107 protein-coding genes, 4 pseudogenes and 1 riboswitch (1 of these 112 running past the window's edge) are annotated in these 112,348 nt (G+C 66.4%); of the genes and pseudogenes, 46 read left to right on the top strand and 65 right to left on the bottom strand.

Features of this window, described 5'->3' with window-relative positions; translation table 11 throughout:
* Positions 1 to 9 precede the first annotated feature (9 nt).
* Positions 10 to 1,110: a DJ-1/PfpI family protein gene (locus tag CFB34_RS02085; RefSeq protein ID WP_089443422.1), complete on the bottom strand. Its 1,101-nt coding sequence runs from the start codon at positions 1,108 to 1,110 to the stop codon at positions 10 to 12.
* A gap of 88 nt (positions 1,111 to 1,198) precedes the next feature.
* On the opposite strand from CFB34_RS02085, the gene CFB34_RS02090 reads away from it, so the two are divergent.
* Positions 1,199 to 2,209 carry a helix-turn-helix domain-containing protein gene (locus CFB34_RS02090; protein ID WP_089443423.1) on the top strand — a complete coding sequence of 337 codons (1,011 nt, stop codon included), beginning with the start codon at positions 1,199 to 1,201 and terminating at the stop codon, positions 2,207 to 2,209.
* Between the two features lie 392 nt (positions 2,210 to 2,601).
* Here the strand turns inward: CFB34_RS02090 and CFB34_RS02095 are convergent, their stop codons facing one another.
* From CFB34_RS02095 to CFB34_RS02125, 7 genes are all read right to left on the bottom strand, one after another.
* Positions 2,602 to 3,033 carry a 2-oxoglutarate dehydrogenase gene (locus CFB34_RS02095; RefSeq protein WP_069250688.1) on the bottom strand — a complete coding sequence of 144 codons (432 nt, stop codon included), beginning with the start codon at positions 3,031 to 3,033 and terminating at the stop codon, positions 2,602 to 2,604.
* A gap of 53 nt (positions 3,034 to 3,086) precedes the next feature.
* Positions 3,087 to 4,931, bottom strand: a complete 1,845-nt coding sequence (locus tag CFB34_RS02100; protein WP_089443424.1) for a peptidase S10 — start codon at positions 4,929 to 4,931, stop codon at positions 3,087 to 3,089.
* A 712-nt stretch (positions 4,932 to 5,643) separates the two neighbouring features.
* The gene (locus CFB34_RS02105) at positions 5,644 to 7,458 is read right to left on the bottom strand and encodes an ExeM/NucH family extracellular endonuclease (protein WP_089443425.1); all 1,815 of its coding nucleotides are present in this window, start codon (positions 7,456 to 7,458) and stop codon (positions 5,644 to 5,646) included.
* A 255-nt stretch (positions 7,459 to 7,713) separates the two neighbouring features.
* Positions 7,714 to 8,922, bottom strand: a complete 1,209-nt coding sequence (locus tag CFB34_RS02110; protein ID WP_089443426.1) for an MFS transporter — start codon at positions 8,920 to 8,922, stop codon at positions 7,714 to 7,716.
* Positions 8,923 to 9,018: 96 nt separating this feature from the next.
* On the bottom strand, positions 9,019 to 9,204 hold the full coding sequence (locus tag CFB34_RS02115; protein ID WP_089443427.1) for a DUF1289 domain-containing protein: 186 nt from the start codon (positions 9,202 to 9,204) through the stop codon (positions 9,019 to 9,021).
* Positions 9,205 to 9,206: 2 nt separating this feature from the next.
* Positions 9,207 to 10,484 carry a CDF family Co(II)/Ni(II) efflux transporter DmeF gene (gene dmeF, locus CFB34_RS02120; protein ID WP_089443428.1) on the bottom strand — a complete coding sequence of 426 codons (1,278 nt, stop codon included), beginning with the start codon at positions 10,482 to 10,484 and terminating at the stop codon, positions 9,207 to 9,209.
* 12 nt (positions 10,485 to 10,496) lie between these two features.
* Entirely contained in the window at positions 10,497 to 10,772 is a 276-nt protein-coding gene (locus tag CFB34_RS02125) for a metal/formaldehyde-sensitive transcriptional repressor (protein ID WP_089443429.1), read from the bottom strand.
* Positions 10,773 to 10,891: 119 nt separating this feature from the next.
* Positions 10,892 to 11,059: riboswitch (yybP-ykoY riboswitch) on the top strand.
* A gap of 81 nt (positions 11,060 to 11,140) precedes the next feature.
* Here CFB34_RS02125 and CFB34_RS02130 point away from each other — a divergent pair.
* Positions 11,141 to 12,151: a sodium:calcium antiporter gene (locus CFB34_RS02130; RefSeq protein ID WP_089443430.1), complete on the top strand. Its 1,011-nt coding sequence runs from the start codon at positions 11,141 to 11,143 to the stop codon at positions 12,149 to 12,151.
* 81 nt (positions 12,152 to 12,232) lie between these two features.
* Here CFB34_RS02130 and arsH read toward each other — a convergent pair whose 3' ends face one another.
* The 5 genes from arsH to CFB34_RS02155 are packed head-to-tail and all read right to left on the bottom strand — an operon-like array spanning position 12,233 to position 15,483.
* Positions 12,233 to 12,955: an arsenical resistance protein ArsH gene (gene arsH / locus CFB34_RS02135; RefSeq protein WP_089443431.1), complete on the bottom strand. Its 723-nt coding sequence runs from the start codon at positions 12,953 to 12,955 to the stop codon at positions 12,233 to 12,235.
* On the bottom strand, positions 12,948 to 13,370 hold the full coding sequence (arsC, locus tag CFB34_RS02140) for an arsenate reductase (glutaredoxin) (protein ID WP_089443432.1): 423 nt from the start codon (positions 13,368 to 13,370) through the stop codon (positions 12,948 to 12,950). Before arsC ends, arsH begins: the two co-directional genes overlap by 8 nt.
* Before the next feature lie 20 nt (positions 13,371 to 13,390).
* The gene (gene arsB / locus CFB34_RS02145) at positions 13,391 to 14,461 is read right to left on the bottom strand and encodes an ACR3 family arsenite efflux transporter (protein ID WP_089443433.1); all 1,071 of its coding nucleotides are present in this window, start codon (positions 14,459 to 14,461) and stop codon (positions 13,391 to 13,393) included.
* Positions 14,458 to 14,790, bottom strand: coding sequence for a metalloregulator ArsR/SmtB family transcription factor (locus CFB34_RS02150; protein ID WP_089443434.1), 333 nt, complete (start codon positions 14,788 to 14,790; stop codon positions 14,458 to 14,460). Before CFB34_RS02150 ends, arsB begins: the two co-directional genes overlap by 4 nt.
* Positions 14,791 to 14,850: 60 nt before the next feature.
* Positions 14,851 to 15,483, bottom strand: a complete 633-nt coding sequence (locus tag CFB34_RS02155; protein WP_089443435.1) for a glutathione binding-like protein — start codon at positions 15,481 to 15,483, stop codon at positions 14,851 to 14,853.
* Positions 15,484 to 15,618: 135 nt separating this feature from the next.
* On the opposite strand from CFB34_RS02155, the gene CFB34_RS02160 reads away from it, so the two are divergent.
* The 3 genes from CFB34_RS02160 to CFB34_RS02170 are packed head-to-tail and all read left to right on the top strand — an operon-like array spanning position 15,619 to position 17,322.
* Complete coding sequence (locus CFB34_RS02160) at positions 15,619 to 16,011, top strand: helix-turn-helix domain-containing protein (RefSeq protein ID WP_089443436.1); 393 nt, start codon at positions 15,619 to 15,621, stop codon at positions 16,009 to 16,011.
* A gap of 31 nt (positions 16,012 to 16,042) precedes the next feature.
* Positions 16,043 to 16,411, top strand: coding sequence for a hypothetical protein (locus CFB34_RS02165; protein ID WP_089443437.1), 369 nt, complete (start codon positions 16,043 to 16,045; stop codon positions 16,409 to 16,411).
* Between the two features lie 47 nt (positions 16,412 to 16,458).
* Positions 16,459 to 17,322, top strand: coding sequence for a hypothetical protein (locus CFB34_RS02170; RefSeq protein ID WP_089443438.1), 864 nt, complete (start codon positions 16,459 to 16,461; stop codon positions 17,320 to 17,322).
* 332 nt (positions 17,323 to 17,654) lie between these two features.
* Here CFB34_RS02170 and CFB34_RS02175 read toward each other — a convergent pair whose 3' ends face one another.
* Positions 17,655 to 18,857, bottom strand: coding sequence for an RNA-guided endonuclease TnpB family protein (locus CFB34_RS02175; protein ID WP_089443440.1), 1,203 nt, complete (start codon positions 18,855 to 18,857; stop codon positions 17,655 to 17,657).
* A gap of 70 nt (positions 18,858 to 18,927) precedes the next feature.
* Here CFB34_RS02175 and CFB34_RS02180 point away from each other — a divergent pair.
* A pseudogene (locus CFB34_RS02180) lies at positions 18,928 to 19,071 on the top strand (transposase); the annotation flags it as partial.
* A gap of 169 nt (positions 19,072 to 19,240) precedes the next feature.
* Here CFB34_RS02180 and CFB34_RS02185 read toward each other — a convergent pair.
* The 4 genes from CFB34_RS02185 to CFB34_RS02200 all read right to left on the bottom strand — a co-directional run bounded on the left by CFB34_RS02185 (position 19,241) and on the right by CFB34_RS02200 (position 25,186).
* A complete protein-coding gene (locus tag CFB34_RS02185; RefSeq protein WP_089443442.1) occupies positions 19,241 to 20,317 on the bottom strand; it encodes a C45 family peptidase in 1,077 nt (358 codons plus the stop codon).
* A gap of 116 nt (positions 20,318 to 20,433) precedes the next feature.
* On the bottom strand, positions 20,434 to 21,999 hold the full coding sequence (locus CFB34_RS02190; protein WP_222153298.1) for a DUF3138 family protein: 1,566 nt from the start codon (positions 21,997 to 21,999) through the stop codon (positions 20,434 to 20,436).
* A gap of 113 nt (positions 22,000 to 22,112) precedes the next feature.
* Complete coding sequence (locus CFB34_RS02195) at positions 22,113 to 23,228, bottom strand: polyamine ABC transporter substrate-binding protein (protein ID WP_089443444.1); 1,116 nt, start codon at positions 23,226 to 23,228, stop codon at positions 22,113 to 22,115.
* 224 nt (positions 23,229 to 23,452) lie between these two features.
* A complete protein-coding gene (locus tag CFB34_RS02200) occupies positions 23,453 to 25,186 on the bottom strand; it encodes an amidohydrolase (RefSeq protein ID WP_089443445.1) in 1,734 nt (577 codons plus the stop codon).
* A gap of 238 nt (positions 25,187 to 25,424) precedes the next feature.
* Here CFB34_RS02200 and CFB34_RS02205 point away from each other — a divergent pair, with 238 nt between their 5' ends.
* On the top strand, positions 25,425 to 26,255 hold the full coding sequence (locus tag CFB34_RS02205) for a helix-turn-helix transcriptional regulator (protein WP_089443446.1): 831 nt from the start codon (positions 25,425 to 25,427) through the stop codon (positions 26,253 to 26,255).
* A 19-nt stretch (positions 26,256 to 26,274) separates the two neighbouring features.
* Here CFB34_RS02205 and CFB34_RS02210 read toward each other — a convergent pair whose 3' ends face one another.
* The 4 genes from CFB34_RS02210 to CFB34_RS02225 all read right to left on the bottom strand — a co-directional run bounded on the left by CFB34_RS02210 (position 26,275) and on the right by CFB34_RS02225 (position 30,513).
* A complete protein-coding gene (locus CFB34_RS02210) occupies positions 26,275 to 27,195 on the bottom strand; it encodes a LysR family transcriptional regulator (protein WP_069250655.1) in 921 nt (306 codons plus the stop codon).
* Between the two features lie 133 nt (positions 27,196 to 27,328).
* Entirely contained in the window at positions 27,329 to 28,519 is a 1,191-nt protein-coding gene (locus CFB34_RS02215) for an MFS transporter (protein ID WP_089443447.1), read from the bottom strand.
* A 106-nt stretch (positions 28,520 to 28,625) separates the two neighbouring features.
* A complete protein-coding gene (locus CFB34_RS02220) occupies positions 28,626 to 30,083 on the bottom strand; it encodes an FAD-dependent oxidoreductase (protein ID WP_089443448.1) in 1,458 nt (485 codons plus the stop codon).
* Positions 30,084 to 30,168: 85 nt separating this feature from the next.
* On the bottom strand, positions 30,169 to 30,513 hold the full coding sequence (locus CFB34_RS02225) for a cupin domain-containing protein (RefSeq protein WP_089443449.1): 345 nt from the start codon (positions 30,511 to 30,513) through the stop codon (positions 30,169 to 30,171).
* A gap of 198 nt (positions 30,514 to 30,711) precedes the next feature.
* On the opposite strand from CFB34_RS02225, the gene CFB34_RS02230 reads away from it, so the two are divergent.
* The 3 genes from CFB34_RS02230 (at position 30,712) to CFB34_RS02240 (ending at position 34,218) form a co-directional block, all read left to right on the top strand.
* The gene (locus CFB34_RS02230; protein WP_089443450.1) at positions 30,712 to 31,596 is read left to right on the top strand and encodes a helix-turn-helix transcriptional regulator; all 885 of its coding nucleotides are present in this window, start codon (positions 30,712 to 30,714) and stop codon (positions 31,594 to 31,596) included.
* 167 nt (positions 31,597 to 31,763) lie between these two features.
* Entirely contained in the window at positions 31,764 to 32,714 is a 951-nt protein-coding gene (speB, locus tag CFB34_RS02235; RefSeq protein ID WP_089443451.1) for an agmatinase, read from the top strand.
* A 22-nt stretch (positions 32,715 to 32,736) separates the two neighbouring features.
* Positions 32,737 to 34,218, top strand: coding sequence for an aldehyde dehydrogenase family protein (locus tag CFB34_RS02240; RefSeq protein ID WP_089443452.1), 1,482 nt, complete (start codon positions 32,737 to 32,739; stop codon positions 34,216 to 34,218).
* Positions 34,219 to 34,357: 139 nt separating this feature from the next.
* Here CFB34_RS02240 and CFB34_RS02245 read toward each other — a convergent pair whose 3' ends face one another.
* Complete coding sequence (locus CFB34_RS02245; protein ID WP_089443453.1) at positions 34,358 to 35,242, bottom strand: patatin-like phospholipase family protein; 885 nt, start codon at positions 35,240 to 35,242, stop codon at positions 34,358 to 34,360.
* 194 nt (positions 35,243 to 35,436) lie between these two features.
* Here CFB34_RS02245 and CFB34_RS02250 point away from each other — a divergent pair, with 194 nt between their 5' ends.
* Both CFB34_RS02250 and CFB34_RS02255 read left to right on the top strand, forming a co-directional pair.
* Entirely contained in the window at positions 35,437 to 35,655 is a 219-nt protein-coding gene (locus CFB34_RS02250; protein WP_242808546.1) for a hypothetical protein, read from the top strand.
* 121 nt (positions 35,656 to 35,776) lie between these two features.
* The gene (locus CFB34_RS02255; RefSeq protein ID WP_089443454.1) at positions 35,777 to 37,123 is read left to right on the top strand and encodes a DUF2325 domain-containing protein; all 1,347 of its coding nucleotides are present in this window, start codon (positions 35,777 to 35,779) and stop codon (positions 37,121 to 37,123) included.
* A 110-nt stretch (positions 37,124 to 37,233) separates the two neighbouring features.
* Here CFB34_RS02255 and CFB34_RS02260 read toward each other — a convergent pair whose 3' ends face one another.
* The 3 genes from CFB34_RS02260 to CFB34_RS02270 form a co-directional block, all read right to left on the bottom strand.
* Complete coding sequence (locus tag CFB34_RS02260; protein WP_034188511.1) at positions 37,234 to 37,557, bottom strand: LysR family transcriptional regulator; 324 nt, start codon at positions 37,555 to 37,557, stop codon at positions 37,234 to 37,236.
* A gap of 291 nt (positions 37,558 to 37,848) precedes the next feature.
* Positions 37,849 to 38,616 carry a DeoR/GlpR family DNA-binding transcription regulator gene (locus CFB34_RS02265; RefSeq protein WP_089443455.1) on the bottom strand — a complete coding sequence of 256 codons (768 nt, stop codon included), beginning with the start codon at positions 38,614 to 38,616 and terminating at the stop codon, positions 37,849 to 37,851.
* Between the two features lie 43 nt (positions 38,617 to 38,659).
* Positions 38,660 to 39,340, bottom strand: coding sequence for an MgtC/SapB family protein (locus CFB34_RS02270; protein WP_089443456.1), 681 nt, complete (start codon positions 39,338 to 39,340; stop codon positions 38,660 to 38,662).
* 271 nt (positions 39,341 to 39,611) lie between these two features.
* Between CFB34_RS02270 and CFB34_RS02275 the strand changes: the two genes are divergently transcribed.
* The 4 genes from CFB34_RS02275 (at position 39,612) to CFB34_RS02290 (ending at position 44,059) form a co-directional block, all read left to right on the top strand.
* Entirely contained in the window at positions 39,612 to 40,553 is a 942-nt protein-coding gene (locus CFB34_RS02275) for a choline ABC transporter substrate-binding protein (RefSeq protein WP_242808628.1), read from the top strand.
* A gap of 23 nt (positions 40,554 to 40,576) precedes the next feature.
* A complete protein-coding gene (locus CFB34_RS02280; protein ID WP_089443458.1) occupies positions 40,577 to 41,257 on the top strand; it encodes an HAD family hydrolase in 681 nt (226 codons plus the stop codon).
* A gap of 169 nt (positions 41,258 to 41,426) precedes the next feature.
* On the top strand, positions 41,427 to 41,564 hold the full coding sequence (locus tag CFB34_RS02285; protein WP_226239565.1) for a hypothetical protein: 138 nt from the start codon (positions 41,427 to 41,429) through the stop codon (positions 41,562 to 41,564).
* Between the two features lie 44 nt (positions 41,565 to 41,608).
* On the top strand, positions 41,609 to 44,059 hold the full coding sequence (locus CFB34_RS02290) for a phospholipase C, phosphocholine-specific (RefSeq protein WP_089443460.1): 2,451 nt from the start codon (positions 41,609 to 41,611) through the stop codon (positions 44,057 to 44,059).
* A 102-nt stretch (positions 44,060 to 44,161) separates the two neighbouring features.
* Here CFB34_RS02290 and CFB34_RS02295 read toward each other — a convergent pair.
* Positions 44,162 to 44,467 (bottom strand): annotated as a pseudogene (locus tag CFB34_RS02295) (hypothetical protein); the annotation flags it as partial.
* A 385-nt stretch (positions 44,468 to 44,852) separates the two neighbouring features.
* On the opposite strand from CFB34_RS02295, the gene CFB34_RS02300 reads away from it, so the two are divergent.
* Entirely contained in the window at positions 44,853 to 45,443 is a 591-nt protein-coding gene (locus CFB34_RS02300) for a GNAT family N-acetyltransferase (RefSeq protein ID WP_089443461.1), read from the top strand.
* A gap of 40 nt (positions 45,444 to 45,483) precedes the next feature.
* On the opposite strand, the gene tam is transcribed toward CFB34_RS02300, so the two are convergent.
* Positions 45,484 to 46,269, bottom strand: a complete 786-nt coding sequence (gene tam, locus CFB34_RS02305; protein WP_089443462.1) for a trans-aconitate 2-methyltransferase — start codon at positions 46,267 to 46,269, stop codon at positions 45,484 to 45,486.
* On the opposite strand from tam, the gene CFB34_RS39000 reads away from it, so the two are divergent.
* From CFB34_RS39000 to CFB34_RS02315, 3 genes are all read left to right on the top strand, one after another.
* Positions 46,268 to 46,390 carry a hypothetical protein gene (locus CFB34_RS39000; RefSeq protein ID WP_256941085.1) on the top strand — a complete coding sequence of 41 codons (123 nt, stop codon included), beginning with the start codon at positions 46,268 to 46,270 and terminating at the stop codon, positions 46,388 to 46,390. The genes tam and CFB34_RS39000 overlap by 2 nt on opposite strands.
* Before the next feature lie 16 nt (positions 46,391 to 46,406).
* Positions 46,407 to 47,297, top strand: a complete 891-nt coding sequence (locus CFB34_RS02310; protein ID WP_089443463.1) for a LysR family transcriptional regulator — start codon at positions 46,407 to 46,409, stop codon at positions 47,295 to 47,297.
* A 140-nt stretch (positions 47,298 to 47,437) separates the two neighbouring features.
* Entirely contained in the window at positions 47,438 to 48,721 is a 1,284-nt protein-coding gene (locus tag CFB34_RS02315) for a cystathionine gamma-synthase family protein (protein ID WP_089443464.1), read from the top strand.
* A gap of 146 nt (positions 48,722 to 48,867) precedes the next feature.
* Here CFB34_RS02315 and CFB34_RS02320 read toward each other — a convergent pair whose 3' ends face one another.
* The 7 genes and pseudogenes from CFB34_RS02320 to CFB34_RS02350 all read right to left on the bottom strand — a co-directional run bounded on the left by CFB34_RS02320 (position 48,868) and on the right by CFB34_RS02350 (position 54,671).
* On the bottom strand, positions 48,868 to 49,302 hold the full coding sequence (locus tag CFB34_RS02320) for a GNAT family N-acetyltransferase (protein ID WP_089443465.1): 435 nt from the start codon (positions 49,300 to 49,302) through the stop codon (positions 48,868 to 48,870).
* Between the two features lie 172 nt (positions 49,303 to 49,474).
* Positions 49,475 to 50,316: pseudogene (locus CFB34_RS02325) on the bottom strand (ABC transporter permease subunit).
* Positions 50,313 to 51,299, bottom strand: coding sequence for an ABC transporter permease subunit (locus CFB34_RS02330; RefSeq protein WP_089460179.1), 987 nt, complete (start codon positions 51,297 to 51,299; stop codon positions 50,313 to 50,315). The pseudogene CFB34_RS02325 and the gene CFB34_RS02330 overlap by 4 nt, the downstream one beginning before the upstream one ends.
* A 10-nt stretch (positions 51,300 to 51,309) precedes the next feature.
* On the bottom strand, positions 51,310 to 52,410 hold the full coding sequence (gene potA, locus CFB34_RS02335) for a polyamine ABC transporter ATP-binding protein (protein WP_242808629.1): 1,101 nt from the start codon (positions 52,408 to 52,410) through the stop codon (positions 51,310 to 51,312).
* Positions 52,411 to 52,929: 519 nt separating this feature from the next.
* Positions 52,930 to 53,397, bottom strand: a complete 468-nt coding sequence (locus tag CFB34_RS02340) for a nucleoside deaminase (RefSeq protein ID WP_089443473.1) — start codon at positions 53,395 to 53,397, stop codon at positions 52,930 to 52,932.
* A 107-nt stretch (positions 53,398 to 53,504) separates the two neighbouring features.
* On the bottom strand, positions 53,505 to 53,975 hold the full coding sequence (gene cynS / locus CFB34_RS02345; protein WP_089443474.1) for a cyanase: 471 nt from the start codon (positions 53,973 to 53,975) through the stop codon (positions 53,505 to 53,507).
* Between the two features lie 36 nt (positions 53,976 to 54,011).
* Positions 54,012 to 54,671 carry a carbonic anhydrase gene (locus tag CFB34_RS02350; protein ID WP_089443475.1) on the bottom strand — a complete coding sequence of 220 codons (660 nt, stop codon included), beginning with the start codon at positions 54,669 to 54,671 and terminating at the stop codon, positions 54,012 to 54,014.
* A 113-nt stretch (positions 54,672 to 54,784) separates the two neighbouring features.
* Here CFB34_RS02350 and cynR point away from each other — a divergent pair, with 113 nt between their 5' ends.
* The 6 genes from cynR (at position 54,785) to CFB34_RS02380 (ending at position 62,478) form a co-directional block, all read left to right on the top strand.
* Positions 54,785 to 55,681 (top strand): transcriptional regulator CynR, encoded by an 897-nt coding sequence (gene cynR, locus CFB34_RS02355; protein ID WP_089443476.1) that lies wholly within the window; start codon positions 54,785 to 54,787, stop codon positions 55,679 to 55,681.
* 204 nt (positions 55,682 to 55,885) lie between these two features.
* Positions 55,886 to 58,438, top strand: a complete 2,553-nt coding sequence (locus CFB34_RS02360; protein ID WP_089443477.1) for a type VI secretion system Vgr family protein — start codon at positions 55,886 to 55,888, stop codon at positions 58,436 to 58,438.
* Positions 58,435 to 59,484 carry a DUF4123 domain-containing protein gene (locus CFB34_RS02365; RefSeq protein ID WP_089443478.1) on the top strand — a complete coding sequence of 350 codons (1,050 nt, stop codon included), beginning with the start codon at positions 58,435 to 58,437 and terminating at the stop codon, positions 59,482 to 59,484. Before CFB34_RS02360 ends, CFB34_RS02365 begins: the two co-directional genes overlap by 4 nt.
* A gap of 40 nt (positions 59,485 to 59,524) precedes the next feature.
* Positions 59,525 to 59,980, top strand: coding sequence for a DUF3304 domain-containing protein (locus CFB34_RS02370; protein ID WP_242808547.1), 456 nt, complete (start codon positions 59,525 to 59,527; stop codon positions 59,978 to 59,980).
* Positions 59,981 to 59,997: 17 nt separating this feature from the next.
* On the top strand, positions 59,998 to 60,453 hold the full coding sequence (locus CFB34_RS02375; protein WP_089443479.1) for a DUF3304 domain-containing protein: 456 nt from the start codon (positions 59,998 to 60,000) through the stop codon (positions 60,451 to 60,453).
* Between the two features lie 15 nt (positions 60,454 to 60,468).
* Entirely contained in the window at positions 60,469 to 62,478 is a 2,010-nt protein-coding gene (locus CFB34_RS02380; protein ID WP_089443480.1) for a DUF2235 domain-containing protein, read from the top strand.
* Between the two features lie 75 nt (positions 62,479 to 62,553).
* Here CFB34_RS02380 and CFB34_RS02385 read toward each other — a convergent pair whose 3' ends face one another.
* Both CFB34_RS02385 and CFB34_RS02390 read right to left on the bottom strand, forming a co-directional pair.
* Positions 62,554 to 62,757 (bottom strand): hypothetical protein, encoded by a 204-nt coding sequence (locus CFB34_RS02385; RefSeq protein WP_089443763.1) that lies wholly within the window; start codon positions 62,755 to 62,757, stop codon positions 62,554 to 62,556.
* A gap of 34 nt (positions 62,758 to 62,791) precedes the next feature.
* Positions 62,792 to 64,111, bottom strand: coding sequence for a DUF3422 domain-containing protein (locus tag CFB34_RS02390; RefSeq protein ID WP_089443481.1), 1,320 nt, complete (start codon positions 64,109 to 64,111; stop codon positions 62,792 to 62,794).
* 161 nt (positions 64,112 to 64,272) lie between these two features.
* On the opposite strand from CFB34_RS02390, the gene CFB34_RS02395 reads away from it, so the two are divergent.
* Positions 64,273 to 65,148, top strand: a complete 876-nt coding sequence (locus tag CFB34_RS02395; protein ID WP_089428468.1) for a LysR family transcriptional regulator — start codon at positions 64,273 to 64,275, stop codon at positions 65,146 to 65,148.
* Here CFB34_RS02395 and CFB34_RS02400 read toward each other — a convergent pair whose 3' ends face one another.
* From CFB34_RS02400 to CFB34_RS02410, 3 genes are all read right to left on the bottom strand, one after another.
* The gene (locus CFB34_RS02400) at positions 65,149 to 65,709 is read right to left on the bottom strand and encodes a hypothetical protein (protein WP_089443482.1); all 561 of its coding nucleotides are present in this window, start codon (positions 65,707 to 65,709) and stop codon (positions 65,149 to 65,151) included.
* A 141-nt stretch (positions 65,710 to 65,850) separates the two neighbouring features.
* Positions 65,851 to 66,201 carry a hypothetical protein gene (locus CFB34_RS02405; RefSeq protein ID WP_089443483.1) on the bottom strand — a complete coding sequence of 117 codons (351 nt, stop codon included), beginning with the start codon at positions 66,199 to 66,201 and terminating at the stop codon, positions 65,851 to 65,853.
* Between the two features lie 242 nt (positions 66,202 to 66,443).
* Complete coding sequence (locus tag CFB34_RS02410; protein ID WP_089443484.1) at positions 66,444 to 67,364, bottom strand: LysR family transcriptional regulator; 921 nt, start codon at positions 67,362 to 67,364, stop codon at positions 66,444 to 66,446.
* A 324-nt stretch (positions 67,365 to 67,688) separates the two neighbouring features.
* Between CFB34_RS02410 and fae the strand changes: the two genes are divergently transcribed.
* The 4 genes from fae to CFB34_RS02430 all read left to right on the top strand — a co-directional run bounded on the left by fae (position 67,689) and on the right by CFB34_RS02430 (position 72,306).
* Positions 67,689 to 68,213, top strand: a complete 525-nt coding sequence (gene fae / locus CFB34_RS02415; RefSeq protein ID WP_011356415.1) for a formaldehyde-activating enzyme — start codon at positions 67,689 to 67,691, stop codon at positions 68,211 to 68,213.
* A 48-nt stretch (positions 68,214 to 68,261) separates the two neighbouring features.
* Positions 68,262 to 69,284 (top strand): aldo/keto reductase, encoded by a 1,023-nt coding sequence (locus CFB34_RS02420; protein ID WP_039369873.1) that lies wholly within the window; start codon positions 68,262 to 68,264, stop codon positions 69,282 to 69,284.
* Between the two features lie 61 nt (positions 69,285 to 69,345).
* Positions 69,346 to 70,797: an NAD-dependent succinate-semialdehyde dehydrogenase gene (locus tag CFB34_RS02425; protein ID WP_089443485.1), complete on the top strand. Its 1,452-nt coding sequence runs from the start codon at positions 69,346 to 69,348 to the stop codon at positions 70,795 to 70,797.
* 174 nt (positions 70,798 to 70,971) lie between these two features.
* Positions 70,972 to 72,306 (top strand): MFS transporter, encoded by a 1,335-nt coding sequence (locus CFB34_RS02430; RefSeq protein WP_242808630.1) that lies wholly within the window; start codon positions 70,972 to 70,974, stop codon positions 72,304 to 72,306.
* Between the two features lie 161 nt (positions 72,307 to 72,467).
* On the opposite strand, the gene CFB34_RS02435 is transcribed toward CFB34_RS02430, so the two are convergent.
* The gene (locus tag CFB34_RS02435; protein ID WP_179243760.1) at positions 72,468 to 72,767 is read right to left on the bottom strand and encodes a type II toxin-antitoxin system RelE/ParE family toxin; all 300 of its coding nucleotides are present in this window, start codon (positions 72,765 to 72,767) and stop codon (positions 72,468 to 72,470) included.
* Complete coding sequence (locus CFB34_RS02440) at positions 72,764 to 73,021, bottom strand: type II toxin-antitoxin system ParD family antitoxin (RefSeq protein WP_089443488.1); 258 nt, start codon at positions 73,019 to 73,021, stop codon at positions 72,764 to 72,766. The genes CFB34_RS02435 and CFB34_RS02440 overlap by 4 nt, the downstream gene beginning before the upstream one ends.
* Positions 73,022 to 73,250: 229 nt before the next feature.
* On the opposite strand from CFB34_RS02440, the gene CFB34_RS02445 reads away from it, so the two are divergent.
* The 3 genes from CFB34_RS02445 (at position 73,251) to CFB34_RS02455 (ending at position 75,154) form a co-directional block, all read left to right on the top strand.
* Positions 73,251 to 73,970, top strand: a complete 720-nt coding sequence (locus CFB34_RS02445) for a hypothetical protein (RefSeq protein ID WP_089443489.1) — start codon at positions 73,251 to 73,253, stop codon at positions 73,968 to 73,970.
* 63 nt (positions 73,971 to 74,033) lie between these two features.
* A complete protein-coding gene (locus CFB34_RS02450; RefSeq protein WP_242808548.1) occupies positions 74,034 to 74,804 on the top strand; it encodes a hypothetical protein in 771 nt (256 codons plus the stop codon).
* Positions 74,801 to 75,154, top strand: a complete 354-nt coding sequence (locus tag CFB34_RS02455) for a hypothetical protein (protein WP_089443491.1) — start codon at positions 74,801 to 74,803, stop codon at positions 75,152 to 75,154. Before CFB34_RS02450 ends, CFB34_RS02455 begins: the two co-directional genes overlap by 4 nt.
* Before the next feature lie 170 nt (positions 75,155 to 75,324).
* On the opposite strand, the gene CFB34_RS02460 is transcribed toward CFB34_RS02455, so the two are convergent.
* A complete protein-coding gene (locus CFB34_RS02460; RefSeq protein WP_089443492.1) occupies positions 75,325 to 76,200 on the bottom strand; it encodes a LysR substrate-binding domain-containing protein in 876 nt (291 codons plus the stop codon).
* Positions 76,201 to 76,421: 221 nt separating this feature from the next.
* Here CFB34_RS02460 and CFB34_RS02465 point away from each other — a divergent pair, with 221 nt between their 5' ends.
* The 6 genes from CFB34_RS02465 (at position 76,422) to CFB34_RS02490 (ending at position 85,090) form a co-directional block, all read left to right on the top strand.
* A complete protein-coding gene (locus tag CFB34_RS02465) occupies positions 76,422 to 77,360 on the top strand; it encodes a LysR substrate-binding domain-containing protein (RefSeq protein WP_027782159.1) in 939 nt (312 codons plus the stop codon).
* Positions 77,361 to 77,660: 300 nt separating this feature from the next.
* Positions 77,661 to 79,085: an aldehyde dehydrogenase gene (gene aldA, locus CFB34_RS02470; protein ID WP_089443493.1), complete on the top strand. Its 1,425-nt coding sequence runs from the start codon at positions 77,661 to 77,663 to the stop codon at positions 79,083 to 79,085.
* A gap of 133 nt (positions 79,086 to 79,218) precedes the next feature.
* Complete coding sequence (locus CFB34_RS02475; protein ID WP_179243688.1) at positions 79,219 to 80,550, top strand: MFS transporter; 1,332 nt, start codon at positions 79,219 to 79,221, stop codon at positions 80,548 to 80,550.
* Positions 80,547 to 81,764 carry a mandelate racemase/muconate lactonizing enzyme family protein gene (locus CFB34_RS02480; protein WP_089443495.1) on the top strand — a complete coding sequence of 406 codons (1,218 nt, stop codon included), beginning with the start codon at positions 80,547 to 80,549 and terminating at the stop codon, positions 81,762 to 81,764. Before CFB34_RS02475 ends, CFB34_RS02480 begins: the two co-directional genes overlap by 4 nt.
* Positions 81,765 to 81,779: 15 nt before the next feature.
* Positions 81,780 to 83,447 (top strand): GMC family oxidoreductase N-terminal domain-containing protein, encoded by a 1,668-nt coding sequence (locus CFB34_RS02485; protein ID WP_089443496.1) that lies wholly within the window; start codon positions 81,780 to 81,782, stop codon positions 83,445 to 83,447.
* A gap of 278 nt (positions 83,448 to 83,725) precedes the next feature.
* Entirely contained in the window at positions 83,726 to 85,090 is a 1,365-nt protein-coding gene (locus tag CFB34_RS02490; RefSeq protein WP_089443497.1) for an acetate kinase, read from the top strand.
* A gap of 94 nt (positions 85,091 to 85,184) precedes the next feature.
* On the opposite strand, the gene CFB34_RS02495 is transcribed toward CFB34_RS02490, so the two are convergent.
* The 8 genes from CFB34_RS02495 to CFB34_RS02530 all read right to left on the bottom strand — a co-directional run bounded on the left by CFB34_RS02495 (position 85,185) and on the right by CFB34_RS02530 (position 92,172).
* Positions 85,185 to 85,904 (bottom strand): hypothetical protein, encoded by a 720-nt coding sequence (locus tag CFB34_RS02495; RefSeq protein WP_179243687.1) that lies wholly within the window; start codon positions 85,902 to 85,904, stop codon positions 85,185 to 85,187.
* Between the two features lie 8 nt (positions 85,905 to 85,912).
* Entirely contained in the window at positions 85,913 to 86,605 is a 693-nt protein-coding gene (locus CFB34_RS02500; RefSeq protein ID WP_089443499.1) for a C39 family peptidase, read from the bottom strand.
* 3 nt (positions 86,606 to 86,608) lie between these two features.
* Positions 86,609 to 87,097 carry a hypothetical protein gene (locus tag CFB34_RS02505; protein ID WP_089443500.1) on the bottom strand — a complete coding sequence of 163 codons (489 nt, stop codon included), beginning with the start codon at positions 87,095 to 87,097 and terminating at the stop codon, positions 86,609 to 86,611.
* Between the two features lie 231 nt (positions 87,098 to 87,328).
* Positions 87,329 to 88,573, bottom strand: coding sequence for a hypothetical protein (locus CFB34_RS02510; RefSeq protein WP_039369836.1), 1,245 nt, complete (start codon positions 88,571 to 88,573; stop codon positions 87,329 to 87,331).
* Positions 88,574 to 88,961: 388 nt separating this feature from the next.
* Positions 88,962 to 89,186, bottom strand: coding sequence for a hypothetical protein (locus CFB34_RS02515; protein ID WP_143329537.1), 225 nt, complete (start codon positions 89,184 to 89,186; stop codon positions 88,962 to 88,964).
* 76 nt (positions 89,187 to 89,262) lie between these two features.
* Complete coding sequence (locus CFB34_RS02520; RefSeq protein WP_089443501.1) at positions 89,263 to 90,084, bottom strand: betaine/proline/choline family ABC transporter ATP-binding protein; 822 nt, start codon at positions 90,082 to 90,084, stop codon at positions 89,263 to 89,265.
* 14 nt (positions 90,085 to 90,098) lie between these two features.
* The gene (locus CFB34_RS02525; protein WP_089443502.1) at positions 90,099 to 91,064 is read right to left on the bottom strand and encodes a proline/glycine betaine ABC transporter permease; all 966 of its coding nucleotides are present in this window, start codon (positions 91,062 to 91,064) and stop codon (positions 90,099 to 90,101) included.
* Between the two features lie 70 nt (positions 91,065 to 91,134).
* Complete coding sequence (locus CFB34_RS02530) at positions 91,135 to 92,172, bottom strand: ABC transporter substrate-binding protein (protein WP_069250603.1); 1,038 nt, start codon at positions 92,170 to 92,172, stop codon at positions 91,135 to 91,137.
* A 570-nt stretch (positions 92,173 to 92,742) separates the two neighbouring features.
* On the opposite strand from CFB34_RS02530, the gene CFB34_RS02535 reads away from it, so the two are divergent.
* From CFB34_RS02535 to CFB34_RS02555, 5 genes are all read left to right on the top strand, one after another.
* Entirely contained in the window at positions 92,743 to 93,894 is a 1,152-nt protein-coding gene (locus CFB34_RS02535; protein ID WP_039369827.1) for a porin, read from the top strand.
* A 504-nt stretch (positions 93,895 to 94,398) separates the two neighbouring features.
* A complete protein-coding gene (locus CFB34_RS02540) occupies positions 94,399 to 95,388 on the top strand; it encodes an RDD family protein (RefSeq protein ID WP_089443503.1) in 990 nt (329 codons plus the stop codon).
* Between the two features lie 225 nt (positions 95,389 to 95,613).
* Entirely contained in the window at positions 95,614 to 95,826 is a 213-nt protein-coding gene (locus tag CFB34_RS02545; RefSeq protein ID WP_089443504.1) for a hypothetical protein, read from the top strand.
* 159 nt (positions 95,827 to 95,985) lie between these two features.
* Entirely contained in the window at positions 95,986 to 96,795 is an 810-nt protein-coding gene (blaOXA, locus tag CFB34_RS02550) for an OXA-1043 family class D beta-lactamase (RefSeq protein WP_089443505.1), read from the top strand.
* Positions 96,792 to 97,931: an acyltransferase gene (locus tag CFB34_RS02555; RefSeq protein WP_089443506.1), complete on the top strand. Its 1,140-nt coding sequence runs from the start codon at positions 96,792 to 96,794 to the stop codon at positions 97,929 to 97,931. Before blaOXA ends, CFB34_RS02555 begins: the two co-directional genes overlap by 4 nt.
* 121 nt (positions 97,932 to 98,052) lie before the next feature.
* Here CFB34_RS02555 and CFB34_RS02560 read toward each other — a convergent pair whose 3' ends face one another.
* The 10 genes and pseudogenes from CFB34_RS02560 to CFB34_RS02605 all read right to left on the bottom strand — a co-directional run bounded on the left by CFB34_RS02560 (position 98,053) and on the right by CFB34_RS02605 (position 108,010).
* Positions 98,053 to 98,802: a hypothetical protein gene (locus CFB34_RS02560; RefSeq protein WP_089443507.1), complete on the bottom strand. Its 750-nt coding sequence runs from the start codon at positions 98,800 to 98,802 to the stop codon at positions 98,053 to 98,055.
* Positions 98,803 to 98,835: 33 nt separating this feature from the next.
* Positions 98,836 to 100,227: an alkaline phosphatase gene (locus CFB34_RS02565; protein ID WP_089443508.1), complete on the bottom strand. Its 1,392-nt coding sequence runs from the start codon at positions 100,225 to 100,227 to the stop codon at positions 98,836 to 98,838.
* A gap of 32 nt (positions 100,228 to 100,259) precedes the next feature.
* Positions 100,260 to 101,696: an alkaline phosphatase gene (locus CFB34_RS02570; protein WP_089443764.1), complete on the bottom strand. Its 1,437-nt coding sequence runs from the start codon at positions 101,694 to 101,696 to the stop codon at positions 100,260 to 100,262.
* A gap of 154 nt (positions 101,697 to 101,850) precedes the next feature.
* Entirely contained in the window at positions 101,851 to 102,441 is a 591-nt protein-coding gene (locus tag CFB34_RS02575; RefSeq protein ID WP_089443509.1) for a methyltransferase domain-containing protein, read from the bottom strand.
* A gap of 276 nt (positions 102,442 to 102,717) precedes the next feature.
* Positions 102,718 to 103,710: an IS5-like element ISBmu2 family transposase gene (locus tag CFB34_RS02580; RefSeq protein WP_006412423.1), complete on the bottom strand. Its 993-nt coding sequence runs from the start codon at positions 103,708 to 103,710 to the stop codon at positions 102,718 to 102,720.
* A gap of 171 nt (positions 103,711 to 103,881) precedes the next feature.
* Positions 103,882 to 103,986 (bottom strand): annotated as a pseudogene (locus tag CFB34_RS02585) (aldo/keto reductase); the annotation flags it as partial.
* A gap of 10 nt (positions 103,987 to 103,996) precedes the next feature.
* A complete protein-coding gene (locus tag CFB34_RS02590; protein WP_089443511.1) occupies positions 103,997 to 104,209 on the bottom strand; it encodes a hypothetical protein in 213 nt (70 codons plus the stop codon).
* 65 nt (positions 104,210 to 104,274) lie between these two features.
* Positions 104,275 to 105,996, bottom strand: coding sequence for a ubiquinone-dependent pyruvate dehydrogenase (gene poxB, locus CFB34_RS02595; RefSeq protein WP_089443512.1), 1,722 nt, complete (start codon positions 105,994 to 105,996; stop codon positions 104,275 to 104,277).
* Positions 105,997 to 106,231: 235 nt separating this feature from the next.
* Positions 106,232 to 107,308, bottom strand: a complete 1,077-nt coding sequence (locus CFB34_RS02600; RefSeq protein WP_089443513.1) for a linear amide C-N hydrolase — start codon at positions 107,306 to 107,308, stop codon at positions 106,232 to 106,234.
* A 201-nt stretch (positions 107,309 to 107,509) separates the two neighbouring features.
* Positions 107,510 to 108,010: an Lrp/AsnC family transcriptional regulator gene (locus tag CFB34_RS02605; RefSeq protein WP_089443514.1), complete on the bottom strand. Its 501-nt coding sequence runs from the start codon at positions 108,008 to 108,010 to the stop codon at positions 107,510 to 107,512.
* Positions 108,011 to 108,207: 197 nt separating this feature from the next.
* On the opposite strand from CFB34_RS02605, the gene CFB34_RS02610 reads away from it, so the two are divergent.
* A complete protein-coding gene (locus CFB34_RS02610; protein WP_089443515.1) occupies positions 108,208 to 109,224 on the top strand; it encodes a 1-aminocyclopropane-1-carboxylate deaminase in 1,017 nt (338 codons plus the stop codon).
* 96 nt (positions 109,225 to 109,320) lie between these two features.
* On the opposite strand, the gene CFB34_RS02615 is transcribed toward CFB34_RS02610, so the two are convergent.
* The 4 genes in view from CFB34_RS02615 to CFB34_RS02630 are tightly spaced (each overlapping or abutting the next) and all read right to left on the bottom strand, a layout consistent with a single transcriptional unit that may run on beyond the window.
* Complete coding sequence (locus CFB34_RS02615; RefSeq protein ID WP_179266743.1) at positions 109,321 to 110,070, bottom strand: heparin lyase I family protein; 750 nt, start codon at positions 110,068 to 110,070, stop codon at positions 109,321 to 109,323.
* Positions 110,060 to 110,824 carry a WecB/TagA/CpsF family glycosyltransferase gene (locus CFB34_RS02620; protein ID WP_089443517.1) on the bottom strand — a complete coding sequence of 255 codons (765 nt, stop codon included), beginning with the start codon at positions 110,822 to 110,824 and terminating at the stop codon, positions 110,060 to 110,062. The genes CFB34_RS02615 and CFB34_RS02620 overlap by 11 nt, the downstream gene beginning before the upstream one ends.
* Positions 110,821 to 111,837: a glycosyltransferase family 4 protein gene (locus CFB34_RS02625; RefSeq protein ID WP_179243686.1), complete on the bottom strand. Its 1,017-nt coding sequence runs from the start codon at positions 111,835 to 111,837 to the stop codon at positions 110,821 to 110,823. Before CFB34_RS02625 ends, CFB34_RS02620 begins: the two co-directional genes overlap by 4 nt.
* Positions 111,834 to 112,348, bottom strand: the 3' portion of a protein-coding gene (locus CFB34_RS02630; RefSeq protein ID WP_179243685.1) for a hypothetical protein. The gene runs 736 nt beyond the window's last position; 515 of the gene's 1,251 nt are visible here — the last part of the coding sequence; its start codon lies beyond the right edge, outside the window; its stop codon occupies positions 111,834 to 111,836. Before CFB34_RS02630 ends, CFB34_RS02625 begins: the two co-directional genes overlap by 4 nt.

Raw genomic sequence — 112,348 nt, forward strand, 5'->3', positions numbered from 1 at the left:
GACGCGCCGCTACCTCGGATACTCCAGTTGCAGCGCGACCCAACCCGACGTCGTATCGCCATAGCGTGCCGCGATGTCGCCGAGCACAGCGGGCAGCACCGCGTCCCCGCGCCAGTCGGCCGCCATCGCCATGCGCGTGTGCCGAGCATTCGCCGGCTGCGCCAGCAACCGCAGCCCGTGCTTCGACTCGATTACGCGCGCGTCGGCCGTCGCGACGACGTCACTGCGCCAGGTTCGCGCCCACGCGTCGGCGGTCAATGCAACCGGAAGCTCGTCGAACCCGGTTTCGACCGGAAGATCGAACGTCTCGTGCCGCCAGAACGCGACACGGTTCGTCAGCGCGACCGCAACCGCACGCGCAGTCAACGCGAACCGGCTGCCATCGTGAACGTCGCTCCATGACTGCGCGCCGACGCGCCGCGCCGTCTCGCGCGCCACTGCCGGCCCTGCCAACGCATTCACCAACGCCAGCGTAGCGGGAATCGACGCCGATACGCCGGTCGTCGTCATGACGTTGCCGTCCATCACATAGCGGCGATCGCCGACCCACGTCGTATCGGCAAAGCGCCGGCGCAGGCCGTCGCGCGCATACCAGTGAGACGTCGCCGTGCGATGCCGCAGCAGGCCCGCATTCGCGAGCACCTCCGCGCCCTCGCAGATCGCCACCATCGTCGCGCCGGCGGCGGCCTGCTTGCGTAACCATGTCAGCACGGCCGGGCTGTCCGCGCGATGCAGCGCGGGCACGATCACCACGTCGGCCCCCGCAGGCGTCTCGGCATCGAACCGATCGAACGTCGTATCGGCAAGCATGCGCAGCGCGGGCATCAGTTCGACCTCGCCTTCGTCGGCCGATACGGCGACGACGTCGACCGCATCGGATGCCTTCAGCATCGCGTACGGCACGATGAAATCGGTCGTCTCCGTTCCGGCGTTGTCCGCGACGATCGCCACGAGCGGCCGCGTGCGTGCCGCCTTCGGCGCGCCGATCGTCAGCGCTTGGGCGACCGGCCGTGCATCCTCCGCCTTCACCGGCCCATGCCACCCCGCTGCACTTGCGCCCAGCATCGCGCAAACGAGCAGCACCGCCCCGCCTGTCCTCCGTCCCCGCATCGTTCACCCGCATCCGTCGATTGCATGTCCGGAAAATTACAAGGATCATGCACGCGGTCACAAGGACAACTCCACCGCACTTTCCGCCATGTCCCAGTCAACCTGTTCGGCACGCGACATCGTCGTCGTCGGCTTCGAAGGCGTCCAGTCGCTCGACATCACGGGCCCGATGGAAGTGTTCGCGGTCGCGAACCGTCACCTTCCCGACCATGCCGCGCCGTACCGGCTCACGCTCGCGTCGCAACACGGCGGCGACATCGTCACGCACGCGGGCCTGCGCCTCGCCGGCACGGCCGCGCTCGCGGCGCTGCCCGAGCGGATCGACACGCTCATCGTCGCCGGCGGCGATGAAGCGGCGCTGCGCCATGCCGCGTCGGAAGCCGGCGTGCTGCCGTGGTTGCGCACGCGGATCGCCGGCACGCGGCGCATCGCGAGCATCTGCACGGGCGCATTCGTGCTGGCGGCGGGCGGATGGCTGGACGGCCGACGCGCAACCACGCACTGGAACCAGTGCGCGATGTTGCAGGCACTCCGTCCCGACGCGCGGATCGAACCGGACGCGATCTACGTCAGCGATCCGCCGTTCCATACGTCGGCCGGCGTGACGGCCGGCATCGATCTGTGTCTCGCACTCGTCGAGGCGGATTGCGGCGCGCCGACCGCGCTCGCGGTCGCACGCGAACTCGTGCTGTTCATGCACCGGCCCGGCGGCCAGGCGCAGTTCAGCGTCGGGCTCGGCTCGCTGGCCAACGCAACGCCGCGCATGCGCGCGCTGCTCGCCGAGATCGCCGACGATCCGGCCGGCGATCTCGGCGTCGCCGCGCTGGCCGCGCGGATGCACATGAGCGAACGATCGTTTGCGCGCAATTTTCTCAAGGAGACCGGACGATCGCCCGCGCAGTTCGTGCTGGCCGCACGCGTCGAGCGCGCGAAGGCGCTGCTCGAGCGGGCCGACTGGCCGCTCGAACGCATCGCCGAGCGGTCGGGATTCGGCAGCGTCGACGCGTTGCAGCGCGCGTTCGCGAAGCAGGTCGGCGTATCGCCACGCGACTATCGCGCCCGCTTCGGAGTGCGACACGGCAAGCCGCAAGCGGAATAGGCCGCCGCCGGTTCCGGCGTGCGTCCGGGGACACTGGCGTGGTGGCGATGCGGCGATCGCCCGTCGACACCACCGCCGCCGCCGCTGCGCATCCGCCACGCTCCCATTCCTCCCGGCGACGAAACGGGCCGACACGCCCTCCCTGTTCCGGCGCATCCCTCGGGATTTTCACTCCATTGCCGAAATCTGATAGAGCCGGGAGAAATGCGGATGGATGACGGCGTGGCTCAACCTGATCGGCCTGATCTTCGCGCGATGTTCGGCGAACTGCCGTCGGCCACCGCGAAGCGCTACGCGCGCCAGGCGCTCTAGCGCCTGTCGTTCACGCTGTCGTTCATCTTCCGGCGGCCGGTGCGAAGGCTTCCGCACCGGCCGCCGCCCTGCCTGCTACGTCACTCGTCCTGCTGTTCCTGCTGCGCCTGCACCTGCCGCTGCTGGATGAACTGCCGCACATCGCTCATCGTCACGCGGCCGGTGTGCTTCGCATCGATCTCGTCGAAGTGCTTCGACACGAAGCCGAGACCGCTGCTCTGCGCCTGCGCCTTCGTCACGGCCGCGCCGTTGCTCAGCACCGTATTGGCGCCGAGCCGCGCATCGACACGCTGCTGCGCCTGCTGCTGCAGCGTCGCGCCGGTTGACGGCAACACCGGCGCCGCTTTCGTGGCGGGAAAGAACGGACCGTCGACACCGCGCCCGCCGTGCGGCAGCTTCACCGGCGCCACCGCCTGCGGCGGCAACGCGTAGGCACTGCTCATCACGGCACCGAGGACGATCAACGGAGACATACGCCGCATCAATTTGATTAGGGACATGATCACTCGCATTCAATGGATGAATAGAGGGTTCCTTTGACAAGGAGTCCGTCGCTCGGGGCCGCTCACGGGGCCGCCGCCAGCGTCGTCCCGGCGGTCGCGCCCGGGACGCTGCCGGTCGGCACGCTCGGCGGGTTTTCATCCGGCCACGGCGGCGGCAGCGTGTGCAGCGTCAGCGCCGTCGGAATCCGCGCGCCCTTGTAGAACGTCTTCAGGTCCCGCTTCATCTGCGGACGGGCGACGTCGTCCAGGTAGATCATGTGGCCGCCCTGGAAGAAGTTCACCTGCAGCTTCGGATTGAAGCCCTTCACCGTCTGCAGCCGCGCGAGTTGCTTCTCGGTGTTGAAGAACGGCGTCGCGAGATCGTGGAAGCCATTCTCCGCGAGCACGCGAAGCTTCGGGTTGAGCTGCAGCGCGCCGAGCAGATCGGGGATCGTGTCGGGCATCGGCTGGCCGTCGTGCGTGAAGTCCCAGACGCCGATGATGTTGTCGTTCAGCGGCAGGTACGTCGCGTTCGGTGCGGTGTAGCCGAGGTAATCCGGCATCTGCGTCGCGAGCGCGTTCGTGAACGGCTGCGAAATCAGGATGTCGGACGGGTCGCCGTCGTTCTGCAGGCGCGGATCGGAATTCGGCAACGACACGCGTCCGTCATACCGGCCGATCGTCGTGCCGGGCAAGAGGCTCGTGCCGAACGGATTCGCGTTGAAGTAGCCGCGCAGCGCCTGTTGCGTGAGGCTCGACGGGATCGACCACAGCCTGAGCGTCGCATCGCTCGGGAACACCGGCGTGCCGAGCGCATCGGGAATGCCGAGCTGGCTCAACACCCACGACTGCGAATACTTCTGCAGCTGGTTGTAGATCAGCGTCGTGAACAGTTCCGTCTGGAATGCGTACAGATCGGGGTTCACCGGCGCCGGCGACACCTGGTTGAAGTACGCCGCGACCGCCGCATAGCCCGGCAGGTAGCCGGCCACGGTATCGGTCTCGAGCAGCAGCCCCTCCGTCGACTGCGTGATCGCGACGGCTTCCACCGCATCCGCGAAGTAGTTCAGGATCGCCGACTGCAGCACGATGCCCGTCAGGTGCACGCCGGCCGATTCGAGCGCCAGCGCGAGCATGTCTGTACGCGGCGTGCCGTACGATTCGCCGTACAGGTAGATCGGCGACGTGCCGCGGCTGTTGACGTTCAGGTAGCGCTGGATGAAGTCGCGCATGATGTTCACGTCCGCATCCGAACCCCAGTACTTCTGGTTGGTGTTCGGCAACACGGCTTCCGACAGCCCGGTGCCGGGCGGGTCGATGAACACGAGGTCGGTGGTGTCGATCAGGCTTTCGGCGTTGTCGACGAGCGGATAGTTCGGCCAGTTGCTGCCGAACAGCGGATCGGGCGTGGCCACGCGGGTTGGCGCGAACGAGCCGAGCCGCAGCCAGATCGACGACGAGCCGGGGCCGCCGTTATAGACGAACGTGACGGGGCGCGGCTTGCCGTTCGTGCTCGGCGCGGTGTACGCGACATACGACATCGACGCTTCCGGGTTGCCGTTCGCGTCCTGCGCGGTCAGGTGACCGGTGGTCGTCGTGTAGTTGACGGTCGTGCCGCCGTTCTTCCACTGGTAATGCATGACGGCGGTTTTCTCGGACACCTGCCCGGGGGCGAGGCCGTCGGTCGCATTCATCGAATACGCGACCGGGTCGACGTACGGTTGGTTGGCCGGCGTCTGCGCGGCCGCCTGTTGCGCGCTGGCCTGCTGGCTGGCGGTGGCCTGCGCGAGGCTCGACGCACCGACGGACGACGAATCGTCGCCGCCGCATGCCGCGAGCGCCAGTGTCATGACGGTCAATGCACCTAGCCCGGCCAACCGGCCGTGACGGCCACGGCGGCTGCCGGTACAGCTCCTGTCTGGTTTCATCTCTGTCCTTTGATTCGGATACCGTTTCACACAGGCCGCCAACGCCTGCGGAACGCGCAGGCGGACCCGCCACTCGCGTTGCACGGTCGGCAGTTGGCGGTTGGGGATTGGACTTCCAAGAGACTGAACTTGATACAGACACAGCAAACTGCTGGCGAGAATGGTGCTCGGACGCCCCCTGCAGTTTGGACAACTTTTATATGACCCAAATTTACGACAACACAAAAATAGGCGGTGCTGCGCCGCGTTGTCAAAGATCATTCGGATATTAAAAAACCCGCAATGATGCTAACGGCGGACAGTGTCTGGCAATTGAAAGAAAACGGGATTATGCGTGCATTGCGCGCGCTGTCGACAATAATCCGCCGAATCAGCCGCTTTTATCGAACAACCAGCAATCCTTTACTGGCAATGATGTTGCGGCACGAAATCCTTCAGATCGCTAGAATTATTCTTTCATTTTAATTATCCGTGATCGCTTAATTCAGCGTAACGGCATGCGCCGACGGCCAATCAATGATTCAAGTCACTTCAGCCATTCTTCAATCGATGCGTTTATCCGCACCGCGCCATCCATAAAATACCGATTTCTCGAGTTCCAATAAATTCAGCGGAATTATTTACCCTTTTCTACCGCCGGCGCTTCCAATAGGGAAGAAGCGCGACATGCAGCCTCGCCGCACGCCGCGCTTCTTCCACATTCAATCCGCCATTACTTCCCGCCGCCCGGCAGCGCGATATCGATCAGCACCGGATCGTGATCCGACGAGCGATACGCATCCGGCGCATAGAACGTCTTCTGCTGCTCGGCCGACTTGTACGCGAGCGTGTACTGCAGCGCGAGCGGCTCGTCCGCGTTGATGTGCCATTCGTGCACGGCCTTCACGTGCGATGCGAGCGGCAGCGTCGCGAGCGCGTGATCGAGGTAGCCGGCTTCGCCGTTGTACACGTAGCTGTACGCATTCGCGCCGATCCAGCGCGCGACGAGGTTGCGGTAGCCGCGCGATTCGAGCGCGCGGATCGGGTCTTCGTACGTGTAGCTGTTGAAGTCGCCGATCAGCAGCACGCCCTGGCCGGCGACGCCCGTCGGGTTGCCGGCGAGCCAGTCGGCCACCTTCGCCGCCGCGCGCGTGCGCGTCGGGTTCCAGCAGCCCTGGCCGTCGCCCTGGTCGAGATCGTCGTTGGCGGCATCCGGGCAGTTCTTCGACTTCAGGTGGTTGACCGCCACCGTCAGCGACTGCTTGTTGCCGTTGATCAGCCGGAACGACTGCGCGAGCGGCTGGCGGTTCTTGTCGTCGATCGCGAGCGTGGCCGCGCGGCCGACCGGTTCGACCTTGCGGCTGTCGTAGATCATCGCGACCGTGATCGCATCGCCGCCGAGGCGCGACACGCCCGGATCGACGACGCGCCAGTTGTTGCCGAGCTTCGCCGCGAGCTGGCGCACCGCGCTCAGTTCGCCGTAGCCGTTGTTCTGGATTTCCATCAGGCCGATCACGTCGGCGTCGATCGCCTTCAGCGCGCTGACGATCTTCGCTTCCTGGCGCTGGAATTCCTGGAAGTTCTTCGCGCCGCGATTGTTCGGATCGTCGAAGCCGCCGCCGAGACCGTTGCCGTTGAAGTAGTTCAGCACGTTGAACGACGCGACGCGCAGGTTCGACTTCGGATCGCGCGCCGGTGCCTGGGTGCGCGGGTTCGGCCGCGCGTCGAATGCCGGCACGGCCGCGCCCGGCAGCGGCTGCACGCGCCATGCGCCGTAGCGCACTTCGAGTACGCCTTCGACGTCGCGCACCGTGTAGCCCGCGCGCAGCGTGTTCGCGGCCGACAGGCCCGGCACCGGGTACGGCACGGTGGCGGGGTTCTGCTTGTTCGAGCCGTCGTCGAGGATCAGGCGGTTGCGTGCGTTCGCCTCGATCTGCGTCTGCGCCTGCGCGGGCGGCACGACGCTCGTCGGCGTGCGCAGGCGGCCGTTGCTGAGCATCACGCTGCCGTAGCGGCCGAGCTCGTAGTTGTCGGTGACGTTCAGCGTCTGTGGCAGGCGCACCAACATCCCTTCATACGCAGCGAACGCGTTCGGGCTGTCGACCGGCAGCGTGAGCGTCACGGGCGTGACGGTCTGGTTGTTCGCGCACACCGCGATCGCGCCCGACTGCGTGAGCTGCGTCTGGCCGTACTTCTCCTCGACCTTGCCCGTCACGTGCACGAGGTCGCCCGCTTTCGCCCGCATCTTCGGCGCGTAGACGAACAGCCCTTCGGACACGCCCGGCTGGTTGCGGCGCTGCGCGTCGGCCTGCTGGACGAAGAAGCCGCCAAAGCCGTCCGTGCCGCCGAAATCGGCGGTGACGACCGCTTCGATCGACACGTTCTGGCCGGCGAGCGGCGACGGCGCGCCCGGCCCCTGGATATCGGCGATCGGCGTCGTGCTGCCGCCGCAGTTCGGGCTGACGGGCGCGGCAGTGGCGGCGAAAACCGGCGCGGCGAGCGTCGGAAGCAGCAATAGCGGGGTGATGAGGCGGATTGTCGAGCGCATGACGGGGAATCCCGGTTGTGAGGGTGGCGAAAGCTTAGCGGCGCTCAATGACAGTTTTTGGTAATGGGAAGACAGGCGGATGTAATTGTCGTTATCACGCTGCGATCGCCGTCGAGCGTGTGTTTACGCCTGAAAAAGCGGGGAAATCGTCTGATGAAAATCCGCCGTGCCCGTGACGATTGCCCCGCGTGCCCTCTCTGCCGCAGCGTCGCGCTACGTCGTGTAGAAACCCGATCGTTCGTCGCCGTATCGCAACTAGGAATCCTGCGCAGCGACGGACGATCCGCGCAAGCAGACGAGCAACACGATGGTTGCCATGCTGAACCCGGCCCCTGCATAGAACGTCGCCGCGGCGCCCACCCGGTCCCACAGGATGCCCGCGACGACACTCGACACGAGCGTCACCACGCCGCTGAGCAGATTGAACACACCGAACGCCGTGCCTCTCAATGCGGACGGCGCGGCTTGCGCGACCATCGTCGCGAGCAACCCCTGCGTCATCCCCATATGGAGCCCCCACAACGCGACACCGGCCAGGACGGTTGCCCAATGCGCGCCAAGCGCAAGCACGATATCGGCAGCGATCAGCAGGACGAGCCCGGCCACCATCAGCTTCGTGTGGCTCGTCGTGTCGGCGAGCTTGCCGAACGGATAGGCCGACAGCGCGTACACGACGTTCATCGCCACCATCACGAGCGGCACGAGCGCGACGGGCACGCCGCTGCCCATCGCGCGCAGCACCAGGAACGCCTCGCTGAAGCGGGCCAGCGCGAACACGGCGCCCACGGCGACGACCCACCAGTAGCGCGCGCCGAGTTGCGCGACGACATCGCGTCGGATCGGGTTGACACGCGGTTCGCCCGGCGCACGCGCCGGCTCGTCGACACCGAACGCGAGCAACGCCACGGCCAGCACGCCGGGAATCACGGCCAGCCAGAAGGCGAGGCGGAAATCGTCGTGCCACCCCAGCATGATGACGACGGCCAGCAACGGCCCGAGGAACGCGCCCACGGTGTCGAGCGACTGTCGCAGCCCGTAGGCGGCGCCGCGCAGGTGGACGGGGGTGACATCGGCCACCAGCGCATCGCGCGGCGCACCGCGGATTCCCTTGCCGATCCGGTCGACGATCCGCGCCGTCACGACGAGGCCAAGCGTCGGCGCGATCGCGAACAGCGGCTTGCTGAGCGCGCCGAGCCCGTATCCGGCGACCGCCAGCCATTTGCGATTGCGCAGGTAGTCGCTCAGCGTGCCGGAAAACACCTTGACGACCGGCGCCGTGGCCTCGGCGATCCCCTCGATGACGCCGATCGCGGTCGCGCTCGCGCCGAGCCCCGCCATCAGGAACATCGGCAACAGGCTGTGGATGATTTCCGACGACACGTCCATCAGCAGGCTGACGCAGCCCAGCACCCAGACACTGCGCGGAATCTGGCGAAGAACGCCGGTCGACGGTTCGGTCTGCATGGGTCGCTCGCGGTTCAGGCATCCCGACACGGGATGCCGGTGATACTACTGCAGGCCGGTGACACGGCCGCGCATGCCGGCCGCCACGCGAGCATGCTATTCCCCCGTGTCGCGCCGGATCTTCGCTTGCCGGCGCACGCGGTCGTTCAGTATCTGGTGCCGACGGTGATCGGTCAGCTTCTTCCAGTCGCGTGCCTCGTCGCGCGTCCGCAGGCAGCCCGTGCAGAATCCGGTGCGGCCGTCGAACGCGCACAGCTCGACGCACGGCGATTTCACGGCCACGGTCAGGCTGCCGTTGCCGGCGTCATCACTTCGACGGTCACGTGCGACACGCCGCCGAAGCCTTCGACCAGCGCATGGTAGAAGCGCGCGTCGCGCGCCGCATCGACGGTCTCGACCGATACGATCGCGCTCATGTGGCCGGGGCCGACACGCCACACGTGAAGATCGTTGACCTTGTCGCCAAACGCCTCGATCGCCTGACGCACGCGCTCCGCCAGCTTGCGATCGACATTGACATCGAGCAGGATGCCGCCCGTATCGCGCATCAGCCCGTACGACCAGTTCGCGATGACGAGCGCGCCGACGATGCCCGCGACGGGGTCCATCCAGACCCAGCCGAAAGCGCGCGCGAGCAGCAACCCGATAATGGCCAGCACCGATACCGCGGCATCGGCGATCACGTGAACGTAGGCCGACCGGATGTTGTGATCGCGGGCCGAGGCAGCGTGCGCGCCTTCATGATGATCGTGTTCGACGAACGTCAGCGGGTGCGCGTGACCGTCCAGCGTCACGATCGCATCGAACGCATGGGGCTCGGGAATGGTCTCCCGCGATTCCAGGAAGCCGTTGCGCGCCACCATCGTGAAATGCTGTCGCGACTGGTCGGGACGGACGGTCGTGATCGATGCCGACACCCCGTCGACGCTCGACTCGCCGGTGGCAGGCGCGATCCGGAACACCGGCGGCACACCGTCCTCGAACACCGATACGTCGAACACGCCGGCTGTCGAGAACACCCGCATGGCCTCATCCGCGTGATCGTCGTGCGCGTGGCCGTGGCCATGCCCATGATGGTGGCCGTGATCGTGCCCGTGATGCCCGCCGCTCAGCAGCCACACGCTCGCCAGGTTGACCGCGAGACCGAGCACCGCGATCGGAATCGCCTCGCCAAAATGGATCGGCACCGGCGCCAGCAACCGCGCAACCGCCTCGTAGGCGATCAGGATCGCGATCATCGCGAGCACGATCGCGCTCGTGAACCCGGCCAGGTCACCCAGCTTGCCGGTGCCGAACACGAAGCGCGGATCGTCGGCATGCTTGCGTGCATAGGTATAGGCCAGCGCGGCGATCAGCATCGCGCCAGCGTGCGTCGACATGTGCAGCCCGTCGGCGACGAGCGCCAGCGACCCGAACAGCGTGCCGCCGACGATCTCCGCCACCATCATCGCCGCGCACAGGCCGATCACCATCCATGTCCGCCGCTCGTTCTGCTCGTGCGCGGCGCCCAGGAAGATATGGTCGTGCCCCGCGCCGAACGCGTCATTCGTGAAATTGCTCATGCTCCACCCCGGTTACTTGAAATAGCTGTGCACCACGTCGATCAGCTGCTCGGTCGCGCTGCCTTCGTGCTCGTCCGGCCCATGTGCATCGACCATGTGCTCGCGAATGTGGTCTTCCAGCACGACGGCCAGCAGCCCATTCATCGCACCGCGGCAACTCGTGATCAATTGCAGCACCTCGTTGCAGCCGCGCTCGTCCCCGAGCGCGCGCTCGATCGCCTCGACCTGGCCCTTGATACGGCGCACGCGGTTCAGCAGCTTCTGTTTTTCACGAATGGTATGGCTCATCGGTGAGAGACTCCTGGATAGGGAGGGGGAGTATATCTCCGGAAGGCATCCCCTATAGGGGAGAGGGGTATATTTTTTGAGATGAAGGCTTGTCGAAAGCAATCCTCCCGGCTAGACTGCCCTTCGTCTTTGGGGAGTAGCCTGCTTTCCGTCCCCGGAAAGCGATCGTGTCAACACACTCGGCCTGCGGCCGTGGCACGATCAGCCTGATTGGCCTGGCGAGACCATGGGTGCATCGCGTCGTTCCTGGTCGGACGTCGGCGGATGCGCCATGGTTCGTCAGCGTCCGACCACGGAGTCCCCATGTTCCTCACCGCCCTCTTCCCGCGTTTCGCCGCCGTCCGCGCGCATGCCTGCGGAGGTGCCGCATGACTTTCATGTTTGTCGAGCTGGCGTTCATGCTGGTCGTCATCCTCGTCGCCGCCGAAGTCTTCACCAATGCGCTCGAGCATCTCGGCGAGCGCCTGAAGATTTCCGAAGGCGTCACCGGTTCGCTGTTCGCCGCCGTCGGCACCGCGTTGCCCGAAACGATGGTGCCGCTGCTCGCGCTCGCCGGCGGCACCGCGAACCAGGCCGTGAACGAGGAGATCGGCGTCGGCGCGATTCTCGGCGCGCCGCTGATGCTCGCGACGCTCACCACCTTCCTGATGACGCTCGCCGTGATCCGCTCGCGCGGGCTGCGCGGCACGATCGCGCCCGAACGCACGGGCTTCGTGCGCGACATGAACTACTTTCTCGCCGCGTTCTCGCTGGCCACCGCCGCGATGTTCGTCCCGCATCACAACGGGGCCGTGCGTGCGTTGCTCGCGGCGATGCTGGTCGGCATCTACGTGATGTATGTCGTGATGACGTTCCGGGCATCGAACCAGCTCGTCGATGCCGGGCACGGCACCGAGGCGCCGCACATGATGTTCCTGTCGCGCCTCGGCGTGCCGACCAACCTCGCGACGATCGCACTGCAACTGCTCCTCGGCGTCGCGCTGCTGGTCGGCGGGGCGAAGGGCTTCATTCACGGCGTGGAAGGCGTGTCGCACGCGCTGGGCGTATCGGCGCTGCTGTTGTCGCTGATCATCGTGCCGATCGCGACGGAACTGCCGGAGAAGGTCAACAGCGTGCTGTGGATCCGCCGCAGGAAGGACACGCTCGCGTTCGGCAACATCACCGGCGCGATGGTGTTCCAGGGCACGCTGCTGCCGGCGATCGGCATCATGCTGACACCGTGGGAGCCGCGCCCCGAGGTACTGACCGGCGTGATCATCACGCTCGCGGCGGCGGCATGGCTGCGCGTCAATGCGCGAGCGCGCGGGCTCGCGATCTGGGCGTTGCTCGCGAACGGCGCGGGGTATGCGGGGTATCTGTTCCTGACGCTGGCGCGTTGATCCGGCTCAACGGACACGCCGGGCACGACCCTGCTGCCCGGCGCGAACGACGCATCGTCGCGGCGCTCGCCGGAAAGCGGTTCAGATGCGCGCCTGGTTCACACGCTGCGACAGTTGCTCGGCGCTTTCCTTGCGTTCGCTGTAGCGGTCAGTCAGGTACGCGCCGACGTCGCGCGTCAGCAGCGTGAACTTGACCAGTTCCTCCATGACGTCGACGACCCGGTCGAAATACGCGGATGGCTTCATCCGGTCGTCGTCGCCGAATTCCATGAACGCCTTCGCGACGGACGACTGGTTCGGGATGGTCAGCATGCGCATCCAGCGTCCGAGCACCCGCATCTGGTTGACCGCGTTGAACGACTGCGATCCGCCGCTGACCTGCATGACCGCCAGCGTCTTGCCTTGCGTCGGCCGCACCGCGCCGACCGACAACGGAATCCAGTCGATCTGCGCCTTCATCACGCCGGTCATCGCGCCGTGCCGCTCGGGGGAGCACCACACCATGCCCTCCGACCATTGCACGAGCTCGCGCAACTCGGCCACCTTCGGGTGGTCGTCGGGCGCATCGTCAGGCAGCGGCAAGCCGGCCGGATTGAAGATCCTGGCTTCGGCGCCCATCGCCGCCAGCAACCGCGCCGCCTCCTCGACCAGCAACCGGCTGAACGAGCGCGTGCGCAATGACCCGTAGAGGAGCACGATTCGAGGCGGATGCGTCGACGGCCGCGCGGGTTGCAGCCGGCTCGCGTCCGGCACGCGAAACAGCGTGGCATCGAGTTGCGGCAGATCGTTCAGTCGGTCAGACACGCTTGCCCTCCGTGTCGATCACGATTTCGCCGTCCTCCTTCGCAAACGGCCCCTTCTGCTGATCGGGCAGGATGTCGAGCACCTGCTCGGACGGACGGCACAGCCGCGTGCCGAGCGGCGTCACGACGATCGGGCGATTGATCAGGATCGGGTGAGCGACCATGAAGCCGATCAGGTCGTCGTCGCTCCACTTCGGATTGTCGAGATCGAGCGCTTCATACGGAGTCCCCTTGCGGCGCAGCACGTCGCGCACGGGCACGCCCATCGCCGCGATCAGCGCGCGCAATGTCTCGCCGTCGGGCGGCGTTTCCAGATAAAGCACGACGCGCGGCTCGACGCCCGAGTTGCGAATCATCGCCAGCGTGTTGCGCGACGTGCCGCAATCGGGGTTGTGATAGATCGTGATGTCGGTCATTTACGGATTCCTGAATGGTCTCATGCGCACTCGTACCAGCCCTTCGAACGGTTGACGACACGCACGACGAGCAGCATCACCGGCACTTCGATGAGCACGCCGACGACGGTCGCGAGCGCGGCGCCCGAGTGGAAGCCGAACAGGCTGATCGCGGCGGCCACGGCCAGCTCGAAGAAATTGGACGCACCGATCAACGCCGACGGACACGCGATGCTGTGTTTCTCGCCGACGAGACGATTGAGCCCATAGGCGAGCGCTGCGTTGAAGAACACCTGGATCAGGATCGGCACCGCGAGCAGCGCGATCACCAGCGGCTGCTTCAGGATCGCCTCGCCCTGGAACGCGAACAGCAGCACCAGCGTGGCCAGCAACGCGGCGATGGACCACGGGCCGATCTTCGCCATCGCGCGGTCGAACGCCGTCGGCCCCTTCGCGAGCAACAGCCGGCGCCACACTTGCGCGAGGATCACCGGGATGACGATGTAGAGCACGACCGACGTGAGCAGCGTCGCCCACGGCACCGTGATCGCGGACATTCCCAGCAACAGGCCGACCAGCGGCGCGAACGCGATCACCATGATGCTGTCGTTCAGCGCGACCTGCGACAGCGTGAACAGCGGATCGCCGCCCGTCAGCCGGCTCCACACGAACACCATCGCCGTGCACGGCGCGGCGGCCAGCAGGATCAGGCCGGCGATATAGCTGTCGATCTGGTCGGCAGGCAGCATCGGCGCGAATAGCTGCCGGATGAACAGCCAGCCGAGCAATGCCATCGAAAACGGCTTGACGAGCCAGTTCACGACGAGCGTCACGCCGATCCCCCGCACATGCTGCCGAACCTCATGCAATGCGCCGAAATCGACCTTGACCAGCATCGGCACGATCATCACCCAGATCAGCAGCCCGACGGGCAGGTTGACCTGCGCGTATTCCATGCGGCCGATGTGCTGAAAGAGCCCGGGCAGCGCCTGGCCCAGCGCGATGCCGAGCACGATGCACAGCGCCACCCACACGCTCAGGTAGCGCTCGAAGAAGCCGATGGCGGGCGGGGCCGCCACGGCTGGCGGCCGTACAACGTTCGAACCGGTCATGCGTCGCCTCCGCAACAGTCGGGGGCAGCCGGCACGCCGCAGGCCGCGCCGGCGCAGCAGTTCTCGGTGAGGAACCCGATGAGCCCGCTCATCGATTCGAAATTCGCCGCGTAATAGACGAACCGGCCATCCTGACGCGCGGTGACCAGGTCGGCGTGCGACAGATCCTTCAGATGAAACGACAGGCTCGATGGCGACAGCCCGATCTGCTGGGCGATTGCGCCAGCCGGCAGCCCTTCGGGCCCGGCCACGACCAGCGCGCGAAAGATGGCGAGGCGCGCTTCATGAGCAAGCGCGCCCAGCGCGCGCACGACGAGATTGGAGTCCATGGCGCGAAGGATAGCGGCTTCATTTCGATATTTCAAGTACTGTTGAAATGATGGTGCTAGCTACGCGTTCAGCCCGTCAGCCTCCAGCACCGCCTGCACCGCCGGCCGCGCCCGCACCCGCTCGTACCACGCACGTAGATGCGCATACCGGGTCAGGTCGATATCCGCGTGGTACACCGACCGCAGCCATTCCGCCTTGCCCCAGCCGGTCAGCGCGAACAGGTAGGCATCGGCGAGCGTGAACGTGTCGCCCATCAAGAACGTATTGCCGTCGAGCTGGCGATCGATCCACGCAAAGCGGCTGTCGAGCTTCGTTCTCGCCGGGTCGACGTATTTGCCCGCCTGCACCGCGTACAGCAGCGGGATGAAGCCTTTGTGGATCTCTGTGCCGAGGAAGTTGAGCCACTCCATCAGCCGATAGCGTGCAAGCGTGCCGTACGCGGGCGCGAGCCCCGCATCCGGACACAGATCCGCAAGATACTGCGCGATCACCGGCCCTTCGCGCAGCCGCGTGCCGTCGTCGAGTTCGAGCAGCGGCACGTAGCCGAGTTCGGTCACATCGTAGTAATTGCGCCCGTCTTCAATGACATGCTTGCGCGCGTCGACCTCGATGACCTCGGCATCGATGCCGCCTTCGCGCAGCACGATGCAGATGGCCTGGGAACAGCTTCCGGGAGCGTGATAGAGCTTCATGCGTGTCCTTCGTGGGTTGTCCATGTATCGATTCGCCGCGACGCGGGCGCTAATATCTCGCATCGGCGCAACGCTGAGAAGACGGCAGTCGTTTGTGCCGTAGTCACAAAAAATTTACCGACCAGGATCAGCACGATGAAAACGAGTGCGACAGGATGTTCCGTTGAAGAAGCGATGCGCCTGCTCGGCGGCCGCTGGCGGCTGCTGCTGGTGTCGTATCTGCTCGACGGGCCGCGGCGCTTCAGCGACCTGCGGCGCGACATGCCCGGCATCTCGCAACGGATGCTCACGCTCGACCTGCGCGCACTCGAAGACGCCGGGCTCGTGCAGCGCACCGTCTATCCGGAAGTGCCGGTGCGGGTCGAGTACGATCTGACCGCCGACGGCGACCGGCTGCGGCCCATTGTCGAAGTGATGCGCGAATTCGGGCTGTGGCTGAAGGCGCGCGATGCCGAGGCGTCGTGCGATATCGGCGTGACGCCCGGCGCGGCAGCCGCCATCGAAACAGCACACCATTCCACCCGATAACCCCAACTCCCATACGCAGGAACCCACACTCATGGAACTTCACGCCACCATCGGCGCGGCGACGTCCGATCTCGACGACGACGAAAGCTTCGCCAACATCTACTGCCACGACGCCGAGCAGGACTATTGCTTCGCGCTGTCGCGCTTTCCGGACGACGCGCTGATCGAAGTGATGGTGCGCGACCAGGTCAACGCGCGCGTCAAGGATCTGTCGGTGCGCCTGACGGACGACACGATCGACGTCGAGATCGAACCCGCCCTCGCCGCGCGACTCGACGGCCAGACGCGCTACGTGATCCATCTCGCGCCCGGTCAATACGATCCGGTCACGCTGCGCGCCGCGCTGAAGGAAATCTTCGGCGGCAAGAACGGTTTTCAGGACGACAGCACGCACGGCTAGGCAGCCGTCGGCACGCTCACCCTCGACCTTCGTTCCTACGCCCGCTCATGATGCGCCCCTCGCGACTCCATTCGCTGCTCCATCGCTCCATGCTGCTGCTCGCCGCCTGCGCATCGATCGCGCCCGCCGCGCACGCGGCCAGGCCGCTGCTCACGTTCAAGGTCGACGATGCCGTCACGGCTCGCGTCGAACGGGCGGACAGCGAGCACATCACCGTGCGCTTCCTGCCGAGCGGCAAGACGCAAACGCTCGACGTGATCGCCGCCGACGAGGAAGGCCACTATCACCTCTCGTCGGACGACTACAACTTCGACGGCCACCGCGATCTCGCCATGCACGCGACGCTCGGCATGGTCAACGACAGCTACGGCATCTACCTGTACGACGCCGCGCGCCAGCAGTTCGAACCGCTGCGCATGCCGGCGAGCAACATGCCGCACGGCAACTGCGACGACCTGGTCAACGTGGTCGCGAAGCCGAAGGAGCGCACGCTGTACAGCTCGTGCCGCGGCGGCCCGATCTGGTACACCGATGCGTACCGCTTCGACGCCAACGGAACGATGTACCTGTACCAGTCCAGCGAAGCGATACCGGACGACCTGCGCGACCTGCTCGATGCCGATTCCGGCCCGTCGTCGATGCTGCTGACCTACGACGCGCAAGGCAAGCGCGTATCGCGCCGCCCCGACGCATACGGCGGCGGCGCCGTCACGTTCAAGGTGCGCCCCGCACGCCTGCCGCTGCACGACGCGATGAACGACGCACCCACGCGCCGCTACGTCGTCGCGGGCGACACGGTCGAACTGATCGACGCGAGCGCCGATTTCCAGTGGCTGAAGGTGCGGTATCGGAACCCGCACGCAGGCGCGGTGCAGGGCTGGGTCAGCGCGAAGGAAGCGATGGCCAACTGATGCATGCGGCGGCGTGATCGCCGCCCGTTCCCACATATTGAGCGCGCTACATCCCATTAATAGGGATACCTGTCCAAATGTTGACGCGCTTCCTGCCACGGCTCTAACGTTCGCCCCAACGCCATTCGATTCGGCCGCCCCGCTCGCGGGCGACGGCCGGCGCAAGCTGTGGGGCATCTATCTCGGTCAGTTCGCGCTGAACTCGACGCTGTGGTTCTTCCTCACGTGGTTCCCGACCTACCTCGTCAAGTACCGCGGGATGGACTTCTTGACATCCTCCCCCCGCCTGAAGGCGGGAGATTCCTACCGCGTCCGAAACGATGATGCTTATCTCAGATCGCCTCGGCGGGTTCCTGCTTCACGGAGCGGCCCGACTGCACCGGCTCTCCACAGGCTGCAACGCGGTGCCCCCGCGCCAGTACGTTGATCGCACCGACCACATCGGCATGGTCCTCATGACCGCACCCGACACAGCGGAATGCCGCCTGTGTCTGCCGGTTTTCGGCGCTCATGTATGTGCAGACCGGACATGTTCGACTCGTATTCGCCGGCGGCACGGCGATGAGCCAGCCGCCATTCCACGCCAGCTTATAGTCCAGCAGACGACGAAATTCGAACCACCCCTGATCGAGGATGGCTTTGTTGAGGCGTGACTTGACCCGAACGCTTCGGCCCGGGGCATCGGAGTTTCCGGCCGCCGACCTCGACATGTTTCGTACCCGCAAGTCTTCGATACACACCATCGCGTGGTTTTGGCTGATCGTGGTCGTGGCTTTGTGCAGGTAGTCGCGGCGGGCATTGCCGATGCGGGCGTGGATACGCTGGATGCGGGCCTTGGCCTTCTTCCAGTTGCGACTGAACTTGACCTTGCGGCTCATCACCCGCTGTGCCTGGCGCAGCTTGATCTCGTGCCGTTTGAAGCTGTTGAGCGGCGCGAGAAAGCTGCCGTCGCTCAACGTGGCGAACCGCGCGATGCCCATATCGATGCCGATCGCGCTGGTTGCCCGCGGCACCGGCTGCTCGACTTCACGTGCGGTCTGGATCGAGACGAACCACTTGCCTACGTACTGAGATACGGTGACATTACGCACTTCGCCCAACACATCCCGGCTATTGCGATAACGGAGCCAGCCGAGCTTAGGCAGAAAGATACGGCTGTTGACCTGATCGAGTTTGATCTGCTTCGAGTCGGGGTAGCGGAAGCTGTCGCTGTGGCCTTTCTTCTTAAAGCGCGGAAAGGCTGCACGCATGGCAAAGAAGTTCTTGTAGGCTCGCTCCAGATCCTTGAGTGCGTGTTGGAGCGGATGCACCGGGGAATCTTTGAGCCAAGGCGTTTCCGTGCCGTTGCGCCACGCTGTCAAGTGCTTTGACATTGCAACATACCCGATGAACTTGCCGCCCGCATCGTAGTTCTCCTTCTGCAACGCCAGCGCCTTGTTGAAAACGAACCGGCATGCCCCGGCGAAGCGGCGCATCTTGCGCTGCTGCTCGCCGTTCGGCATCAGTTCGAACTTGAAAGCCTGGAATCGTTGCATCGGGCCATTCTATGCTTGGCCTACAAGTGAGAGTCAAGCCATTTGACGCAGTTGCCATTTCGTCCTTCTGATGCATGTGCACTTGGTCCTCTTAACCAAATACCCGCGCGACGTGTTCAACAAGGAAATTCCGGACGACATGCGCAGCATCTTCGCCATCGCCTGTCTGGACTTCGAATCCGAACGGGTGAAGTTCGATGGTGAGGATGACCATGACTTCTCGCGCGCGATCACCTACATCGCCGCGATGGCGCTCGCCGGCAGCCTGTCGTACGGGCTGCTCGTCGGCAAGGTCGAGCGTATCGACGCGTAAGCGTCACGAGGGCGGCACGCGTATGCCGCCCTGCTTTACCGCTACCGCTGGCCGCGCGTCGCGCGTCACGTCAGAACCGCAGAAACCCGTCGCGCGCAAGATCGTGCGGGTTGCCGGCCACGTAGTCGAGCGCGCACGCATTGGTATCGATGCCGACGGTCAGCAGCGTTGCCCAGCGCTCGGTGTCGGGCATCGACAGGTCCGGATGGAAACACACGACGGCCTGATCGCCGGCCGCCCCGCACATCGCCGCCGCGCGCTCGCGCACATCGGCGCTCGTCATCCCGTTCACGACGTCATTCAGGTGCGCGAAACGCTCGCGCGTGGTCGAGCTGTCGGGCATGCACTCGCCGCCGCTCAACGCGCGATCGAGGAAGTGGTTCGTATGCAGCAGCCAGCCGTCCGGACGCGGCACCACCACGCCCACACCCGACGGGCTCAGCTCGATGCTCGCCGCCCGCGGGTTCGCGTCGTGCCGCGTGAACACGGTCAGCACCGTCGACGCGCTCACGCGTGCGGTGCGCGCGATGTCGATCGCCTCCTGCACCGTCGTCGCGTCTTCGAGCAGGCGCCGCGCGATCGCATGCACGGGCACGCCGGCGCTGTCATTGTCGCTCGCGTGATGCAGGATGTTGAAGTGCAGCCCGAGCCCCGCGCTGTTCACGCCGAGCTTCGCCAGCATCCCGAATTCGGAGAACAGCTTGACGGTACGGCCGTGCGGCGTCGTGATCTGCATCAGCAGCCCCTGCGGCGCGAGGCTGTCGTGCCAGTCCCACGTCTGCAGCGTGCGCGGTGCTTGCGGGCCGGCCGGCGCGTAAACGGTCGTCGAGCACTCGCCTTCGGCCGATGCAGGTGCGGTGGCGAGAATCTCGGTGCGTGCGTTCAGGCACGCGAGCTGCCAGCGCGGCAGATCGACGCCGTCGGCGATCGCCTCGACTTCGGCGGCGAGGCGCGGGCACCACGCGCCGAGCGTGGCAAGGCTCGCTTCGCCGATCTCCCGTGCGCGCTGCGGCGCGATGCCGAGCTTCGGGAAGAACGCGAGATACAGCGCGACCGTCTCGCGGATCGCCGGCGCGAAGCGCTCGCCGATCAGGCGGCCGCGCTCGCGCGGATCGGTGATGTCGGTCACGAAGGTGTGCAGCTTCAAGGTCAAATCTCCTGGGTTGAATGCGTTCCGGGCCTGCGCGGCCCGGAACGTGATGCATCGCGCAGCCGCCCGACCGGCACGCACGCCGGCCGGAACGGCGAGCACGGTCAGAATGGTCAGAACGAATAGATGAACTGCATCCCGGCCAGGTCGTTGCTGCGCGCATACGTGCCGTTGCTCTTCAGGAACACCGGATGGTTCGCCGCGTCGTGGCGGTATTCGAGCTTCACCGTGATCTGCTGTGTCGGATAGAACAGCAGGTCGGCCGTGATCGCATAACGCTGCGCGCCCTTGCACTCGGTGCCGTTCGTCGACGAACCCTGGAAGCACGCCGGATCGATGCCGAAGCCGCTCGAGCCGTTCACCGACGGATTGCCGCCCGCGAGCCCGTACTGGATGTTCGTGCCGCCGCCGCCGTTCGACGTGTTGTTCAGGTAGTCGAAGCGCAGCGTCGCACCCATGCGGCCGACCCACGACGTCGTCCACTTCGTATGGCCGAGCAGCGACATCCCGTACCAGCGCGCGGTGCCGCCGTTCCATGCGCCCTTCTGCAGTTCGCCGTAGTCCACCTGCGCGTTGACCTGCGTCTTGTCGTGCGTATAGGTCACGTCGGCTTCCACGTACTTGTAGAGGCCGGTCGGCGACGAACCGTTGCACTGGTAGCCGTAGCCGCCCGCCTGCGCGCACGGCGAGAACAGCGACTGCCGGCCGAGCATCCCGGAAATGCCGAAGTCGAAGGCGGTCGACGTCGCGTTGTCGAAGCGCGCGGTGATCGTCGGCGTCCAGTTGGTCTTCGTCGTGTTGTTCGCCGCGTTCGCGATCGCGCCGGCCGTGCGCAGCACCTCGTTGCCGATCACGACCTGCCAGAAGCGCGTCATCGCCGCGTTGGAGCCCTTCAGCCCGATGCCGATCAGGTTGCCCGGCTCGCTGAAGTCGTACAGCAGCCCGTGCGTGAGCGTCAGCATCTGGTTCGACGGCTGCACCTCGTAGCCGGCGAGGCTCGGCATCATCCCGATCTCGAAGGTACGCGTCGTGCTGAGCGGCACGGTGACCACCGCCTGCGTGATGATGTTGTTGCCGACACCGCCGTGTGAATTGCTGAACACGTTGCCGAAGCCGCGGTTCGGCTGGATCACGATTTCCGCCGCCGGCGCCATCGGGCCGACGCCGAAGGTCTTCTTGATGTCGAGGTAGACGTCGCCGATCGTGCTGTTGAAGTAGTCGTACGCGCCCGGGTCATGATTCAGGAACTGGAAGCCGGACGTGCGCTGCGCGCGGTTGAACAGGTACACGGGATCGACGTAGCCGGTGATGCTCAGACCCGCGAGCGGGCCGGTGGTCGCGGCTTCCTGCAACGAGTCGACCTTCAGCGACGCGTTCGCGATCTGCTCGCGCATCTGCTGCAGGTCGTCGTTCGTGAACGCCGGCGCCGCATCGGCGGCCGGTGCGGCAGCCGCCGCCGTGTTGATCGTGCCGATCTGCGTGCCGCCCGAGGCGGCATTGGCCGTCGTGGCCGCGCCGGCCGGCTTTGCCGCCAGCATGCTCGCGCGCAGCGCGTTCACCTGCTGCTGCAGCGCGGTGACCTGCGCCTGCAGCGCCTTCATCCGGCTCGCGTCGGTCGCCTGCGGCGTGTGCGCGAATGCCGAGGCGGCTTCGAACGCCAGCAGGCACAGCGCCGTCATGTGTGTGATTTTCATGGTGTGGGTGGTCGTCGGGACGCGCGCGCCCCCGCCCGCCGCGATGAGCGGCGGGGCGCGCGAAAGGTATACGGGAATGGGGAGAAGCGGCGGCCGGCTTACTCGGTCTTCAGCTTCGTCCAGAGACGGTTCTGCAGACGCATCAGCTCAGGCGGAACCGGCTTGCTGAGGCTCAGCTTGCGGATCACGTCGGCGGGCGGGAACACGGCCGGATCGCTCGTCACGTCGGCGCGCACCAGGTGCTTCGACGACGACACGGCCGACGGATACGACGTGTCGTTGGTCAGGTTCGCGCTCTCCTTCTCCGACAGCACGAAGTTGACGAACTTCAGCGCGGCGTCCGGGTGCGGCGCATCCTTCGGCACCGCCATCATGTCGAACCACATCGCGCTGCCCTCGGTCGGGATCACGTACTTGATGTGATACGGCTTCTTCGCGGAAGCCGCCGCGATCCGCGCGGAATTCACGTCGCCCGACCAGCCGAGCGCGAGGCAGATGTCGCCGCCCGCGAGGTCGTTGATGTAGCTGCTCGAATTGAACTGCGTGATGTACGGCCGCACCGTCTTCAGCAGCTCGTATGCGGCCTGGTAGTCGGCCGGGTTCGTCGTGTTCGGATCCTTCTTCAGGTACACGAACGCCATCCCGAACGCATCGACCGGCGAGTCAAGCACCGAAATGCCGCAGTGCTTCAGCTTCTGCGCGTACTTCGGGTCGAACAGCAGCGCCCAGCTGTCGAGCGGCGCGTCGTTGCCGAGCGCGGCCTTCACCTTCTCGACGTTCATCCCGAGCCCGTCGGTGCCCCACGTCCACGGAATGCCGAACTGGTTGCCCGGATCGTCCTTCGCGAGCACCTTCATGATTTCCGGATCGAGCAGCCCGTAGTTCGGCACCTGGCTCTTGTCGATCTTGCGGTAGAGGCCGGCCTGCAGCTGCCGCGCCCAGAAGATGTCGGACGGCACGACGACGTCATAGCCCGACGTGCCCGACAGCAGCTTCGCCTGCAGCGTCTCGTTCGAATCGAACTCCTGGTAGACCACCTTGATGCCAGTCGCCTTCTCGAAGTTCGCGATCGTCGCCTTGCCGATCGAGTTGCCCCAGTTGTACACGTTGACGACGTCCGCCGCGTGCGCCGCGGGTGCGCCGGCCCACAGCCCGCCGCCCAGCGCGAGCGCCGCGCATGCCGCTTTCAGATGCTTGCTCCATTCCCCTGCCATGGTTTCCTCCGTCGATATCATGATCCGCTCGCGATGAACGGTGTGTGCTTCGGTCCGGAAAAATGTAGCCAGAGGAAATTGGCCGGTCTGCCCTGCCGTTAGGGGGACACGCCGCACAATCGGGGGCATCCGGTTCCGGGCGGATGCCCCGATCGACCCAACCCGGAAGCGATTTGAAAGCTTCCGTCGCCGCTTCGTCACGCCAACCCAAAACCGCAAACCGCTCAGGATGCCTGCACGCCCGTGCGCACGGCGAAGTCCTCGCCCACGTGCGTGACGCGGCCGTCCATCATCGTCAGCGCGACGTCGATGCGGCCGATGTCGTACTGGCCGACCTCGAACAGGTCGTGCTCCAGCACGACGAGATCCGCGCGCTTGCCGGGCGTGAGCGAGCCGACCTCGTGCTCCATCCCGAGCTGGTACGCGCCGTGGATCGTGTACGCGGCGATCAGTTGCGGGATGCTCAGGCGCTCGGCGATGTCCGGGAACACCTGCGCATCGGGCTCGCCCGCGAGCTGGCGCGTATGGCCCGACTCGATGTGTTCGAGCGGCTTGTGCTGGCAGCGGCACTGGCACGCGAGGCCGTCCATGCCGATCGACACCGTCACGCCTTCGTCGAGGAACGTGCGGAACTTGTACATGTTGCTCCAGCGCTCGTGGCCGTAGTGGTCGCGCAGCTGCTCGGTGTACGCATCGACCACGCCCCACTGCAGCTGCGTGTTCGCCATCACGCCCGCGCGGCGAAAGCGCGGGATGTCGTCCGGATGCGTGAGGAACGCGTGCGTGATCACGTGGCGGCGGTCGCGCGGCGGGTTCGTGCGGTTGACCGCGTCGAAGCCGTCGAGCGCCATCCGCACCGCCGCGTCGCCGACGCAATGGACCATCACGTTCGCGTTCACGCGATCGGCTTCGACCAGATAGCGGTTGAACGTGTCGGCTGGCATCGTCGGCGCGCCGCAGGTGTCGGGGCGATCCGCGTACGGTTCGAGCAGGTACGCGGTATGGTTCGCCTCCGTGCCGTCGAGGAACAGCTTCAGCGCGCGCGCCTTCACGAGCGGCGAATCGTACTGCTCGCGGTACTTGACGAGCGTGCCGACCGGATCGTCGATCTCGCCGATCACCGCGACGCTGCCCACCACGCGCAGCTTCAGGTCGCCCGCGCGCTCCATCGTCTGCAGCGTCTCGTACAGCAGCGACTGGTCGCCGCTCGCGTCGAAGAAGCCCGCGTCGAACACGGTCGTCACGCCGGCCGCGCACAGCTTCTTCTGCCACGGCGGGATCGACTTCAGGTACAGGTCGATGCCGGTCGGCAGCAGGCCGGCCGCGCTGATCCGTTGCATCAGCAACGAATACGCGGCGCCGTCGACGATCAGGCCGGTCGGCTCGCCGGTCACCGTGTCCTTCTCGAACCAGCTCGCGCCTTCCTGCACCGGCGGCGTCGACGCATCGATGCCGGCGATCTCCAACGCCTTCGAGTTCACCCACATCGAATGGAAATCGGTCGACAGCAGGCACACGGGGCGATCCGCGCAGATCGCGTCGAGCGTCTCCTTGCGCAGCAGCGCCGGCGGAATCGTCGCCTGCACCCAGCCCATCCCGGTGATCGCCGGTTCGTGCGGATGCGACTCGACGTACGCGCGCAGCGCGGCGAGCACCTTCTGCGGGTCCTCGTAGTTCACGAACGCCTGGAACGCGAACCCGGTCGTCTCGAAGTGCCAGTGCGATTCGACGAAGCCCGGCAGCACGAGCCGGCCGGCCGCGTCGACGACCTTCGTCTCCGCGCCGATGTACGCCTGCACGGCCGCCGTGTCGCCGACGTGGACGATCCGGCCGTTACGCACGGCAACCGCCTGTGCCCACGGCTTGTGCGGATCGACGGTGTACACCTTCGCGTTGGTGAGAACGAAATCCGCCGGTGCCGAATCCTTGACGGCGGCGGGCGTCGGTTGCATCTGCATGGCCTGTCCTTTCTGTTGATCAGGTTTTCGAAGTGCTTTCACTATAGGCAGACGATTCACGGCGGTATGCCCCCCCGCCGCCGGGGCTTGGACGAATTCCGGCCGCCGCGCGCACGGTCTTGTCATCGTTTTGGGGACAACGCACGAAATGGGTCGGGTTGATTCGGTGAATTCCCGGCTGACGCGCGTATATCGTTCGCGTAACGTCGCACTGTCCCCTGACCGCCCACGCCCGACCATGCGACTTCTCCAGCCCGACCCGTCCGCCCGCGGCCACTACCTGATCGGTGTGCGCCCCGATACGCTCGGCGCGACATTGCGCGCGGTCGGCACGCCGGATTTCGTCGGCGCGGTGACGGAGTTCGTCAACGACAGCATCGACGCCGACGCCGTGCACCTCGAACGCTGGCGCGCGGATACGGGCAGCACGTCGGGCTTCGTCGTCGAATGGATCGGCAGCGGCAGCCTGCGCTTCGCGGCCGACACGCTGCGCGTGATGGATGTCTATTACCAGGACTACTGCCAGATCGATCCGCTGGTCGCGCCGCTGCGCGGCAAGGCCGGCACGCTGCTGGTGCAGCGCCACGTGGAAGGGATCGCGCACGGCGAGTTCCGCCGCCGGATCTTCGACGAACCCGGCATCGAGCAGGAATGCATGCTCGTGCACGGCAACGCGCACCTGCAATACGCACTCGGGCTGGCGCGCACCGTCGGCCGGCCCGCGTTCACGATGGACGAGCTGTTCCACTTCCGGCAGATGGTCGACCTGCTGTTCCCGATGTTCGAGCTGCATGCGCGCAGCTGCGCGGCGCGGCGCGTGGCGTCGGGGACGGTGAACACCGCGTCGCAGGCGAGCTTCGACGCACGCCTGGAACGGCAGGACGTGCAGCTGTCGCGCCGCGAGCACGAGATCTGCCGGCTGATGCTGTGCGGGCGCTCGGTGCCCGAGGCCGCGCAGCAGCTCGACGTGAAGCTGTCGACGGCCGAGTCGTACGTGAAGCGCGCGTTCGCGAAGCTCGGCGTGCGCACGCGGCGCGAGCTGTTCGACTGGGTGCTGGTCGACTGCTGAACGCGCGGCGTGCGTGGCCCTAAGCGGCCAGCGCGGCCGCCTTGATGTTGAACGCGCGCAGCAGGTCCTCGCAGAACGCGTCGACGATCGGCTTGTCGCTCGCGCTGCGCTTCATCGCGAGATGCAGCGGCACGTCGAAGCTGAACGTCGCGCGGCCGACGGCCTTCACGAGCCCGCGCTGCTCGAACGGCTCCGCGTAGTGCGCGGGCAGGTAGCCGAGATGGCCGCCCGACAGGATCAGGATCGTCGCGGCCTCGATGCTGTCCGCGCTCGCGGTCACGCGCCGCTCGGGCAGCGGATATTGCTCCTCCGGCACCGGGTAGGTGCGCCAGACCCAGTCGTGAAGCTGCAGATCGTCCGCGGTCACGGGCCGCGACGCATGGAACAGCGGATGCCCGCGCCCGCAGTAGATCACCTGCTGCTCGGTGAACAGCGGCGTGTAGAGCAGCCCCGGCACGCGATGCCAGAAATAGCCGATCGCGAGATCAAGCTGGTTGTTGACGAGGCTTTCTTCCAGCTCCTGCGGCGACGCGACCTTCATCGCGAACGTGACCGCCTGGTCGCGCTTGCGGAACGCGCCGATCGCGTCGGCCACGCGTGCGTTCTCGACGAGCGGCGCCTGGCCGATCAGGCCGATCGACAGCGTGCCGACCAGCTTGCGGTCGATGTCGCGCACCCGCGCGACGAATTCGGAGGTGGCCGCGACGAGCGTGCGCGCGGTGGCCGCGAAGCGCTCGCCCTTCGACGTCAGGCGAAAGCCGCCGCGCCCGCGATCGCACAGCTTGAAGCCGACGCGCGCTTCGAGCGCCGACAGCTGCGTGCTGATGGTCGACTGCCGCACGCCGAGCGACGCCTCGGCGGCCGTGATGCCGCGTGCGTCGACGACGGCCAGAAAGACCCGGATGAGCCGGAGATCGAGATCGGAAGTATTCGAGAACATGCTTCAAACCGCTGCGCGTGTGCGCGTTACCCGGCCGGCCAGCCCGACGCGCCTCGCACGTCACGCTCACCGCCTGCGCCGATGAACCGAACCGGACGCGCGCCGCCATCGGCAGCGGCGCGCGTCGCCACCGTCATTCAGATGCCACTGCGAGCGCGCGGTCCATGCCGAACACGGCCGGCCGCAGCCGCCGGTAGCAAAGGAACGCCACCGCGCACAGCACGATCGCCGCGATCAGCGCCGACTGCGTACCCGCGCGCTCGATCAGCGAGCCGCCCGCGACCGAGCCGACGCCATAACCGAGCGCGACGCAGCCCGGCGACAACGCGGCCGACTTGCCAACCAGGTCGTACTGCGGAATCGTCGCGTAGATCAGCAGCGCGCCGCCGGTCCAGCAGCCGATGAAGACGATCGCGCCGAGCGTGAACGTCGCGGCCGAGGCCGGCAGCGCGAGCAGCACGGCCGCGACCGCGCAGCCGCCCAGGTTCACGAGCGCCCAGCGGCGCAGGCCCGCGCCCGCGCCGAGCTTCGGCATCGCCGCGCAGATCACCAGGCTCGCGACGTTCGCGGCGCCGAGCACGAGCGACACCGACTGGCCGCTCAGGCCCGCCGCGGTGCCGATCTTCTCGAGGAAGGTCCACACGACGCCGACGCCGCCGTACAGCGCGAGCTGCGCGCACAGCACGAGCATCGCGCCCTTGCGGTCGATGCGGCCGGCCACGCCTTCCGGCGCCGGTGCGGCCAGCGTCTCGCCGCGGCGAAACAGCGGCGTCGCGAGCACAAACATGCCGAGCACGCACGCGACGAAGCCGAACACGCCGTGCGCGCCCCAGGTGTCGCTCAGCATCGGGAAGATGGTCGCGAGCAGCGCCATGCTCCACGTCACCTGCCCCATCAACATGATCCCGAGATTGCGTTCCGGCGCGCGCGAATACGACAGGTAGCGCAGCGCGATGCCGTTCAGCCCGCCCGAGCCGACGCCCGCGATGAACTGCAACGCCGAATACGCCACCAGCCCGTGTGTCGCGAGCGTGCCGAGGTTCGCGCCGGCCGCGAGCGTCACCGCGCCCGCGAGCACCCACCGCACCGGCTGGCGGCCGAGCACGAACGCGACGAGCAGCGTGCCCGTCGATTCGCCGAGCACCTCGATGAAGCTCGACAGCCCGAGCGCCGCTTCGCCGAAGCCCCAATGACGCTCGACCTGCCCGACGATCGCGGGCAGACCGAGGAAGACCGTCGGCCCGAGCATGCCGAGCAGCAGCATCACGACGACGAACAGCGCACTTTCCTGTCGCGCTTCATCCTGCAGGTTGACTACATTCATCTGGTGTCTCTCTCCGTGTCCGCGGCGCGGACCGTGTCCTCTGGGGATCGTTTTTTGTTGTGCCGCCATGACGGGGCGCCCCGGCGTGGGGCCGCCCCGTCGTCGTTTACATCGGGAAGCCCATCGCCTTGATGCCGCTGATCCACGCGCGCTTCCAGCCGCCTTCCGCATCCGCGCCGTCGAACGCATGGAACGTGATCTTCGCGGCGACCCAGCGCATCGGCTCGGGCGGGATGTAGCTCGGGCTCTGGTTCGCGATGTCGAGCTTGCGCTCGGGGCTGTCGCGATCGAACAGGATGTTCAGCCCCATGAACGCGCCGAACCGGCTCGCCGCGACGCCGAAGCCCGTATAGCCGGCGACGAACACGGCCTTGTCGCCGAGATAGCGCTTCGCGAATACCGAGCCGCGCGAGCAGTAGTCGATCGGGCCGCCCCACGCGTGCGAGAAGCGCACGTCGCTCAGTTGCGGGAACGTGCGATAGAACGCTTCCGCAAGCCGGTAATACGTTTCGCGCTGGCCGTCCTGATGCGGTTCCGGGTCGCCGTCGAAGTGATAGCTCACCAGCCCGCCGAAGATGATGTTGTTGTCCTTCGTCAGCCGGAAATAGTTGAGCTGCGTGCGCGTGTCGTACACGCCCTGGCGATTCTTCCAGCCGATGCGCGCGAGCTGCTCGTCGGTGAGCGGCTCGGTCGCGAGCACGTGGTCGCGCACCTGCATCACGCGGCGGTTGATGTCGGGAATCCCGACCTTCGCGGTGCCGCTGCCGAACACGACGCGCGGCGCGCGCACGCTGCCCTTCGGCGTCGTCACGAACACCGTGCTGCCTTCGTCGCTCACGGTCACGAGCGGCGTGTGCTCGTAGAGCTTCACGCCGAGCTGCAGCGCCGCGCGCTTCAGCCCCCACGCGAGCTTCGCCGGATGCACGATGCCGCTGCGGTTGCGCGACCACAATGCCCCCGCGAACAGCGGCGAATTCAGTTGTGCGAGCGTTTCCTCGCGGTTCAGCAGCACGACGTTGTGGCCGTACTCGCGATGCAGGTCGTAATCGCCCTTCAGATGCGCGATGTGCTCGGGATCGACCGCCACCGTCATCTCGCCGTTCCACTCGATGTCGGCGTCGATGTCGTAGCGCTTCAGCGTGTCCTCGAAACCGTCGAGGTTGTGATGGCCGAATGCCTCGAGCTGCGCGATGTCGTTCGGGAACACGCGCACCGCATTCGGCAGCCCGTGCATCACCGACGTCGAGATGATCCCCCCCGCGCGGCCCGATGCGCCGTGCGCCACCTTGCCGGCCTCGATCAGCACCACGTTCAGGTGCGGCATCTGTTCCTTCGCTTGCACGGCCGCCCACAGCCCCGTGAAGCCGCCGCCGACGATCAGCAGGTCGGCCGTCGCGTCGCCGACGAGTTCCGGCTCGGCGGCCGGCGCCGCCGGGTTGTCGAGCCAGTACGGGAACAGCTTCGTATTCGCGAGCGCCGCCTCGACGCCCAGTGCGACCGGCGCGCCACGCATTGCGTGCGCCCGCTCCGGTGCAGTCTCTCTTGTCTTGACTTCCATTTCCATGATCCCAGCCATCACACGCGAAAAACGAAACCGCCGCCGGGCGCGCGTCACACGGACGACGACACCGCGGCGGCGGTTTCGGACATCACGACTGTTCGAGCAGCACGTAGAACTTCTTCGCGTCCTCGATCGTCTCCCAGCGGCCCGCGAAGCCGGCCGGCAGCAGGTAGCCCTGGCCCGGCGTGAATTCCTTGCGGTTGCCTTCGATGTCGGTCAGTGCAATCCGGCCCTCGACGAGCCACACGGCTTCGTCGGCCGCGGTTTCCGGAAACTCCACCGAGCCGACCTTGCCTTCCCACCAGCCGATGATGTAGTTGCCGCTCTTGCCTTCCGCCGCGCGCCAGTCGCTTTCGTCCATGCCGAAGTCGAGCTTCGTGAATTCGCCGATGCCTGCGCCGAGCGGCAGGATGTCCTTGATCAGTTTGGTCATGTGAATCTTTCGTCTCTTGATTGAAAAAAGCAGAGACAAAGTTACTCATTTACACTGCCCCGGTATGCCCCCCTCCGGGGGGGACAAGCGGTGTTTTCCGGGGCAAACGGGTCGGCAGGACAACCGACAGTGTTTCCCCCTAATGACGTTTTCGGTTGCGAACGCTACAATCCGCCGGCTTTTCACCCGGGGAACCGCATGCTGCTCAACGTGAACCCCTTCCACCGCGACAACGACCGTTTCAACGTGTCGTTCAAGGCGCTGGGCGAGCTGATCGAGACGGTCGGCACGCCGCACTTCGTGCCGCGCCTCACGCAACTGCTCAATGAAGTCGTGCCGCTCGACGTCGCGCACGTCGAGCGCTCGCGCGTCGACGGCTCGATGCCCACCGGCTATCGATGCGAATGGATCGGCAGCAGCGGCATCGACACCGAATCCACCGAAATCTCCGACGTGATGACGCTCTACTACGAGCGCTTTCTCGACAGCGACCCGCTGTTCGCGGGGCTGCGCGGCAAGACGGGCACGATGCTGGTGGTGCGCGACATCGCGGCGATCCCGCCCGGCGAATTCCGCCAGCGGCTGTTCGACGACGTGCATATCGGGCACGAATGCGTGCTCGCGCGCGGCACGCGCTATTCGCAGCATTCGATCGCGCTGGAGCGCGGCCGCGACCGGCCGCCGTTCACGCTCGCCGAAATGAACCGCTTTCGCAGCATCAGCGACATGCTGTTCCCGCTGCTCGAACTGCATGCGTCGACCACGGCCGTGCGGCGCGTCGCGCACCCGACGCCCGACGTCCATCCGCTCGCGCAGTTCGATGCGCGCATCGCCGCCGACGGCGTGAAGCTGTCGAAGCGCGAATACGAAACCTGCAAGCACCTGCTCTCCGGCAAGACCGTGCCGGAGACGGCCGAGATCCTCGGCGTGCGGGTCGCGTCGGCCGAGTCGTACGTGAAGCGCGCGTTCGCGAAGCTCGGCGTGCGCACGAAGCGCGAACTCGCCGCGTGGGGTTCGGCCTCCACCGCGTTCCCTTCCGCCGGCGCGCACGACGGCACCGCGTCGCCCGGCATCTCGCGCTGACCCACCCGGCCGCGCCGCGCGGCGGCGTTCGGTTGCGCCGCGTCGATGCGGCGGCGCCACTTGCATCGAATCCCGTCGATGTAAACGTTGCGACTTCAAAATCTTCGTGCGCGTGTTCTCCTCTACCATCGGCCGATCGCTCGACCTCACAAAAAAGGAGACGGCCCATGCCCCGCGAACTGAATCAACCGATGGGCGGCAACGAGATGCCGCGCTTTGGCGGCATCGCCACGATGATGCGGCTGCCGCAAGCCGCGACGACCGACGGCCTCGACGTGTGCTTCGTCGGCGTGCCGCTCGACCTCGGCACGTCGAACCGCTCGGGCTCGCGCTTCGGCCCGCGCCAGATCCGCACCGAATCCGTGCTGCTGCGCCCGTACAACATGGCCACGCGCGCGGCGCCGTTCGACTCGCTTCAGGTGGCCGACATCGGCGACGTCGCGACCAACCCGTACGACCTGAAGGACTCGGTGCGCCGCATCGAGGAGGCGTACGACGCGATCGTCGCGAACGGCTGCCGGCCGATCACGCTCGGCGGCGACCACACGATCGCGTGGCCGATCCTGCGCGCGCTGCATAAAAAGTACGGCAAGGTCGCCGTCGTGCACGTCGACGCGCACGCGGACGTGAACGACACGATGTTCGGCGAGAAGATCGCGCACGGCACGCCGTTCCGCCGCGCGGTGGAAGACGGGCTGCTGCAATGCGACAAGGTCACGCAGATCGGCCTGCGCGGCACCGGCTACCACGCGGACGATTTCGACTGGTGCCGCCAGCAGGGCTTCACCGTCGTGCAGGCGGAAGAGTGCTGGAACAAGTCGCTCGCGCCGCTGATGGCGCAGGTGCGCGAACGTGTCGGCGACACGCCCGTCTACCTGAGCTTCGACATCGATGGCCTCGATCCGTCGTTCGCGCCCGGCACCGGCACGCCCGAAATCGGCGGCCTCACCGTGCAGCAGGGCCTCGAAATCGTGCGCGGGATGAAGGGCCTGAACATCGTCGGCGCGGACCTCGTCGAAGTCGCGCCGCCGTACGATCCGACCGGCACCACCGCGCTCACCGGCGCGAACCTCGCGTACGAGATGCTCTGCGTGATGCCGGGCGTCGTCTACCGCTAACCCGACCGACAGGATGCCCCTCATGTCCACCGCCGAGCTTTCCCGTTCCACCGCCACGTTCGTGCTGCCCGCGGCGCACATCGCCGGCCAGCCCGTGCGCACGCCTGCCGACGCGCCCGGCGCGCCGATCTTCGACGCGTCGACCGGTGCCGCGATCGGCTGGCAGGCATTCGCGACGACTGCGCACGTCGACGCGGCAGTGCGCGCCGCGCGCGACGCGTTCGCCGGCTGGCGCGATACGCCGCCCGCCGAGCGCGGCCGGATTCTCGCCAAGATCGCCGAACGCGTCGAAGCATCCCGCGATCGCCTGGCCGCGCTGCAGATGCAGGTGAGCGGCAAGCCGCCGTTCGAAGCCGATGCCGACGTCGGCGACGTCGCCGCGACGTTCGCGTATTACGCGAAGCTGTGCGAGGACCCGGCGCTGTTCGCGGCCGAATCGGTCACACTGCCGAGCGACGCCGTCACCGCCGAGCGCTTCTACGACTCCGTCGGCGTCGCGGCGCTCGTCATGCCGTGGAACTTCCCGATGGTCACGACCGCATGGAAGCTCGCGCCCGCGCTCGCCGCCGGCTGTGCGGTCGTGCTGAAGCCGTCCGAACTCACGTCGCCGACCGAACACGCGCTGCTCGACCTCGTCGCCGAAGCCGGCGTGCCGGCCGGCGTCGTCAACGTCGTGAACGGCGGCGCCGACGTCGGCGCGGCGCTGACCGCGCATCCGCTGATCGACAAGCTCTCGTTTACCGGCAGCACCGCGGCCGGCCGCAAGGTCATGCAGGCCGCCGCCGTCGACATGAAGCGCGTGACGCTCGAACTCGGCGGCAAGTCGTCGCTGATCGTGCGCGACGACGCCGACCTCGACGTCGCCGTGTCGCTCGCGGTCGCGGGCGCCTTCACGAACGCGGGCCAGATGTGCTCGGCCACCGCGCGCATCCTCGTGCACGACAGCGTGTACCGCAGCTTCATGGCCGCGTTCGAGACCGCCGTGCGCGCACTCGTCGTCGCGCCGCCTGCTGCAGAACACGTCGCGATGGGGCCGCTGATCTCTGCCGCGCACCGTACGCGCGTCGAAGCGATGCTCCAGCACGGCATCGAGGCGGGCGCACGCGTCGCCTTCAGCGGCCGCGTGGCGGATGCCGGCGGCGACGGCTTCTTCATGGCGCCCGTCGTGATCGCCGAGCCGGCGGCCGACAACCCGCTGTGGACCGACGAAGTGTTCGGCCCCGTCGCGTGCGTGAAATCGTTCCGCACCGACGACGAAGCGATCGCGCTCGCGAACGACACGCGCTACGGGCTCGTCGCGACCGTCGTGACGCGCGATGCGGCGATCGCGAAGCAATTCCAGCAGCGTGTGCGCGCGGGGCTCGTGTGGATCAACGCACCGCAGCTCATCTACCCGCACGTGTGCTGGGGCGGGTTCGGGCTCAGCGGGATCGGGCGCGAACTCGGCGTGGCGGGGCTGCGCAGCTATCAGGAGCTGCGCCACGCGATGCGCGCGATCGACTGACCCGTGGGCCTTCGAGGCCGTTGGCGGCACCGTGTCTCGCGGCACGGTGCCGTTTTTTTACCGATTTTCGACAAGAGGCCCGGGCGGCACGATAGCCGGCGTTCGTCGGCCCTGCGGCTGCACGGTGCGCGAGCAACGATCAATGCGAATGCACCGCAGCATGATCGTGCTCGCGCAGCTGGCCCGGAATCGCACACACCGCGAGCCCACCCTCCTCGATCCACGCGCGGGTGCGTTCCGCGGCCTTGTCGATCAATTGTGCGCACTGCGAATAGTCATAGGACGACACCTCGAGCGGACAGAGCGGCGGCACGACATGGATGTGCGCGCGGGCTCCGTATAGCTCCAGATCGCGCACCAGTTGCCGCGCGATCACGAGCGTCAGCGCGTGCGTCGCATGCGCGATCGGGCTGCGCGGCGGGACGCGCAACGCACAGGCGAACCCGGCCGGCAGCACGATGATCCGCTTGGCGCCGAGCGCGATCGCAACCGAGATCGGCGTATTGTTCGCGACGCCGCCGTCGACGAGTTCCACCCCGTCGATGCTGACCGACGGAAACACACCGGGAATCGCCGCGCTGGCCTGCACCGCATCCACGACCGGGCCGGCCGACAGCACGACTTCGCGGCCACTCAGCACGTCGGTCGCGACGATGTGGAGCGGCAACGCGGCCTGCTCGATCCGGCGGTACGGCAGGTTCTTTTCCAGCAACAGGCGCAGCGCGTCGGCCTCGACCAGATGCGGCCGGTTGCGCAGCAGCATCGCGATGAGGCTGCGCATCGAGAACGGCATCACGTCCTGGCGGCGGATCCTGCACCACAGCGCTTCAAGCATCGCGATGCCGTCCGCGTCCGGCCGGCCGGCGAAATAGGCGGCGTTGATCGCGCCCGCCGACGCGCCGATCACGCAATCGGGCCGTTCGCCGCTCGCGACCAGCTCGCGGAGCATGCCGACCTCGATCGCACCCAGGCTGCCGCCGCCGGCGAACACGAAGGCGGTCGAGGGAATGGAATCGGACGTCACGGTGCGCCCTCCTGCGGTTGGCTGCGATAGTGGATTCGCCATGATGGATCGTGCGGCGCTCCGGATGTCCTGCTGAAAACCCTGCCGGCACGTGGATCCAGCCGGTCGGCCGACGATGGACGAAACGGCCGGCGCCCGGACCAGCGTGCTGCCGGCGGCGGTCACGCGGCGGCATCAGGCGCACGCGCGACGACGTGTTTTCCGGCTCGTTCAGCAACGATCCGGCCGCGATGCGCGACGCGGTCGCCGCGCTGGAGCGCGTCGACGTGCTGTTCGTCGTGCTGTGTGTCGAGTACGTGATGGCACGTCACGCGACGGCATCGTTCCCCGTTTCGCCCGAAGCGCCGGCCCCAACCCCAGCCCCCGCCCCTGCCGCACTGCCGCTCACCGACCATTCGACCGCGCTCTGCTGACCGCGCCGCGCGGCCTTCGCTCCGTGATTTCCCCGGAATTTCATGCGTTATATTCCGTGGTATATTTCGCGAATCTTTCGCGCATCCGTCTCCGGCCCGACCAGGCCGGACAGAGGTCAACATGCACGCTCCGCCTTTTCGCCTTGCCCGCACGGCGGATCTTTCGTCGCCCGGCGGTACCCTGCCCGCGGCAACCGGCACGCGGATCGACGCATGCTGTGCGCCGTCGCGCGCGCAACCGACCGAGCTGAAGCGCCGCGCACGCCTGTCCGAACTCGATGCGAACCTGCACTGCTCGATCATCGGCACCTGCCTGACCACGCACGAACTGCGCAAGCTCGTGCCGAAGTTCACCGACCTCGATCGCCAGCGCGCGACCGACCTCGAGATCCATCACGCGGCCGTCGAACTCGCCATCGACGGCACGGCCGGCGCGAGGGCGTTGCACAAGGCGCTCGACGAGCGCTACGCCGGCACGATCCGCGCGTTCGACAGCGCGAAGGATGCGGATGAACTCCTCGCGCGCTGGAAGGAAGCGCTGAAGCGCGGCGACGTTCCACCCGCGTACTGGGCGCTGATGACGCATCCGCGCACGACGATGGGCGTGCGCCAGGCCGCGTTCGGCGACCTGCACATGCTGTCGCACCTGGTCGGCGCGGCCAATCGTGCGGATATCCGGCGGCTGGTCGCGCTGGAGGATGAGAATGCGGCGCTGCACGCGAAGATCGAACGGCAGCAGGTGCGCCTGCACGAAATGAGCGCGCAGCGCGACGCGGCGCTGCAGGAACGCGATGCCCTCGCCGCGCGCCAGAACGCGCAGCCGCTGGCGGCGGAAAGCGTCTTGCGCGCCGAAGTCCACGAACTGCGCGAAGCGCTGGCCGCGCGCGACGAACGGCTCGCGCTGCACACGAGCCGCCGCGAGGCCGCCGAGCAGCGGATCGCCGCGGAACAGGCGAGCGCCCGCGCGATGCGCGCGCGGCTCGACGAACTGATGGCGATGGTGAAGACGCTGCGCGCCGAAGCGAGCGCGATCGAACAGGCGGTGCAGGCGTCAGCAGGCGATCCGGCCGAACGCGCGGCCGATCCGCTGTCGGTCCTTCAGGGTACGCGCCTGGTGTACGTCGGCGGGCGGCCGGGCTCGAACCGCGCGATCAAGCGGATCGTCGAAACGGCGGGCGGCGAAGTGACGCTGCACGACGGCGGCATCGAGGATCGCAAGGGCCTGCTGGCGGCGGCGCTACCGGGCGCGCGGATGGTCGTGTTCCCGGTCGACTGTATCGACCACGATTCGATGAACCTGCTCAAGCGCATCTGCGAACGCCACCACATCGCGTACCACCCGCTGCGCACGGCGAGCGTCGCCAGTTTCGTCGAGCTGATCGGGCGGCTCGATGCGCAGGCGCGCGACGGGATGGCGCCGGATGCCGCCACGGGCGACGCGTCGCGCTTTTGCCTGCGGCACGGCTAAGGTCAGGTTCGTTTCGCGGCAGGCGTTGCGCGCTGCCCCTCAGGGCGCCAGTGAAAGCCCGTCGTCAGCCTGCAGACGCTCTGCGGGAACACACACGTTCAGCACGCCCTTCAGCGCCGGACCATTTTCGTGAGCGCGGCGATGTCGTCGGCACACGCCGCGTAAGCGCGCGCCTCGATCCCGCGATAAAGCCGGATGATCTCCTCGCCGACCGGCGTAAGCACACTGCCGCCGCCGCTCTGCCCGCCATGTTCGGACACCGTCGCCGGCGATTTCAGCGAGCGGTTCAGCTCGTCCATCAGCAACCACGCACGCCGGTACGACATCTTCAGGCTGCGCGCCGCCGCCGAAATCGAACCATGCTCGCGCACGGCTTCGAGCAGCGCGACCTTGCCCGGCCCGAGCGCGATCGTGTCGGCTTGCTGGATACGCATCCTGAACCGCACCTCAGGCTTGGGGTGTGCCGGTGTCTTCATGTTGTCCTGCCCTTTGAACGATGCGGGCAAGCATACACGATGGCTGGTGCGGCGCGCGCCGGCGCCGGCCAGCCGCTTCACGTGGCGCGGCGCGGGCAGGAGGTCGGCGCCCGAGTACAGTAGCGGTGCGCCGCTGGGCGGGCCTGCGTTGTATTGGCGGATGTATTACGCCGCTAAAAAGCCAGCCGACAGAAGGTGCGCCGCATGGGCGGCATAACGACCGCCGATCGTGCCCCTCGGCGCGTGGCGCTACGCCAGCACGATGCGCTTGATGACCTTCTTGAGGCCCTTGAAGCTGTCGACCGATTCCGCCTTCGCATCCGTCACCAGCGCGCCGATCCGCGCCGGCTCGCAGAAACTGATCCGGCTGTTCGTGCCGAGCTTGCTGAAATCGGCCAGGATCGCGACGTCCGCCGCGTTGCTGACCATCGCACGCGCCACTTCGGTTTCCATCCGGTCGTAGTTGGTCGCACCGCGCACCGCATCGACGCCCACCGGCGACAGCAGCGCGAGATCGGCGCGGTAGCGGAAGATCTCGGCAACCGTGCCGTCGCCAACGGTCGCGGCCGCGCGGCTGCCGATCATCCCGCCGAGCAGGATCGTTTCGTTCCTCGCCTGCGCCGGGTCGCTCGACCGCATCTTCAGCGCGACGTCGATCGAGTTCGTGACGATCGTGAGACCCGACAGCTTCGCCAGTTCCTCGGCCAGCAGCGTCGTGGTCGTGCCCGCATCGATGAACAGCGTCTGCGAGCCCGCGACCAGCCTGGCCGCCGCGCGGGCAATCGCCAGCTTCGCCTTCACGTGCGTCTGCGCGCGCTCGGCGATCGGCGCTTCGTCGCCCACCTGCACCGCGCCGCCGTGTACGCGCTTCAGTTCACCGAGCGCCTCGAGATCGACGAGATCGCGCCTCACGGTTTCCCGCGACACGTTCAGGTCGGCCATGATCCGGTCGGTCGACACGCGCTGCATCTTCGATAACAGAAGCCGGATCCTCTGGTATCGCTCTTCTTGCCACATGGAATGTCCTCGGAATGAGCGTCAATGTTATTCGAACGGCGGACTACGCAGCGCTCTCCTCCATCTTTTTGATGCCGACGAGGGTCTGCAGGGATTGACGGACCGCCTGGAACTCGCGGCTCGTCATCTTTGAAAACACCACGTGGATGCGGTCGTCGTCCGGCTCGGCGTCGTCCTGCTCGATGATGAACTGGACGATGCGCGCCTGGTCGATGCCGGGCATCGCCTGCAGCGACGTCAGCTTCACCGCGCCGCGGCTCGCGAGGATGCGCACGCCCCAGCGCTGCCGCGCGGCGAAGAAGCGCTTCTCGATCGGCTTCAGGCCGGCCAGGATCGCGAGCACGATCGCCGTCGCGGCGATCGCGGCCACGTACATGCCGCCGCCCACCGCGAGCCCGACCGCCGCCACGACCCACAGGCTCGCCGCGGTCGTCAGGCCGCGGATGATCTCGCCGCGCAGCATGATCGAACCTGCGCCGAGGAAGCCGATGCCCGACACCACCTGCGCGGCGACGCGCGACGGGTCCAGCGACACGTTCTTCGCGTCCTGGATATCCGCGAAACCGAACGCCGACACGACCATCACGAGCGCGGCGCCCACCGCCACCAGCATGTGCGTGCGCAATCCGGCCGCCCACGACAGGCGCTCGCGCTCGATGCCGACGATGCTGCCGAGCAATGCCGCCAGCAACAGGCGGGACACGATTTCCAGCTGACTGATCATGCGAGGTCTCCTTGCTTTGCCTGGTCTGCCTGATGAAGCACGGCCCGCCTGGGCCGTCGCCCGATTCTTCCTGCCCTCGCCCGCCCGTGGCCAACCCCGGCAACCGGCAAGTTGTATTTTTGTGCGATCTTGCGATTTTGTGCTTTCTAATATACGGTACGCAAAACTACAAAGCCAGACCTAGGTTCGTTTGTTTCATCCGATCAGCACGATCAATCGTCAGACCATTCAGGCAACACGATCCGGAACACTTGCTTAGGAGACCCACATGATGAAGAAGGCATGGATGCTGGCCGCCACACTGCTGACGGCGCTGGCGACGGCCCCCGCTCACGCGTCGGAAGGCGACGTCTGCAAGAAGGTGACGCTCGGCGATGTCGGCTGGAGCGACATCGCCGCCACCACCGGGGTCGCGATGATGCTGCTCGACGGGCTCGGCTATGAGGCGACTAAAACGATCGCGTCGCCGCCGATCGTGCTGGCCGGCGTGAAGAAGGCGCAGATCGACGCGTTCCTCGGCTACTGGGATCCGAGCATGACGCCCACGGTGAAGCCGTTCGTCGACGCCGGTGCCGTCCACCAGTTGCCGCAGCCGAACCTGATCGGCGCGCGCTACACGCTGGCCGTGCCGCAATACGCGTCGGACAAGGGCCTCAAGAGCTTTGCCGACATTGCCAAATTCCGCGACCAGCTCGACGGCAAGATCTACGGGATCGGCGCCGGCAACAACGGCAACGCGCTGGTGCAGCGGATGATCGACAAGAACGAGTTCGGGCTCGGCGGCTTCAAGCTGGTCGAATCGAGCGAGGCCGGGATGCTCGTGCAGGTCACGCGCGCGGTGCAGGAGCACCGGATGATCGTGTTCCTCGCGTGGGAGCCGCATCCGATGAACATCAACTTCAAGATCGCCTATCTCGACGGCGGCGACACCGTATTCGGCCCGAACTACGGCTCCGCGAAGGTCTATACGCTCGTCACGCCCGGCTATCTCGAACGCTGCCCGAACGTCGGCCGGCTGCTGACCAACCTGAAGTTCACGACCGACGAAGAGAACCAGTTGATGGTGCCGATCATGAATCACGCCGATCCGGTCGCCGTGGCAAAGGAATGGGTGAAGAAGAACCCCGGCGTGCTGTCGAAGTGGCTCGACGGCGTCACGACCATCGACGGCAAGCGCGCGAAGGACGCGATCGAGAAGCGCATCGGCACATGACCCCGCAACACAAGGAACCCTCCATGCACAAGAATCTCGCGCTGTTCGACCTCGACCACACGCTGCTGCCGCTCGACAGCGACCAGGCCTGGAGCCGCTTCATCACGCGGGTCGGCTGGCGGGAAGACGACGCACACGTGGCGCTGATCGACGAGCACTACGCTCACTATGCGGCGGGCACGCTCGACATGGACGCGTACCTCGCCGTGACGCTCGCGCCGCTCACCCGCTATCCGCGCAAGGTGCTCGAACGCTGGCATGCGCAGTTCATGGACGAGGTGATCCGCCCGGCGATCACGTCGCAGGCGCGCGAGCTGGTTGACCGGCATCGCGAGAACGGCGATCTCTGCTGCATCGTGACGGCGACCAACGTGTTCGTCACGCAGCCGATCGCGGCGGAATTCGGCATAGAGCACCTGCTCGGCATCGAGCTCGATACCGACGACGGCACGCCGGGCGGTGCGTTCACCGGGCGCAGCACGGGCGTGCCGAGCTTCCGCGAAGGCAAGATCGTGCGCACCACCGCGTGGCTGGCGTCACTCGGCTACGCGCCGTCCGATTTCGAACGCACCTACTTCTACTCGGATTCGATCAACGACGTGCCGCTGCTGGACTACGTCACGCATCCGGTCGCCACCAATCCCGACTCGAAGCTGTTGCACGTGGCAGGCACGCGCGGGTGGCCTGTCATGAAGTTGTTCTGATTCGGGCGATATCCTCTGCTGTCCATTTTTCATGTCTGGAGGGGTAATGAAATACGGAGCACGCAGCAACAGTCTCGATCATTCAGGAATCCGACTCGAATCGGATCGAAAACCTGCCGTCAACGCGCGCCAGCCGGAAAGCCGCTTTCCGCACTGGCGCGGCGTTTTCATGATCGCACTCCTGTGCACGCTGGCCGCTTGCGGCGACGGCGACTCGGGCACGCCAGCCAGCGTGGCGGCCGCGCGCGCGGCCGCACCGGGCTCGGCGTCCACGCCCGTCCTGCACTGCGCGAGCGCGTGCCACTGACCGACGCCGGCCGCAAAGCCCGTCATCCAAGACAGAGAGCGATCATGCAAAACAAACCCACAACACGACGTCAATTCATCGCCGATGCGCTGAAGCTCGCCGGCGCCACCGCGATCACGGGCATGCTGCCCGAAAGCATCGCCCGCGCGCAGGCCATTCCGGCGGCCACCGTGACCGGCACGATCCAGGACGTGAAGCACGTCGTGATCCTGATGCAGGAAAACCGCTCGTTCGACCACTACCTCGGCACGCTGGGCGGTGCGCGAGGCTTCGGCGATCCGCGGCCGGTCGTGATTTCGAGCGGCTATCCGGTGTGGCGGCAACCCTGGATGCTGTCCTACGTGTTCCCGTTCAACCCGTCCTCGCCCTCCGGCACGGCGAACGGCGACACCTATTACGGCGACCTCCCTCACGATTGGGGCACCACGCACAGCGCCTGGAACAACGGCCGCTACGACAACTGGACCGCCGCGAAGACCAGCGGCACGATGTACTACTTCACGCAGAACGACATTCCGTTCTACTACGCGCTGGCGAGCGCGTTCACGGTGTGCGACGCGTACCACTGCTCGATGCTCGGCCCGACGGACCCGAACCGCCTGTATCTGTGGACCGGTTGCTGCGGCAACGTCCCCGGCTATTCGCCGTACACGACCAACACGATGACCGGCACCGGCTGGACCACGATGCCGGAGCGCCTGAACACGGCCGGCGTCACGTGGAAGTTCTACCAGGACAAGGGCAACGGGCTGGATGCCGGCCATGGCTACGGCGAATACAACGGCTCGAAAAGCGATCTCTGGTGGAACGGCAATTACGGCGACAACGTCATCCTGAACTTCAAGCAGTACCAGAACCTTGGTGCGAGCGATCCGCTCGCGCCGGCGCTCAACGGCACGCAGATCGACCCGTCAGGCGGCGGCAAGGAATACGACACGAACCTCTTCAGCCAGCTGCGGGCCGACGTCGCCAACGGCACGTTGCCGCAGGTGTCGTGGATCGCCGCCCCGTACGCGTACTGCGAACATCCGTCGTGGGCCGCGAGCGGCGGCGAATGGTACGTGAGCAACGTCCTCAATGCGCTGACGTCGAATCCGGCGGTATGGGCCAGCACGGTGCTGCTCGTCATGTACGACGAGAACGACGGGCTGTTCGATCACATGCCGCCGGCCGTCCCGGCCAGCGCCGCTGCGGGCACCGGGCAGTCGACGGTCTCGACGGCCGCCGAATTCGTCGCGAGCAGCGGCGCCGCATCGGACGGCTCGGCCAGCGGCGACGTGCCGATCGGGCTCGGCCCGCGCGTGCCGATGTTCGTGATCTCGCCGTGGTCGAAGGGCGGCAAGGTCAACTCGCAGGTGTTCGATCACACCTCGGTGATCCGCTTCCTGGAAGCGCGCTTCGGGCTGCAGGAAACCAACATCACGCCGTGGCGGCGCACGGTGTGCGGCGACCTGACGTCGGCCTTCGATTTCTCGAACGCCGACCAGACCGTTCCCGCAATCCAGCCGCCGGTGAGCAACATGAACCCGAACGGCCCGGCCGTCCTGATCCCCTATCCGACCACCACCGCGGTGCCGGCGCAGGCCACCGGCCGCAGCACGGCCTGCCGCCTGCCCTACGAGTTCTTCGTGCAAGGCAAGGTCAACCGCGCCGGCCGCGCGCTCGCGCTGACGATGACCAACACCGGCGCCGCGGGCGTGCACCTGCAGGCGTGGGTCGACGGCACGAACACGATCCCCCGCCACTACACGATCGCGGCCGGCTCGAGCCCGTGCACGAACCTGTCGGATTCGCTCGCGCTGAACAGCGGCGGCGGCTACGACTATTCGGTCTACGGCCCGAACGGTTTCCTGCAGACGTTCCGCGGCAGCATCGGTTCGTCCGGCAACACGGGATCGACCGCCGAAATCAGCCTGTGCTACGACGTGGCGAACGGCAACGTGCAGATCACGCTCGACAACTCGGCGGGGACCAGCGCGACGACGTTCCAGCTCACCGACAACGCCTACGGGATGAACGCGCGGCAGTCGGTCACCGTCGCCGCCGGCGCGACGCAGGCCGTCACGTGGTACGGCGACGGCGGCTGGTATGACGCCAGCATCCGCGACGCGAACGATCCGAACTTCCTGCGCCGGGTGGCCGGTTGCGTGCAGATGCAATCCGGCACGCTGCTCACGGATTCGGCGATCGGCAATACCAGCAAGAAGTTCGTCGCGGCACTCGCGTCGCAGGGTTCGACGTTCGGCACGTTGCGGTTCGACTACGTCGCGCCGCCGTGGAGCCACAGCCCGAAGAACTGGGTGGGCATCTTTGCGCATGGCGCGCAGCCGACCAAGGGCAGCTACAAATCGTGGGCGTACCTGCCGAAGAGCTGCGGCTCGCTGCTGTTCTCGTCCACGGCGAACAGTTCGCTGGCGTCGGGGCAGTACGATGCGTGGTTCCTGTTCGACGACGGCTACACACCGCTCGCGGGCCCCGTCACGATCAACATCTGACGGGATGACCGGCCGGTGTCGGCCGCCCGCATGGGGCCGACACGCATTCGGGCGTGACGCACCCCGTCGCGCCCGAATGCATTTCCAGCCACGGGGCACGCGCTAGACGAGCCGATCCTCGTCGCACGTGCCGTAAGGCTGTGTTGAACGTCGTAACTTGTGACGCAGGCCGATCCGCGTGACGAACGGCGTGTTCGCGCCCGCGTTGCCGATGAACGACCCCGACGAGCCGATCTCGGCCTGCACCGGCACCACGCGGCCGTTGATCGTATTGCTGCAAAACGCCTTTCGGCAGGCCGCGCTCGCGTACACGTCTGTACGCTTCGACAGCGCATGGTCAACCGAGGCGTCGACTTGGTGCCACTTGCCATCGAAGCGACCGTCGAGCTTCGAGAACGTATCGCCGAGACTGCCGTAGACAATGGTTCGGGTTCCTGTCGTCTTTCATCCAGATGCGACCGGCGGCCATGCGGATCGAAGGCACGACACGCGACGCCCGTCATCGCAGCGATGCGAGCACGGCGCCACCGCCGAAATCCAGCATAATCAGGCGATTGAACGAGCGCCCCTGCCGGCGCGCGAACCCCGCACACGTTTGCGCGGCCGTCCGGTTCGTCGCTTGACCGCATTCCGCCGGCACGGACGCAGCCGGTCTGTGCCGGTCTCACGCGCGGTAGATTGTGCGGGCACAAAAAATCGAAGCACGAACACACTCGATGCGGCGCATACCATGGCGCCGGCAATCGCATCACGGACACCACCACGCATCCCGCAGAAGACAGGACACCGACACATGGACCGCGCCGAGCACATCAGCATCGAACAGACGAGCGGGCTGCCCGCCGACGAGCTGGACCGATGCGACTTCTCGTTCGACATCGCCTGGGAGTTGAACGCGCCGTATCAGGATTTGCTCGATCTGCGCGCGCTGCCTGCACGCCGCAAGAACTACGGGTTCGATCCGGCCGGCTGGGCGGACGAAGCGACCGGCAAGACGGCGCTCTTTCGTGCGACGGCCGGCGACCGGCTTGCCGGGTTCGTGGCCATCGGCCAGAGCTGGAACGGGATGGCGGAGATCGCGGAGTTGGCCGTCGACCGCCAGTACCGGCGGCAAGGCATCGGGCAGTTGCTGCTGGCGACCGCCGAATCGTGGGCGCGCGGCCACGGGTTCGGCTTCATGCGGCTGGAAACGCAGTCGAACAACGTCGCCGCGTGCAGCACGTATGCCCGCTCGGGCTTCGTGCTGGGCGGACACGATCGCCTGCTGTATGCGGACGACGAGAATGACGGCGAAGTGGCGCTGTTCTGGTACAAGGACCTGCGCGACGGGCAGACCGCGCGAATCCGCACGGTCGACCCGGAATCGGTGCGGCCGGTGCGCTGACGCACGGCCGCCCGCGCGTCATGGCCGAATCCTTGCCGACTTACTTCCGCGTCGCGACGATGAACAGGCGCGGGAACGGCAGCAGCACGGTGCCGTCGGCGAGCGCCGGATAGCCGCCCGGGCCGGCGACCGCATCGCGATACTGCGCAAGAAACGCCGCGCGCTCGCCGTCGTCGAGCGCCGCGAGGAACGGCCGCAGCGCGCTGCCCTTGAACCACTCCACGACCGCGTCGGCGCCGCCGCGCAGCGGGTGGTAATAAGTCGTGCGCCATACGTCCACCCGCGAGCACAGCGGCGACAGCAGCGCATGGTAGTAACGGGCATCGAACCGCTCGGTACGTGCCGCCCCCTTCAGCTTGTCCGACCACGGCCCGGCCGCGGCGACCTCGCGCATCAGCCGGTGCGCGGGTTCGTCGAGGTTGTCCGGCATCTGCACCGCAAGATGGCCGCCCGGCGCGAGCCGGCCGACGAGTGCCGGAAACAGCGTGTCGTGCGCGGGTACCCATTGCAGCACCGCATTCGCGAGAATCAGGTCGTAGCCGCCCGGATCGTCCCAGGTGGAGATATCCACGACGTCGAAACGCAGGTCCGGCAGGCGCGTGCGCGCGGCGTCGATCATGTCCGCCGATGCATCGATCCCGTGGACCGTTGCATCCGGCGCGCGAGCGATCAGCGCCTCGGTCGAATTGCCGGGCCCGCAGCCGATGTCGATCGCGGTATGGATCGGCGTGTTCGGCACGGCGGCCAGCAGGTCGCGGATCGGCCGCGTGCGTTCGTCCTCGAATTGCACGTACTGGGCCGCGTATCGATCGAGTGGGGTCGCCATGTCGTTTCTCCTGGTCGGCGTGGACGGCCTTGGCTTCCATGCGGATGGGATGCCGGTGGCCGTCGATGCACCGCATTCTGCGATCGTCACCGAGTTCAGTAAAATGAATTTAATATCGTGATTGATTCAAATTTCTGATGAAAATCGATACGCTCGGTGTCCAGGCCTTCGTCGCCATCGCGGACGGCGGCAGCTTCCGGCAGGCGGCCGACACGCTGCACGTCACGCAGACAGCCATCACGCAGCGGCTGCGCAAGCTCGAAACCTTCCTCGGCGTCGCGCTCGTCGAGCGCACCACGCGCCGCACCACGCTCACCGAAATCGGCCGGCGTTTCCTGCCGCAAGCGCGCCGGTTGCTGAACGAACTGTCCGATGCGCTCACCGAAATTCGCGAGACCGGCCTGAGCCAGCGCGGCGACGTGACGATCGCGTGCGTGCCGACGGTCGGCGTGCAATACCTGCCGCGCATCCTGCGCGCCTTCTCCGCGCACCGGCCGCACGATCGCGTGAAGATTCTCGATCATGCATCGGCGTCGGTACTGCAGGCCGTGCTGCATCGCGAGGCCGAGTTCGGCATCGGCATCGCGGGCGATCAGCATCCCGAACTGGTCAACGTGCCGCTGACGAGCGATCCGTACGTGCTGGTGTGCCGCGACGATCATCCGCTCGCGAAGCGGCGGCGCATTCGCTGGGCCGCACTGCAGCCGCATCCGCTGATCTTCGCCGGTGAAGTGAGCGGCAATCGCGGGCTGCTCGACGGCGCGCTGAAGACAAGCGGCGTGTCGCTGCATTCGTTCTACGAAGTGCAGCGCAGCTCGACGGCGCTCGGGCTCGTCGCGGAAGGGCTCGGCGCGGCCGTGGTGCCGAAGCTCGCGATCCAGAAGAACGCGTATCCGATGATCCGCACGATCGAGCTCGTCGAGCCGGCGGTGTCGCGCACGCTCGTGCTCGTCACGCGCAAGAGCGCGCAATTGTCGCCGGCCGCGCGTGCGCTGTACGACATGATCGTCGAACAGGCCGCACCCTGACGATAGTGTCGGGTCACGAAGCAGCGCCTTCGGGGTAGTATCGCCACACGCGGTCGCAACGGCCGGTGCCTACCCGGCGCCGCGCGCGTCATGCCACCGCTGCAACGGCCGTTCCTCACCACCCTCGCACGGAGCACTGCATGGCCTACCGCAACTATCACAAGCGCAAGATTGCAGACCGGGTGCTTCATCCCGAAACCCAGATGATGTCGTACGGCTACGATCCGTTCCTGTCGGAAGGATCGGTGAAACCGCCCGTGTTCCTCACGTCGACGTTCGCGTTCCGCACGGCCGAGGACGGCGCCGAATTCTTCGACGTCGTGGCCGGGCGCAAGCCCTCACCGGAAGGCGAAGGCGCGGGCCTCGTCTACAGCCGCTTCAATCACCCGAACCTGGAAATCGTCGAGGATCGCCTCGCCCTGCTCGACGATTCCGAAGCCGCCGTCGTGACGTCGAGCGGCATGTCGGCCATCGCCGCGATCCTGCTGACCTTCCTGCGGCCGGGCGACTGCGTCGTGCAGTCCGTGCCGCTTTACGGCGGCACCGAAACGCTGATCTCGAAGTTCCTGCCCGAGTGGGGCATTCGCTCGGAAGTGATCGCCGACGGGCTGTCCACCCACGCGATCCGCGCCGCGCTCGAAGCGGCCGCGCAAAAGGGCAACGTGCGGATGTGCTACATCGAGACGCCCGCCAACCCGACCAACGCGCTGTTCGACCTCGACGGGCTGCGCAGCGAGATCGACGCGTTCGAAGCGCGCCACGGCTATCGCCCGCTGTCGGTCTGCGACAACACGCTGCTCGGGCCGCTATACCAGAAGCCGTCGCGACAGGGCATCGACCTGAGCGTGTACTCGCTGACGAAATACATCGGCGGGCATAGCGACCTCGTCGCCGGCGGCGTCACGGGCAGCCGCGCGCTGATCACGAAGATCCGCTCGGTTCGCAGCACGCTCGGTTCGCAGCTCGACCCGCATTCGTCGTGGATGATCACGCGCTCGATGGAAACGCTCGTGCTGCGCATGCAGCAGGCCGCCCGCAGCGGCAGCGCCGTCGCCCGCTGGCTCGCCGACAATCCGCATCGGCCGGTGCGCGTGCTGCATCCCGAGCTCATCGACGATCCGGCGTATCAGGCCGTCTACCAGCGCCAGTGCAGCGGGCCGGGCTCGACGTTCGCGTTCATCCTCGACGGCGGCCGCGAGCAGGCATTCCGGTTCATCAACCACCTGACGCTCTTCAAGTCGGCGGTCAGTCTCGGCGGCACGGAGTCGCTGATCTGCCATCCGGCGTCGACCACGCATTCGGGCGTGCCGGCCGACGCGCGGGCGGCGGCGGGCGTGTCGGAAGGGTTGATTCGCGTGTCGGTCGGGCTCGAACATCCGGACGACCTGATCGCCGACCTGTCGTACGCGCTGGAGCATTGCTGACCCGCATGGCATGCGCCCCGTGGCGGTTCGCGCGGGGTGAAGCCGGCGGGCGCAGGCAGGTATTCAGCGACGCCGCCCGCGCCCGGTTGCCGGCATTCGCGCTGTGCCGGCGTGCTTGCCGCGCGACGCGAGCCGGTCGAACCGGCTCAAAGCACCTTCACCATGAACACGCGTGACGTCCCTTCCGGCTCGCACGGCACTTCGCCGAACGCTTCGTAGCCCTGCTTCCGGTAGAAATCCGGTGCCTGGAACGAGATCGTGTAGAGCGCCGCACGCGCGCAGCCGCGTCGTTTCGCTTCCGCCTCGGCCTCGCGCAGCAGCCGGCTGCCGAATCCGCCGCCGCGCAGCGATTCGGGCAGGTAGAACAGGTCGATGAAGAAGAGGCCGAGCGACGTGCGCCCGGTCAGGCCGCCGATGATCTCGCCGGTCGCGGGATCGCTCACATACACGTCGAGCGTGGCCGCGTCGGCGCGCCCCGTCATCGCGTGATTGAATTCGCCGAGCTTGCGGCTGATGAAGTCGTGTGCGGCCGGCTGTTCGGTGTCGGTGAGCCGGATGGAAACGTCGGGTTGCGTTGTCATGGGACGGGTTCGGTCGAAGAGAGCTACCGCCGGGCATGCAACACCCGGGGCGGGATTCGTACGACTATAGCGCGACGGCGGGCATGCCGTGCCGGCTCACCCGTCGCCCTCGTCACCCGTCGTCACGCATCACGTGGCCGGCCGCGTTCATGCCCGTGCCCGATGCCCGCGCTCACGCCACCGCGAACGCCGCCTTCATGTCGGCGATACGGCGCCGCTCACGCGCGATCATCATCCGGTTCACGACGATCACGCCGATCGTCACCGCCGTGATGAACAGCGTCGCCAGCGCGTTCATCTCCGGGTTCAGCCCCAGCCGCACGCGCGAGAACACCACCAGCGGCAGCGTCGTCGAGCCCGGCCCTGACAGGAACGCCGACAGCACCAGGTCGTCGATCGACAGCGTGAACGACAGCAGCCACCCCGACAGCAGCGCCTGCGAGATCAGCGGCAGCGTCACCACGAAGAACACCTTCAGCGGCGTCGCACCGAGATCGAGCGCGGCCTCTTCCAGCGACTTGTTCATCTCCTTCACGCGCGACTGCACGATGATCGCCACGTACGACACGCACAGCATCACGTGGCCGATCCAGATCGTCACCATCCCGCGCCCCTTCGGCCAGCCGAACATCTGCTCCAGCGCAACGAACAGCAACAGCAGCGAGATGCCCTGGATCACTTCCGGGATCACCAGCGGCGCATTGATCATCCCGGTGTACAGCGTGAAGCCCTTGAAGCGGCCGAAGCGCGCGAGCACGAAACCCGCGCCCACGTGCCGATCACGACCGACGCGGTGGCCGTCAAGAGGCCGATCTTCAGCGACAGCCACGCGGCGGTCAGCAGCTCGTCGTCGTCCAGCAGCGCCGAGTACCACTTCAGCGAGAAGCCCGACCACACCGTCACCAGCTTCGACTCGTTGAACGAGTACACGACCAGGCTGATGATCGGGATGTACAGGAACAGGAAGCCGAAGGCGAGGACGCCCGTCGACAGCGGTTTGCTCGGCTTGATCATTTCGCGTCCCCCAGTTCCTTGACCTGGTAGTACTGGAACAGCGCCATCGGCACCAGCAGCAGCATCACCATCGCGACCGTCACCGCGGACGCCATCGGCCAGTCCATGTTGTTGAAGAATTCATCCCACATCACCCGGCCGATCATCAGCGTGTCGGCGCCGCCGAGCAGCTCCGGAATCACGTACTCGCCGACTGCCGGGATGAACACCAGCAGGCTGCCGGCGATGATCCCGTTCTTCGACAGCGGCAGTGTGATCCGCGTGAACGCGACCCACGGCTTGGCACCGAGGTCGTACGCGGCTTCGAGCAGCGTGAGGTCCATCTTCACGAGGTGCGCATACAGCGGCATCACCATGAACGGCAGGTACGAATAGACCATCCCGATGTAGACACCCGCGTCGCTGTGATAGAGGCGCAGCGGCGTGTGGATGATGCCGAGCGCGATCAGCGTGTGGTTCAAGAGGCCATCGTCCTTCAGGATGCCGATCCATGCGTACACGCGGATCAGGAACGACGTCCAGAACGGCAGCATCACGGCCATCATCAGCACGTTGCGGCGGTTCGGCTCCGAGCGCGCGATGTAGTACGCCATCGGGTACCCGATCAGCAGGCACAGCACCGTCGACACGGCGGCCATCTTCAGCGAGCTGAGGTAGGTCGCGATGTACAGGTCGTCCTGCAGCAGGAACGCGTAGTGCGACAGCTGCAGCGCGAAGTGCACGACGCCGTCCTTGATCTCGACGAGCGACGTGTACGGCGGGATGCCCATCACCTGGTCGGCGAAGCTGATCTTCAGCACCAGCACGAACGGCAGCGCGAAGAACACGGCCAGCCACACGAACGGCACGCCGATCGCGACGCTGCGGCCCGACGGCAGGAAGCGCGACAGCGCGGCAAGGCGGCCCGGGCGGGCACGGCCGGCGCCGGCGCTCGCGGCGCCGGTCGGCACCGGTGCGGACGGATTGGAAGCGGAGGTTCTCATCGTGGCGTCCTCACTGCGTCAGCACGACGCCGCTGGCGGGCGACCACGACACGAACACGTCGTCGTTCCACGCCGGTGCGTTGTCGTTCATCAGGTGCGAGCTCGACAGGTTCGACACCACCGTCTTGCCGCTCGGCAGGCGCACGTGGTACAGCGAGTAGCTGCCCATGTACGCGATGTCGGTCACGACGCCGCGCGCCCAGTTGTGTTTCGAGCCCGGTTTCTCGCGCGACACGTGGATGCGTTCCGGGCGCACCGAGATGCCGACCGGCATCCCGAGCGGGCCGGTGATGCCGTGGCTCACGTACATGCGGGCTTCGAGGTCGTCGCTCTCGACGAAGATGTGATCGGGTTCATCCTCCACGACCCGGCCCTCGAACAGGTTCGTCGAGCCGATGAACTCGGCCGAGAAGCGGCTGTTCGGAAACTCGTATACCTCGCCCGGCGCGCCGATCTGCACGATCTTGCCTTCGCTCATCACCGCGAGGCGGCTGGCCATCGTCATCGCCTCTTCCTGGTCGTGCGTGACCATCACGCAGGTGACGTCGACCTTCTCGATGATGTTCACGAGTTCGAGCTGGGTCTTCTGGCGGATCTTCTTGTCGAGCGCGGACATCGGCTCGTCGAGCAAGAGCAGCTTCGGGCGCTTGACCAGCGAGCGGGCGAGCGCGACGCGCTGCTGCTGGCCGCCCGACAGCTGATGCGGCTTGCGCTGCGCGTACTTGCTCATCTGCACGAGCGCGAGCGCATCGGCCACGCGCTCCTTGATCTCGTTCTTTGGCGTGCCTTCCTGCTTCAGGCCGAACGCGACGTTCGATTCGACCGTCATGTGCGGGAACAGCGCGTACGACTGGAACATCATGTTCACCGGGCGGCGGTACGGCGGCAGCGATGCGAGGTCCTCGCCGTCGACGAAGATCTTTCCGGAGGTGGCCGTCTCGAGCCCGGCGAGCATGCGCAGCAACGTCGACTTGCCGCAGCCCGAGCTGCCGAGCAGCGCGAACAGCTCGTTCTTCGCGATCGTCAGGTTCACGTTGTCGACGGCGGTGCTGTCGCCGAATTTCTTCACGACGTTTTCGATGCGCACGAAGGCGTCGTTCGGCTTGAGCATGTCCGTCGCCGGGCGATGCAGCGCATCAGGTGTACTGAATGAATCCCGTTTCATGATGGTCCGTGTTAGGCAGGTAAGCGAATCTCAGGCGTCAGGCGCAACCGGCCGGCCGCGCGGTGCTGGCGGGGAGGGATCGAGCGATTCCTCGTCCGCAACGAATGGCGCAATGAAACAGGGGTGGCGGAACGCACGGCAATCGGCGGCTGTCAGTCGCGACCGACCGGAGGCGTCGCGTTGGCTGTCATGAAGATTTCATCGGTTTTCATCGGGCTTTCCGCACGTTTCTGTCGTCTCCAGTGCGAATTTTTAAACCCGTCAAAAAGCTTTTGGATCGCGGATTTCGGTTCCGGACATTGAACGGGATCGATGTTTGGCGAGGCGGGAAAACGGGGGCACGAGCCGGCCCCGTGCGGCAGCGCGGGCGCCCGGCGGCATGGGCGCCGCCGGGTGAAACGGAGGGTGGGGAAAACGAGCAGCCGGGCGGCTGCCGCGCGCGGCCGGTGCGCCGCGCGAATCACGTCACTTCGCGTTCAGTTCCTTCCAGCGCCGGTAGACGTTGATCGCGTCGCCGTGCTTCTGCTGCACCATCGGCAACCGGCGCTCGTCGATCGGCTTCGCATATTCCGCGTAGAACGTGTCGAGCTCGAAATACTTGCGATCGTCGCGGTAGAACGGCGCGTAGTCCTCGCGCGTCGTGATGTAGATCACGCGTTTGGGGCTGCAGTAGTACAACGAGCCGAGACACATCGGGCACGGGCTCGCGAGAATGTAGATCTCGCAGTCGCTCAGGTGCTCGGTGCCGAGCTTGCGGCATGCATCGCGCACCGCGAGGATCTCGGCGTGCGCGGTCGGGTCGCTGGTTTGCGCGACGAGGTTCGGGCTTTCCGCGACGATCTCGCCGTCGCGGACGATCACCGTCGCGAACGGGCGGCCGCCCTCTTCCACGTTCTTCATCGCAAGATCGATCGTGCGTTTCACAAAATCCATGGCTGCGTCCTCGTTGAAACGGAATGGCGGGAACGTGCGCCGGCCGGCGGCCCACGCACGTCGGGCAGGAACCTGCACGGCACCGCGGCCGCGGCGCCGCGCCGGCGTCAGAACGGCTTGGTCGGCAGGTACTTGCCGTCGAGCGTGATCACCGCGCGCGAACCGCCTTCGGGATCGTCGACCTTCTTCACGTCGAGCCGGAAATTGATCGCGCTGATGATGCCGTCGCCGAACTTCTCGTGGACCAGCGCCTTCAGCGTCGTGCCGTACACCTGCAGCATTTCGTAGAACCGGTAAATGGTCGGGTCGGTCGGCACGCGATCGTCGATGCTGCCGCGCAGCGGGATCATCTGCAGCAGCAGCACCGCGTCGTCGTCGAGGCCGAGCTTGTCGGCCACGCTGCGTGCGGCGTGCGCCGGCAGCGCGTGCTGGCCGAGCAGCGCGGCCGTCACGAACGCTTCGCTCAGGCCCGTGCCTTCGGTGAGCTGCGCGAACGACAGGTTCGTGCGCGCCTTCGCGAGCACGATGGTTTCGGCAAGCGCGTGGCGGGCGGTCTGGCTGTGCTGGGACTGGATCATGGCAATTCCTCGTGGTGGGGTGGGAGCAATCCGGATTCAGGCCGCGACGGCAAGCGTCGCGGGCGTGGCGCGGACCTCGGGGTGATCCGCCAGGGAGACGAACCGACCGGTCGCGCCGTCGAAGGCGTCGATGCAGCCCGATTCGATGTCGTAGACCCAGCCGTGCAGCGCGAGGCGCCCTTCTTCGAGCGCGAGCCGCACGGCTGGGTGCGTCTTCAGGTTCGCCAGCTGCGCGACGACGTTCTCGCGCACCATCGAGTCGATCCGCTCGCGTTCGCCGCGATGCGAGCGCGCCTCGTTCACGACGCGCGCCGAATCGGCGTAGCGAAGCCAGTGGCCGACGGCCGGCATGTGATCCATGCACTGGCAGGTGGCGATCGCGGTCATCGCGCCGCAATCGGAATGGCCGCAGATCACGACGTCGGTCACGCGCAGCGCGGCCACCGCGTATTCGACCGACGCCGATACGCCGCCCGGCTCGGGGCCGTACGACGGCACGATGTTGCCGGCATTGCGGATCACGAACAGGTCGCCCGGTTCGCGCTGCGTGACGAGTTCGGGCACGAGCCGGCTGTCCGAGCACGAGATGAACAGCGCCCGCGGGTTCTGGCTGCGCGCGAGATCGCGGAACAGCGCGGCACGTTCCGGATAGGCGTCGCGCTGGAACTTCAGGAAGCCTTCGATGATGTCCTTCATCGTGTGTTCTCCGGTGCAGGTGGAATCGATGAAGGGCAGGTTACGCCGGACTTCCAATAACGTAAAAGACTGATTTATGATCTTCCAGATAAGCAGGACTTATAGGAACCGCCATGCTGCTGCGCCATATCCACTACTTCCTCGCCGTCGCCGAGCACCGCAGCTTCACGCGCGCGGCCGCCGCGCTGCATGTATCGCAGCCCGCGCTGTCGCAGCAGATCCGCCAGCTCGAGGAGACGCTCGGCGCGCAGTTGTTCGACCGCACCGGGCGCGTGACGCGGCTGACCGACGCCGGCGACGTGTATTGCCGCTATGCGCGGCAGGCGCTGCACGATCTCGCGGAAGGTCGGCGCGCGATTCACGACGTGCAAGACCTGAGCCGCGGCTCGCTGCGGATCGCGGTCACGCCGACTTTCACGAGCTATCTCGTCGGGCCGCTCGTCGAGGCGTTTCACGGCCGCTACCCGGATGTGTCGCTGTCGGTGCGCGAGATGTCGCAGGAGCGCATCGAGGCGCTGCTCGCCGACGACGAGCTCGATGTCGGCATCGCGTTCGAGGATGTGCAGACGGCGGATATCGACGCGCAAACGCTGCTGGTCGAAACGCTCGCGCTCGTCGTGAACCGCACGCATGCGCTCGCCGGTAAACGCAAGGCCGGCCTGCGCGCGCTGCACGATGCGCCGCTCGTGCTGCTCACGGCCGAGTTCGCGACACGCGTGCAGATCGACCGCTATTTCCGCGAGCACGACGTGCGGCCGCGCGTGTTGATGGAAGCGAATTCACTGGGGGCGGTGATCGAGACTGTGCGCCGCACGAACCTGGCGACGCTGCTGCCGGCGACGATCGTGACCGGGCACGACGATCTCGCTGCCGTCGCGCTCGATCCGGCCGTGCTGCGGCGTACGGCCGTGCTGCTGCAGCGCAAGGGGGCGTACCGGAGCGCGGCGGCACGCGCGTTCGTCGAACTGGCGTTGGCGCAGCAGGCGGGGAAAGGCACGCGTTCGCGATGAAACCGGCTTTCGAGGGGCACGCCTGGACGCTGACGGGCGTCCGCGCCGGCTGCACCTGACGCGCCAGGCCCCGCTTCCCGCCGGCTGCGGACGCCAAAATCCCGCGATTTATCCTGTAAAATCCCGAATCGAGAGAATTTGTACGACAAAACCGGTCATCCGGTAACCATTACTCATCGTTCTCGATTCGAGAGGGCCACGACGATGAATTCCCAAGAACTGGTTCGCGCGATCAGCGGCGGCCTGTTTCAGCAAGCTCGCCTGCTCAAGCTCGATACACCGCTGGGCCAGCATGTCCTGCTGCCTCAGACGGTGCACGGCGTATCGCGGTTGGGCCGCGAATTCACGTTGACGGTCGATGCCGTCTCGACTCGCGACAATGTCGAACTGAAGAAGCTGATCGCGCAGCCCGTCACGCTGTGGATCGAACAGCAAGGCGACACCTATCTGCCGTGGCACGGCTACGTGCAAACCGCGCGCCGGCTCGGCTTCGACGGCGGCATCACCGCTTACCAGATCCGTTTCATGTCGTGGCTCGGGTTCCTGCGGTACCGCCGCGACCAGCGCATCTGGCAGGACCGCCCCGCCGACGAAATCCTGACCGACGTGTTCAACCAGCATCCGCAAGCCTCCGGCCTGTTCCGGTTCGCGCTCTCCACGCCGCTGCGGAACCGGTCGTTCTGCCTGCAATTCGAGGACGACTGGCATTTCGTCCATCGACTGCTCGAGGATGAAGGCCTGTTCGGCTACTTCGAGCAGGCCGACGACGGTTCGCACCATACGCTGGTGATCACCGATTCGCTCCATGCGCTGCCCGCCGCCGCGCCGGCCCGTGTGCCGTTCCAGCGCGCGGCCTCGGATAACGAGACCCAGGCGCTCGTCCAGTGGTCGGGCTCGCGCACGCTGCAGAGCAGCCACTACACGACGCGCACGTTCGACTACAAATCGCCCGGTACCGCGCTCAATCCCAAAGGCACCGACGTTCCGACCCGGCAGGATCAGGGCGACCTGCCGAACCAGACCGAGGTCTATACGTACACGGGCGCCTATACATACGGCGCTCAGTGCGACGGCAACCGCCAGTCGACCATCCGGATGGAAGAATGGGAATCGCGCGCGAAGCGGTTCCACGGTATTGGCGGCATGCGCGGCATCGATGCGGGCCGGGTGTTCGAGCTGACCGACCATCCAGCCCATCCGCCGGCCGAACAGGACGGCAACCGGTTCGCCGTCATTGAAACCGTCTGGTGGATCAGGAACAACATTCCGGCCGCGCCGTCCCATTTTCCGCACGGCCTGGCCGCGCAATTCGACGCGATGAAGGCACGGCTCGGCGACACGGCCGGCGCGATGACCGTGCATCACGCCGACGGCAGCGAAGGCTTCTATCTCGTCGAAATCGAAGCGCAGCGCCAGACGGTGCCGTTCCGCAGTCCGTTCGAGCATCCGAAGCCCGAGATGCATCTGCAAACCGCCACCGTCGCGGGACCGAAGGGCGAGGAGGTTCATACCGACGAACTGAACCGGATCAAGGTGCGGTTCCACTGGGATCGCCTGAACGAAGGCGACGAGCGCGCGTCGTGCTGGCTGCGCGTCGCGTCGTCCGACACGGGCGGCGGGTACGGCGGCGTGCATGTTCCGCGCATCGGCGAGGAAGTCGTGGTCAACTGGATGTCCGGCGACTGTGACCGGCCCATCGTCACCGCCCGGCTCTATAACGGCGCGACCAAGCCGCAATGGCACACGGACGGCCTGCTGTCCGGCTTCCGTTCGAAGGAATACGGCGGCAGTGGCTACAACCAGCTCGTGATGGACGACGCAACCGGGCAGAACCGCGCGCAGCTCTACAGCAGCGTGGCAAACAGCCTGCTGCATGTCGGTTATCTGATCGAGCAGTCCGGCAACACACGCGGCGCGTACGTCGGCAGCGGCTTCGACCTGAAGACCGATGCGTATGGCGCCGTGCGCGCGAACCAGGGCCTGTACGTCACGACGCATCCCAAGACCGTGTCGAGCCAGCCGCTCGACGTGCGCGAAACGCAGCAACAGCTCGTCGGTGCCGAAAGTCTGCTCGAATCGCTGTCCGACGTGAGCGAGACGCATCAGGCCGACACGCTGAAGCCGGGCCGCGATGCGCTCAAGACGTTCACCGACGCGACCCAGCAAAGCCAGCCCGGCACAGCGTCGGGCGGGCGAACGGGCGGCGGCGGCACCGGTAACGCGAACGCGTTCGCGCAGCCCGTGATGCTGTTCGGCAGCCCGGCCGGCATCGGGATGGCGAGCCAGCAGTCGCTGCAGATGGTCGCCGACCGGCACGTCAACGTCGTGAGCGGACAAAGTACCCATCTCGCGGTCGGCAAATCGCTCGTCGCGAGCGTGATCTCGTCGGTCAGCCTGTTCGCGCAGAATGCCGGGATCAAGCTGTTCGCCGGCAAGGGCAAGGTCGAGATTCGTGCGCACGACGACAACATCGAGCTGACCGCGCAGAATACCGTGAAGATCGTCGCCGCCACCGGGCAGATCGACGTCGCGTCGAAGCAGCCGCTGCTGCTGACGTCCGGTGGCGCCTACATCCGCATCGGCAACGGCAACATCGAGATCCACGCACCCGGCAAGGTGGATTTCAAGGGCGGCAACCACAGCTTCTCGGGGCCGGCCAGCAACGACTACCCGCTGCCGCGGCTGCCCGAAGGCGTGTGCTCGGAATGCCGGCGCAGCGCGGCGAAGATGAAATCCGCACTCACGCCCCGCACATGACACCTGTCGCCTCGATGAAGCCGTTTCACGACCTGACGCGCGCACTGCCGCTGCCGGCGCAATGGCCGCGCACGAACGCCGCGCAACGGCACGACGACCTGCGCGACTGGCATCGTACGCGGCAGGTCGCGGATGCGCGCCCGCTGCGCCTGCTGGCGCTCGTCGACGGTGCGCTGGACGACACGATGCTCGATGCGGCCCGCTGGCGCGGGATCGCCTGGCAGTCGCTGTATCCGGCCACGATGCTCGAGTCTTCGCGGCCCGAGATCGGCCCGTTCCTGCTCGACCTGACGGCGGACGACGACGCATCGCGCGCGATGGTGCTCGACCTGCTGAATGCCGGCAGCGATTCGGATCTCGTCGTGTGGCTCGCGACGGGCCATGCGATGCCGGACCTCGCTGCCTATCTGCATCCGCTCGCCGAAGCGACGCTGCCCGACACGCGCCAGGCACTGCTGCGTTACTACGATCCGTCGATTCTCGAGAACCTTTTGCCGGTCCTGACGGCGCCGCAGCGGCGCGAACTGCTGGCGACGTTCGTCGAACTGCGCTACCGGTTCGATCCGTGGGAGAGCATGGTCGGAGAGGAGCAAGGGCCGCTGCCTGCGGCCGCCGCGACGCCGGTCGTGTTCACCGATGCACAGTATGAAGCGCTGGCGCGCGAGGGTTTCGCGGAGACGCTGTATTTCCAGTTGCATGACGAATTCCTGCCGCCGATGTCGGCGGTGCCGAGTCGATGGGGCATTCGTTATGCGAAGGATCTCGTCACGCGGGCACGGACACAGCACGGGCTCGCGAACGAGAACGATCTCGCGTATTTCGTGCTGGTCGGGATGAACGTGCATCCGGCATTCGATGCGCATCCGGCGATCGCCGGGAAAATCGCCGCGCGCGGGGAACATCCGCCGCCGCTGTCGGCAACGCTCGCGGACGTCGACGCGGACGTGTGGGCCGCGTTGCTCGATGCGCATCCGCTGGCGGGGTATGCGGGTGAATCGCGGGATGTCGAAGCAGCGGCGGTCGATGCGTTGCCCGATACGGGTTGAGCGGCGGGGGATGGGGATGGTGAACGGGTGGAAGCGCAGAATGGGTCGGGCCGTTGCGGTCGGCGTGGTAGCTGCGGGCGGGTTGTGGGGTGCGCTGGCGCTTGCGGAGAGTGACGGGCCGTATCGCGTGATCGGGTACAACTTCGCCGATCGGAGTATTTATAGCTTCGTGATCGACGGGTTCGGGGCTGGCAACCTGCGCGCGCACAAACCGGGCGGCGGCGGGGGAGCCGTGTGCTGCATGGAAGTGCCGCGCGGGAAAAAGACCTGGCATATCAAACTCGAGTACGAGTTGACTCAGGAGCAGTACAAAAAGAACCTGCCTGGCGACGTTTACGAAACGGACATCGCGATTCCCCCGCTTCCCGATAAGCACGGTGGATATATCGAGTTCTACCTTCGTCCGGAACGCAGGATCGAGGCTCGATGGGCGGCAGCCCCGACCGATCCGCGCAACCCGAATACAACGAGCAACGCGTCGTCCACGACGAACTGAATGACAGGAACATCGACATGCTGAATTTTCTTCGCCGCCTCATTCGCAACCCGGTCGTCATCGCGGTGGTGCTGCTTGGCGGGGCGTGGTGGGTGCATGCGCAGACCGGAAGCTACGGGCCGTACCACGTCATCGGGTACAACTATACCGACCGAAGCATCTATAGTTTCTCGATCGACGAGTTCGGGGCCGGAGGCTCCACAGCTCATAAACGCGGCGGTGGTGGAAAATCCGTATGCTGCATGGACGTACCGCGGGGCAAGAAAACCTGGCATATCAAGATCGAGTACGAGTTGACCCAGGACCAATACAAGAAAAATTTGCCGTCCGATGTTTATGAAACGGATATTCCCGTACCAGCTTTACCGAACAAATCCCAAGGATATATTGAATTCCACTTCCTTCCGGATCGAAAAATCGAAGCACAGTGGGTCGATTATCCGACGGACCCGCATATCCCCAATACGAACTAAATTCGCGAGGGAAGCATGTCGAACGACACAATAGCCGCCCAAGGCGCTCAACCCAGTTCGTCGGACAAGAGCTCCGGTGCATCACGTGCATCACGTGCCGCAAGCGTCAGCGGACAACTTCCATCGGAGGCACCCACCCCGTGCTTTCGCTGTCATCAAGAGATCTATCAGAGTTTTTTCTTCGATGGATTCGCGCAAAGTCTTCAAGATAAAGAACGTCTTTCAAACATCGCTCGCCTGTTCCAGGCTCACGAGGAAACCGATAACAGCCTCGGCATCTATGCCATGTACTACGAAGGCATGGGCCGTGATCTGTCGGGTCAAACGGTCGGGGTGGTCGGAAAGGCGGCAAGCGATACAGCTTCCGCCCTGGCCAAAGAGGCCGAAGGGAAGTTCATAACCGATCCGGCCAAGAAAGTTGCGAGTGGTATTGGTAAAAGCACCTTGGATGGCCCGGCGAGCAAAACGCTAGTCGCTCGCGGCCATTCGGCCATCGTTGAAGGCATCAATAAAGCGCCCGAGACCATCCGGCAAAATATTAAGGAGTCGGTGACCTTCAAAAAGGTCGGCATGGACCTTCTCCCGGTGGGGGTGGGCATTCTTGCCGACTCGATCCAGCCTGTACGCGATAACGAGTACGCTTCGGGCTATATGGGAACGGGCTTCAATATCCGCTTCATGCAGGCGATTGCCGACTTCAAAGCCAACGTCGATCGAGCAAGCAAAGATCCACGCGAAATCAAGCGCATTCGTGTTGCGGTTTTTGGATACGATCGCGGTGGCATCCTTGCTCGAAAATTCGCAAATGAACTGATCGGCAAAGTATGCAAGCAGGAAGGCGGCAAAGTAACGTACAAGGGGATACCGGTCGAGTTCGACTTCATGGGTCTCTTCGATTGTGTCGCGACGTCTTATGCCGATTCGATTTTCACTAAAGTAGTTGCTCCTGTCCTAGGTGTCGTGCCAGCTGAAGGGAAAGCCATCAGCTTCTCCATCAAAGGACTAAGCATGTTTCTCAGTCTCTCAAAGCAGACGCTTGGAGAGTACGACCTCCAGAAAGAATTCAAGTCGATCGTTCACCACGTTGCGGCGACAGAACTGCGGTTTTACAAGAACCTGGATTCTCCGAGAAAGTCGTCCGACCATGCGAACTTACTCGAAATCGTTTATCCAGGTAGCCAGTCGGATGTAGGCGGGGGATTTCGAGAAGGCGACGATCAAAAGTCGGCCGAGCTCGCACGCGTATCCGCACGCAACATGCTCGACCGAGCATGGGCAGCCGGCGTCCCATTAAAGCCGCTGTCTCAACTTCGTCAAACGAACCCGAGGGTGGCACGCGAATTCGATTTCCAGAAGACCGTCAACGTTAACGGCAGGAACCTGACCGTCAACGATCTCTTCTCCGCCTATACCGCGATGCTGCCGAAATCGAACGGCCCGCTCGAAACGCATTTTCTCGAGCACCAGAAGCTGTTCGTATCCTGGGCGCGTTACGTCCACGATCGCACTGCACACGAAAGCACTGGCAACAGCCTGTTCATCAATACCGTGGATGCCGACGTCTATAGCGCGGTCTTCCCGAATGGCGGCGGCTTGCCGAACTACGAAGGCCGAGACTGGTACTACAAGAGCCAGGATCCGAACTCCAAGGTCCCGCAGTTCACGTTCGGCGAACGCCGGACGGTCGACGATATTTCCGACAAGACAGTGCGCGCACTGGCGACCGCATGGGTGCACCCGCCGAAACTGACGCCGGAAGTGATCGCGTTCTTCGACAACTTCGTGCACAACACGATTACGCGGCTCAACAACGTGTCGCTCGGCGACGGCGTGTTCATGACGCTTCGCGAAATCGAAGAGAAAGGCTGGGTGGCGCGTCAGACAGATACGGCGAAGGATTACGTGAAAAAAGTCCTCGGCAACATCTCAAAGAACATCAAAGACGCGCAGGACGAATACGTCAAGCAGGTCACGTCCGGCCAGATTCCTCACGGCGCGTCGATCGGCGACCTCTCCGGCGACTGAGCGACATCCGTCGCCCGCTGCATCAACCGGCATGCCCGCCCGCTGCCTGCGCAGCCGGGCGGAGCACATTCCCCGTCAGTTGTACCCGAGAATCGCCACCGACGCGACGTCCGGCCGATCGATCGTGTTTCCGACGAGCGACGTCATCGGCTCCTGCAGCACGGCTTGATACGACGTCACGCGCGGCTCTTCCGGCGCACCGGCCTCATCCATTGCCGGATCGTCGAACGCGGCATCGAAACCGCTGTAATAGCCCGCTTGTGTCTGCGAAAAAGTCATCTCCATTCCTTTCATTGATTGTGTTTTAGATGTTCTAACCAGCCTGCTTCAACGCCGCCGCATGCACGGGCGCGCCGTCATGCGCGGCCTCCGATCGCGCCAGCTGCGCGCGCGTGCGCCGCGTGATGTGAATCACCGCGAACACGACCGGCGCGATCAGCAGGCCTTCCGCCAGCTCGGGATCGACCGGCAGGTTCATCACATGCAGTGCCTTGAACGCCGCCGTCGCGAGCGACAGCACGTAGTACGAAATGGCCGCCACCGACAGCCCTTCAACGGCGTGCTGCAAGTGAAGCTGATTGCGCGCGGTGCGCTCCATGCCCGCCAGCAGGCGCGTCACGTCCTTTTCCTGCGCAAGATTCACGCGCGTGCGCAGCAGGTCGACCGCCCGCGCGATCCGCGCGGCGATCTGCTCGTGGCGCGCCCAGACGCTGCGACAGGTTTCCATCGCCGGCGCGAAGCGGCGCTCCATGAATTCGGCGATCGTCGGCATCCCCTCGATGCGCTCCTCGCGCAGCTCGTGGATGCGTGCCAGCACGAGCTTTTCGTACGCCCGCGAGGCGCTGAAACGCGCGCCCGATCCCGACAGCGATTCGACCCGCACCGCGAGATGCGTGAGCTTGACGAGCAGCGCCGTGTCGTCGCCGTCCGCGCCGCTCGCGTCCATCCGCTGCATCAATGCGTGCAGCGCCACGTGGATCTCGTCGAGCTCGCGGCTCATCCGGCGCGCGACGGGCAGCGCGAGCAGCGCCATCATCCGGTACGTTTCGATTTCATACAGGCGCTGCAGCAGCCGGCCGCCCTGCTCTTCGCGGAAATCCTCGTCGACCACGAGAAAGCGCATGAAGCCGTCGTCGCGCACGTGCCAGTCGCAGAACACCTTGCCGCCGCCGAGCACGTTGCTGCCGACGAGCGCGGGCCCATCGATCCAGCGGCGCAGGTCGCCGCACACGAGCCGCGCGGCGTCGCCCGACAGCAGCTCCATGCGCACCGCGACGAAACGGATGCCGGCCAGCCGCGCGAACCACGCAGCCGGAATGCCTTCGATCGCGAGATCGTCGAAATAGCCGGTGTCGCGACGCGGCGCGACGAACGTGAAGGTCGAGAATTCGGTGTGGCGTTCCCACTTCAGGTGCCAGCCGCTCGGCGACTGCACCGCGTAGTGCGTCGCGCCTTCGTGTGGCGCGGCGATGCCGGTGTCGCGGCACAGCGCGTGCAGCAGCGTTTCGTGGATGTCCGGCTGGCCGTCCGCGTAGATCGCGTAATGCGTGAGCGACACGGCTTCGGCGAGCCGCAGGAACGGCCGGGCATGCAATTCCGCGGCCAGTGCGGCGCGCAACGGATGGTCCATCATCGAGACACCACGCTTTCCTGTTCAGTGCTGCACGCCGGCTCGGCCGGCCCGAACGCCGCGCCACCCTCGGGTGAAACGCCAGCGTGATCGCACTATGGCAGACACACAGCAACAATAAAAACGCATAATGCTGATCGTTACGTTCAGTTTTTTTGATACCCATGAAGATGCTTGATCACGACGTGCTGGCCACCGTCGTCGCCGTCGCGGAAACCGGCAACATGACCCGCGCCGCCGAGGCCGTGAACCGCTCGCAGTCGGCCGTGAGCATGCAGATCAAGAGCCTGGAAGACGCGATCGGGCGGCCGCTGTTCGTGCGCAAGCCGCGCAGCATCGTGCTGACGCGCGAAGGCGAGGTGCTGCTGGGATTCGCCAGACGAATGCTGGCGCTGCGCGACGAGGCCTGGGCGGCCGTGGTACGGCCGGAAGTGACCGGCAAGGTCGTGATCGGCGTGCCGGACGACTACGCGTCGTCGCTGCTGCCGTCGGTCCTGAAGAAATTCTCGGCGACCTACCCGAAGGTCGAGATCCAGGTGATGGGGCTGCCGAGCAGCGCGCTCGCGCCGTTGATCAAGGACGGCACCGTCGATCTCGTGTGCGGCACGCGCATCAAGGGGCTGTCCGGCGACTTCATCCGCCACGAGCCGATGGCGTGGGCCGCGATGACGAACGGGCCGCGCGTGTGGGAGGAGCGGCCGCTGCCGATCGCGGTGTTCATGCCGGGCAGCGTCGCGCGCGAGAACGCGATCCGCAGCCTGGAGCGCGCCAAGGTGCCGTACCGCACCTCCTATGAAAGCCCGAGCCTGCTCGGGCTGCTCAGCATGGTCGAGGCCGGCCTGGCCGTCGCGCCGCTCGCGCGCTGCGCGATTCCCGCGCAGCTGTCGATGCTCGGCCGCTCGCACGGGCTGCCCGACCTGCCGCCGCTCGAGCTGATCCTCGCGCGCAGCACCAAGTCGAAGCGGCCGCCGTGCGACTTTCTCGCGGAACAGCTGATGGAAGACCTGCAGAGGCAGACCGGGCAGACCGGCGAAGCCTGATCAGCGCGTCGCGCCGAACCCGGCCGCGCCCAGCGCCGCGTTGACGTTCGCGGCCACCGTATCGACGAGCGCCTCGAGCGTGTCGGCGCGCACGTGCCGGTGTTCCGGCGCGACGTGCTCCTTGCGTTGCCAGCCCCACTGCGCGCCCGCCGCGACCGACAGCGTCGCGCCGAACGCGTTGCCGTGGCGGAGGCCGAAGGTGTTCACGTGCCGCCCGGCCACGTAGTCCTGTTCGGGCAAATAGAGCCGGATCTCGACCGCGACCTGGTCGCGATCGTTGACGCGCGCGGCCGGGCTGATCGTCGACGCGAACACTTTGCCGATCCGCCAGGTCACGCAGGTTTCCCACGCCTCGAGCGGCCCGCCGGCCGCGTCGACCCGTTCGGTGTCGACCGACCACTGATGCCGGTCGGGCAGGACGATCGCCTGGTGCAGCAGCACTTCGGCCACGCGCACCGTCGTCACGAGCTGACGCGCGAGCTGCTGGCCCGACGGCAGCGACGCCGTCCTTACGCGACGGCTTTCCGGCCGCACGACAGGTACTGCTTCCATGAGGCCCATGACCCCTCCGTATTCATGATCGGCGCCGCGCACGCGATGTCGCGCGCCTGTCCGCGGCCTGCGGGCGGACGGCACGGCGACCGGCACCCGGGCGGCGGATCGGACAAACCATTCAGGAACGAGCAACAACCGTTCCTCGACTTACCGCGCGTTCGGCCCGACGCGCACGCGGCGCGCGACCGGCCCGATCACCGCATCGGTCTGCTGCGCGATCAGCATGTGCAGCGTGAAATCGAGGTCTTCCGGCGCGATGTCGAAGTGCACGTGCACCACGTCGCGCACGGCGCGCGCGCTGACGACGTACACGCCGAGCGGGGAATGCAGCAGTGCCGCGAGGCGGGCGTGCGCGGCTTCGCCGGAGTCGGCCGTCAGCGTGACGGGCAACTGCAGGCGCGGGCGCGGCGGCGAGAACGGAATGACGTTGTCGGGTGCGCCGGCGCGTAACGGGCGGCCAGCGACGTGGAAGGCGGGAACGGGACGAATGAAGGTCATGGAGCGGACGGAAGCCGTCTCGGCTGTTCGACACGTCCCCAGCTTAGAAGAGACGACATAAACGTCGTGCAAAAAAACGTCCCGCCGATGCAAAAAACGGCATGGGGGGGGACACATCACACATCACCGGGCGGTGACCCGTCACCGGCGGCCGGCGGTGCGCCGTCGTCCGCGCCCGGCGATCACGCGCCGCGGCTCGCGTCGACTTCACCCGCGCCGCGGTCGCCTTGGCGTTGCTCCCGTTACGCGGCAAACGCCTCGAGCGACGCGCGCCGCCGCTCGTCGACCATCGATTCGATCAGCGACACCAGATCGTCGGTCAGCGGATCACAGATGCCCGGCGAGCGATGCAGTTCGAGGTCGGCCGCCGGCAGCGACGGAAAGCCGTCCGCCTCGTCGAGCACGCGCCAGTTCTCGGGCAGCGTGCAGCGGTCGATCATCGTCACGGCCGCGCCGTGGTTCACCGCGATCTTGATGCCGGTCGGGCTCTGGCTCGTGTAGACGACATGAAACGACCGGTCGGCCGTCGCGAGCGCCTGCAGCCCGCGCTGCCGGTAGCAGCATGTTTCCGGGAACAGCGCGAGCGGCACCGACGCATGGCGGTCGAGCGCGAAATCGCGGTGCGCGGCCCACACGACATCGTGCCGGCCGAGCACCCGCCCGCCCGCGCCGGGCCCGTGCCGCACGACGAGCGCCACGTCGAGCTCGCCGGCCTGCAGCCGGTCGAGCAGTTCGAGCGACATCCGGCAATGCACGTGCAGGCGCGCGCCCGGCCGCATCGCATAGAACGACTTCAGCAGGTCGGGCAGCCACAGCTCCGCGTAGTCCTCGGGCAACCCGAAGCGCACGACGCCGCGGTCGCTGCTCGCCTGCTTCAGCGCGAGGATCGCGTCGTTCTGCACCTGGATGATCCGGCGCGCATGGATCAGGAAATTCTCGCCGTCGCGCGACAGCTCGAGCCGCCGGCTGTTGCGCATGAACAGGTGCGTGTCGAGCCGTTCCTCGAGCGTGCGGATGCGCAGGCTGATCGTCGATTGCGTGCGATGCAGTTGCCGGGCCGCCGCGGTGAAGCCACCGCTTTCGACGACCGCGACGAATGCCCGGATCAGTTCCGGATCCAGCGAACTGAGCTTCGACCAATCGGGCTTTTGAATGGCAGCCATCGAAATTACTCGCTTTCGAAAAAAGAAGGGAGGACGAAAGATAGGGCTCGGAGTACGCCGATTGTTGTCCAGATGCGCTCGGCCCTCCAACCCCTGCCCGTGTATGACAAACCCGGAGCCGGCACGCGCATGCCCACCCGCCGATCCCGCCCCGCCCGCCGTGACGACACCGGCCGAGGCCCGCCCGGCGGGCATGCGCGTGCCGGCTTCAGGGCTTTCCCGGAGACGACGAAAACTCATGGCCCGATCAGAAAACATCGATTCACCGGCCGCATCGCGGCCCACCACAATCGCCTCACCCCACCTCATCGACGAGACACCGCAATGACCGCATCCCAACCCAGGCAGCTTTACATCGGCGAAGGCTTCGAAGGCCCCGGCGTCAACCTCGCGCACATCAACGTGCTGGTCGGCCCGCGCAATGGCCCGGCGGGCCAGGCGTTCGCCACCGCACTCGCGACACCGTCGGCCGGCCATGCGCCGTTCGTCGTGATCGCGCAGCCGGGCGTGCCGACCAAGCCGCTGACGCTGTACGTGAACAAGGCGCAGATCGCCAGCGATTTCCACGGCAATGCCACGTGGGGCGCGTCGCAGGCCGGCATCGCGAAGGCCGTGGCCGAAGCGCTCGAGAACGGCACGCTGCCGCCCGAAGCGGAGAACGACTGGGTCGTCGTGTCGGCGAACTGGGTGAACCCGCAGACCGACGATCTCGACGCCGTGTTCGAGAACAACTACCGCGCGTGCCGCAACGCGATCGTCGCCGCGATGGAAGGGCTGCCGCATCGCGACGCGGTGTTCGCCGCCGCCCGCGACGTGTCGAACCCGTTCTACACCCCGAAGAAAAACTGACGACGACAAGCGGCCGACGCGCGACGGACGGCCGCATCTGGAGGAAACATGGAATACGTCCGCCTCGGCCAGTCCGGCCTGAAGGTGTCCCGCCTGTGTCTCGGCACGATGAACATGGGCACCCCCGAATGGAAGCCCTGGATCTTCGACGAAGCGCAGAGCGAGCCGATCGTGCGCCGCGCGCTCGACGCCGGCGTGAACTTCATCGATCTCGCGGATTTCTATTCGACGGGCGTCGGCGAGGAAGTGGTCGGCCGCATCCTGAAGCGCAACGCGCGTCGGGAAGAGCTCGTCGTGACGACCAAGGTCGGCTACGACATGGGCAGCTATCCGAACGCGGGCGGCCATTCGCGCAAGCACGTGCTCGACGGCATCGACGGGTCGCTGAAGCGCCTCGGGATGGATTACGTCGACATCTTCATGCTGCATTTCTTCGACGTGAACACGCCCGTCGAGGAAACGATGAGCACGCTGCACGACATCGTGCGCGCGGGCAAGGCGCGCTATATCGGCGTGTCGACGATGTACACGTGGCAGTTCGCGAAGATCATGCAGGCCTGCGAACGAAACGGCTGGGACAAGCCGATCAACATGCAGCTGCAGCTGAACCTCGCATATCGCGAGGAAGAGCGCGAGATGGTGCCGTACTGCATCGACCAGGGCGTCGGCGTATCGGTGTTCAGCCCGCTCGCGCGCGGCCTGCTCACCTGCGAGCCGCAATCGACGCGCAACCAGACCGACTTCTTCACCGCGCAGATGTACGGCGATGCGTCGTCGCTCGCGATCGCGGCATCGGTCGCGAAGGTCGCGAAGCGCCGCGGCGTGCCGCCCGCGCAGATCGCGCAGGCATGGGTGCTGAGCCGCCCCGGCATCGCGAGCATGCTGGTCGGCGCGGATTCCGTCGCGCAGTTCGACAGCGCGCTCGGCGCGCTCGAAACGCAGCTCACCGACGAAGAGCTGCACGAGCTGGAACGCAACTACACGCCGTGCGACCTGATCAACGACTACACGGCCGGCAAGCGCATCGCGCGCGAATCGCGTCCGGCGCAGGGCAGCTTCGCGACGGACTGAAGCACTGATGCACTGACGCACTGATGCACGAAGCTCCGAGGCACTGAAGGAACGACACACGATGAACGAATTTCTGAGGACCGGCCATTTCATCGGCGGTGAATGGCACGAATCGCATGGCGCGAGCGATGCAACCTATCCGGTGCTGAACCCGGCGACCGGCGAGACGATCGCGAAGGTCGCGAAAGGCGGCGCCGACGACACGCAACGCGCAATCGATGCGGCAGCCCACGCGTTGCCGGCGTGGCGCGCACTGACCGCAAAGGAACGCGGCGCCCGCGTGAAGCGTTGGGGCGAGCTGATGCTCGACAACCGCGACGCGCTCGCCGAGCTGCTGACGCGCGAGCAAGGCAAGCCGCTCGCGGAAGCGCGTGGCGAAGTCGCGTATGCGGCGAGCTTTCTCGAATGGTTCGCGGAAGAAGCGAAGCGCATGTACGGCGACGTGATCCCGAGCCCGAAGCCGAACGCGCAGATCGTCGTCACGCGCGAGCCGGTCGGCGTGGTCGCGGCGATCACGCCGTGGAATTTCCCGCTGGCGATGATCACGCGCAAGGCCGGCCCCGCGCTTGCGGCCGGCTGCACGATGGTGCTGAAGCCGTCCGAGGAAACGCCGCTGTCGGCGTTCGCGCTCGCGGTGCTCGCCGAGCGCGCGGGCGTGCCGGCCGGCGTGTTCAACGTGGTGTCGGGCGACGCGGTCGCGATCGGCGAGACGCTGACGAGTTCGTCCGTCGTGCGCAAGCTGTCGTTCACCGGTTCGACGCGGGTCGGCAAGCTGCTCGCGAAGCAGTCGGCCGACACGCTGAAGAAGCTGTCGCTCGAACTCGGCGGCAACGCGCCGTTCATCGTGTTCGACGATGCCGATCTCGATGCGGCGGTCGAAGGCGCGATCGCGTCGAAGTTCCGCAACACGGGCCAGACCTGCGTGTGCGTGAACCGTTTCCTGGTGCAGGACGGCGTGTACGACGCGTTCACGCGCAAGCTCGCGGAGGCCGTGCGCAAGCTGCGCGTCGGCAACGCGCTCGCGGGTGAAGTCGACCAGGGGCCGCTGATCAACGAGGCAGCGCTCGGCAAGGTCGAGCGGCATGTGGCCGACGCCACCTCGAAGGGCGCGCACGCGCTCACCGGCGGCAAGCGTCACGCGCTCGGCGGCACGTTCTACGAGCCGACCGTGCTGACGGGCATGACGGCCGACATGCTGATCGCCGAAGAGGAAACCTTCGGCCCCGTCGCCGGCTGCTTCCGCTTCGCGACCGAGGAAGAGGCCGTGGCCGCGGCCAACGACACGCCGTTCGGGCTGTCCGCGTACTTCTACACGCGCGACCTCGGCCGAGCATGGCGCGTGTCGGGTGCGCTGGAGAGCGGGATGGTCGGCGTCAACGACGGGATCATCTCGACGGAAGTCGCGCCGTTCGGCGGCGTCAAGCAATCGGGGCTCGGCCGCGAAGGCTCGAAGTACGGCCTCGACGAGTACGTGGAACTCAAGTACACGCTGATGGCCGGCCTTGGGCGCTGACCGCTGACCGCCGGCCGCTCCCCGCGGCCGACCCGCGCCGCGCGCCGTCCGGCCGCGCGGCGCCCTGCACGGCACGCGCAGCGGTGCTCAGCCTGCGCGCGCCGCTGCGCGCCCGATAACAATCCAGGAGGCAGCTTGACTCAAGCCAACGTTCAATCCGGCACCGCACGCGCGTTGCCGCTGTCGCGTGGCGCCGATGCGCCGCACCGCCCCGTCGCGCTCGACGACGTGCCGCTCAACCGCTTCCACGTGAAGATCGCCGGCCTGACGTTCGGCGCGCATTTCACCGAGGGCTACACGCTCGGCACGATCGGCTACGCGCTCGCCGCGCTCGGCCGGCAGATGCCGATCGACGCGTTCTGGATGGGGATGATCGGCAGCTCCGCGCTGATCGGCATCTTCTTCGGCAGCCTCGTGTTCGGCTGGCTGTCCGACCGGATGGGCCGGCAGAAAATCTTCCTGACGAGCTTCGTGATCATCACGGCGGCCGCTTTCGCGCAGTTCTTCGTCACGTCGCCGCTCGAACTATGTGTGCTGCGCGTGCTGATCGGCTTCGGGATGGGCGGCGATTTCACGGTCGGCCATGCGATCCTCGCCGAATTCTCGCCGCGCAAGCATCGCGGCGCGCTGCTCGGTTCGTTCAGCGTGATCTGGACGATTGGCTATGTCGCCGCGAACGTGCTCGGCCTCGCGTACAGCGACGTCACGCCCGACGCGTGGCGCTGGCTGCTCGCGTCGGCGGCGTTGCCCGCGCTGATCGTGCTGGTGCTGCGGATCGGCACGCCCGAATCGCCGCGCTGGCTGCTCGGCAAGGGCCGGGAGAAGGAAGCGCGTGCGATCGTCGCGAAGCATTTCGGGCCGCACGTGATGCTCGACGGTTCGACCGAGCCGCATGCGCATGGCGGCTTCGCGCGGCTGTTCCGGCGTGACCTGATCCGCCGCACGATGTTCAACTGCGCGTTTTTCGTGTGCCTCGTGATTCCGTATTTCGCGATCTACACGTTCCTGCCGACGATCCTGAAGACGATCGGCCTTGCCGAAGGTTTCGGCGCGGACCTGCTGCTGAACGGCTTCCTGGTGCTGGGCGCGCTGATCGGCATCTGGCTGACGATCCGGCTGTCGCGGCGCGGCTTCCTGATCGGCTCGTTCGCGGTGACGTGCGCGTCGCTCGTCGCGCTGGCGGTGCTGCCGTCGTCGGCGGCCGTCGCGATGATCGTCGCGTTCGCGATCTTCACGCTGACGATGTCGGCGTTCAGCAACCTCGTGGGCGTGTTCCCGCCCGAGTGCTTCCCGACCGAAGTGCGCGCGAGCGGCGTGGGGCTCGCGATCGCGTGCAGCCGGCTCGGCTCGGCGATCGGCACGTTCCTGCTGCCGGTCGGCATCGCGACGCTCGGCTTTCACGCGACGATGTTCGCGCTCGCGGGCGTGCTGCTGGTGGGGATGATCGTGTCGATCGCGTGGGCGCCGGAGACGAAGCACCTGACGCTGGAGGAGGCGTCGGGGCATTGATCATGGTGGCGGCTTGTGTGACCGCCTGCTTCGTCGTGCTCGATCGAGGCTTTCGTGTCGACGAGCCGCTGATACGCCGCGGCGATGCTGCGCTCGATTCGGACGAACCCGGCCGCGGCCGGGTTCGCTCATTTCGGACGCGATGCGATGCGCACGTTCGCTCAGAACAGGATCGACGCGTAGTCCCGCGCGCCGTGCAGGACGTGAAGAATGTCGATCCGCGCAGGCGGATCGCCCACGACCCGATAGAAGATCTGGTAGTTGCCGTACACGCGGTGCCGCACGCCGTGACGCTCGTAGCGCGGCACCAGCGGAAACGCCAGCGGCATCGCGGCCAGGCTCAGGCATTGATCGCGAATCTCCCGCACGAACGTTACGGCGCGTTGCGGGTTGTCGCGTGCAATGCAATCGGCGATCGCTTCGAGTTCGGCAATCGCAAAATCGGACAGGCGCACGGTCAGGCCTGCCGATCCGCCTGGGCCCGATACTTCGCCTCGAGACGATCGAAGACTTCCGCTACGTCGGCGCTGTGTCCGCCTTCCGCATCGGACAGGCTGCGCGCGATCACCGCGTCCAGCGCGTTCAGCTGTGCCTCGCGATCCTGGATGAGGCGTACACCTTCGCGAAGCACTTCGCTCTTGGATCCGTAGCGCCCCGATTCGACCAGCTTCGCGACGTACGCTTCCAGCTGCTGGCCCAGTTCCGCACTGATCATGCCGACCTCCCGACCGGATTGAATTCGATCCGTCGAGCGTATTCACTTTATCAACTATTATCAAGAAGACGCGCTCCAAAGGATTGGCGCGATTGCTTTCGACGTGCCGATCGGGCGGATGGACGGAACGGGACGCGCTTCAGGCAGGCTGCTCTGGCGCCGGACCTTCATCCGGTTTTCGTGCGCATTCGTGTAGCCTTACCGGACCCTCACCGTGCGAGCAGCGATCATGATTGAAGACATCGTCACGCCACAACCTGGCCTGAAGGTCTACCCGCCAGACGCCGACGTCTTTGCCGAGTCCAACGCCGCACTCGCGCGCCACCTGCATCCGCTGATATCGATCGACTTGTCGACGGTCAATCCGTCGTGGGAGGGCTGGATCCACCTGCTCAGCCCCGTCGAGCCGTACGACGGGCTCGTCGGGCAGGACACGGCCGCGTATCACAACGACTATCTGCGCGCGAACTGGATCGGGTTCCGGCTCGACGAGAACAACCGCTACACGCTGCTGGGCGACCCGCGCTACTTCTATCTGGAAAACCCGCCCGGCGCGCACGACGCGGGCTATCGCGCGGAACTGGAGGCGCACTACGCCGAGCAGCAGGCCAGCCTCGAAACCGCGCGCAAGCGGTTCGCCGAATACGGCGTGCTCTACTCGTCCAACCAGTACGCGCCGGACGAGCGCGATTTCAGCCAGGAAAAGCCGTGCAACCTGATCGACCAGCTCGGCGGATCGGTCGGCTGGGGCAACTGGTCGGGCGCGTCGGATTTTCCGGTCGACGACCGCAATCCCGACGACATCCGGCCGATCGGCCCGGACGGTGCGCGCTTTCGCTTCGTCGCCCGCGTCACCGGCTGGGAATACCGCGCGATGGGCGCGGACTCGATTCTCCTGTTTTACGAGCCGGCCAGCCGCGTGGCACTGCTGACGTTCGACTGGTCGTAGGGCGGGCGGGACGGGCGGTCGCGCTGCCTCGTGATTGGCCGTTTGGCGGACTCTGCCCGCCGGATGAGCGCCGATATGCTGGAGGCTTCCCATTCATTGCCGGAAGCCATACCTGCTCAACCTGTCGATCTCGGTCATGTCCTGCCGTACGAGACGACGTACTTCGACGATCGGCTCACGGTCGATCGAAACGATCTCGATATTTCCGCGTTGCTCGGGGTGAGCGGCAACATCCCCGACGAACTGCTCGTTGCGTTGTGCGGCGCGCCTGCCGGATCGGACATTCAAGCCTATCTCGACAGCACGGACAGGCTGACGTTCGCCGTCACGCATCCGACATTGATCCGATCGGAGAATCGCGTCTCCGTGCTTCAAACCCGGGACTCGTCCGTACTCGAATTGGGATCCGTCGATCTTGTCGATAACGCTGTCGCCGGACTCGGTGCAGCGATGCTATGGCGAATCGTTAGAGCGTGCGATAGGTTGAAGATTGCCCGGATCAGCGCGTTCGGGATAGGCGGTCGCAAAGCCGCGCCGGAACCCGGCGGGCCGCGGCTCTCCGGATACTACGCATGGCCCAGGTTCGGTTTCGATGCGCCCATTCCGGATCGGCACGGTGACGAGGCTGCGCTGTTCCAGTATTTCCCCGGATATCCGGTCGGGCTGGCTGACCGGTCGCTTCGGTCGCTACGTGCACTCTACGCAACGCGATTCGGGCGGGATTTCTGGCGCGTCGCCGGGTCGCATCGCTGGATGACATTCGAGGTTGCCCCGCATGCCCATTCAGTGCTGACGCTGCAGCAATACCTGATCGAAAAAGGAATTTACGAATGACCCTAAAGCACCATCCGATCACGGGCTTCCGTTCCGCGAAGCAAATTGCCAGGCGCAGCCGCACGACGAACGAGAATCGCCCCATTCGTCTTTCGGAAATCCGGCTGCTCATCGGCGAACTCGTCGCGAACGCACGCCATCAGGGTCAAGCGCCGGCGGCGCTGACATCTGCCGCCGAATACCCCGCGCAACCGGCCGGCAAGCCGGTATCACCGCCACAAAGAAAAGTCTTCGACGTCGGACCGATCGATCACTCGAAGAGCACGTTGCAGATCATCTCGATGGCCGATGCCGAAGCCCGCTGTCGCCGGGAAACACTCATGCACTTCGGACAGGATCCCGACCTGTAACCCGCGGCAATGGAGCGCAACCGCACGGCTCGCTTCAACGACGATCTAGCCAGTCTTCAGCTCGTAACGATCTTTGACAGACATCCAGGCAGGAAACACGACACGACCGGCGCGGACTGATCCGATTGTTTCCACGGAAAGATCAGCCGCGTCTCAGCAACGAGGCCGCCCTACCCCCTTCTCCCCGACTGCTCCCGCAACCACGCAGCAAACGCGACCACCGGCTCGACCGCCACACTCTCCGGCTCGACATCGAGCCAATACCCGAACGGCCCGATCGGCTGCACCGGCGACAGCCGCACGAGGCTGCCCTCGCCGATCTCCTCCTCGATCATGTTGAGGTCGACCACCGCGAGCCCCGCGCCCTTGCGCGCCGCGCGGATCGCCTGTTCGAGCGTCGAAAACTCGATGCCGTCGCCGATCCGCGCCGGCGGTACGCCCGCCTGTTCGCACCAGTCGGCCCACAGCGTCAGGCGCTTGCCTTCGTGCAGCACATGCAGCGACGGCAACCGGCCGAGCAGCACGTCGAGCGCATCGCCGCGATAGCGCGGCGCGCCGACGAGCGCATGCCGCTCCATCATCAGCAGCTCCGACTGCATCCCGGCGCGCGCCGCGCGCCCGAAGCGGATGTGGCAATGGCAATCGTCATCCGGCTCCGTGCGGATCGACAGCTCGACGTCGGGCAGCGCCTCCGCGAGCGTGCCGAGCCGCGGCGAAAACCACTGCGTCGCGAACGTCGGCGGCAGCGACACCGTCAGCCGCCGCTTCGCACCCGGCCGCGTGGCGGCGATTTCGCCAACACCCCGTTCGATCGTGTCGAACGCCTGCCCGATGAACGGCAGCAAGCGCTCGCCGGCATCGGTCAGGCGCACGCCCTTGTGATCGCGTTCGAACAGCCGCGTGCCGAGCGCTTCCTCGAGCAGCCGGATCTGCCGGCTCACCGCCCCTTGCGTCACGCACAGCGAGACCGCCGCGCGGTTGAAGCTCAGGTGACGCGCGGTCTCCTCGAAAAATCGCAATGCGATCAACGATGGCAGGCGTCGCATGATGTGTGTCCCCTTCGTTCATATCGTTCGTATCGTTCGTGTCGTTGCCGGCCGGCAGCGCCGGCCCTCCTGCGGGCAGCCTTGTCGCGACAAGGCACGCCAGCCGCCATCCCATAAAACCCCGCGCCCGCCGCCGCCCTCATTCAGCGTCGCCGCGCCCGCGCCACCCGCCTACAATAAGCATCCCGCACCCCACACGACACCGCCCCGTGAGACGCAAGATGCCGGCGCTGAATGCGCTGAAAGCCTTCGAGATGGCCGGCCGCACCGGCAGCTTCACGCGCGCGGCCGAACTGCTCAACGTGACGCAGAGCGCGGTGAGCCGCCAGGTTCGCCAGCTCGAGGGCCAGCTCGGCGAAACTTTGCTCGAGCGCCGCCATCACCAGCTCGAACTGACCGCGGCCGGCCGCGTGCTGCTGCGCGCGCTCCAGCAGTCGTTCGACAAGATCGAGCTGACCGTGCGCAGCCTGCAGGAAAAAACCCACCTGAACCGCCTGCGCGCGAACGTGCCGCCCACCTTCGCCGCGCGCTGGCTGATGCCGCGCCTCGGCCGGCTGCGCGACGCGCATCCCGAATTCGAGCTGAGCCTCACGACCCGCATCCACGACAGCCTCGGCGAATCGCGCGTGCTCGACTGCGCGATCCGGTTCGGCGACGGCGAATGGGACGGCTTCGACAACGCGCTGCTGATGCAGGAGCAGCATATCGCCGTCTGCGCGCCCGCGCTGTATGCGCGGCTGCGGCAGGACGGCGCGCCGATCGACCTGAACCGCTTCACGCTGCTGCACGTGCTCGCCACCGACGACCAGCGCTACCTGACCTGGCAGCACTGGCTGAAAGCAGCCGGCATCGCCGACGTCGACACGCGCGGCGGCTACGAGTTCGACCTGCTCGACCATGCGATCCGCGCGGCGATCGACGGCCTCGGCATCACGATCGCAGACCGCCACATGGTCGCGCGCGAACTCGCGGCCGGGCAACTGATGCAGGTGCTCAACGTGCACGTCGACGGCCACCAGTCGTACTGGTTCGTCACGCGGCCCGAGCAGACGAACCTGCCGCACATCGTCCAGTTCCGCGACTGGCTGCAGCAGGAAGTGTGGCTCGCGAAGCGCCATCTCGAACCGTCGTCGCCGCTGCCGCAAGTGCCGCTGGCCTAGCGCGCGCCCCGCCACCCACCGCCGCGGGCGACACCTTACCGGCTTCCACGCCCGTCCGCACTCGGACCAGTCGGAAAATACGACAGCCCTCCGCCCGCTTCCCGTCCCGCCATCACCACGGCAGCCTTGCCGGACGGGCGACTCCAGCCGATTCGCCGAGTAACGTGCGTTTTTCTCATGTTCGACGCGAAAATAAGTCGTTTGTCGTGCGCTAAACGCATGAACAGAATGGCCGCTATCCCGTGCCGCGCGTGTCGCCACTCGAAGCGATCCGCCTGCATTCATCGGAGGAGTCACTTCATGCGCACCGAACGCAATTACGTGAACGGCCGTTTCGTCGCCCCGGAAAGCGACACGTTCATCGTCGTCCACAATCCCGCCACCGAAGCGCCGTTCGCGCGCGTGCCGGCCGCCACGCCGGCCGCGGCGCTCGCCGCCGTCGACGCCGCGGCCGCCGCGCAGAAGGCGTGGCGCACGCTGCCGAGCGCCGAGCGCGCCACCTACCTGCACCGCTTCGCCGACGCGCTGACCGCGCGCGCACCCGAGATCGGCGCGGCGCTCGCGCAGGAATCCGGCAAGAGCGTCGAGGACGCGTCGAACGAAGCCGTCTACGCAGGCCAGATCACGCGCTACCACGCCGAATGGGCGCGCCGGATCGAGGGCGAGATCATCCCGAGCGACACGCCCGACGAAAACCTGTTCCTGCAGCGCGAGCCGATCGGCGTCGTCGCGTGCCTGATCCCGTTCAACTACCCGGTCTACACGCTGCTGCGCAAGGTCGCGCCCGCGCTGATCGCCGGCAACACCGTGGTCGTGCGGCCGAGCAACCACACGCCGGTGTCCGCGTTCGAGATCGCGAAAGCCGCCGACGATGCCGGCTTCCCGCCGGGCGTCGTCAACATCCTGACGATGGATCACGCGACGGCCGAAGCGCTGTGCACGCATCCGGCCGTCGGCATGATCACGCTGACCGGCAGCGTGAACGCCGGCCGCAAGGTGCTCGACTACTGCAAGGCGAACATCGCGAAGCCGTCGCTCGAACTCGGCGGCAAGACGCCCGCGATCATCGAGCCCGACGCCGACCTCGAACGCGCGGCCGCCGCACTCGTCGCATCGAAGACGACCCATTGCGGCCAGCTCTGCACGGCGATCGAACGCGTGTACGTGCACGACAGCGTGCACGACCGCTTCGTCGCGCTGCTGAAGGAGAAGATGGCGGCCGTGCGCATCGGCGACCGTGCGGAAGACGCGTCGCGGATGGGCCCGCTCGTCAGCGCATCGGCGCGCGCGCATATCCACGGGATGGTCGAACGCGCGATCGCGGCCGGCGCGACGCTCGAAACCGGCGGGGCGATTCCGGCCGGCCCCGGCTTCTTCTACCCGGCCACGCTGCTGACGAACTGCCGGCAGGACATGGAGATCGTGCAGGAGGAAACCTTCGGCCCGATCATGCCCGTGCTGCGCTACACGACGATCGATGAAGCAATCGGGTTCGCGAACGATCACCAGTTCGGCCTGTCGTCGGTGCTCTACACCGAGCGCTACCGCACCGCGATGACCGTCGCGAACGCGATCGAAGCCGGCGAGCTGTACGTGAACCGCACGCCGGCCGATCCGTACCAGGGTTTCCACGCCGGCTGGAAGCGCTCGGGCCTCGGCGGCGACGACGGCAAGCACGGGATGCTCGAATTCACGCAGACGCGCCTCGTCGTCATGAAGTACTGACGCCGTCACGCCAAACGCACCGTTTCCGGCACGCGCAATCGAACACCACGCCGCGCGCGCCGCCCCTGACCCAACCAGAACATAAAAAATCTGCAGGCGTCCGCCTTAACGACGCCTGATGGAGGAAGACATCATGCCGACCCAACCGTCGACACCCGCCGCGTCGCTCGCGTTGCAGGACAAAGCGCGCGACGCCCACGCGTCGCAGCATTCCCGCGCGCAACGCTACCTGCAACTGCTGCTGCTCGTGATCGCCGCGGGCGCGATCTACCCGATGCTGTATCTGCGGCAGGTGTACCAGCCGACGATGCTGCAGTTCTTCCGTATCGACGACGTGCAGCTCGGCTACCTGTATTCGTCGCTCGGCACGATCTTCCTGATCAGCTATTTGCCGAGCGGCTGGCTGGCCGACCGCCTGTCGCCGCGCTGGCTGATCTGCTTCTCGCTGCTCGCCACCGGCGCGCTCGGGCTCGTCTACGCGACCGGGCCGTCGTTCGACATGCTGGTGCTGATCTTCGGCGGCTGGGGGCTGACCACCGGCCTCACGTTCTGGGCCGCCGTGATCAAGCGCGTGAACATGATCGCGGGCCCCGACGAACAGGGCCGCTTCTTCGGCCTGCTCGACGGCGGCCGCGGCCTCGTCGAGGCACTGCTCGCGACGATTGCCATCACGTTGTTCGCCTATGTGACGCAGGCGCGCGGCGGCACCGATGCAGCCGGCTTCAAGCTCGTCGTCCACCTGTACGCGTTCTTCTGCATCGCGCTCGGCGTGTTGCTCGCGCTGGTGAAGGATCCGTCGAACACGGGCGACCGTGCCGCGGCCGCGAAGCGCACCCGGGGCAACGTGCTGACCGACCTGAAGACGCTCGCGGCAATCCCCGAACTGTGGCTCGTCGCGGCGATCGTGTTCTGCGGCTACCAGGTGTTCTGGGCGACCTACAGCTTCTCCGCGTACCTGCACGAAGGCAACTTCGGGCTCAGCGCGACGGCGGCCGGCTTCATCACGACGCTCAAGCTGTGGATGCGCCCCGTCGGCGGCATTGGCGGCGGCTTCCTCGGCGACCGCGTATCGAAGGTGTCCGTGCTGTTCTGGGCGCTGGTGCTCGCCGCGCTGTCGCTCGTCGGGCTGATCGCGGCACCGGCACACAGCCCGCAGGCGATGCTTGTCGTGCTCGTGCTGTTCATCGGCATCCTCACCTACGCGATCCGCGGCCTGTACTGGTCGCTGCTCGACGACTGCAAGGTGCCGACGCATTGCGCGGGCCTCGCGATCGGCCTGATCTCGGTGCTCGGCTATTCGCCCGACGTGTTCGTGCCGCTGATCAACGGCTACGTGACGCAGACCTACCCGGGCGCGCACGGCTACCAGCTCTATTTCGGCTATATCGCGGCCATCGCGCTCTGCGGCGCAGGCGCCGCCGCCTTCCTCAAGTACCGCCTCAACCGCATCCAGGAGTCCGCATGAAGATCGTTTCGCTCGAAACCCATATCGTCGCCGTGCCGCCGCCGCATGTCGGCGGGATGTACTGGATCTTCGTGAAGCTGAAGACCGACGACGGCATCGAAGGCGTCGGCGAGATCTATTCGGCGACGTTCGGCCCGAAGGCGATGGCGCCGATCATCGACGACGTGTTCGAACGCCATCTGCTCAACCGCGATCCGCATCACGTCGAGCGGCTGTTCCGCCAAGCGTATTCGAGCGGCTTCACGCAGCGGCCCGATCTCACGATGATGGGCGTCGTCAGCGGCCTCGAGATGGCGTGCTGGGACATCATCGGCAAGGCCGCCGGCAAGCCGGTGTATGAACTGCTCGGCGGGAAAATCCACGAGCGGCTGCGCTCGTACACGTACCTGTACCCGAAGAACGCGAAGGGCGAATACGACTACGACGATCCCGACCTCGCCGCCGAATGCGCGGCCGAGAACGTGAAGCTCGGCTTCACGGCCGTCAAGTTCGATCCGGCCGGCCCGTACACCGCTTACTCGGGCCACCAGCTGTCGCTCGAGGTACTCGACCGCTGCGAGCTGTTCTGCCGCAAGGTACGCGAGGCCGTCGGCAGCAAGGCCGATCTGCTGTTCGGCACGCACGGGCAGATGGTGCCGTCGTCGGCGATCCGGCTCGCGAAGCGGCTCGAGAAATACGACCCGCTGTGGTTCGAGGAGCCGGTCCCCCCCGGCCAGGAAGAAGCGATCGCGCAAGTCGCGAAGCACACGTCGATTCCGATCGCGACCGGCGAGCGCCTGACGACCAAGTACGAATTCCACAAGCTGCTGCAGGCGGGCGGCGCATCGATCCTGCAACTGAACGTCGCGCGCGTGGGCGGCCTGCTCGAAGCGAAGAAGATCGCGACGCTCGCCGAAGTGCACTACGCGCAGATCGCGCCGCACCTGTACAACGGCCCGGTGGGCGCGGCCGCGAGCATCCAGCTCGCGACCTGCACGCCGAACTTCCTGATCCAGGAAAGCATCATGACGTGGGGCGGTTTCCACGCGGAGGTCGTGAAGACGCCGATCCGCTGGGAAGACGGCTACATCATCCCGTCGAACGAACCGGGCCTCGGCATCGAGCTCGACATGGACGTCGTGCGCCGCCACACGCCGTACACCGGCGAACGGCTGCACCTGCAGATGGGCGAACACCCCGTCGACGTGAAGGATCTCGCCCCCGCGAAGGGCTGAGCGCAAAGGACAGACATGAGCTACGACTACATCATCGTCGGCGCGGGCTCGGCCGGCTGCATCCTCGCGAACCGCCTGAGCGAATCGGGCCGGCACTCGGTGCTGCTGCTCGAAGCGGGCGAACGCGACGCGTCGTTCTGGTTCAAGGTGCCGGTCGGCTTCACGAAGACCTACTACAACCGCCGCTACAACTGGATGTACTACAGCGAGCCCGAGGCACAGCTCGCCGACCGCAAGCTGTACTGCCCGCGCGGCAAGGTGGTCGGCGGCTCGGGTTCGATCAACGCGATGGTCTACGTGCGCGGCCAGCGCAGCGACTACGACGACTGGGCGAACGCCGGCAATCCGGGCTGGGCGTACGACGACGTGCTGCCGTACTTCCGCAAGCTCGAAACGCATGCGGCCGGCGCGACCGATCCGCAGCATCATGGCTCGACCGGGCCGATCCACATCACGTCGATGAAGGCCGACGTGCACCCGATCGTCCACGAATTCCTGAAGGGCTGCGGGCAACTGAACCTGCCGCGCACCGACGATTTCAACGGCGCGCGGTTCGAAGGCGCGGGCATCTACGACCTGAACACGAAAAACGGCGAACGCTGCTCCAGCAGCTTCGCGTACCTGCGCCCCGCGCTGGGCCGCGCGAACCTCACGCTGCGCTCGGGCGTGCTCGTGCGGCGCGTGACGTTCGACGGCACGCGCGCGACCGGCGTGGTCGTCGCGGGCGAACACGGCGACGAAACGCTCGTCGCCGCGCGCGAGGTAATCCTCGCGGCCGGCGCGGTCGATACGCCGAAGCTGCTGCAACTGTCGGGCGTCGGCGATCCGTCGCTGCTCGCACGCCGGCGCGTGCCGCTCGTGCATGCGCTGCCGGCCGTCGGCCGCAACCTGCAGGACCACCTGTGCGTGAGCTTCTACTTCAAGGCGAACCGGCCGACGCTGAACGACGAGATGGGCACGCTCATCGGCAAGATGAAGATCGGCTTGCGCTACCTGCTGACGAAACGCGGCCCGCTCGCGATGAGCGTGAACCAGGCGGGCGGCTTCTTTCGCGGCACGGACGATGCGCCGGAGCCGAACCTCCAGCTCTACTTCAACCCGTTGTCGTACCGGATCCCGAAGAGCGACCGCGCGAGCATCAAGCCCGAGCCTTATTCGGGTTTCCTGATCGCGTTCAACCCGTGCCGGCCGACGAGCCGCGGCACGATCGAGATCGCATCGAACCGCGCGGAAGATGCCGCGAAGATCCACATCAACGCGCTGACCACGCAGAAGGATCTCGACGAGGCCGTGCAGGGCAGCAAGGTGATCCGTGCGCTGATGCGTGCTCCGGCGCTGAAGTCGATGACCGTCGAGGAAATCTCGCCGGGGCCGCAGGTCGATTCCGACGCAGCGATGCTGCAGTACTTCCGCGAGCAGTCGGGTTCGATCTATCACCTGTGCGGCTCGTGCGCGATGGGGCCCGACGCGGCGACGTCGGTGGTCGATGCATCGCTGCGCGTGCACGGGCTGCAGGCGCTGCGGATCGTCGATGCGTCGGTGTTCCCGAACATCACGTCGGGCAACATCAACGCGCCGACGATGATGGTCGCGGAGAAAGGTGCGGATCTGATCCTGGCGGACGCGCTGCGCACAGCAACCGCCGGCGCGCCGGCGCACACCCGCGAAACCGTCCCGCACTGACGCGCCGCCCCCTCCGCCTCGTCCGCTCGGGACAATGCCCGCCGGCCCACGGGAAAACACTGCCACGAACAGGCCGTGCGGCCCGTGTGCACAGGCTCGAAACGTGCATTCGGTTTTGACGAAAGTCCCCGAGAAACGGGTGGCTCGCGTGCGATGTGACGCGCGTTCGGCAAACGCGTAGCGCGACGCGAAGCGAAGCGATCCAGGGCAACGCACGCGCCGGCCTGCCGGCGGTGTGCCCCAAGGGGGAACCGCAGGCCCGATGGGGGAGACGCGCCGTGAAACGCATGCCATTTCGCTGCATCCGTGCCATCACGTATGCAAGCGTGCTGCTCTTTCAGGCCCAGGCGCAGGCGCAGTCGCTGGACGCCCAGTCGACCGAGGAGAACATTTCCGCACTGCGCCACGAAGTCGATCGTCATCTGCAGGAACTGAACGCGCTCAAGCGCAAACTGAACGACGAAGAAGCCCATCTGTCGCGCCTGAGCCGGGCGCTGGACGACCGGGAACTCGCGGCCCGGCGCGGTGCGGGCCCCGGTGAGGCCGGCGGCTCCGGCGACGCGGCGGCGCCGGCCGATACCGGCGCCCCGGGCGGCGCACCCGGCACGGCAGACAACGTGCCATCCGCGGCCGGATCCGCCGCGCCGCCGAGCCAGCCGATCGGCCAGGCGCCGGTGGCGGAAACCGCGCCGCCGCCCGTCGCGCCGATCTTCGATCAGCCCGGCGTGCTGACGCCGAAGCACAAGTTCGTCGTCGAGCCGTCGTTCCAGTTCAACTATTCGTCGTCGAACCGCGTCGCACTCGTCGGCTACACGATCATCCCCGCGCTGCTGATCGGCCTGGTCGACGTGCGCGAAGTCAAGACGACCACGCTGACCGGCGCGGTCGCGGTGCGCTACGGGATCACCAACCGGATGGAAGTCGAAGTCCGCGTCCCCTACGTGTACTCGACGAACGACACGATCAGTCGCGAGATCTTCACCGGTTCCGCCCAGGACAACGCGTTCAACAGCCACGGCAAGGGCCTCGGCGACGTCGAAATGACGCTGCGCTACCAGTTCAATACCGGCGGCCCAGACAAGTTCTATTACATCGGCTGGCTGCGCTTCAAGACCGCCACCGGCAAGAGCCCGTTCGACGTCGTCACCGACTGCGTCACGCGCTGCGTCGGCAATGCCACCGGCACCGGCCTGCCGCTCGAGCAGCCGACGGGCTCGGGCTTCTACGCGATCCAGCCGGGCCTCACCTGGCTCTTTCCGTCCGACCCGGTGGTGTTCTTCGGCAACCTGAGCTATCTGCACAGCTTCAGCCGCGACAATCTGAGCCTCACGATTCGCGACGGGCAGAAGGACTTCATCGGAAAATTGCAACCCGGCGACATCTGGGGTTTCAACATCGGCATGGGCCTCGCGCTGAACGAGAAAGCGTCGGTGAGCCTCGGCTACGACCAGAGCATCGTGCTGCCCACGAAACAGAACGGCCAGACGATTCCAAGCTCGGTGCGCGTGATCCTCGGTTCACTGCTCCTCGGCTACTCGTACCGGCTGTCGCCGAAGACCACGCTGAATCTTTCGATCGGCGCCGGCCTCACGCGCGACACGCCGGACGTGGTCATGACGCTGCGCGTGCCGATTGCATTCTGATCGCCGACATGCGCCCCAGCAGGCTGCACGACGCACGCCGGCACCCGCGTGCCATTACCCGCTCATCCGCCGGTCATCGACCGCTCACCGATCCTCATCGTCCCGGCAACGCGCCGAGCAGCGCATGGTTCAGCGTCGACATCACGTTCAGGTTCTTGAACGTCGCCAGTGTGTTGACGGTCGTGTTGATCGTCGTCAGCGCCTGGATCTGCTGGTTGTTCAACGTGTTCTGGATCACCGCGCCGGTCAGCGCCGGCAGCGCGGCGGGCTGGGCGGCGTTGCCGGCGCCCACCTGGATCAACGCGCCCGCGTTCGCGGCCGCCAGCGCCTGCGCCTGTTGCGCGGTGATATGACTGATGTCCGGGATGTTGAAGCTGGTCGTCGTGACCAGCGTGCCGTCCACGAACGCGACACGCGACACGCCGAACGAAATCTTCAGGCCGCTCGGCATGTCGAAGCCGCCGCGCATCGCATCGAGGCGCGTGTCGCTGAGCGCGATCGCGCCGGTTGCCGCCCAGTTTCGTCGTGGCGCGCCGCCCGACTCCGGCTCGGAGGCCGGCGGCCCGGCGGCCGCGCACGCCGCCATCGCGAGCGGCCCGGCACGCAGGATCGGCGTGCCCTCGGCCCCCGACTCTGCAGGCGCCGTATCGACGCCCGCGTTCGTGGCGGCTGCCGGCACGACGCTGCTCGCCTGCGCGACAGGCTCGACAATCGCGGTCGGCGCGCCGTCCTGCAGCGCCGCCGCACTCACGGACATCGCCCCGCCGCACACCATCGCGGCGATGCCGGCGATCCTCCTGGTCTCGGATCTCATGACGATCCTCAATAGTCGCTCGGGCCGTGCTTCGGCATCACGACGTTGTACAGGCCGTCGCGGGCGATGCCGGTATAGAGCGGCGCGCTGGGCGCGACGCGCCAGTCACGCGGATCGTTGAACACCGCCTGCTCGGGCCGGTTGTGGATCACGAAAATCACATGGTCTTCCCACTTCTGCTCGAAACTCGCCAGCGACATCGGCCGCGTGCCGGTGGCCGGATCGCCGACGAGCACACGCCCGTCACGCAGCCCCTTCACGACCACGAAATGGTGATAGCCGTGCTCGGTGATCAACACGATCGCCGGCGTGTGCGTCTTCGCAAGCGTCTGCAACGGCAACTCGAAGCCGTCCGCGACGAAGCCGTGCGCGTCGAGAAAACGCCGGATGTCGAGCAGCGAGAAGCCCTGCTGGCGGATCTTCTCCTGATTGCCGTTCTCCCACATCTGGGCGAAGGCGGTCTGCTCGGTCATCGGATAGTCATACTGATAAGTCAGCAGCGTCGCGACGGCGGCCGACCCGCAGCTGAAATCGAACTGCTGCTTGACGGTGCGCTTGAACCGCGCTTCCTTGAGACTCGTGACGTGCATCGCATAACCGGCGCCCGCCGGATCGACGATCGTCATCTCGTCCGCCGATGCAACCGGGCCGGATAGCGCGTACGCGAGCGCCACGATGCTCGCGGCGGCAAGCTGTCTCATCGCTCAATTCCCGAAGCGCACGTTGAGCACCGTCGCGTTCTGGATCAGCACGTTCGCGCCGGTATTCTGGATGACCGTCGGCAGACCGCTCGCATTGGCGAACGAGCCGTCGGTGATCGAATTCGAGCCGGTCGACACCCGGTTCGCGACGTTGTCGGCCACCGTGCCGGTCAGATAGTTCTGGCCGATCAGCGCATCGCCGCCCCGATGCTCGTCGAGCTGGTCGGGCGTCATCGCGACGCCGAAGCCGGCCGCTGGCGCGGCCGCGGCGCCCGTCGCGGAGGGTGTCGCCGTCGCCAGGGGGGAGACGGCCGCGGCCGGATCGGCCTGATCCGTGCGTGCGGCGGGTGGGGAAGGGGCAGCGCCCGGCGCGACGCCGGCGGCCGACTCCACCGCAACGGTTCGCGCCTCGTCAGCCATGGCATGGGCCGTCAGGCCCGGCAGCAGCGCTGCGGGCAATATCACCTGCGAAAGTGCCGTTCGGATTCGCATGGCTGTCTCCTTGGTCCCTGCGCGAGCCGGCACGAACCGGCCGCACGGGGAGCGGAATCCGCGTGATCGTCGATCGACGTAAATCGGCCCGGCCTGCGCCGACGAGAGCGAGACGGCTATTCGGCCATCCCGCCCTTGCCGGCGCGCCAGTCCCTTGGCGATGGAATGCGAGCCGCGGGTTCGCCTGCGCCCGCGTCGACGCATCCGGCTCGCCGGGACCAACCGGCCGTTCTAACGTCCTACCGACAGGTTCGCCTGCACGGTCACGGCCTGCTGAACGAGCGACGCCATGCCGCTGTTCTGGTTGGCGACCATGATGCCCGCCGCGGTCTGGCCAACGCTCGCCATTGCGTTGGACATGTTGAATGTCCCCGCATTGACCGTATTGGCTCCGCCTGCGCCACCCGCGCCGCCGACCGCGCCGTTACCGACGCCGCCGTTGCCCGTGCCGCCTGCGCCGCCCGCGCCGCCCATCGCGCCCACCGCGCCGCTACCCGCGGTAGCGCTGCCGTTGCTGGCCGTCGTCGTCGCGCCACCGTTCGTCGCGCCGCCGCCCGTGCCCGCGCCGCCGGCTCCGCCGTTGCCCGCCGCGGCCGTCGCCGCGCCGCCGGTGCCGCCCGCGGCCGCACCGCTGCCGCCGGTACCCGAGCCCGATCCGCCCGAAGCCGTCGACGCACCCGCCGACCCTGCGCCACCCGTGCCGCTACCCGAACCGCTGCCGGTGCCCGTGCCCGTGCCGGTACCGCTGCCGGCCGATGCCGACGCGCTTCCGCTGCCATGATTCTTGGCCCACGCGGAACCTGCATCGGCCGTACCGCCGCCGCCACCCCAGCCGGTGCCGGTGCCGCTGCCGGAGCCGCCTACGCCGACCGAAGCCGCGATGGCGCCGCCGCCCTTGCCGGAGCCATAGCCGCCGCTCGCCGTGGCCTTGCCGCCAGCCCCGCCGCTGGCGTCAGGTGAACCGCCGGTTCCGCCGCTACCGCCGTTGCCGGTGCCGGCTGTCGCGCTGCCGTTGCTGGCGTTGCCGGCCGTGGCGCTGCCGTTATGCGCGCTGCCGCCTTTCCCGCCGCCGCCGCCCGCGCCGCCGCTGCCGCCGTTACCGCCCGCGCCGCCGTAGCCGTAGCCGTTGCCGCCCTTGCCACCGCTTCCGCCGGCCGCGCTGCCCGAATTGGTCGCGTTGTTGCCGATGCCCCAGACCTGGACATTGCTCACGTACCCGTCGAGTTTGCTGATCGCGACGATCTTGGTGCTGTTGTAGGAATCCTGATAGACGCTCGCGCCAGGCGAGACTTCATTTGCATTGGACCCGGTGGTGCTGGTCTGGCTTGAGCTGACCGAATTGCTGAGCGTGTTCGATCCGTCATCCGCTTTCTGGCTGCACGTCGAACTGGCATTGCTGCTGCATGGATTCGCCATCGCGTAGCCGCTGCATCCCAGGGCGAGAAGCGCAGCGGACGCCAATAAAGTCTTACGCATGAAATCCTCCTGAAGTAACGAGGAACGGCTTGGCCGACCGCGCCAATCCGGACGACAACACGCATCGGCGATGCCACGCCTCCAGGCGGCCCGCATACAAAGAGACCGTGGGATTTTTCACGCGACATGGCCTGCCCCGGGCGACGCCGGTACGCCATTCATGTTTCAACGCTGAAACGTGCCGATCGGCACGATACCGCGGCGTTCGCGATGCGCAGAGGCCTTTCTCTTTTGCATTCAAGGGCTTGCCGATCAGCGCAGCGCGGGCACGGCAAATGCGCCATGTTTCATTTTTGAGATTGCCGTCGAGCCGGATTCGGGTACGCCTGCCGCGCCGGATATTCGCTCTCGATCGCAAACCCGCGCACCGGCAGGGACGCGCGCGAATTCATTCCGGCAAGGCGTTAAAAACCCGGATAAAGCGCCATTCAAAAATGTTTCGAATGTGATAGGTCGCCTTTTCTTCGGCGCCCGTCAGCGGCGAGCGCCGGCACGCGCGGAGCGGGTGATCGACAGGTACGAGGATTTCGGCCGGCGGACGCGAAGGAATGGCGACGTACGTCCCAATGCGGGGCACCGCATGGAACCCATGGGCCGCCGGCAGTTCACCCATGTACGGTTGCCCGCCGGCGGCCGCTCGAAACGCATGCGTGGCGCCCTGCGCTTCATTGCGTCGTCTTCGCACCGGCTCAGTTCACGCTCGAGCGCTTCTCCACGAACCGCCTGACATAATCATCCGCCGGCCGCGACAGGATATCGTCCGGCGTCCCGACCTGCACGAGCGTGCCGTCACGCAGAATCGCGATCCGGTCGCCGATGCGCAGCGCTTCGTCCAGATCGTGCGTGATGAACACGATCGTCTTCGCGAGCGTCGCCTGCAGCTCGAGCAACTGATCCTGCATCTCGGTACGAATCAGCGGATCGAGCGCGGAAAACGCCTCGTCCATCAGCAGCACGTCGGTATCGGCCGCCAGCGCGCGCGCCAGCCCGACGCGCTGCCGCATCCCGCCCGACAGCTCGTCCGGGTAATGATCGCCATAGCCGTCGAGCCCGACCTTCGTCAGCCAGTTGCGCGCGGCCTCGGCCGCATCGTGCCGCTTCTCGCCGCGCGTGCGCAGCGCATACGCGGCGTTGTCGAGCACGGTCTGGTGCGGCAGCAGCCCGAAGTTCTGGAACACCATGCTGACCTTGAAACGGCGCAGCTCGCGCAGCCCGTGCGCGTCGAGCTTGATCACGTCGTTGCCGTCGATCACGATCTCGCCGGCCGTCGGCTCGATCAGCCGGTTGAAGTGCCGCACCAGCGTCGATTTCCCGGAACCCGACAGCCCCATGATCACGAAGATCTCGCCCGACTCGATGCCGAGGCTCACGTCGTTGAGCCCGACGTTGCAGCCCGTTTCGGCCAGCACCTCGGCCTTGCGCTTGCCCGAGCGCAGCAGGTCGAGCACGCGCGCATGCGCGGCCTGCGGCCCGAACAGCTTGTACACGTGTTTGACGTCGATGGTCGCCATGTCTGTCTCCGTTCCTATGCCCGCGACGACTGCGTCGCCTGATTCGAATCGACGCCCGCCGACTGCGCCTTGCGCGGCAGCCGGTACGGCACGCGCGACGCGCCCTTCTGCCGGCGCTGCTGCGCGAGCCGCCGCCGCGCGCGGCGCTCCTGGCCGAAGCCCTGGCTGATCCGGTCGATCACGATCGCGAGAATCACGATCGCGAGGCCGGCCTGCGTGCCCTTGCCGACGTCGAGCGTCTGGATGCCCGCGAGCACGTCCTCGCCGAGCCCGCGCGAGCCGATCATCGACGCGATCACGACCATCGACAGCGCCATCATCGTCGTCTGGTTGATGCCGGCCATGATGCTCGGCCGGGCGAGCGGCAATTGCACGTTGACGAGCAATTGCCAGCGCGTCGTGCCGAATGCGCGCGCGGCTTCCGTCACGTCCGGATCGACCTGGCGGATGCCGAGATCGGTCAGGCGGATCAGCGGCGGCAGCGCATAGATGATCGTCGCGAGGATCGCGGGCACCTTGCCGAGCCCGAACAGCATCAGCACCGGGATCAGGTACACGAAGCTCGGCAGTGTCTGCATCACGTCGAGCACCGGCAGCAGCATCCGGCGCAGCCACGCGCTGCGCGACGCGAGGATGCCGACCGGCACGCCGATCGCGACCGACAGCACCGTCGCGACAAGCATCAGCGCGAGCGTCTGCATCAGCTTGTCCCACAGGCCGAAGCAGCCGATCGCGTAAAGCAGCAGCATGAAGAGCACGCCGAGGCCGATGCGGCGCGTCGCGTTCCACGCAATCGCGCCGACGACCAGCAGCACGAGCCACGGCGGCGCCACGCGCAGCGCGCCTTCGAGCGGCACGAGCAGGTAGCGCAGCACCAGCACGCTGAAGTGATGGAAGCCGTCGCCGTATTGCGCGACGAACGTCTCGAGCGCGCTGTTCACCCAGTCGGCGATCGACAGGTGCAGAAAGAAGCCGTTCATGTTGAGTCTCCGTCGCGCCGCGAAGGCGCGTGACGGCGGCGGCGGGCGCGGGCCCGCCGCCGCGCGCAGGTTACGCGCCCTTCAGGCTGCCGGCGATCTTCTGCGCGACGTCGGCCGGCACCCACTGCTTCCACATGTCCTGGCGGGTCTTCAGGAACTGCGTGGCCATCGCCGCGCCGTCGATCTTCTTCGTGGTCATCTCGAGGATCGTCTGGTTCAGGAAGTCCATCGGGAAGCGCACCTTGCCGAACACGCCGACGAGATCGGGGTTCGCATCGGCGAACGGCTTCGACACGCCGACCGTCAGCCGCGACACCATGTACGACGACGCGCACTGGTGCGTGCTGCTCTCGTCGCGCAACGTCTTCCAGCAGGCTTCGTTATAGGCCGGCATCTTCAGCGCGGTGAACTTGTATTTCGCCATCAGCGCGGCCGGGCCCCAGTAATAGAACACGATCGGCGCGCCACGCTGGTACGCGGACGCGATCGCCGCGTCGAGCGCCGCGCCCGTGCCCGGGTGGAAGTTCGTATACGACTGGTCGAGCTTCAGCACGCGCAAGAGGCGCGTGTTCACGCGCTCGCAGTCCCAGCCCGTCGGGCAGTTCAGGAAGCGGCCCTTGTCCGGTTCCTCCTCGTCGGCGAACACCTGCTTGTACTTCGGCAGATCGTCGACCGACACGAGCCCCGGCGCGACCGGCTTGATGTTGCGCGCCGGATCGCCCTTCACCACGTAGTCGGGTACGAACCAGCCTTCCGTCGTGCCGCCCGGCAGCGTGTCGCCGATCAGCTTCACGGCGCCCGACGAAACGGCCTTCGCGGTGATCTCGCTGCGGCCCGTCCATTGTTCGGCCCAGATCTGCAGGTCGTTGCGCGCGAGCGCCGTTTCGGTGGCGGCCGTGCTGCCCGGCACGACGTCCGTCTTGCAGCCGTAGCCCTTCTCCATGATCTGCCGCAGCACTTCGGTCGCGAACGACCCGCTTTCCCACGTGATGCCCGCGAAATGGACCGTCTTGCCGTCGGTGCACGCGCCGCCGGCCGCGTGGGCGGCAGGCGCGGACAGGATCGCCGCGGCGGCGAGAAGGACCGTTTTCAGTCGTCGAATCTGCATGGTGGGTCGTCTCCAAATCGAATCTGTTGTTTGTGCGTCGCGGCATGCGCGGCGACCGGCGAAGCGTGAACGCATCCACGTCCGGTCAGCCTGCATGTTTGAGCCGCCAATTTGTTTAGGGAAACGAGTAATTCCGATCATTGCAATCGGCAGCGCCAATCGATCTTCCGGCACCCCTCCCAGGCCCGCCGGACGGGCCTTTCAGCCGATTTCCCGAGTCCGGTCGCGGCGCCGCGCGGGCCATGTCGCGCCCCCGTTCGGCCGTTGCCGGAGCGGCGTTGAACCGCGACGCCGCACCACCCGTTTCGACTGTCGAAACGGCCTGTCGCGACCCCATTGGCGAACCCGATCCCATCCATCGAAATTACTCGCTTTCGATTCCTGGTCGGCTTGGGAAGAATGCGCGGTGTCATCGGAGGAGACACGACCCGACGCCGCCGGTTGCCGCGCCGCCGCGCCTTGCGCGACCCGGCGCCGCGCGCGCTGCATCGGGTCGCCCCGGATGACGGGGCGCGCCTCGCCGGACGCGCTCACGACAACCGATACAAGCTGGATATCCCGGAGATCTCAATGAAAAAGACCCTGACGGCGCTCGCCGTAACGGCAACCTTCGCCACCCCCGTGTTCGCGCAAAGCAGCGTCACGCTGTACGGCGTGATCGACGAAGGCCTGAACTACACGAACAACGTCGGCACCGGCCACGTCTACGAGATGGCGAGCGGCTACGCGCAGGGCAGCCGCTGGGGCCTGAAGGGCAGCGAGGATCTCGGCGGCGGCATGAAGGCGATCTTCCAGCTCGAGAACGGCTTCGACGTGAACACCGGCCGCCTCAACCAGGGCGGCCGCATGTTCGGCCGCCAGGCGTACGTCGGCCTGAGCCAGACGCAGTACGGCACGCTGACGTTCGGCCGCCAGTACGACTCCGTCGTCGACTATCTCGCGCCGACCACGGCCAACGGCAACTGGGGCGGCTACCTGCTCGCGCACCCGTTCGACAACGACAACACCGACAACTCGTTCCGCCTCGACAACACGGTGAAGTACGCGAGCCCGAACTTCGGCGGCTTCCAGTTCGGCGGTGCATACAGCTTCAGCAACAGCACGAACTTCTCGGACAACCGCGCGTACAGCTTCGGCGCGCAGTACCAGAACAACGGCCTGCTGATCGGCGCCGCCTACCTGCAGGCGAACCGCCCGGGCGACGGCTCGGCCGGCGCGATCACCGCGAACGACGCGAGCTACATCGCCGAGCGCATGCGCGTGTTCGGCGCGGGCATCAACTACACGTTCGGCCAGGCGACGGTCGGCTTCGCGTACACGAACTCGAACTACAAGAACCCGACCGGCAACGGCTACCTCGGCACGCCCGGCGCGATCATCGCCCCGGGCGCGACGGTCAGCGCGATCAAGTACCAGAACTTCGAGGTGAACGGTTCGTACCAGGTCACGCCGGCGTTCATGGTGGGCGCGCAGTACGTGCTGTCGCTCGAGAAGTACGACGCATCGACCGGCAACGCGAAGCCGAAGATCCATTCGGCCGGGCTGATGGCCGACTACAACCTGTCGAAGCGCACCGACGTGTACGTGCAGGCCGCGTACCAGCACATCGCCGGCGACAAGACGAACTCGATCCTCGACAACGCGTTCATCCCCGGTACCGACGCGCCGTCGTCGACGTCGAACCAGGTGGCCGTGCGCGTCGCGCTGCGCCACAAGTTCTGATGTAACCCGGTTCTCCGTTCTTCACGCGACACCCGCGCGGGTCTGCCCGAGGTGTCTTTGCCCGCCCGCAAGCGCCAGCCTGCCGGCGGGTTTTTTCGTGGTTCGTCGCCGGAATCCGGCGCGCGTGCGCGACATCGACTCCGTCGCCAAGCCGGACCCACGCGTTCGACGGCCTCACGAAAATCCACGACAATCGTCTCCAGCCTTTCATGTCCGTCGGTGCCGGTCTCGATCCGATGCCCGGCCGATACGTTCGCAGGGCTTGCGCTCCCCATGCGGCAGCGCACCCCGCGCCGCGTTCGGATCGATCGCAGCCACGCCGCCTGCGGGATGGAAGACGTTCGCGCTTGCACATTGCTCACAATAGTTTGCAATTCCACGTCAAGCCGGTCGATATGATCTGCCTGTCACCAGCGGGGCGGTATCGGCATCGGCAATCAGACGGCTACGCGCCGCAAAGAGCCCAAACGGCTCAACTCACACCACGCATCGGGGGCTACGGCAATGGACGGCAACGAAAATCAAAAAACGCACGGCGATGCCGGCTTCTGGCGACGCACCGCCGCCTTTTCGATCGATTCGATCGTTCTCGGCCTGATCGGGCTCGTGATCGCGATCGGGTTCTTCGATGCCCTTTCGACGCTTGGCGAATGGGGAAGGTTGACCGGATTCCTGATCGGTTCGATTTACTTCGGCTTGCTCGAGGGCGGAAGTCGACACCAATCGCTCGGCAAGCGGGTGATGCAGATCCGTGTTGCCGACAGCACCGCCCCTGACGGACCCGGTCCCGGGTACCTCCGCGCCTGGGCACGGTACGCGCTGATCGCCGTTCCGCTGATCCTCGGCGGCCTCAGCTTCATCGACCTGCCCGCGCTTCACGAGCCGGGCACGGAATGGCTCGCCACCGCAAACGGCGCGATCGTATTCTTCTGGGGCCTGGCATTGCTGTACCTGTTCGTTTTCAACCGGCCGAGCCGCCAGTCCGTACAGGATCTGCTCACCGCCAGCAGGGTCGTGCGTGTCGCGGCCCCCGTCGAGGATGTCGCGCCGGTTGGCCGGAAGCACTGGGCGATCCTGGCCGTCCTTGGCCTGCTTCTGCTCGCCGGCAGTCGTTATGCGACAACGCGGCTGATCGATGACGATCGCATGGCCGATATTCGTCAGATCCAGCATGCGGCATCCACCGTTCCGGGCGTGATCCAGAGCGGTGTCTGGATCGGCAACACGCGCGTGGTCGGCCCCGCAGGCCAGCCACCGAAAGCGATCGCCACCATTACCGTGCTCACGAGCACGCCGGCGCTGATGAACAAGGCCGGGGCGACCGCTGTCGCGCACGCAGCGCTTGCGTCATCGGCCTGGCTGCGAAAACAGGATCTCGTCAACGTGGTGAGCGTCCGCGCGGTCAATCTTGGCATTGCGACGTGGCGAACCCAGTTTTTCATGGGTCGCTCGCCTGCAGACTGGGCCGCGACCGCCGGCACCGGGTCGACGTGACGATGCGAGCCTGACCGCCTCTCACTCCGCTGCGCCATGCTCGCCCGCCGGACGAAAGCGAATGGGCGCACGGCGGACGCAACGATGCCGACGGCGCCGCACGGGGCCAGTGATACCGGCGAGTGCAGGCCCATGTGGAACGCTCGTCGGGAGTCGCCACGTCGGATCGTGACGCCAGTTGAACACGATGGAACCCACGTCCACACAGACAACGGAGCACCCTGAATGAGTGACATCGGTATCGACCTGCCGATCTGGGTCGTCCCGGTTCTTTACGGCGCCATCTATTGGCCGGTGACGCTTTTTTTCGGATCGCTCTGCCTGTATGTCGGCGTGACGCGCCTGCGCGGCATCCGGCGTATTGCCTTCATCATCATCGCGCTCCCGCTCATCGCCGTTGCGTGCCTCGGGATCTATTACGCCATTGCCGGATATTGATCGGCGGCGCATTGCCCCGTAACTGCACGACATCCCGGATATCCGGGTTCGATCGTGTCATCCCGTGTCATGAACCGCCTGCCGTCCCGTCAACCATGACAGGTCGACAGCCGGCCATCCGTCGATACACTGTGCGCCCCCCACCCGAAGGAGTGTCACTTGAAGCACTGGCGCCGCGCGCTGTTCACCTTCGCCGCCGGCCTCCTGGCCGCCGCGACTTCCGATGCCCGCCCGATCTGCACCGTCGTCGCCGACGCCGCCACCGGCCAGCTGCTCGTGCAGCAAGGCGACTGCGCGACCCGCGTGACGCCGGCGTCGACGTTCAAGGTCGCCATCAGCCTGATGGGCTTCGATGCGGGCGTCCTGAAGGACGAACACACCCCGACGCTCGACTTCCACGCCGGCTACCCCGACTGGGGCGGCGCACCGTGGCGCGCGCCGACCGACCCGGCGCGCTGGATGAAGCTGTCGGTGTTCTGGTACTCGCAGCAGGTCACGCAGGCGCTCGGGCAGGCGCGCTTCCAGCAATACACGACCGCATTCGGCTACGGCAATGAGGACGCGACCCGTCCGACGGGGGAACTGAACGGCGTAATGGGCGCGTGGGTCAACGCGTCGCTGCGCATCTCGCCGCTCGAGCAGGTCGACTTCATGCGCAAGATCGCGAACCGGACGCTGCCCGTCAGCGCGCACGCGTACGACATGACCGAGCGCATCACGCTGATCGACACGCAGCCTGGCGGCTGGATCGTGCACGGCAAGACGGGCACCGGGTCGCCGGGGCGCAAGTACGATGCGTCGCACGCGTACGGCTGGTTCGTCGGCTGGGCGGCCAAGGGGCCGCGCAAGGTCGCGTTCGCGTACCTGATCCAGGACGATGAGCGGCAGACGCCGAACGCCGGCCTGCGCGCACGCGATACGTTCCTCGCAACATTGCCGGCCCTCGCCGAACCGGGCAGGCCGCAATGAGCACCGGCCCGCGCAACGCGCGGATCGACCTGCTGCGCGGCGTGTCGATCGTGCTCGTCCTGCTGCATCACTTCAACATCCCCTATTCGCTGCGCGACACGTCGCTGGCACGCGTATTCGGTTGGGATGCCGTGCATGCGATCGCGCGCAACGGCAACTACGGCGTGACGATGTTCTTCGTGATCTCCGGCTACCTGATCACGTCGAATGCGCGCCGCCGCTGGGGCAGCCTCGGCGCGCTCGACGTGCGTGCGTTCTACGTGTCGCGACTCGCGCGCATCGTCCCGTGCCTGCTCCTGCTGCTCGCGCTCGTCAACGGCCTCGCGGCGGCCGGCGTGCCGATCTTCCAGAACCATGCGCCCGAGGGCATCGCCGTGTCGTTCTGGCTGGTGAACCTCGCGTCGCTGACGTTCTGGATGAACGTGCTGATCGGCGCGTACGGGTGGGTCAACTACGCGCTCGGCGTGCTGTGGTCGCTGTCGGTCGAAGAGGTGTTCTACCTGTCGTTTCCGCTGCTGTGCATCGCGTTGCGCCGCGAGGCGCGGCTGGTCGCGTTCTGGGTGGTCATCGCCGCGATCGGGCCCGTGTACCGCTTCACGCACGCCGGCGACGAAGGCGGGTTCCTGTACGCGTACTTCGCCTCGTTCGACGGGATTGCGATCGGCTGCTGCACGGCGCTGCTGGCCGAACGCGTGAACGGGCAGCGGCTGGCCGGGCCGCTCGTGCAGTGGCTCGTCGCGGCGGCGATGGCCGCGCTGTATCTGGCGTGGCCGATCGCGCAAAGCCATGTCGCCGGCGTCACCGCGATGGCGCTCGGCACGGCCGTGCTGCTGATCGGCGCGCACGTCAATGACGAGCGCGTGCAGGGCCGCCTGCTCGCGCCGCTGGGCCGTGCCGGCCAGCTCAGCTACGAGTTGTACCTGTTCCACCTGATCGTGCTCGGCGCGCTGCGCACGTTCTGGCCGCCGTCGGCCACCCATGGCGACGCAAAGCTGGTGTTGCTGATTGCGTATCTGGTGTTGTCGGCGGCGCTGAGCGCGGCGATCGCGCGCGGCTATGCGGCACCGCTCGACCGCTTCGTCAAGCGGATCGCATCGCGGCCTTCAGCGCGCGTGCCGGACGGTGCGCGCTTCTAGCGTGTCATCGGCAATGGCTGCCGCGTAGGCGCAAAAAAATCGGCCAGGGCCCGGCCGTATCGCTCGACGATACCGGCCGGCCTGACCGCAAGCCCCGCGTACGGACGGTCGACCTCGTCGATCAGTCGAGATAATCCGCGTATTCCTTGCGCGTGTAGCCGGCGAGCGTCTGCCACGGCAACGTCTCGCGCCGCGCGGCCGGCGCCGGTGTCAGCGTCAGCTTGCGCACGACGCGCCCGTCGGCGCTCCGGAATTCGACCGACAGCGGCGCCTGCAGCTTCTCGCTCCACAGGATCCGGTTCACACCGCGCGCGCCCGGCGTGTCGACCGCCTGCTCGTACCAGCGGGTGCCGGGCGTGTCGCCGCGCTTCGCCACCGCGAGCCGCTTCAACTGCGACGGCGGCGTGACGTAATACGCGTTGTCCCACGAGCCGTCGAAGCCCGTGGTTTCGTACTCGGCCGGCGGCACGCTGACGACCGTCCGGTTCGCCGCATCCACGTACTCGATGCGCGCCGTCTTTCCGTCGTACGTCACATGGCGCGCGGCCGCCTGGAAGTTGAAATGCTTGTGACCGGCGTGGCCCGCGTGGGCGGCGGCCGGCTGCACACCGGTGCGAGCCCCCGCGTCGTGATCATGGTCGTGATCGTGATCATTACCGTGACCACCCGCCGCCGCGACGGGCAGCACGCGTTCGACCCACACGTGAGCGTCGCGCCGCACCATCCGTTCGCGATACATCGTCGTGCGCGTCACGCCATCGGCCGACACCGTGCGGCTCTCGTGCAGCAGCACCGCGTCGAGATCGGCCGCTGCAAGGGCCGGCAGCGCGACCCACCCGCAAGCGAGCGCGCAGAGTAGCTGACGTTTCATCGGGCGTTCCCGTTCCTCATGCCATCAACGGATTCAGAAACCGAACGCCGAGCGCACGAGGCCGAACACCTTCGTGTTGTCGATCGTGCCCTTGAACGCCTTCGCGTCCGCGCCGTCGGCGAACAGCATCACGTCGCCGCCGCCGTGCGTCTCCGATCCCGCGCTGCCCATCCGCACGCCGACTTCCTGCAGATACGCTTCGTTCGTCGCGGTGGCCGAATCGACCGACGCACGCACGTTCGGCCGGTTCGCGCCGTTGCCGAACACGAGCGTCGTGTAGGTGTTGCCGTCGGCATCCTTGCTCGGCTGGCCGTCGCGATAGTTGCGGCTGATGTCGAGAATCGGGTTGCCGCGCTTCGAATAGCCGTTGATCGTCATCGTGTGGTCGTGGTCGGCCGTCACGACGATCAGCGTGTTCGACAGGTCGACCTTCGACAGCGCGACGCGAATCGCTTCGTCGAACGCCGCCGTGTCTTCCAGCGCGCGCTTCGCGTTGGTACCGTGCAGCGCGTGATCGATCCGGCCGCCTTCGACCATCAGGAAGTAGCCGTTCGAATTCTTCGACAGTACGTCGATCGCCTTCGACGTCATCTCCGCGAGGCTCGGCTGCGTCGGCCCTTCGCCCTTACCCGCGACGCGGTCGAGTTCGTACTCGAGGTGGCTCGTCGAGCTGAACAGGCCGATCAGCTTGCCGTTGCCGGCCTGCGCGAGCTGATCCTTGGTCGCGACGACCGTGTAGCCCTTCGCCTTCATCTCGCCCAGCAGGTTGCGACCGTCCGCGCGGCCGCGCTTGTTCGCCACCGGATCGAACGGCGTCCAGTGGTTGCGGCCGCCGCCCATCAGCACGTCGACGCCGTCGCCGAGCGCCGCGTTGTAGCCCGCGCCGCCCGGCGCCGCCTGCGCGGCGATGTCGTACTGCGCATCGCGATGGCAGATGTGCGAATAGGTCGCGGCGGGCGTCGCGTGCGTGAGCTCGGTCGTCGTGATCGCGCCCACCGCCTTGCCGCGCGCCTTCGCGAGCTCCAGCAGCGTCGCGACCGGCTGGCCGTTGCCCGGCGCGCAGTTGTTGACGGTCTTGTTGCCGTTCGCGTCGTTGCCCGGCGCGACCGCACGCGTGTCGGACGACATCGACAGCACTTCGTTGTTCATCTTCACGCCGGTCATGTACGCGGCCATCGACGGTGCGCTGTCGGTCGTCTGCGCGTCGTTCGAGAAGGTCTTGACGCGCGCGGTACGGGCCAGCTTCTCCATCGTCAGTTGTCCCGACTCGCCGACCTTGTAGATCCGGCTCGCCGTCACGGTCGTCGGCCCCATGCCGTCGCCGAGAAAGAAAATCACGTTCTTCGCCTGGCCGGCGGCCTGCGCCGCGCCGCACGCGAAACCCACGACGGCCAGCGCCGCCGCGATGCACTTGATGGTCGACATCCTGTATTCCCCTGTACCCGTATGGTCGGCGCTCACAGCTGCACCGCGTTGCGCACCAGCTCGAACACCTTGTTGTTCTCGATCACGCCGTGGAACGCATCCGCGCCGCGGCCGATCGCCCCGAGGAACACATCGGTGCCGCCGTGCGTCTCGTTGCCCTTGTCCATGCGCACGACCGCCTCCTGGCGATAGTCGTCGGCGCCCGTCACCGCGTCGGTGAGTGCCGTGCCCGCGCGGCTGCCCTGCACGCGGTTCTCGCCGTTGCCGAAGCCGATGATCGTGTACGGCGCGCCGTCCGCATCCTTCGCGACCGCGCCGGTCTGGTAGCTGCGCAGCACGCCGAGCACGCCGGGCTTGCCCGCCTCGGTCTTGCCCGTGCGCGCCGCATAGCCGTTCAGCACCAGCGTGTGATCGTGATCGGCCGTCACGACGATCAGCGTGTTCTTCAGGTCGGGATCCGTCTTGCGCACCTTGTCGATCGTGGCCTTGATCGCATTGTCGAGCGCGACCGTGTCCTGCAGCGCGCGCTTCGCATTGGTGTCGTGCAGCGCGTGGTCGATCCGGCCGCCTTCGACCATCAGGAAATAGCCGTTCGGGTTCTTCTGCAGCACGTCGAGCGCGCGCGTCGCCATGTCGGCGAGGCTCGGCTCCTTCGTCGCACCGCGATCGAGGTCGTAGCTCATGTGGCTCGACGAGAACAGGCCGACCAGCTTGCCGCCCTTCGTCGCATCGGCGGCCAGCAGGTCGTCGCGGTTCTGCGCGACCGCATAGCCCTTCGCCTTCAGCTCGTTGACCAGGTTGCGGCCGTCGGTGCGCTTGCCGCCGCCGTCCTTCGGCACGAAGAATTGCGTGCCGCCGCCGAGCACGACGTCGACGCCGTCGCCCAGCGCGCCGTTGTAGCCCGCGCCGCCCGGCACGAGCTGTGCGGCGATGTCGTTCTCGGCGTCGCGATGGCACACGTGCGCATACGTTGCGGCGGGCGTGGCGTGCGTGACGCGCGTGGTCGTCACGACACCGGTGGCCAGCCCCTGCGCCTTCGCGATCTCGAGCAGCGTCGTCGCCGATTTGCCGTTGTTCGCGCCGCAGTTGCCGGTGAGGCTCGCGGTCGGCTCGATCGCCTTCGTGTCGGGCGACATCGAGATCACTTCGTTGTTGGTCTTGACGCCGGTCATGTACGCCGACATCGACGGCGCGCTGTCCGTCACCTGCGCATCGTTGGAATAGGTCTTCACGAACGCGGTTTCCGGCAGCGTATCGATCGTGAGCGCGCCGTCTTCACCGACCGCGTAGATGCGTGCGGCCGTCAACGTCGTGATCCCCATGCCGTCGCCGAGGAAGAAGATCACGTTGCGCGCGGCCGCCTGCACGGGCGCGGGCGACGTGCTGCTGGTCGGGCCGTCGTCGCTGCCGCATCCGGCCAGTGCAAAGGCGCCCGCGCACAGCAGCGCCGCCAGTTTGATTCGATTCATGTTGCCGGTTCCCCCCGCCATTGATGCTTTCGAAATGAAAGGCGATGGTAGGAACCTGATGTGACGGCAATATGAATGGAAATTGGAAGGATTAGAAGGATTTATGAAAGGCTAGAGCGAGGCGCCACGATCGGGCGCCCCACACGCGACGACGTCACCCCGCGTGTTCGGCGGTGAGGCTACGCACGGTCACGATGCGCGCAGGCGGTATGTTTGCCCACACGATCCGGCTGCCGCAGGCAACGAATGCCGAATCGCCGAGCGGATGACGGCCGGGCGGCCGCAGGTCGTACGTGAACTGGATCATCACGCCGTCGGCGGACAGCACGCGATGGCACTGGTCGATGATGGCCGTCACGTCCTGACGCGGCAGCGTGCGCAGCGGCAGGCACGACACGATCGCGTCGACGCGTGCATCGGGCGGCAGCAGCCGCTCGAGCTGCCGCGCGTCGCCCGACACGATCGTGATGCCCGGAAAGCGTCGCCGCAGATGCTGGACGAATGCCGGCGAACGCTCGACCACCACGAGCCGCCGCGGCGCGACACCGCGTTCGAGCAACGCCGCGGTGATCGCGCCGGTGCCGCCGCCGAGCTCGACGACCAGCCCGTCGCCGTCCGGCACCGCGTCGGCCATTTCGCGCGCCAGCTGCCGCGAACTCGGGCACAACGCACCCACCGCGGCCGGACGGCCGACCCACTCGCGCACGAACAGTGCCGAGACACGCCACGCGTTCGGCCACATCATCGGCGGGCCTCGAGCGGTTGCACCATCGGCCTCGACGTGCCGATGGCGTCGTGGAACAGGGCTACGGCGACACGGGGGGTGGGCATGCGCATCCTCCTGGACGAATCGGTCCGTCGCTGTACACGCGACGGTCAATCGATTCTAGGGAAACGCTGATCAATGGACCAACTTCCGAAGTTGCAGGCGAGATGGCTTCAAATTTTCTGGATGACGAAGCGAATCGGCGCTCAATTCAGTGAATTTGGCGCGTAAGCGAGCCTCCCCTGCTCGCATTTTTCATACGCATGACGGACTGCTCCCATGGACCGATCGCAACAGATTTCGCGCAATCACCAGATTCGCCAGAGCGAACAGGCTGAACAGTTGCGCGGTGTTCTTGGCCAAGCCCTTGTATCGGGTCTTGCGATGCTGAAACAGATTCTTGACGATATGAAACGGATGCTCAACCCGCGAACGGATCTGCGCCTTGGTTCGCTCGAGCGCGATCACCAGGTCCTTCAGCGCTCCTTCTTGCATCGCCTTGATCTTTCCCCGCCTGGCAGCGACGTGCCACTTCACGGCCTTGCCCGCCATTTCCTCGCGCTTGTCGACGCCAATGTAGCCCGCGTCGGCGAACACCTGCTCTTCATGCCCGTGCAGCAGGGCATGAGCTTGCGATACATCCGACACGTTGGCCGCCGTGCCAACCACACTGTGAATCAGGCCCGAGTCGGCGTCGACGCCAATGTGGGCTTTCATGCCAAAGTGCCATTCGTTGCCCTTCTTCGTTTGATGCATTTCCGGGTCACGGCTCTTCCCGGCATTCTTGGTCGACGGCGGCGCTTCAATGATCGTCGCGTCAACCAGCGTGCCTTCCTTCATCATCAGCCCACGCTCGCACAGCGAGATGCCAATCTCGTCGAACAACTTCCGTGTCAGTTCGTGTTCGATCAGCAGGCGCCGGAACTTCAACAGCGTGGTTGCATCAGGCACGTTCTCGATCGCCAGATCGATGCCGGCGAAGGCTCGCAGCGTGATGCTGTCATACAGCGCGTCTTCCAGTCCTTCGTCCGACAGTCCGTACCACTGTTGCACGAAGTAGATTCGCAGCATCCGCTCAAGGCCAATCGGCGGGCGACCTCGCGTGCCCTTCGGATAGTGCGGTTCGATGGCCGACAGCAAGCGCTGCCACGGAACGACCTTCTCCATCTCTTCCAGGAAGCGTTGGCGCCTCGTCACTCGCTTCTTGCCTGCAATTTCCGCTTCCGCGAAGCCGATCTGCCTCTTCATCGTCGTGGGTCCGTTCCGTGAGCTGTCTTCTAAACGTCCTCGGCTACGTCTGCGATGACCGCCGAGCCGAATAAATCAGCGTTTCCCTAGGAAACGCAAACTTAAGCTGACGTGAAGATTGACCCTGATTTGCCTGACCAATTCGTGCCGGATCAGCTGGCACGCGCCCGGTCAGCGGTCGATGCGCTGCTGGAAATGCGCGGGATAGCGCTCGCCGACGATCCTGATTTGCTGCAGTGCGGTCTCGATTGCGGCGATATCGCCGGCCGTCAGCATGCCCGTTCGTTCAGCGCGTCGCGCGCATCAGGATGTTCGCGAACGGCAGGCCTTCGTCGTCCTCGTCGCGCCGCGAAATTTCGTCGAAGCCGAGCCGTGCATGGAACGCGCGGGCATCGCGATTGTCGGCATACACCTCCAGATCGAGCAGCGACGCATCGAACCAGATAGACGACAGCGTGCGCAGGTCGGATGCCTCGTAGGCGCGAATCTCGATTGCCATGTTGCTTGTGTTGTTCAATGCGTCACGCCGCGCACGCTGCCCACAGCATCGCGCGCGGCACCGTATTACCGCAGGTTGGTTCTCGCCAGCTCGACGATCTCGTCGCCGCGCCCGCTGAGGATCGCGCGCAGCATGAACAGGCTGAAGCCCTTCGCATGCGCGAGTTCGATCTTCGGCGGCATCGCGAGCTCGTACTTCGACGTGACGACGTCGACGACCGCCGGCCCGTCATGCGCGAACGCCATGCGCAGCGCTTCCTCGACGTTCTCCGAATGCTCGACGCGCACGCTGAAGATGCCCGCCCCCTTCGCGATCGCCGCGAAGTCGGTCGGGCTCAGGTCGACGTTCGTGTCGAGATAGCCGGCTGCCTTCAGCTCCATCGACACGAAGCCGAGCAGGCTGTTGTTGTACACGACGATCTTGATCGGCAGCTTGAGCTGTCGCACGGTCAGCAGATCGCCGAGCAGCATCGACAGCCCGCCATCACCCGACAACGACACCACCTGCCGCCCCGGATGCGCGCCCTGTGCGCCGAGCGCCTGCGGCATCGCGTTCGCCATCGACCCGTGATTGAACGAGCCGTGCAGTTGCCGCTTGCCGTTCATCGTCAGGTAGCGCGCGGCCCACAGCGTGGGCGTGCCGACGTCGGCCGTGAAGATCGCGTCTTCCGCCGCGACTTCGTCGACGATCTTCGTCAGGTATTGCGGATGGATCGCGCGGCCCGGCGGCTCGGCCACCGCGAGATCGTCGAGGCCCTTGCGCGCGGCCGCATAGTGCTTCAGCGCGTTCTCGAGGAAGCGCCGCTGGGTCTTGCGCGTCAAGCGCGGCAGCAGCGCCGCGATCGTTTCCTTCACGGTGCCGACGAGACCGAGCGCGAGCGGCGCGCGATGGCCGAGTTGCGAGCCCTTCCAGTCAATCTGGGCAATCTTCGCGTTCGACGGATAGAACGGCCGGTACGGGAAATCCGTGCCGAGCATCAACAGCGTGTCGCACGATTCCATCGCGTGATAGCCCGAACTGAAACCGATCAGCCCCGTCATCCCGACATCGAACGGGTTATCCCATTCGACGAACGGCTTGCCGCGCAGCGCATGCACGACCGGCGCACCGAGCGTGTCGGCCAGCGCGACCACCTCGTCGTGCGCGCCCTGCGTGCCGCTGCCGCACAGCAGCGTGACCGCGTCGGATGCGTTGAGCAGCGCCGCGAGCCGGTCGAGATCGGCGTCGGCCGGCAGGATCGACGGCGGTGACGATTCGCTCCACGCGGGCGCTTCTTCCGGGCCGTCGCCGAGTGCGATGTCGCCCGGCAGCACGATCACGGCCACGCCGCGTTCCTCGATCGCGGTGCGCATCGCGCGCGCGAGCACGCGCGGGAACTGCGACGCGTTCGTCACGAGCTCCGCGAAATGGCTGCATTCGCGGAACAGCTCCTGCGGATGGGTTTCCTGGAAGTAGCCGAGGCCGATCTCGGTAGACGGAATGTGCGCGGCGATCGCGAGCACCGGCTGGTGATTGCGGTGGCAGTCGTACAACCCGTTGATCAGGTGCAGGTTGCCGGGGCCGCAGCTGCCCGCGCACACCGCGAGCCGCCCGGTCGACGCGGCATCCGCGCCGGCCGCGAACGCGGCGCTTTCCTCGTGCCGCGTATGCATCCAGCGGATCGAGCCGATCTGGCCCAGGCTGAACGACAGGCCGTTCAGGCTGTCGCCCGTCACGCCCCAGATGCGCTCGACGCCTGCTGCCGCCAGCGTCTTCGCCAGATATTCCGCCATCGTCTGTTTGGCCATGCTGTCCTCGCTCGTTGATGGGTCGTCACACGAATGAACCGGCTGCGGTGGCCGCCTGCGCCACCGAACGGATGAGCATACGCGATCGTTTCGCGCCGTGTCGTGAACGTGCAATACCCCTGCGCGCGTTGCGTTCGGTCCCTTTCGGCCGCGTCGGGTGGTTGTCACGCAAGCGACACGGACAACCGTCCGGGATCGGATGCGACATCCGTCGCCGGCGTGCAACCCGCCCTCGTCACAGCCCCAGGAACTCGAACGGCTGCGACTCGACGAACGCGCCGGTCGCGTCCCCCGCGAACGTGTGATCCTGGTTCGGCCCGAGATCGAGCTTCTTCACCTTGCCGGTGGCCGCGGAAAAATCGATCTTCTTCAGGTCGACCCAGAACGTGTTCGGCGTCAGCGCCGATTCGAAAAAATACAGCTTGCGCTGGTGGTCGTACACGGTGCGCCAGCGGGTCGACGAAATCTCCGGCTGGTCCGGCGTCGACAGGCCATACGGCACCGACACGCTGCGAATCACGCCGAACACGCTCGCGAGCGTGCGGTTCGGCTCGCCCCGCTTCGGAATCGCGTTGACGTAGAACGACGCGCGCGCGAACCGGTCGGCCGCGCGGTTGGTCCCCGGCAACATGACCGTGCCGCCGATCTGCTTCCAGTACGCATCGAGCGCGAGCTGCTGGTCGTAGGTCGGCGAATTCGTCATCACCTGATACTGCCGGCCGTGATGGATCACCTGCCGCCCGCCGATGTACTCGACGATCGCGCTGTCGCCGGACGCGTCCGACAGCGACAGGTGCAGCGTGGCCAGGCGCTCCTCACCCGGCACCTTGTCGGTGACGATCGTGAACGGCTGCTGCTCGAGTGCCGCGACGGCCTCCGCAACCGTCGCGTAGTTGTCCAGCACGAACTGCGCCCACGCGGCGATCGTCAGGCCCGGCTTGCTGCCGGCGTCGAACGCCGGATATTGCGACTCCGTCAGCCACAGCGCGTTCGCGACGAGCCCCGCTTCGTTCGCGCCGTCGGTGGTCGACACGTCGTAGCCCGTCGCGACGACCGAGCCGTATTTCGACGTCCAGCGGATCGAGTTCGGGCCGGCCTTGCCGTCGCGATGCATCCCGCGCGGCAGAATGTAGAGGTTGGTGCCGATGTCGGCCTTCCAGTCCATCGACCGTGCGGTGATCACGTTGCCGCCTTCACCGAGATAGACGAGACGCGTGCATGCATCGACGGCAGGCGCGGCGATCGACAGCGCGGCGGCCAGCCCGGCCGCGCTCAGCGCGCGCACCGCAAAACCGGAACGAACGGAAACCATGTGGTGAGCCCTCGTATCGGAAATCGTGCAGCCGCCGGGCGGCAGACCGCACCGTGCGGGGCGACTCGGCCGGACGATCGAGCGCCTCTCGCGGGTTGTTGGACAGGCATCATCGGTGCAGCAACCGGCAACGTCAAGCCGGCCGCGGCCCGGGACCGCGCGCACCGCGCCGCACCCGGCCTGCCGCACGCCGCCGCGCGTTCACAACGGCAGCGCATGCGTCGAAAGAATCTCCTTGAGCACCATGAACGAACGCACCTGCCGCACCCCCGGCAGGTACAGCAACTGCTCGGCGTGCAACCGGTTGAAGCTGTCGTTGTCACGCGTGCGCACGAGCATGAAGTAGTCGAACTCCCCCGTCACGACGTGGCATTCGATGCACCCCGACACCTTCTGCGCGGCCTGCTCGAACGCGGCGAACGCTTCCGGCGTCGAGCGGTCGAGCACGAAGCCGATCACGACCAGCATCCCCGCGCCGAGCGGCTTCGGGTCGAGCAGCGCGACGATGCCGCGGATCAGCCCCATGTCCTTCAACCGCTCGACGCGCCGCAGGCACGCCGGCGCGCTCAGCTTCACTTTCGCCGCGAGGCTCACATTGGAGATCGACGCGTCCTGCTGCAGTTGCCGCAGGATCGCGCGGTCGATGCGGTCGAGCGCCGGTGCGGTGTCGGCCGGCGATGCGCGGCTTCGATCTAATTTCATTGCGTCATCCTCCTGTTCAACGACTCCAAATTGCTTATCGCACTCTCATATCGTCGATAACGTAGGCCGTCGCAATTGATTTCGCAAGCTCATTTCTCCCGCTTCCGCCTACCATTTTTCTCGTCGGCACCCGGCCTGCCGGCCGCGCCCGAACGATTCGATTTCCCGCCCTGTCCACCGCTTTCCGGAGCCCGCCGATGAACCTGCAACGTTTTACCCGTTATCCGCTCACGTTCGGCCCGACGCCGATCCAGCCGCTCAAGCGCCTGAGCGCGCACCTCGGCGGCAAGGTCGAGCTGTACGCGAAGCGCGAGGACTGCAACAGCGGCCTCGCATTCGGCGGCAACAAGACGCGCAAGCTCGAATACCTCGTCCCCGATGCGCTCGCGCAGGGCGCGGATACGCTCGTGTCGATCGGCGGCGTGCAATCGAACCAGACGCGCCAGGTCGCGGCCGTCGCCGCGCATCTCGGGATGAAATGCGTGCTCGTGCAGGAGCACTGGGTCAACTACGAAGATCCGGTGTACGACCGGGTCGGCAACATCCAGCTGTCGCGCATGATGGGCGCGGACGTACGGCTCGTGTCCGACGGCTTCGACATCGGCATTCGCCGCAGCTGGGAAGAGGCGATGGAGAGCGTGCGGCAGGCGGGCGGCAAGCCTTACCCGATTCCGGCCGGCTGTTCCGAACATCCGCTCGGCGGGCTCGGCTTCGTCGGCTTCGCGGAAGAAGTGCGGGCGCAGGAGGCGCAACTCGGCTTCAAGTTCGACTACATCGTCGTGTGCTCGGTCACGGGCAGCACCCAGGCGGGCATGGTCGTCGGCTTCGCGGCCGACGGTCGCGCCGACCGCGTGATCGGGATCGACGCGTCGGCCACGCCCGAGCGCACGCACGAGCAGATCACGCGCATCGCGCGGCACACGGCCGAACTCGTCGATCTCGGCCGGCCGATCACTGAAGCCGACGTGGTGCTCGACACACGCTACGCCGGCCCCGAATACGGGCTGCCGAACGACGGCACGCTCGAAGCGATTCGCCTGTGCGCGCGGCTCGAAGGCATGCTGACCGATCCGGTGTACGAGGGGAAATCGATGCACGGGATGATCGACAAGGTGCGGCTCGGCGAATTCGAGCCGGGGTCGAAAGTGCTGTATGCGCATCTCGGCGGCGTGCCGGCGTTGAGCGCATACAGCGAGATCTTCCGGAACGGGTGACAACGTCGGCCGGAGCCGCGATACGCGCCGACCGCACCGGTTCCGGGTTTCCGTCGAACCGGTGCAACACGCGCCCGGTTCGACTTTGCACGCGGCCTAGCGCAGTTCCTTCATCTCGATGTCGCCGTAATAGATCGTCCGCTCGGTCACGTCGGACGGGCGGGTCTTCCACCACCATTTGTAGAGGCCGAGCTTGAAGTAGGCGTCGCGGTCGCCCGGATAGGCATTGGGAACGCCCGCGACGTGCACGACGCGTTTGCCATTCCGGTACACCTCGGTCAGCGCGTCGGCGCCGCTGCCATCCGGCCGGTACCGCAACACCCACGATACCGGCTGCCCCTTGTCCGCCGCCGGGTCGCCGAACGCGAACGACTGGCTCGGCGTGCCCGGCGCACCGCGCACGTCCACTTCGTATTTCCCGTCGTTCAGCAGCAGCGCGAACGGCGGCGACCCGTCGCTGCCGCCCTGGTGCAGTTGCGCGATGAGTTCGGGCTGCCGGGAATCGAACCGGTAATCGGCAGGGATCTCCGTCGACCAGCTCACTTCATAGTCGTGGCCGTTGATGAAGCGAAACACCGGGGCGAAACTGACCTCCGAGCGCGGCGTCCCGCTCGCCACGCCGCTGAAGTCCTGCGAGCGGCGCATCGTCACCTTCAGCAATGCGCCGCGAATGCCGGCAATCGTGATGTTCTGCGGCGCCGGCTCCTGCAGCCGAAGCCGCGGATCGATCCCGCTCGCCCAGTCCGATCGATAGAACGCCATTTCGTTGCGCGCGCCGCTTTCCGGGCTCGCCTGACACACAGATGCCGCGAACATGCACGCGGCGACCACTGCTCTACTGCGCATTGCCTCCTCCCATTCGCCGGAACGACCGGCACACGAACGCATAAGCCAGCATCGCAAGAAACCGGGTGTTGGTCGACAGATAGCGCTTCCACATCCTCCCCGGTTCCTGGATCACGCGGAACGCCCATTCCAGGCCGCTGCGCTGCATCCACGGCGGTGCCCGCTTCACCTTCCCCGCCACCACGTCGAACGTCCCGCCGACACCCATCACGAAATCGACGCCCAGCTGCGATTTCCAGCGATTGATGAAGTTCTCCTTGTACGGCGACGTGATCGCGACGAACAGCAGCCGTGCGCCCGAGCGGCGGATATCGTCCACGACCGCCTGTTCGTCATCCTGAAAATAGCCATGGTGATACCCGGCAATCGGCAATCGCGGATAGCGCGCGGCGGCCACCTCGACTACCTGCTCCACGACCGCCTGCGTCGCGCCGAGCAGAAAGACCGGCAGCCCTTTCGTTGCGGCCAGCGCCAGCAGCCGCTCGAAGAGATCGACGCCCGCGACGCGCTCCGGCACCGGGATGCCGAGCAGCCGTGCGCCCCAGACCACCCCCATGCCGTCGACGTTGACGATGTCGCATTCCCGGACCGACGCGGCAAGCGCCGCATCGCGCTGCAGGTTGACGATCTTCGCGACGTTGACGACGACATGCTGCGTGAAGCGCCGCGCCTCCACTCTCGCGTCGATCCAGTCCACCGTCTCGTCCATCGACACCAGATGGATCGGACATGAAAAGAATTCAGCCTGGTTCATTGCGTGACCTCGCCATCAGGTTTGTCGGAATCCGCACCCTCGCCGACGAATCGGGACGGCCGATGAAGCGATGCATACAACGTCTTCAACTTCGCCGATACCTCCGCGGAAAAATAGCCGAGCGCGGCCAGCCGCGCGCGCCCGTCGGATCGCGTGCCATTCTTCAGCACGTCGGCGAGCTCGTGGGTAAGGCGGCCTGCGTCGTGGTCGAACACCACCATGCCCGGCGACACCCCGTCGAGCAGGTGCCGCACGTTGCCGACATCGACCGACACGACCGGCAGGCCGAGCGCCATCGCTTCCTTGACCGATTGAGGCGATCCTTCCCGGGTCGATGTCATCAGCAGGCAAGCGGCGCGCGCGAGCAGGTCGCGCACCTCGCCGCGATCGAGTCCGTCGATGTGCCGCTCCTGCACCTCGATGCCGTGCTGCGCCGAAAGCTGCCGCAACACCTGCGCAAACAGCGGATAGTTCTTTTCCGGCCGCTTCGGCGACGACGGGAAGACGACGATCGGCGCCGTGGATTCCGTGCGTGCATCGTCGCGATGCGCGAAAAAGACCGTCTCGTCGACGGCACACGGAATCGTCTCGCAGCGGCGCCGCCGCCCGCGCAGGCGCGCCGAAATTTCCGCGCTCACGCCGATGCACGCATGCGCGAAGCAGGCCATCGATTTCGACACCGCGCGCATCCACAGCGGGCCGAGGATGTCCGTGCCGTGGAACGTGATGACGACCCGTGCCCGCGTGAACAACCGCACCAGCGGCGCGGAGCACGCGCTCAGGCCGAAGTGGTAATGCACGACGTCGTACCGGCCCGCTCGGGCCGCCTTCCAGACGTGCCCGATCGATCGCAGGTACTCGCGCCTGTCGCGATACCCTTCGATGACGAGCACGTCGACCGTGCAGCCGCCGGAACGCCGCAGCGCCTCGACCTGCTCGGTGACGAACACGCCTTGCCACGGGCTCGCGTGATTGCTGCCGAGATACATGTTCGTGACGACGAGAATTTTCATGAGCGGACCTCCATCGCACCGCCGCGAGACGCCGGGGCGGCGCCCGGCCGCCCCCAGGAAAACGCGTACATGGCCAGCAGCGCGGAAAACACGTAAGACGGCGACACCAACGCCATCGAGAAGATGTTGTCGAAGCAGAACGCGCCGACGATGTAGAACCAGACGGCCGGCTTGCGCCGCCGCTGTCCGTAGAACAGCACGAAACCCAGCCATGCGATCGCGCCGAATACGCCCATCTCGACGAACAGGTGCGGATAGAACGTGTCGGTGGTCTTCAACAGCCCGCCGAGCCCGTACCAGTCGAAGTGATAGGCCTGGTAAAGCGGCGACGAGAAGCGCACCGACGCGGGGCCGCCGAAGCTGCCGAGCCCTTCGCCGAGCAGGTTGCCGTCGAGGATCGACTCGACCATCACGCGATAGGATTCGGCGCGCGCCGAATTGCCGGCAACGACGTAGAACAGGATCTTCGCCATCCCGACCTTAAACAGCGAATCGAGCATGCCGATCGCCA

The organism is Burkholderia sp. HI4860 (assembly GCF_002223045.2).
Classification (GTDB): Bacteria; Pseudomonadota; Gammaproteobacteria; order Burkholderiales; family Burkholderiaceae; genus Burkholderia.

Excerpts from the sequence above, each read along its gene's own strand:
- CFB34_RS02085 (WP_089443422.1), bottom strand. The coding sequence starts at position 1,110 with ATGCGGGGACGGAGGACAGGCGGGGCGGTGCTGCTCGTTTGCGCGATG.
- CFB34_RS02090 (WP_089443423.1), top strand. The coding sequence starts at position 1,199 with ATGTCCCAGTCAACCTGTTCGGCACGCGACATCGTCGTCGTCGGCTTC.
- CFB34_RS02095 (WP_069250688.1), bottom strand. The coding sequence starts at position 3,033 with ATGCGAGTGATCATGTCCCTAATCAAATTGATGCGGCGTATGTCTCCG.
- CFB34_RS02100 (WP_089443424.1), bottom strand. The coding sequence starts at position 4,931 with ATGAAACCAGACAGGAGCTGTACCGGCAGCCGCCGTGGCCGTCACGGC.
- CFB34_RS02105 (WP_089443425.1), bottom strand. The coding sequence starts at position 7,458 with ATGCGCTCGACAATCCGCCTCATCACCCCGCTATTGCTGCTTCCGACG.
- CFB34_RS02110 (WP_089443426.1), bottom strand. The coding sequence starts at position 8,922 with ATGCAGACCGAACCGTCGACCGGCGTTCTTCGCCAGATTCCGCGCAGT.
- dmeF (WP_089443428.1), bottom strand. The coding sequence starts at position 10,484 with ATGAGCAATTTCACGAATGACGCGTTCGGCGCGGGGCACGACCATATC.
- CFB34_RS02125 (WP_089443429.1), bottom strand. The coding sequence starts at position 10,772 with ATGAGCCATACCATTCGTGAAAAACAGAAGCTGCTGAACCGCGTGCGC.
- CFB34_RS02130 (WP_089443430.1), top strand. The coding sequence starts at position 11,141 with ATGACTTTCATGTTTGTCGAGCTGGCGTTCATGCTGGTCGTCATCCTC.
- arsC (WP_089443432.1), bottom strand. The coding sequence starts at position 13,370 with ATGACCGACATCACGATCTATCACAACCCCGATTGCGGCACGTCGCGC.
- arsB (WP_089443433.1), bottom strand. The coding sequence starts at position 14,461 with ATGACCGGTTCGAACGTTGTACGGCCGCCAGCCGTGGCGGCCCCGCCC.
- CFB34_RS02150 (WP_089443434.1), bottom strand. The coding sequence starts at position 14,790 with ATGGACTCCAATCTCGTCGTGCGCGCGCTGGGCGCGCTTGCTCATGAA.
- CFB34_RS02155 (WP_089443435.1), bottom strand. The coding sequence starts at position 15,483 with ATGAAGCTCTATCACGCTCCCGGAAGCTGTTCCCAGGCCATCTGCATC.
- CFB34_RS02160 (WP_089443436.1), top strand. The coding sequence starts at position 15,619 with ATGAAAACGAGTGCGACAGGATGTTCCGTTGAAGAAGCGATGCGCCTG.
- CFB34_RS02165 (WP_089443437.1), top strand. The coding sequence starts at position 16,043 with ATGGAACTTCACGCCACCATCGGCGCGGCGACGTCCGATCTCGACGAC.
- CFB34_RS02170 (WP_089443438.1), top strand. The coding sequence starts at position 16,459 with ATGATGCGCCCCTCGCGACTCCATTCGCTGCTCCATCGCTCCATGCTG.
- CFB34_RS02175 (WP_089443440.1), bottom strand. The coding sequence starts at position 18,857 with ATGCAACGATTCCAGGCTTTCAAGTTCGAACTGATGCCGAACGGCGAG.
- CFB34_RS02190 (WP_222153298.1), bottom strand. The coding sequence starts at position 21,999 with ATGACGGCGCTGTGCCTGCTGGCGTTCGAAGCCGCCTCGGCATTCGCG.
- CFB34_RS02195 (WP_089443444.1), bottom strand. The coding sequence starts at position 23,228 with ATGGCAGGGGAATGGAGCAAGCATCTGAAAGCGGCATGCGCGGCGCTC.
- CFB34_RS02200 (WP_089443445.1), bottom strand. The coding sequence starts at position 25,186 with ATGCAGATGCAACCGACGCCCGCCGCCGTCAAGGATTCGGCACCGGCG.
- CFB34_RS02205 (WP_089443446.1), top strand. The coding sequence starts at position 25,425 with ATGCGACTTCTCCAGCCCGACCCGTCCGCCCGCGGCCACTACCTGATC.
- CFB34_RS02210 (WP_069250655.1), bottom strand. The coding sequence starts at position 27,195 with ATGTTCTCGAATACTTCCGATCTCGATCTCCGGCTCATCCGGGTCTTT.
- CFB34_RS02215 (WP_089443447.1), bottom strand. The coding sequence starts at position 28,519 with ATGAATGTAGTCAACCTGCAGGATGAAGCGCGACAGGAAAGTGCGCTG.
- CFB34_RS02220 (WP_089443448.1), bottom strand. The coding sequence starts at position 30,083 with ATGGAAATGGAAGTCAAGACAAGAGAGACTGCACCGGAGCGGGCGCAC.
- CFB34_RS02225 (WP_089443449.1), bottom strand. The coding sequence starts at position 30,513 with ATGACCAAACTGATCAAGGACATCCTGCCGCTCGGCGCAGGCATCGGC.
- CFB34_RS02230 (WP_089443450.1), top strand. The coding sequence starts at position 30,712 with ATGCTGCTCAACGTGAACCCCTTCCACCGCGACAACGACCGTTTCAAC.
- speB (WP_089443451.1), top strand. The coding sequence starts at position 31,764 with ATGCCCCGCGAACTGAATCAACCGATGGGCGGCAACGAGATGCCGCGC.
- CFB34_RS02240 (WP_089443452.1), top strand. The coding sequence starts at position 32,737 with ATGTCCACCGCCGAGCTTTCCCGTTCCACCGCCACGTTCGTGCTGCCC.
- CFB34_RS02255 (WP_089443454.1), top strand. The coding sequence starts at position 35,777 with ATGCACGCTCCGCCTTTTCGCCTTGCCCGCACGGCGGATCTTTCGTCG.
- CFB34_RS02260 (WP_034188511.1), bottom strand. The coding sequence starts at position 37,557 with ATGCGTATCCAGCAAGCCGACACGATCGCGCTCGGGCCGGGCAAGGTC.
- CFB34_RS02265 (WP_089443455.1), bottom strand. The coding sequence starts at position 38,616 with ATGTGGCAAGAAGAGCGATACCAGAGGATCCGGCTTCTGTTATCGAAG.
- CFB34_RS02270 (WP_089443456.1), bottom strand. The coding sequence starts at position 39,340 with ATGATCAGTCAGCTGGAAATCGTGTCCCGCCTGTTGCTGGCGGCATTG.
- CFB34_RS02275 (WP_242808628.1), top strand. The coding sequence starts at position 39,612 with ATGAAGAAGGCATGGATGCTGGCCGCCACACTGCTGACGGCGCTGGCG.
- CFB34_RS02280 (WP_089443458.1), top strand. The coding sequence starts at position 40,577 with ATGCACAAGAATCTCGCGCTGTTCGACCTCGACCACACGCTGCTGCCG.
- CFB34_RS02285 (WP_226239565.1), top strand. The coding sequence starts at position 41,427 with ATGATCGCACTCCTGTGCACGCTGGCCGCTTGCGGCGACGGCGACTCG.
- CFB34_RS02290 (WP_089443460.1), top strand. The coding sequence starts at position 41,609 with ATGCAAAACAAACCCACAACACGACGTCAATTCATCGCCGATGCGCTG.
- CFB34_RS02300 (WP_089443461.1), top strand. The coding sequence starts at position 44,853 with ATGGACCGCGCCGAGCACATCAGCATCGAACAGACGAGCGGGCTGCCC.
- CFB34_RS39000 (WP_256941085.1), top strand. The coding sequence starts at position 46,268 with ATGTCGTTTCTCCTGGTCGGCGTGGACGGCCTTGGCTTCCATGCGGAT.
- tam (WP_089443462.1), bottom strand. The coding sequence starts at position 46,269 with ATGGCGACCCCACTCGATCGATACGCGGCCCAGTACGTGCAATTCGAG.
- CFB34_RS02310 (WP_089443463.1), top strand. The coding sequence starts at position 46,407 with ATGAAAATCGATACGCTCGGTGTCCAGGCCTTCGTCGCCATCGCGGAC.
- CFB34_RS02315 (WP_089443464.1), top strand. The coding sequence starts at position 47,438 with ATGGCCTACCGCAACTATCACAAGCGCAAGATTGCAGACCGGGTGCTT.
- CFB34_RS02320 (WP_089443465.1), bottom strand. The coding sequence starts at position 49,302 with ATGACAACGCAACCCGACGTTTCCATCCGGCTCACCGACACCGAACAG.
- CFB34_RS02330 (WP_089460179.1), bottom strand. The coding sequence starts at position 51,299 with ATGAGAACCTCCGCTTCCAATCCGTCCGCACCGGTGCCGACCGGCGCC.
- potA (WP_242808629.1), bottom strand. The coding sequence starts at position 52,410 with ATGCTCAAGCCGAACGACGCCTTCGTGCGCATCGAAAACGTCGTGAAG.
- CFB34_RS02340 (WP_089443473.1), bottom strand. The coding sequence starts at position 53,397 with ATGGATTTTGTGAAACGCACGATCGATCTTGCGATGAAGAACGTGGAA.
- cynS (WP_089443474.1), bottom strand. The coding sequence starts at position 53,975 with ATGATCCAGTCCCAGCACAGCCAGACCGCCCGCCACGCGCTTGCCGAA.
- CFB34_RS02350 (WP_089443475.1), bottom strand. The coding sequence starts at position 54,671 with ATGAAGGACATCATCGAAGGCTTCCTGAAGTTCCAGCGCGACGCCTAT.
- cynR (WP_089443476.1), top strand. The coding sequence starts at position 54,785 with ATGCTGCTGCGCCATATCCACTACTTCCTCGCCGTCGCCGAGCACCGC.
- CFB34_RS02360 (WP_089443477.1), top strand. The coding sequence starts at position 55,886 with ATGAATTCCCAAGAACTGGTTCGCGCGATCAGCGGCGGCCTGTTTCAG.
- CFB34_RS02365 (WP_089443478.1), top strand. The coding sequence starts at position 58,435 with ATGACACCTGTCGCCTCGATGAAGCCGTTTCACGACCTGACGCGCGCA.
- CFB34_RS02370 (WP_242808547.1), top strand. The coding sequence starts at position 59,525 with ATGGGTCGGGCCGTTGCGGTCGGCGTGGTAGCTGCGGGCGGGTTGTGG.
- CFB34_RS02375 (WP_089443479.1), top strand. The coding sequence starts at position 59,998 with ATGCTGAATTTTCTTCGCCGCCTCATTCGCAACCCGGTCGTCATCGCG.
- CFB34_RS02380 (WP_089443480.1), top strand. The coding sequence starts at position 60,469 with ATGTCGAACGACACAATAGCCGCCCAAGGCGCTCAACCCAGTTCGTCG.
- CFB34_RS02385 (WP_089443763.1), bottom strand. The coding sequence starts at position 62,757 with ATGACTTTTTCGCAGACACAAGCGGGCTATTACAGCGGTTTCGATGCC.
- CFB34_RS02390 (WP_089443481.1), bottom strand. The coding sequence starts at position 64,111 with ATGATGGACCATCCGTTGCGCGCCGCACTGGCCGCGGAATTGCATGCC.
- CFB34_RS02395 (WP_089428468.1), top strand. The coding sequence starts at position 64,273 with ATGAAGATGCTTGATCACGACGTGCTGGCCACCGTCGTCGCCGTCGCG.
- CFB34_RS02400 (WP_089443482.1), bottom strand. The coding sequence starts at position 65,709 with ATGGGCCTCATGGAAGCAGTACCTGTCGTGCGGCCGGAAAGCCGTCGC.
- CFB34_RS02405 (WP_089443483.1), bottom strand. The coding sequence starts at position 66,201 with ATGACCTTCATTCGTCCCGTTCCCGCCTTCCACGTCGCTGGCCGCCCG.
- CFB34_RS02410 (WP_089443484.1), bottom strand. The coding sequence starts at position 67,364 with ATGGCTGCCATTCAAAAGCCCGATTGGTCGAAGCTCAGTTCGCTGGAT.
- fae (WP_011356415.1), top strand. The coding sequence starts at position 67,689 with ATGACCGCATCCCAACCCAGGCAGCTTTACATCGGCGAAGGCTTCGAA.
- CFB34_RS02420 (WP_039369873.1), top strand. The coding sequence starts at position 68,262 with ATGGAATACGTCCGCCTCGGCCAGTCCGGCCTGAAGGTGTCCCGCCTG.
- CFB34_RS02425 (WP_089443485.1), top strand. The coding sequence starts at position 69,346 with ATGAACGAATTTCTGAGGACCGGCCATTTCATCGGCGGTGAATGGCAC.
- CFB34_RS02440 (WP_089443488.1), bottom strand. The coding sequence starts at position 73,021 with ATGATCAGTGCGGAACTGGGCCAGCAGCTGGAAGCGTACGTCGCGAAG.
- CFB34_RS02445 (WP_089443489.1), top strand. The coding sequence starts at position 73,251 with ATGATTGAAGACATCGTCACGCCACAACCTGGCCTGAAGGTCTACCCG.
- CFB34_RS02450 (WP_242808548.1), top strand. The coding sequence starts at position 74,034 with ATGAGCGCCGATATGCTGGAGGCTTCCCATTCATTGCCGGAAGCCATA.
- CFB34_RS02455 (WP_089443491.1), top strand. The coding sequence starts at position 74,801 with ATGACCCTAAAGCACCATCCGATCACGGGCTTCCGTTCCGCGAAGCAA.
- CFB34_RS02460 (WP_089443492.1), bottom strand. The coding sequence starts at position 76,200 with ATGCGACGCCTGCCATCGTTGATCGCATTGCGATTTTTCGAGGAGACC.
- CFB34_RS02465 (WP_027782159.1), top strand. The coding sequence starts at position 76,422 with ATGCCGGCGCTGAATGCGCTGAAAGCCTTCGAGATGGCCGGCCGCACC.
- aldA (WP_089443493.1), top strand. The coding sequence starts at position 77,661 with ATGCGCACCGAACGCAATTACGTGAACGGCCGTTTCGTCGCCCCGGAA.
- CFB34_RS02475 (WP_179243688.1), top strand. The coding sequence starts at position 79,219 with ATGCCGACCCAACCGTCGACACCCGCCGCGTCGCTCGCGTTGCAGGAC.
- CFB34_RS02480 (WP_089443495.1), top strand. The coding sequence starts at position 80,547 with ATGAAGATCGTTTCGCTCGAAACCCATATCGTCGCCGTGCCGCCGCCG.
- CFB34_RS02485 (WP_089443496.1), top strand. The coding sequence starts at position 81,780 with ATGAGCTACGACTACATCATCGTCGGCGCGGGCTCGGCCGGCTGCATC.
- CFB34_RS02495 (WP_179243687.1), bottom strand. The coding sequence starts at position 85,904 with ATGAGATCCGAGACCAGGAGGATCGCCGGCATCGCCGCGATGGTGTGC.
- CFB34_RS02500 (WP_089443499.1), bottom strand. The coding sequence starts at position 86,605 with ATGAGACAGCTTGCCGCCGCGAGCATCGTGGCGCTCGCGTACGCGCTA.
- CFB34_RS02505 (WP_089443500.1), bottom strand. The coding sequence starts at position 87,097 with ATGCGAATCCGAACGGCACTTTCGCAGGTGATATTGCCCGCAGCGCTG.
- CFB34_RS02510 (WP_039369836.1), bottom strand. The coding sequence starts at position 88,573 with ATGCGTAAGACTTTATTGGCGTCCGCTGCGCTTCTCGCCCTGGGATGC.
- CFB34_RS02515 (WP_143329537.1), bottom strand. The coding sequence starts at position 89,186 with ATGGGTGAACTGCCGGCGGCCCATGGGTTCCATGCGGTGCCCCGCATT.
- CFB34_RS02520 (WP_089443501.1), bottom strand. The coding sequence starts at position 90,084 with ATGGCGACCATCGACGTCAAACACGTGTACAAGCTGTTCGGGCCGCAG.
- CFB34_RS02525 (WP_089443502.1), bottom strand. The coding sequence starts at position 91,064 with ATGAACGGCTTCTTTCTGCACCTGTCGATCGCCGACTGGGTGAACAGC.
- CFB34_RS02530 (WP_069250603.1), bottom strand. The coding sequence starts at position 92,172 with ATGCAGATTCGACGACTGAAAACGGTCCTTCTCGCCGCCGCGGCGATC.
- CFB34_RS02535 (WP_039369827.1), top strand. The coding sequence starts at position 92,743 with ATGAAAAAGACCCTGACGGCGCTCGCCGTAACGGCAACCTTCGCCACC.
- CFB34_RS02540 (WP_089443503.1), top strand. The coding sequence starts at position 94,399 with ATGGACGGCAACGAAAATCAAAAAACGCACGGCGATGCCGGCTTCTGG.
- CFB34_RS02545 (WP_089443504.1), top strand. The coding sequence starts at position 95,614 with ATGAGTGACATCGGTATCGACCTGCCGATCTGGGTCGTCCCGGTTCTT.
- CFB34_RS02555 (WP_089443506.1), top strand. The coding sequence starts at position 96,792 with ATGAGCACCGGCCCGCGCAACGCGCGGATCGACCTGCTGCGCGGCGTG.
- CFB34_RS02560 (WP_089443507.1), bottom strand. The coding sequence starts at position 98,802 with ATGAAACGTCAGCTACTCTGCGCGCTCGCTTGCGGGTGGGTCGCGCTG.
- CFB34_RS02565 (WP_089443508.1), bottom strand. The coding sequence starts at position 100,227 with ATGTCGACCATCAAGTGCATCGCGGCGGCGCTGGCCGTCGTGGGTTTC.
- CFB34_RS02570 (WP_089443764.1), bottom strand. The coding sequence starts at position 101,696 with ATGAATCGAATCAAACTGGCGGCGCTGCTGTGCGCGGGCGCCTTTGCA.
- CFB34_RS02575 (WP_089443509.1), bottom strand. The coding sequence starts at position 102,441 with ATGATGTGGCCGAACGCGTGGCGTGTCTCGGCACTGTTCGTGCGCGAG.
- CFB34_RS02580 (WP_006412423.1), bottom strand. The coding sequence starts at position 103,710 with ATGAAGAGGCAGATCGGCTTCGCGGAAGCGGAAATTGCAGGCAAGAAG.
- CFB34_RS02590 (WP_089443511.1), bottom strand. The coding sequence starts at position 104,209 with ATGGCAATCGAGATTCGCGCCTACGAGGCATCCGACCTGCGCACGCTG.
- poxB (WP_089443512.1), bottom strand. The coding sequence starts at position 105,996 with ATGGCCAAACAGACGATGGCGGAATATCTGGCGAAGACGCTGGCGGCA.
- CFB34_RS02600 (WP_089443513.1), bottom strand. The coding sequence starts at position 107,308 with ATGGTTTCCGTTCGTTCCGGTTTTGCGGTGCGCGCGCTGAGCGCGGCC.
- CFB34_RS02605 (WP_089443514.1), bottom strand. The coding sequence starts at position 108,010 with ATGAAATTAGATCGAAGCCGCGCATCGCCGGCCGACACCGCACCGGCG.
- CFB34_RS02610 (WP_089443515.1), top strand. The coding sequence starts at position 108,208 with ATGAACCTGCAACGTTTTACCCGTTATCCGCTCACGTTCGGCCCGACG.
- CFB34_RS02615 (WP_179266743.1), bottom strand. The coding sequence starts at position 110,070 with ATGCGCAGTAGAGCAGTGGTCGCCGCGTGCATGTTCGCGGCATCTGTG.
- CFB34_RS02620 (WP_089443517.1), bottom strand. The coding sequence starts at position 110,824 with ATGAACCAGGCTGAATTCTTTTCATGTCCGATCCATCTGGTGTCGATG.
- CFB34_RS02625 (WP_179243686.1), bottom strand. The coding sequence starts at position 111,837 with ATGAAAATTCTCGTCGTCACGAACATGTATCTCGGCAGCAATCACGCG.